Origin of the sequence: Vibrio sp. AIC-3, from assembly GCF_013114515.1 — a bacterium.
GTDB classification, from domain to species: Bacteria; Pseudomonadota; Gammaproteobacteria; order Enterobacterales; family Vibrionaceae; genus Vibrio; species Vibrio crassostreae_C.
On record NZ_VTXG01000001.1, the window covers coordinates 1 to 115343 of the forward strand.

Annotated in this window: 103 protein-coding genes, 5 tRNA genes and 1 other annotated feature (1 of these 109 running past the window's edge); of the genes, 37 read left to right on the plus strand and 71 right to left on the minus strand. The window is 44.5% G+C overall.

Annotated elements, in window-relative coordinates; translation table 11 throughout:
* Positions 1 to 190: 190 nt before the first annotated feature.
* The 8 genes from F0229_RS00005 to F0229_RS00040 all read right to left on the minus strand — a co-directional run bounded on the left by F0229_RS00005 (position 191) and on the right by F0229_RS00040 (position 9982).
* Positions 191 to 1762 carry a BCCT family transporter gene (locus tag F0229_RS00005; RefSeq protein ID WP_017060963.1) on the minus strand — a complete coding sequence of 524 codons (1572 nt, stop codon included), beginning with the start codon at positions 1760 to 1762 and terminating at the stop codon, positions 191 to 193.
* A 271-nt stretch (positions 1763 to 2033) separates the two neighbouring features.
* Positions 2034 to 3632, minus strand: a complete 1599-nt coding sequence (locus F0229_RS00010; RefSeq protein ID WP_017066829.1) for a BCCT family transporter — start codon at positions 3630 to 3632, stop codon at positions 2034 to 2036.
* Between the two features lie 169 nt (positions 3633 to 3801).
* Complete coding sequence (locus tag F0229_RS00015) at positions 3802 to 4440, minus strand: response regulator transcription factor (protein ID WP_017060961.1); 639 nt, start codon at positions 4438 to 4440, stop codon at positions 3802 to 3804.
* On the minus strand, positions 4433 to 5788 hold the full coding sequence (locus F0229_RS00020; RefSeq protein WP_017070256.1) for a cache domain-containing protein: 1356 nt from the start codon (positions 5786 to 5788) through the stop codon (positions 4433 to 4435). The genes F0229_RS00015 and F0229_RS00020 overlap by 8 nt, the downstream gene beginning before the upstream one ends.
* 104 nt (positions 5789 to 5892) lie before the next feature.
* A complete protein-coding gene (locus tag F0229_RS00025) occupies positions 5893 to 7176 on the minus strand; it encodes a TRAP transporter large permease subunit (RefSeq protein ID WP_029235146.1) in 1284 nt (427 codons plus the stop codon).
* Between the two features lie 9 nt (positions 7177 to 7185).
* On the minus strand, positions 7186 to 7731 hold the full coding sequence (locus F0229_RS00030) for a TRAP transporter small permease subunit (protein WP_052879091.1): 546 nt from the start codon (positions 7729 to 7731) through the stop codon (positions 7186 to 7188).
* Positions 7732 to 7940: 209 nt separating this feature from the next.
* Positions 7941 to 9035, minus strand: a complete 1095-nt coding sequence (locus tag F0229_RS00035; protein ID WP_017060957.1) for a TRAP transporter substrate-binding protein — start codon at positions 9033 to 9035, stop codon at positions 7941 to 7943.
* Positions 9036 to 9589: 554 nt separating this feature from the next.
* Positions 9590 to 9982, minus strand: coding sequence for a hypothetical protein (locus tag F0229_RS00040; RefSeq protein ID WP_017060956.1), 393 nt, complete (start codon positions 9980 to 9982; stop codon positions 9590 to 9592).
* Between the two features lie 220 nt (positions 9983 to 10202).
* On the opposite strand from F0229_RS00040, the gene F0229_RS00045 reads away from it, so the two are divergent.
* Entirely contained in the window at positions 10203 to 11003 is an 801-nt protein-coding gene (locus F0229_RS00045; RefSeq protein WP_171732006.1) for a DUF2982 domain-containing protein, read from the plus strand.
* Between the two features lie 111 nt (positions 11004 to 11114).
* On the opposite strand, the gene F0229_RS00050 is transcribed toward F0229_RS00045, so the two are convergent.
* From F0229_RS00050 to nrfB, 15 genes are all read right to left on the minus strand, one after another.
* A complete protein-coding gene (locus tag F0229_RS00050) occupies positions 11115 to 11768 on the minus strand; it encodes an MBL fold metallo-hydrolase (RefSeq protein WP_017060954.1) in 654 nt (217 codons plus the stop codon).
* A gap of 205 nt (positions 11769 to 11973) precedes the next feature.
* Positions 11974 to 12522: a YcbK family protein gene (locus F0229_RS00055; protein ID WP_171732007.1), complete on the minus strand. Its 549-nt coding sequence runs from the start codon at positions 12520 to 12522 to the stop codon at positions 11974 to 11976.
* A gap of 198 nt (positions 12523 to 12720) precedes the next feature.
* Positions 12721 to 14259, minus strand: coding sequence for a murein L,D-transpeptidase (locus F0229_RS00060; RefSeq protein WP_171732008.1), 1539 nt, complete (start codon positions 14257 to 14259; stop codon positions 12721 to 12723).
* Between the two features lie 80 nt (positions 14260 to 14339).
* Positions 14340 to 15425, minus strand: a complete 1086-nt coding sequence (locus F0229_RS00065) for a DUF1513 domain-containing protein (protein WP_171732009.1) — start codon at positions 15423 to 15425, stop codon at positions 14340 to 14342.
* A complete protein-coding gene (locus F0229_RS00070; RefSeq protein WP_171732010.1) occupies positions 15415 to 16476 on the minus strand; it encodes an imelysin family protein in 1062 nt (353 codons plus the stop codon). Before F0229_RS00070 ends, F0229_RS00065 begins: the two co-directional genes overlap by 11 nt.
* Before the next feature lie 159 nt (positions 16477 to 16635).
* Positions 16636 to 18024, minus strand: a complete 1389-nt coding sequence (locus F0229_RS00075; protein ID WP_171732011.1) for a di-heme oxidoredictase family protein — start codon at positions 18022 to 18024, stop codon at positions 16636 to 16638.
* Positions 18025 to 18135: 111 nt separating this feature from the next.
* Positions 18136 to 19395, minus strand: a complete 1260-nt coding sequence (locus F0229_RS00080) for an imelysin family protein (protein WP_171732012.1) — start codon at positions 19393 to 19395, stop codon at positions 18136 to 18138.
* 176 nt (positions 19396 to 19571) lie between these two features.
* The gene (gene ribA, locus F0229_RS00085) at positions 19572 to 20168 is read right to left on the minus strand and encodes a GTP cyclohydrolase II (RefSeq protein ID WP_009848836.1); all 597 of its coding nucleotides are present in this window, start codon (positions 20166 to 20168) and stop codon (positions 19572 to 19574) included.
* Positions 20169 to 20417: 249 nt separating this feature from the next.
* The gene (locus tag F0229_RS00090) at positions 20418 to 20594 is read right to left on the minus strand and encodes a hypothetical protein (RefSeq protein ID WP_017063565.1); all 177 of its coding nucleotides are present in this window, start codon (positions 20592 to 20594) and stop codon (positions 20418 to 20420) included.
* Between the two features lie 89 nt (positions 20595 to 20683).
* Positions 20684 to 21124, minus strand: a complete 441-nt coding sequence (gene nrfF, locus F0229_RS00095) for a heme lyase NrfEFG subunit NrfF (protein ID WP_017063564.1) — start codon at positions 21122 to 21124, stop codon at positions 20684 to 20686.
* On the minus strand, positions 21121 to 21675 hold the full coding sequence (locus tag F0229_RS00100) for a DsbE family thiol:disulfide interchange protein (protein WP_102332079.1): 555 nt from the start codon (positions 21673 to 21675) through the stop codon (positions 21121 to 21123). The genes nrfF and F0229_RS00100 overlap by 4 nt, the downstream gene beginning before the upstream one ends.
* Positions 21668 to 23572 carry a heme lyase CcmF/NrfE family subunit gene (locus F0229_RS00105; protein ID WP_171732013.1) on the minus strand — a complete coding sequence of 635 codons (1905 nt, stop codon included), beginning with the start codon at positions 23570 to 23572 and terminating at the stop codon, positions 21668 to 21670. The genes F0229_RS00100 and F0229_RS00105 overlap by 8 nt, the downstream gene beginning before the upstream one ends.
* A 167-nt stretch (positions 23573 to 23739) precedes the next feature.
* Positions 23740 to 24714, minus strand: coding sequence for a cytochrome c nitrite reductase subunit NrfD (gene nrfD / locus F0229_RS00110; RefSeq protein WP_017063561.1), 975 nt, complete (start codon positions 24712 to 24714; stop codon positions 23740 to 23742).
* Between the two features lie 2 nt (positions 24715 to 24716).
* Complete coding sequence (gene nrfC / locus F0229_RS00115) at positions 24717 to 25403, minus strand: cytochrome c nitrite reductase Fe-S protein (RefSeq protein ID WP_017072498.1); 687 nt, start codon at positions 25401 to 25403, stop codon at positions 24717 to 24719.
* A 3-nt stretch (positions 25404 to 25406) separates the two neighbouring features.
* Complete coding sequence (gene nrfB / locus F0229_RS00120; RefSeq protein ID WP_017101427.1) at positions 25407 to 25991, minus strand: cytochrome c nitrite reductase pentaheme subunit; 585 nt, start codon at positions 25989 to 25991, stop codon at positions 25407 to 25409.
* A 481-nt stretch (positions 25992 to 26472) separates the two neighbouring features.
* On the opposite strand from nrfB, the gene nrfA reads away from it, so the two are divergent.
* Together nrfA and F0229_RS00130 are read left to right on the plus strand one after the other, a co-directional pair.
* Positions 26473 to 27903, plus strand: coding sequence for an ammonia-forming nitrite reductase cytochrome c552 subunit (gene nrfA / locus F0229_RS00125; protein WP_171732014.1), 1431 nt, complete (start codon positions 26473 to 26475; stop codon positions 27901 to 27903).
* 125 nt (positions 27904 to 28028) lie between these two features.
* Positions 28029 to 28373, plus strand: a complete 345-nt coding sequence (locus F0229_RS00130; RefSeq protein WP_171732015.1) for a rhodanese-like domain-containing protein — start codon at positions 28029 to 28031, stop codon at positions 28371 to 28373.
* 25 nt (positions 28374 to 28398) lie between these two features.
* On the opposite strand, the gene F0229_RS00135 is transcribed toward F0229_RS00130, so the two are convergent.
* Entirely contained in the window at positions 28399 to 29028 is a 630-nt protein-coding gene (locus F0229_RS00135; protein ID WP_171732016.1) for a tetratricopeptide repeat protein, read from the minus strand.
* 169 nt (positions 29029 to 29197) lie between these two features.
* Positions 29198 to 31840 (minus strand): DNA topoisomerase (ATP-hydrolyzing) subunit A, encoded by a 2643-nt coding sequence (gene gyrA, locus F0229_RS00140; protein ID WP_017072500.1) that lies wholly within the window; start codon positions 31838 to 31840, stop codon positions 29198 to 29200.
* Between the two features lie 258 nt (positions 31841 to 32098).
* Between gyrA and ubiG the strand changes: the two genes are divergently transcribed.
* The 4 genes from ubiG to yfaE all read left to right on the plus strand — a co-directional run bounded on the left by ubiG (position 32099) and on the right by yfaE (position 37148).
* A complete protein-coding gene (gene ubiG / locus F0229_RS00145) occupies positions 32099 to 32842 on the plus strand; it encodes a bifunctional 2-polyprenyl-6-hydroxyphenol methylase/3-demethylubiquinol 3-O-methyltransferase UbiG (RefSeq protein ID WP_017063556.1) in 744 nt (247 codons plus the stop codon).
* A gap of 508 nt (positions 32843 to 33350) precedes the next feature.
* A complete protein-coding gene (nrdA, locus tag F0229_RS00150; RefSeq protein WP_017060992.1) occupies positions 33351 to 35633 on the plus strand; it encodes a class 1a ribonucleoside-diphosphate reductase subunit alpha in 2283 nt (760 codons plus the stop codon).
* A gap of 103 nt (positions 35634 to 35736) precedes the next feature.
* On the plus strand, positions 35737 to 36870 hold the full coding sequence (gene nrdB, locus F0229_RS00155) for a class Ia ribonucleoside-diphosphate reductase subunit beta (RefSeq protein ID WP_017063554.1): 1134 nt from the start codon (positions 35737 to 35739) through the stop codon (positions 36868 to 36870).
* Positions 36870 to 37148, plus strand: coding sequence for a class I ribonucleotide reductase maintenance protein YfaE (yfaE, locus tag F0229_RS00160; protein WP_010438115.1), 279 nt, complete (start codon positions 36870 to 36872; stop codon positions 37146 to 37148). Before nrdB ends, yfaE begins: the two co-directional genes overlap by 1 nt.
* 172 nt (positions 37149 to 37320) lie before the next feature.
* On the opposite strand, the gene napF is transcribed toward yfaE, so the two are convergent.
* Both napF and F0229_RS00170 read right to left on the minus strand, forming a co-directional pair.
* Complete coding sequence (napF, locus tag F0229_RS00165) at positions 37321 to 37836, minus strand: ferredoxin-type protein NapF (RefSeq protein ID WP_171732017.1); 516 nt, start codon at positions 37834 to 37836, stop codon at positions 37321 to 37323.
* Positions 37836 to 38402: a molecular chaperone gene (locus tag F0229_RS00170; RefSeq protein ID WP_171732018.1), complete on the minus strand. Its 567-nt coding sequence runs from the start codon at positions 38400 to 38402 to the stop codon at positions 37836 to 37838. Before F0229_RS00170 ends, napF begins: the two co-directional genes overlap by 1 nt.
* Positions 38403 to 38600: 198 nt before the next feature.
* Between F0229_RS00170 and F0229_RS00175 the strand changes: the two genes are divergently transcribed.
* From F0229_RS00175 to F0229_RS00185, 3 genes are read left to right on the plus strand one after another with little or no spacing between them, the layout of a single operon-like run.
* Positions 38601 to 41039: a DmsA/YnfE/YnfF family dimethyl sulfoxide reductase gene (locus tag F0229_RS00175; RefSeq protein ID WP_017069171.1), complete on the plus strand. Its 2439-nt coding sequence runs from the start codon at positions 38601 to 38603 to the stop codon at positions 41037 to 41039.
* Between the two features lie 11 nt (positions 41040 to 41050).
* Entirely contained in the window at positions 41051 to 41671 is a 621-nt protein-coding gene (locus F0229_RS00180; protein WP_004733360.1) for a DMSO/selenate family reductase complex B subunit, read from the plus strand.
* Between the two features lies 1 nt (position 41672).
* Positions 41673 to 42518, plus strand: coding sequence for a DmsC/YnfH family molybdoenzyme membrane anchor subunit (locus F0229_RS00185; protein ID WP_017060997.1), 846 nt, complete (start codon positions 41673 to 41675; stop codon positions 42516 to 42518).
* A 174-nt stretch (positions 42519 to 42692) separates the two neighbouring features.
* Here the strand turns inward: F0229_RS00185 and F0229_RS00190 are convergent, their stop codons facing one another.
* A complete protein-coding gene (locus F0229_RS00190) occupies positions 42693 to 43931 on the minus strand; it encodes a CinA family nicotinamide mononucleotide deamidase-related protein (RefSeq protein ID WP_017069172.1) in 1239 nt (412 codons plus the stop codon).
* Between the two features lie 210 nt (positions 43932 to 44141).
* Here F0229_RS00190 and F0229_RS00195 point away from each other — a divergent pair, with 210 nt between their 5' ends.
* Together F0229_RS00195 and F0229_RS00200 are read left to right on the plus strand one after the other, a co-directional pair.
* Positions 44142 to 45050, plus strand: coding sequence for a DUF3943 domain-containing protein (locus F0229_RS00195; protein WP_017065591.1), 909 nt, complete (start codon positions 44142 to 44144; stop codon positions 45048 to 45050).
* 267 nt (positions 45051 to 45317) lie between these two features.
* A complete protein-coding gene (locus F0229_RS00200) occupies positions 45318 to 45830 on the plus strand; it encodes a glycine cleavage system protein R (protein WP_017061000.1) in 513 nt (170 codons plus the stop codon).
* Positions 45831 to 45903: 73 nt separating this feature from the next.
* Here F0229_RS00200 and nspC read toward each other — a convergent pair whose 3' ends face one another.
* The 10 genes from nspC to uvrY all read right to left on the minus strand — a co-directional run bounded on the left by nspC (position 45904) and on the right by uvrY (position 56144).
* Positions 45904 to 47043, minus strand: coding sequence for a carboxynorspermidine decarboxylase (nspC, locus tag F0229_RS00205; protein ID WP_017063550.1), 1140 nt, complete (start codon positions 47041 to 47043; stop codon positions 45904 to 45906).
* 199 nt (positions 47044 to 47242) lie between these two features.
* Entirely contained in the window at positions 47243 to 48496 is a 1254-nt protein-coding gene (locus tag F0229_RS00210) for a carboxynorspermidine synthase (RefSeq protein ID WP_017061002.1), read from the minus strand.
* 8 nt (positions 48497 to 48504) lie between these two features.
* Complete coding sequence (locus tag F0229_RS00215) at positions 48505 to 51444, minus strand: pyridoxal phosphate-dependent class III aminotransferase (RefSeq protein WP_171732019.1); 2940 nt, start codon at positions 51442 to 51444, stop codon at positions 48505 to 48507.
* 876 nt (positions 51445 to 52320) lie between these two features.
* A tRNA-Gly gene (locus F0229_RS00220) sits at positions 52321 to 52396 on the minus strand.
* A 32-nt stretch (positions 52397 to 52428) separates the two neighbouring features.
* Positions 52429 to 52515, minus strand: a tRNA-Leu gene (locus F0229_RS00225).
* Between the two features lie 80 nt (positions 52516 to 52595).
* Positions 52596 to 52671, minus strand: a tRNA-Gly gene (locus tag F0229_RS00230).
* Positions 52672 to 52707: 36 nt separating this feature from the next.
* Positions 52708 to 52781, minus strand: a tRNA-Cys gene (locus F0229_RS00235).
* A 266-nt stretch (positions 52782 to 53047) separates the two neighbouring features.
* The gene (gene pgsA, locus F0229_RS00240) at positions 53048 to 53605 is read right to left on the minus strand and encodes a CDP-diacylglycerol--glycerol-3-phosphate 3-phosphatidyltransferase (RefSeq protein ID WP_017061490.1); all 558 of its coding nucleotides are present in this window, start codon (positions 53603 to 53605) and stop codon (positions 53048 to 53050) included.
* 46 nt (positions 53606 to 53651) lie between these two features.
* Positions 53652 to 55484 (minus strand): excinuclease ABC subunit UvrC, encoded by a 1833-nt coding sequence (gene uvrC / locus F0229_RS00245; protein WP_171732020.1) that lies wholly within the window; start codon positions 55482 to 55484, stop codon positions 53652 to 53654.
* Positions 55485 to 55499: 15 nt separating this feature from the next.
* Complete coding sequence (gene uvrY, locus F0229_RS00250; protein WP_004729778.1) at positions 55500 to 56144, minus strand: UvrY/SirA/GacA family response regulator transcription factor; 645 nt, start codon at positions 56142 to 56144, stop codon at positions 55500 to 55502.
* 426 nt (positions 56145 to 56570) lie between these two features.
* On the opposite strand from uvrY, the gene F0229_RS00255 reads away from it, so the two are divergent.
* Positions 56571 to 58934, plus strand: a complete 2364-nt coding sequence (locus tag F0229_RS00255) for a DNA polymerase II (protein WP_171732021.1) — start codon at positions 56571 to 56573, stop codon at positions 58932 to 58934.
* A gap of 93 nt (positions 58935 to 59027) precedes the next feature.
* On the opposite strand, the gene F0229_RS00260 is transcribed toward F0229_RS00255, so the two are convergent.
* The gene (locus tag F0229_RS00260) at positions 59028 to 59795 is read right to left on the minus strand and encodes a hypothetical protein (RefSeq protein WP_017061494.1); all 768 of its coding nucleotides are present in this window, start codon (positions 59793 to 59795) and stop codon (positions 59028 to 59030) included.
* A 137-nt stretch (positions 59796 to 59932) separates the two neighbouring features.
* On the opposite strand from F0229_RS00260, the gene yeiP reads away from it, so the two are divergent.
* The 3 genes from yeiP (at position 59933) to F0229_RS00275 (ending at position 61472) form a co-directional block, all read left to right on the plus strand.
* Positions 59933 to 60502: an elongation factor P-like protein YeiP gene (gene yeiP / locus F0229_RS00265; protein WP_017055115.1), complete on the plus strand. Its 570-nt coding sequence runs from the start codon at positions 59933 to 59935 to the stop codon at positions 60500 to 60502.
* A gap of 10 nt (positions 60503 to 60512) precedes the next feature.
* Positions 60513 to 60842, plus strand: coding sequence for an HI1450 family dsDNA-mimic protein (locus F0229_RS00270; RefSeq protein ID WP_004741258.1), 330 nt, complete (start codon positions 60513 to 60515; stop codon positions 60840 to 60842).
* A gap of 147 nt (positions 60843 to 60989) precedes the next feature.
* Complete coding sequence (locus F0229_RS00275; RefSeq protein WP_017061495.1) at positions 60990 to 61472, plus strand: RNA methyltransferase; 483 nt, start codon at positions 60990 to 60992, stop codon at positions 61470 to 61472.
* 218 nt (positions 61473 to 61690) lie between these two features.
* On the opposite strand, the gene rluB is transcribed toward F0229_RS00275, so the two are convergent.
* From rluB to F0229_RS00290, 3 genes are all read right to left on the minus strand, one after another.
* A complete protein-coding gene (rluB, locus tag F0229_RS00280) occupies positions 61691 to 62725 on the minus strand; it encodes a 23S rRNA pseudouridine(2605) synthase RluB (protein WP_017055112.1) in 1035 nt (344 codons plus the stop codon).
* Between the two features lie 159 nt (positions 62726 to 62884).
* Positions 62885 to 63505 (minus strand): L-threonylcarbamoyladenylate synthase, encoded by a 621-nt coding sequence (locus F0229_RS00285; protein WP_009848751.1) that lies wholly within the window; start codon positions 63503 to 63505, stop codon positions 62885 to 62887.
* 62 nt (positions 63506 to 63567) lie between these two features.
* Entirely contained in the window at positions 63568 to 64422 is an 855-nt protein-coding gene (locus F0229_RS00290) for a PHP domain-containing protein (RefSeq protein ID WP_171732022.1), read from the minus strand.
* A gap of 120 nt (positions 64423 to 64542) precedes the next feature.
* Here F0229_RS00290 and F0229_RS00295 point away from each other — a divergent pair, with 120 nt between their 5' ends.
* From F0229_RS00295 to F0229_RS00330, 8 genes are all read left to right on the plus strand, one after another.
* Complete coding sequence (locus F0229_RS00295; protein WP_009848753.1) at positions 64543 to 64668, plus strand: trp operon leader peptide; 126 nt, start codon at positions 64543 to 64545, stop codon at positions 64666 to 64668.
* Positions 64615 to 64729: a sequence feature (Trp leader region), on the plus strand. It overlaps the preceding gene by 54 nt.
* A 125-nt stretch (positions 64730 to 64854) precedes the next feature.
* Positions 64855 to 66444, plus strand: coding sequence for an anthranilate synthase component 1 (locus tag F0229_RS00300; protein ID WP_017063545.1), 1590 nt, complete (start codon positions 64855 to 64857; stop codon positions 66442 to 66444).
* 2 nt (positions 66445 to 66446) lie between these two features.
* A complete protein-coding gene (locus F0229_RS00305) occupies positions 66447 to 67055 on the plus strand; it encodes an aminodeoxychorismate/anthranilate synthase component II (RefSeq protein ID WP_017063544.1) in 609 nt (202 codons plus the stop codon).
* Positions 67056 to 67064: 9 nt separating this feature from the next.
* The gene (gene trpD / locus F0229_RS00310; RefSeq protein ID WP_136977869.1) at positions 67065 to 68060 is read left to right on the plus strand and encodes an anthranilate phosphoribosyltransferase; all 996 of its coding nucleotides are present in this window, start codon (positions 67065 to 67067) and stop codon (positions 68058 to 68060) included.
* A 25-nt stretch (positions 68061 to 68085) separates the two neighbouring features.
* A complete protein-coding gene (gene trpCF, locus F0229_RS00315; RefSeq protein ID WP_171732023.1) occupies positions 68086 to 69525 on the plus strand; it encodes a bifunctional indole-3-glycerol-phosphate synthase TrpC/phosphoribosylanthranilate isomerase TrpF in 1440 nt (479 codons plus the stop codon).
* Between the two features lie 131 nt (positions 69526 to 69656).
* Entirely contained in the window at positions 69657 to 70847 is a 1191-nt protein-coding gene (gene trpB / locus F0229_RS00320; RefSeq protein WP_017067402.1) for a tryptophan synthase subunit beta, read from the plus strand.
* Positions 70847 to 71653 (plus strand): tryptophan synthase subunit alpha, encoded by an 807-nt coding sequence (gene trpA / locus F0229_RS00325; RefSeq protein WP_017069986.1) that lies wholly within the window; start codon positions 70847 to 70849, stop codon positions 71651 to 71653. Before trpB ends, trpA begins: the two co-directional genes overlap by 1 nt.
* Positions 71654 to 71963: 310 nt before the next feature.
* On the plus strand, positions 71964 to 73283 hold the full coding sequence (locus F0229_RS00330) for a dicarboxylate/amino acid:cation symporter (protein ID WP_321163247.1): 1320 nt from the start codon (positions 71964 to 71966) through the stop codon (positions 73281 to 73283).
* A 102-nt stretch (positions 73284 to 73385) separates the two neighbouring features.
* Here F0229_RS00330 and F0229_RS00335 read toward each other — a convergent pair whose 3' ends face one another.
* The 5 genes from F0229_RS00335 to hisC form a co-directional block, all read right to left on the minus strand.
* The gene (locus F0229_RS00335) at positions 73386 to 74693 is read right to left on the minus strand and encodes a TRAP transporter large permease (protein WP_017083908.1); all 1308 of its coding nucleotides are present in this window, start codon (positions 74691 to 74693) and stop codon (positions 73386 to 73388) included.
* Between the two features lie 21 nt (positions 74694 to 74714).
* On the minus strand, positions 74715 to 75194 hold the full coding sequence (locus F0229_RS00340; RefSeq protein ID WP_017061503.1) for a TRAP transporter small permease: 480 nt from the start codon (positions 75192 to 75194) through the stop codon (positions 74715 to 74717).
* 67 nt (positions 75195 to 75261) lie between these two features.
* Positions 75262 to 76221, minus strand: a complete 960-nt coding sequence (locus tag F0229_RS00345) for a TRAP transporter substrate-binding protein (protein WP_017061504.1) — start codon at positions 76219 to 76221, stop codon at positions 75262 to 75264.
* A 580-nt stretch (positions 76222 to 76801) separates the two neighbouring features.
* Positions 76802 to 77575 (minus strand): ABC transporter substrate-binding protein, encoded by a 774-nt coding sequence (locus F0229_RS00350; protein WP_032555229.1) that lies wholly within the window; start codon positions 77573 to 77575, stop codon positions 76802 to 76804.
* 10 nt (positions 77576 to 77585) lie between these two features.
* On the minus strand, positions 77586 to 78728 hold the full coding sequence (gene hisC, locus F0229_RS00355) for a histidinol-phosphate transaminase (RefSeq protein ID WP_171732024.1): 1143 nt from the start codon (positions 78726 to 78728) through the stop codon (positions 77586 to 77588).
* A gap of 181 nt (positions 78729 to 78909) precedes the next feature.
* On the opposite strand from hisC, the gene F0229_RS00360 reads away from it, so the two are divergent.
* From F0229_RS00360 to F0229_RS00385, 6 genes are all read left to right on the plus strand, one after another.
* The gene (locus F0229_RS00360) at positions 78910 to 79797 is read left to right on the plus strand and encodes a LysR substrate-binding domain-containing protein (protein WP_171732025.1); all 888 of its coding nucleotides are present in this window, start codon (positions 78910 to 78912) and stop codon (positions 79795 to 79797) included.
* Between the two features lie 287 nt (positions 79798 to 80084).
* Entirely contained in the window at positions 80085 to 80333 is a 249-nt protein-coding gene (locus F0229_RS00365) for a hypothetical protein (RefSeq protein WP_017069991.1), read from the plus strand.
* Between the two features lie 133 nt (positions 80334 to 80466).
* Complete coding sequence (locus tag F0229_RS00370; RefSeq protein ID WP_017061509.1) at positions 80467 to 81033, plus strand: septation protein A; 567 nt, start codon at positions 80467 to 80469, stop codon at positions 81031 to 81033.
* A 188-nt stretch (positions 81034 to 81221) separates the two neighbouring features.
* On the plus strand, positions 81222 to 81620 hold the full coding sequence (gene yciA / locus F0229_RS00375; RefSeq protein WP_017061510.1) for an acyl-CoA thioester hydrolase YciA: 399 nt from the start codon (positions 81222 to 81224) through the stop codon (positions 81618 to 81620).
* Between the two features lie 474 nt (positions 81621 to 82094).
* Positions 82095 to 82391: a YciI family protein gene (locus tag F0229_RS00380; protein ID WP_004741234.1), complete on the plus strand. Its 297-nt coding sequence runs from the start codon at positions 82095 to 82097 to the stop codon at positions 82389 to 82391.
* Between the two features lies 1 nt (position 82392).
* Entirely contained in the window at positions 82393 to 82788 is a 396-nt protein-coding gene (locus F0229_RS00385) for a GspS/AspS pilotin family protein (protein WP_017062026.1), read from the plus strand.
* A gap of 92 nt (positions 82789 to 82880) precedes the next feature.
* Here F0229_RS00385 and metE read toward each other — a convergent pair whose 3' ends face one another.
* A complete protein-coding gene (metE, locus tag F0229_RS00390; protein WP_171732026.1) occupies positions 82881 to 85244 on the minus strand; it encodes a 5-methyltetrahydropteroyltriglutamate--homocysteine S-methyltransferase in 2364 nt (787 codons plus the stop codon).
* 281 nt (positions 85245 to 85525) lie between these two features.
* On the opposite strand from metE, the gene F0229_RS00395 reads away from it, so the two are divergent.
* On the plus strand, positions 85526 to 86437 hold the full coding sequence (locus F0229_RS00395) for a LysR substrate-binding domain-containing protein (RefSeq protein WP_010437993.1): 912 nt from the start codon (positions 85526 to 85528) through the stop codon (positions 86435 to 86437).
* Positions 86438 to 86575: 138 nt separating this feature from the next.
* Here F0229_RS00395 and F0229_RS00400 read toward each other — a convergent pair whose 3' ends face one another.
* Both F0229_RS00400 and F0229_RS00405 read right to left on the minus strand, forming a co-directional pair.
* On the minus strand, positions 86576 to 86776 hold the full coding sequence (locus F0229_RS00400; RefSeq protein ID WP_010437991.1) for a DUF4250 domain-containing protein: 201 nt from the start codon (positions 86774 to 86776) through the stop codon (positions 86576 to 86578).
* 132 nt (positions 86777 to 86908) lie between these two features.
* On the minus strand, positions 86909 to 87589 hold the full coding sequence (locus F0229_RS00405; RefSeq protein WP_171732027.1) for a hypothetical protein: 681 nt from the start codon (positions 87587 to 87589) through the stop codon (positions 86909 to 86911).
* Between the two features lie 237 nt (positions 87590 to 87826).
* Here F0229_RS00405 and F0229_RS00410 point away from each other — a divergent pair, with 237 nt between their 5' ends.
* Positions 87827 to 90217 (plus strand): YgiQ family radical SAM protein, encoded by a 2391-nt coding sequence (locus tag F0229_RS00410; RefSeq protein WP_171732028.1) that lies wholly within the window; start codon positions 87827 to 87829, stop codon positions 90215 to 90217.
* Positions 90218 to 90302: 85 nt separating this feature from the next.
* On the opposite strand, the gene F0229_RS00415 is transcribed toward F0229_RS00410, so the two are convergent.
* From F0229_RS00415 to F0229_RS00425, 3 genes are read right to left on the minus strand one after another with little or no spacing between them, the layout of a single operon-like run.
* Positions 90303 to 90767 (minus strand): GtrA family protein, encoded by a 465-nt coding sequence (locus F0229_RS00415; protein ID WP_171732029.1) that lies wholly within the window; start codon positions 90765 to 90767, stop codon positions 90303 to 90305.
* Positions 90754 to 92241, minus strand: a complete 1488-nt coding sequence (locus tag F0229_RS00420) for a glycosyltransferase family 39 protein (protein ID WP_171732030.1) — start codon at positions 92239 to 92241, stop codon at positions 90754 to 90756. Before F0229_RS00420 ends, F0229_RS00415 begins: the two co-directional genes overlap by 14 nt.
* Entirely contained in the window at positions 92238 to 93257 is a 1020-nt protein-coding gene (locus F0229_RS00425; RefSeq protein ID WP_017062033.1) for a glycosyltransferase family 2 protein, read from the minus strand. Before F0229_RS00425 ends, F0229_RS00420 begins: the two co-directional genes overlap by 4 nt.
* 125 nt (positions 93258 to 93382) lie before the next feature.
* Between F0229_RS00425 and F0229_RS00430 the strand changes: the two genes are divergently transcribed.
* The 4 genes from F0229_RS00430 (at position 93383) to F0229_RS00445 (ending at position 97378) form a co-directional block, all read left to right on the plus strand.
* Positions 93383 to 94060: a response regulator transcription factor gene (locus F0229_RS00430; protein WP_017062034.1), complete on the plus strand. Its 678-nt coding sequence runs from the start codon at positions 93383 to 93385 to the stop codon at positions 94058 to 94060.
* Entirely contained in the window at positions 94057 to 95355 is a 1299-nt protein-coding gene (locus F0229_RS00435; protein ID WP_171732031.1) for a HAMP domain-containing sensor histidine kinase, read from the plus strand. The genes F0229_RS00430 and F0229_RS00435 overlap by 4 nt, the downstream gene beginning before the upstream one ends.
* Positions 95356 to 95482: 127 nt before the next feature.
* Positions 95483 to 96418: a pyridoxal-phosphate dependent enzyme gene (locus F0229_RS00440; protein WP_171732032.1), complete on the plus strand. Its 936-nt coding sequence runs from the start codon at positions 95483 to 95485 to the stop codon at positions 96416 to 96418.
* Between the two features lie 222 nt (positions 96419 to 96640).
* Complete coding sequence (locus F0229_RS00445) at positions 96641 to 97378, plus strand: dienelactone hydrolase family protein (RefSeq protein ID WP_171732033.1); 738 nt, start codon at positions 96641 to 96643, stop codon at positions 97376 to 97378.
* Between the two features lie 75 nt (positions 97379 to 97453).
* On the opposite strand, the gene F0229_RS00450 is transcribed toward F0229_RS00445, so the two are convergent.
* The 6 genes from F0229_RS00450 to F0229_RS00475 all read right to left on the minus strand — a co-directional run bounded on the left by F0229_RS00450 (position 97454) and on the right by F0229_RS00475 (position 105003).
* The gene (locus tag F0229_RS00450) at positions 97454 to 98707 is read right to left on the minus strand and encodes a D-amino acid dehydrogenase (protein ID WP_171732034.1); all 1254 of its coding nucleotides are present in this window, start codon (positions 98705 to 98707) and stop codon (positions 97454 to 97456) included.
* A gap of 225 nt (positions 98708 to 98932) precedes the next feature.
* The gene (locus F0229_RS00455; RefSeq protein ID WP_171732035.1) at positions 98933 to 99859 is read right to left on the minus strand and encodes a LysR family transcriptional regulator; all 927 of its coding nucleotides are present in this window, start codon (positions 99857 to 99859) and stop codon (positions 98933 to 98935) included.
* A gap of 252 nt (positions 99860 to 100111) precedes the next feature.
* Complete coding sequence (gene gltS / locus F0229_RS00460; protein WP_136973583.1) at positions 100112 to 101326, minus strand: sodium/glutamate symporter; 1215 nt, start codon at positions 101324 to 101326, stop codon at positions 100112 to 100114.
* 254 nt (positions 101327 to 101580) lie between these two features.
* Positions 101581 to 101671, minus strand: a tRNA-Ser gene (locus tag F0229_RS00465).
* Positions 101672 to 101851: 180 nt separating this feature from the next.
* The gene (locus F0229_RS00470; RefSeq protein ID WP_171732036.1) at positions 101852 to 102301 is read right to left on the minus strand and encodes an L-alanine exporter AlaE; all 450 of its coding nucleotides are present in this window, start codon (positions 102299 to 102301) and stop codon (positions 101852 to 101854) included.
* A 248-nt stretch (positions 102302 to 102549) separates the two neighbouring features.
* Positions 102550 to 105003 carry a hybrid sensor histidine kinase/response regulator gene (locus F0229_RS00475; RefSeq protein ID WP_171732037.1) on the minus strand — a complete coding sequence of 818 codons (2454 nt, stop codon included), beginning with the start codon at positions 105001 to 105003 and terminating at the stop codon, positions 102550 to 102552.
* A gap of 171 nt (positions 105004 to 105174) precedes the next feature.
* Here F0229_RS00475 and F0229_RS00480 point away from each other — a divergent pair, with 171 nt between their 5' ends.
* The gene (locus F0229_RS00480) at positions 105175 to 105744 is read left to right on the plus strand and encodes a UPF0149 family protein (RefSeq protein ID WP_048659643.1); all 570 of its coding nucleotides are present in this window, start codon (positions 105175 to 105177) and stop codon (positions 105742 to 105744) included.
* Between the two features lie 76 nt (positions 105745 to 105820).
* Here F0229_RS00480 and F0229_RS00485 read toward each other — a convergent pair whose 3' ends face one another.
* From F0229_RS00485 to cydB, 12 genes are all read right to left on the minus strand, one after another.
* Entirely contained in the window at positions 105821 to 106852 is a 1032-nt protein-coding gene (locus F0229_RS00485; protein WP_048659644.1) for a potassium channel family protein, read from the minus strand.
* Between the two features lie 174 nt (positions 106853 to 107026).
* A complete protein-coding gene (gene nadA / locus F0229_RS00490) occupies positions 107027 to 108088 on the minus strand; it encodes a quinolinate synthase NadA (protein WP_017062067.1) in 1062 nt (353 codons plus the stop codon).
* Between the two features lie 210 nt (positions 108089 to 108298).
* Entirely contained in the window at positions 108299 to 109081 is a 783-nt protein-coding gene (gene ybgF / locus F0229_RS00495) for a tol-pal system protein YbgF (protein WP_146492168.1), read from the minus strand.
* A gap of 33 nt (positions 109082 to 109114) precedes the next feature.
* Positions 109115 to 109657, minus strand: coding sequence for a peptidoglycan-associated lipoprotein Pal (gene pal, locus F0229_RS00500; protein WP_017062069.1), 543 nt, complete (start codon positions 109655 to 109657; stop codon positions 109115 to 109117).
* A gap of 111 nt (positions 109658 to 109768) precedes the next feature.
* Positions 109769 to 111121, minus strand: a complete 1353-nt coding sequence (gene tolB / locus F0229_RS00505) for a Tol-Pal system beta propeller repeat protein TolB (RefSeq protein ID WP_060982374.1) — start codon at positions 111119 to 111121, stop codon at positions 109769 to 109771.
* A 12-nt stretch (positions 111122 to 111133) separates the two neighbouring features.
* The gene (gene tolA, locus F0229_RS00510; protein WP_146492170.1) at positions 111134 to 112201 is read right to left on the minus strand and encodes a cell envelope integrity protein TolA; all 1068 of its coding nucleotides are present in this window, start codon (positions 112199 to 112201) and stop codon (positions 111134 to 111136) included.
* 13 nt (positions 112202 to 112214) lie between these two features.
* Positions 112215 to 112658, minus strand: coding sequence for a protein TolR (tolR, locus tag F0229_RS00515; RefSeq protein ID WP_017062072.1), 444 nt, complete (start codon positions 112656 to 112658; stop codon positions 112215 to 112217).
* A gap of 3 nt (positions 112659 to 112661) precedes the next feature.
* The gene (gene tolQ / locus F0229_RS00520; RefSeq protein ID WP_010437896.1) at positions 112662 to 113345 is read right to left on the minus strand and encodes a protein TolQ; all 684 of its coding nucleotides are present in this window, start codon (positions 113343 to 113345) and stop codon (positions 112662 to 112664) included.
* Entirely contained in the window at positions 113335 to 113772 is a 438-nt protein-coding gene (ybgC, locus tag F0229_RS00525; protein WP_048616298.1) for a tol-pal system-associated acyl-CoA thioesterase, read from the minus strand. The genes tolQ and ybgC overlap by 11 nt, the downstream gene beginning before the upstream one ends.
* A 172-nt stretch (positions 113773 to 113944) precedes the next feature.
* Positions 113945 to 114247: a cyd operon protein YbgE gene (gene ybgE, locus F0229_RS00530; RefSeq protein WP_017055065.1), complete on the minus strand. Its 303-nt coding sequence runs from the start codon at positions 114245 to 114247 to the stop codon at positions 113945 to 113947.
* A complete protein-coding gene (gene cydX, locus F0229_RS00535; protein ID WP_000270284.1) occupies positions 114240 to 114347 on the minus strand; it encodes a cytochrome bd-I oxidase subunit CydX in 108 nt (35 codons plus the stop codon). The genes ybgE and cydX overlap by 8 nt, the downstream gene beginning before the upstream one ends.
* Before the next feature lie 31 nt (positions 114348 to 114378).
* Positions 114379 to 115343 carry the 3' portion of a cytochrome d ubiquinol oxidase subunit II gene (gene cydB, locus F0229_RS00540; protein WP_171732038.1) on the minus strand. The gene runs 172 nt beyond the window's last position, so the window shows 965 of its 1137 coding nt (coding positions 173-1137); the start codon falls outside the window, past its right edge; the stop codon is at positions 114379 to 114381.

The window sequence follows — 115343 nt, forward strand, 5'->3', positions numbered from 1 at the left end:
TTTCACCTCACGGTGAACACCCTTGCATAGGCTAACGGTTCTCGCTCGACTGAGCCCGTAGAGGACTTTCACCTCCTAGATCAACGCCATGCTCGGCGCACCAAAAAAGGCAGAAGAGTTTCCTCTTCTGCCTTCATATTATTTACCGTTCTACTGCGTATAAATTGCAGTAGATTTCAGCTTAAAAAGCCTAGCGTTTTTCTGTACGCATACCCATTAGCAAGCTCACACACATCAGTAATAGAATGATGGTAAATGGTAATGCCGTCGAGATTGCACCCGCTTGTAGAGCTTGTACTGCTTCAGTACCACCAACCCACAATAGAGCCACAGCAATCGCACCTTCAAGGAACGCCCAGAACACACGTTGAGGCACAGGCGTATCAACTTTACCACCCGCGGTGATGCTGTCGATTACTAGAGAGCCTGAGTCAGACGATGTAATGAAGAATACTAGAACCAATACAACCGCAATGATTGAAAGCAGAGTCCCGAACGGCAGTGCATCAAACATTTGGAACATTGCTAGTGATACATCTGTTAGGCCGTCTTGACCAAGAATACCAACGTTATTCACGATTTGGTCAATCGCCATGCCACCGAATACTGACATCCAAATGATAGTCACTGTAGTCGGTACAATCAGTACTGCTGTGATGAACTCACGAACGGTACGACCTTTAGAAACACGTGCGATAAACATACCTACGAATGGAGACCATGAGATCCACCAAGCCCAGTAGAATACAGTCCAACCGTGCATCCACGTTTCATCTTCACGACCGTGAGGGTTACTCAACGGAATGATGTTTTCAATGTATGCCATCAATGTCGTTGGGATAGAACCTAAAGTCACCGCGTAGCCGATTAGAGCCACTAAGATAAGCAGTAGGAAAGCCACCAACATGTTGATGTTACTGATAACTTTAACGCCACCATCAATACCACGAAGTACTGATACTACCGCCAATAAAGTCACCGCTGTAATCACAATAACTTGCAGACCTAAGCCCGCTTCAATGCCGAATACATGCTGAATACCACTTGCCGCTTGTTGTGCACCAAGACCTAACGATGTCGCCAGACCAAATAGCGTTGCAAGTACAGCAAGAATATCAACAATGTGACCTGCCCAGCCCCAAGCTCTATCACCTAAAATTGGGTAAAAGATAGAACGGATAGAAAGAGGCAATCCCTTGTTGTAAGAGAAAAACGCAAGTGACAGTGCTACTACGCCATAAATCGCCCAAGGGTGTAGACCCCAGTGATACATGGTTGCGCCCAATGCCAGTTTTGCAGCTTCTGGTGTGTTTGGTTCAACACCTAACGGAGTTTCAAACCAACCCGTGAAGTAAGCCGCTGGCTCTGCCACACTCCAGAACATCAAGCCGATACCCATACCTGCGGCAAACAGCATCGATAGCCAAGAGAAGAATGAGTAATCTGCCGTCGCATCAACACCACCAAGGCGGATTTTGCCGTACGGAGAAACAATCAAACCTAAGCAGAAAATTACGAAAATATTACCCGACCAGATGAAAAGCCAATCAAACGAATTGATAATCTGGCCTTTAACGCCATCTAGCGCAGCCTTTGCTGAAGCGGTATCTGTAATAAGAACACCGATCAGGAACAAAGCGATAAGTCCCGCACTAATACCAAATACTGGGTTATGAACATCAAAACCCCATTTTTGGACGTTATCTTGACCGACAGTGTAATCCGTACTGTCGATACTGTATTTATCTATACCTTTAGTCATTATCCCTCTCTACGGAATTCTATTAGGGTCTATTGACCTCGTATTCCTTACTTACCTGCGACTTAATTACAAACTCGAACCTACGATCCAAGTAGTACAAGCTGTTGTCACAATAATTCAAATACTTGGATGTCTGAAGTTTAGCAGGTTAACTTGTTGCTTTCAGTAAACTAGAATCGGTTCGATGGAATTTCAAACAATATTCACGTAATTACTCAAGTTTATGACGAAAAAAAGGTCGAGCCTGTCGACCTTTTTATCAAAAATACTTTTAACTCAAAGCATTTTGGTGCTTAACCAATTGATTTTCAGTTCGTAAACCTAGCAATAAGCTTAGGCACATAAGCAATAATATGAACGCAAATGGAAGTGCCATAGAAACGGTACCGGCTTGCAATGCTTGAATAGATTCCGTACCACCAACCCATAGTAGAACCGCTGCAATCGCGCCGCCCATCAACGCCCAAAATACACGTTGTGGAACCGGTGCATCCACTTTACCGCCAGAGGTAATGCTATCGATAACCAATGAGCCTGAATCAGAAGAGGTGATAAAGAACACCATAATCAAACCAATCGATACCACTGAAAGCACAGAGCTCATTGGCAGAGCATCGTAAGTATGGAAAAGAGAAAGTGTAATATCTTGCAGACCATTCACACCAATCTCGCCCACCTTGTTCGCCACTTGATCAATCGCGATGCCACCGAAAATAGCCATCCAGATGATGATTACTGTCGTTGGGATGAACAATACAGCAACGATGAATTCACGAATCGTTCGACCTTTAGAGATACGAGCGATGAACATGCCTACGAATGGTGACCAAGACATCCACCACGCCCAGTAGAATACCGTCCAACCTTGCATCCACGTTTCGTCATCACGACCGTGAGGATTGCTTAAGGGAATGAAGTTTTCAATGTAGCCCATTAGCGCGGTTGGGATTGCTTTAATACCCGCCATGCCACCAGCGATGGTAACGAAGATAAGTAAGCCCAAAGCAACCAGCATGTTCACATTACTCAGAAGCTTTACACCACCGTTGATGCCACGAACCACGGACATTGTCGCTAAGAAAGTAACCACTGCGATAACAATCAGCTGCATGCCAATACCGCCATCGGTACCAAATACATGGTTAATACCACTGGTCGCTTGTTGAGCACCTAAGCCCAATGAAGTTGCAAGGCCAAATAGCGTTGCAAGCACAGCGACGATATCAACAATATGACCAAACCAACCCCAAGTTCTATCACCCAAGATAGGGTAGAAAATAGAGCGGATTGATAGAGGTAAACCTTTATTGAAGGTGAAGAAGGCAAGCGCTAGAGCAACAACCGCGTAAATCGCCCAACCGTGCAGACCCCAGTTGTAGATGGTTGCACCAAGAGCCAACTTCGCCGCTTCAGGAGAGTAAGCTTCAACACCTAGTGGTGTTTCATACCAGCCAGTGAAATAAGCTACTGGCTCAGCAACACCCCAGAACATTAAGCCAATACCCATTCCTGCGGCGAATAACATCGACATCCAAGATAGGTTTGAGTGCTCTGCTTTGGCATCATTGCCACCAATACGTATCTTGCCATACGGGGAGACAATGAGGGCAAAACAGAAAATTACGAAGATGTTTGCTGCCCACATGAAGAAACCATCGAAGTTACCAATGACTTTCCATTTGATTCCATCAAGCGCCGCTTTTGCGGTTTCAGGGTCTGCGACTAGAAGTGCCAACAGGAAGATAATGATCGCCCCTGCACTGATTCCAAATACTGGGTTATGAACATCAAAACCCCATTTCTGAACGTTATCTTGTCCTACTGTATAATCGGTATTTTCAATACTATACCTATCTTTTACAGGCTCCATGCTTCCTCTCTAATTTGCAGCGCACAGTTTGCAACATTGCATTCGGCGCTTAAATTTCGAAAAGAAGAATATCAACCTGTCGCAAAAATACTAAAAAAACCTCCATAAAGGAGGCGTAAATTACACATTTAGTAATTAAATTACACATTTAACGTTATTTAGCGTAAGATCAGTCCACAAGCCCAGAGCTGACCGCATATTTAGCAAGCTCTGCCGTAGAGTGAATATCGAGCTTATGCTTAATATTTTGCCTATGGGTTTCTACCGTTCGATAGCTGATATTCAGCGCCTTTGCGACCTCTTTACTGCTCTCCCCTTTTGCGACTAATTTCAGCACAGCCTCTTCACGTCTGCTCAATGGATTCTTGACAGATGGCGTGGGAGTAATCGGCTGAGTAAACAAATTCTGCGTGACTTTTTCACAGAAATAGGTCGATCCTTGATTGACCGTTTTGATTGCCTGTACCATTTTTTCAGCCGAAATCTCTTTCAACATGTAACCGACAGCACCCGACTGCATCACCTTCATGATGTATTCACGGTTGTTATGCATGGTCAGCATCAGGACCTTGGCTTCTGGGTCTTCTTCTTTAATCAGATGGGTGGCATCAATGCCATTCATGATAGGCATGCTGATATCCATCAACACCACATCAGGGCGCAGAGACTTAACGACCTCTACCGCTTCTAGTCCATTGCTGGCCGTACCTATCACGCTAATATCTGGCTCGAGTTCCAATCTCGCCATAAAGCCATCCAGTACCACTTGGTGATCATCAGCAATCACAACTCGAATAACTTCACTCATTCATTAATCCCTCTAGTGTCAGTAACACTGTAATTTCCGTTCCGAGGCCAATCTCACTCATCAATTCAAAGTCACCACCGATGAACTCCACTCGCTCTCTCATGTTACGCAGCCCGATCCCTCGTTTTTCCATCGCTTTATAGGTGTTGAAACCGACACCGTTATCTTGAATCAGTAGTTGCAACACATTACCAATTTGCTGAGCGATAACCGTTACTTTGGTCGCTTGTGCATGTTTTTCTATATTATTCAGCGACTCTTGCACGACTCGATATAGGGTCGTCGCCGCCTCTGATTTTAACTTACCAGGTTGAGTAGCAAACATGGTTTCTACTTCAATACCCGAATGCGCCTGAAAATCTAACAACAATGAAGACAATGCCGCCTCTAAACCAATATCATCCAACGAACTTGGACGAAGTTGATGCGAGATGTGCCTCACTTCTTCGATTGCTCGCATCAGTGAATGCTGCGACTTATTCAAATGTGCTTTGAGGTCTTCATTTTGTAGCTTATTACCGAGCAGTTCTAAGTGGCAACGACTCGACACTAATAATTGGTTAATACCATCATGTAGCTCACGCGCTAAATGCTTCTTCTCGTCTTCTTGGAACATCACCGTCTTGTGCGCCAGTTCCTTTAGGTTGTTATCCGCAATCCGATGTTCATGCATGTTAATGGCCAAGGTCAGCACGATAATGACCGCAACCGTCACACTCAGAATCACCACAATCGAAAAGAACGTGGTTTCAATATTGTTGTTAATCGCAGCCTGCATCGAAGCCACTTCTTGGTGTACGTCTTCAATATACAAGCCGGTGCCAATCATCCAGTCCCAACGCTCTAACCAAGCGGCGTAGCTCAGCTTAGACACCACCTCACCCGTCGAAGGCTTTTGCCACAAATACTGGTGAAACCCGCCTCCGGTTTGCGCTTCTCTTAACAGAGCCTCTATCAGAAAATCGCCATCTTCATCTTGCAGTTGGAGTAGGTTTTGGCCTATCAATTCTGGCTGAATTGGATGAACCAAGTTGGTCCCGTGGCGATCGTATGCGAAGAAGTACCCATCAGAGCCATATCTAAGTTTAGACAATATGGTTCGAACTTTTTTTTTTGCTTGGGCTTCTTGGATATTTGGATCGTTATAGACGTGTTCTATGGCGTCGAACGCGAGATCAACCGTGTCTTTGAGGGCGTTTTCACGCGACTTGATTAGGCTGTCTCTAAAGATCTCGACTTCTTTAGCGCCTAACGTCTTAGTCTGGTGCAGCGAGATCCAACTAATACTCGCCGTTACCAGCAGCAACGGGAGCAACGTCAGCAAAATCAGCTTGGCTTTTAGAGGCATTCCTTTCCCTCACAAAAAACGGCTTACTGAACATCAATAAGCCGTTTTACTTTAGCAATTTATAGATAGCCGTTGAAACATATCATTCACATTCTTGGCTTCACTCACATTCCATAGAAAGATGGGAAAGCGAGAAGTGATCCAAGTACGAGGATTTGAATCAGAATGAACGGCATCACACCTCGGTAGATGTCCTTAGTCGTCACGCCTTTAGGTGCTACGCCTTTTAAATAGAACAAACTAAAACCAAATGGCGGCGTTAAGAAGGAAGTTTGTAGGTTCATCGCAATAAGGATAGCGAACCATGTCATGTTGATGCCCATCAGTTCAGCAACTGGCGCAATGATCGGCACGATGATGAAACAGATCTCTACGAAGTCGATGAAGAAACCCAGAATCAGAATCACCAGCATGGTAATGATCAGGAAGCCCCATTTTTCACCTGGCAGTTGTAGCATCCACTCTTCAACCAGATAGTCGCCACCAGTGTAGGTAAACGCCATTGAGAATGCCGTTGCACCCAACAAGATAGCAAATACCATCGCCGTTACTTTCACCGTCTCTTTCGACGCCTCGTACACCATCGACCAACTAAATTGACCGTAAAGCAGTGCAAGTATCATCGCACCCGCGCCACCTAATGCGGCTGACTCTGTTGGCGTAGCAACACCTGCGAAGATAGAGCCCAGTACAACAATGATTAACGCTAGAGGCGGAAGAATCGCTTTCAGTGCATTAAACACTTCCTGCTTACGGCTGATGGAGTCATCACGTTCAATAGGTTGAGCCGCTTCAGGGTGTAGCTTTGCATATATCAAGATATAAACGATGTACGCGCCGACCAGCATCACGCCTGGCCAAATCGCCGCTTGGAACAAGTCGCCTACAGGAACACCTAGAACATCACCCAATAGAATCAATACGATGGAGGGTGGAATGATCTGCCCTAGCGTACCAGACGCACAAATAGTGCCGCAGGCTAAGCCTTTGTCGTAATTGTACTTGAGCATTACAGGTAGGGAGATAAGTCCCATAGCAACAACAGAAGCACCAACCACGCCAGTAGAAGCCGCAAGTAGTGAACCTACTAATACGGTTGAAATCGCGATACCACCACGAACGCCGCCAAACAGTCGCCCCATAGACTCAAGCAACTGCTCAGCAAGCTTGGTCTTTTGTAGAACGAGCCCCATAAAAACAAACAATGGAACGGCCATCAGAACCGTGTTTTCCATAATGGATTGAATTCGATATGGCATGAAGGCAAACATTTCAATGCCCTCAGCCCAAACACCAAAGATTAACGCGATACCACCAAAGGTAAACGCCACTGGGAAGCCAAGTAAAAGTGCAAACAAGGCTACGAAAAACATTACTATTCCAATCATGTTCAGCCTCTACTTATTCTTTGTATGAGTATTGTTTGCATGGATAAGGTGCGGATTAAAAATCTTGTTCAGCGAATGCAGGATTAAACCTACGCCACTGAGTGCCATTAAGAAGAATGACAGCGGGATCATAGCTTTGATGATCCAGCGATATGGCAAGCCACCCGGGTCACCTGAGGTTTCACCGAGGTTATAGCTCTCTTTGGCCACATCAATACCAAACCAAGCAACCAGCAAACAAAAAGGCATCAGAAAGATCAGTGTGCCGAGCAGGTCAATAATCGCTTGTGCCTTGAAGCTCAGTTGCTCGTAGAACACATCCACTCGCACATGACCACCAGCCTTGATGGCATAAGGAACACCTAATAGGAAAACGGCTGAGAAGAGGTGCCACTCCATCTCTTGGAAAGCGATAGAGACATCGTTGAAGGCATATCTCATGACAACGTCATACACAACGTTGGCGATAAGTAGAATAAACAACATACTGGAAAGCCATCCCAGTGCGTCACCGATACGATTAAACAGGCGTTCAATATAAATTAGACTTCGCATTCCCGACTCCATGGAATTTGAAAAGACATCTTGCAGTACAGCTAACCCAACTAAAAACGATTCAGTTTATAGCTAGCAATAGGCACGACGTAGAAAGGGTTCTTGGGCATTTAATTATTATGTTGAAAATGAACCCTCAGCTTATTCACTCTTAAATACTCAATAAGAAAAGCTTTGGGTTCATTTAACTTCAGTTCAACAACAGTCGATTATTTCGCTTGGCTATTTAGATAAGCTCTGTGTGAAATATCCGTCCATGAACGTACTTGCTCTAGGTAGCTTGCTTGTGAAGCTTGGATCTCTTTTGCCAACTCATCTTTCTCAGCATGGGCAGCAAGTAGTCGATCGTTCGCTTCTTTCAGTGCCGACATTACTTCAGGCGGGAAATCTTTTACTTGTACATCTGGGTATTCTGTTTTCATTGAAACCCAGTTCTTGCCACTTTCGTGCGTAGCTTGTGTGTACATGTCATAAGCCGCTGTACGCATGGCAACACGCAAGATCTCTTGTAGGTCTTCAGGCAGCTTGTTCCATGTACGCTTGTTCACTAGGAATTGAAGCTCTGAACCCGGCTCGTGCCAACCTGTGTAGTAGTAAGGCGCGATTTTGTGGAAACCCATACGAAGATCAAGTGATGGACCTACCCACTCCAGTGCATCGATTGTGCGACGCTCCAAAGAGGTGTAAAGCTCACCCGGGGCAATGTTCGTCGGTTTCGCACCTAGCTCCGCAAGAATCTCGCCGGCAAAGCCTGGGATTCGCATTTTCAGACCTTGTAGATCTTCAACGCTGTTGATCTCTTTTTGAAACCAACCACCCATCTGGATATCCGTGTTACCGCCTGGGAACGACATCAAGTTATGTGGAGAGTAAACCTGCTCCATTAACTCCATACCACCACCGTGATAGAACCACGCGTATTGTTCTGCTGGCGTCATACCGAAAGGCATAGAAGTGAAGTAAAGAGTGTTTGGAACTTTACCTTTCCAGTAGTAAGAGCCTGAGTGACCCATGTCGTATTGACCAGACTTAACCATGTCAAAAACGCCAAGAGGTGCTTTGTGTTTGTTTGCTGAATCGATTCTGATTTGCAGTCGACCATTCGACATCTTCTCAGCCATCGCCGCCATGTTTTTGGTTGCATCACCGAAAACTGGGAAGTTTGGTCCCCAAGTTTCCGCAAGTTTTAAACGGTAAACCTTATCAGCGGCTGTAGCACCAGTAGCGACCAAAGCTAAACAAGCCGCAGCAGTTACTGCAACGTTTTTAAAAACTCGTGTGAGGGAGTTAGAAATGAGACTCATGTTCACGTCCTTTGTTGGGTTAACACTCTTTCTATGAGCATTTTTTATGATTCAACATAAGAGTGCACCGTGATGAGGCAACAAGATATCAGGGAGAGCACGCACGCATGGCGTTAACAAAGTTACGTATTAGACCAAAGGATTAAGTAGAACTACGTAGGAGATAATTGAATAGTGTCGATTTCAAAGGAGTTTGGATATTCACCAAGGCAATGCGTATTGATAAATACCTAAGTATTAATAATTAAATACTCTTAACAATTGATTGCCATTTCGTGATGAAGCTCTATTCATTGCTGTATTTTAGGGGGAAAAAATCAAGGCTTTGCTCTCTTGATCTACCTAGCTAACGCCCTAATTTAGTGCTTGCTGATTCGAAGCTCTGACACGAGACAACACTAATCAGTTAAGCCGTATATCGAATTGGAATTGAGATTATAGAGCCTAGGTTTAGGCTTGGATTTGGGCTCGGACTTGGCATAATGTGCCAGATACAAAAAAGCCTCGAAAATCGAGGCTTAAAAACTTAACGAAGCGAATGTAATCCCACAGGATTAGATAGCTTTGTAGATAACCTTGTTACCTGCTAGCTGCTCTTTCGCTACTAGGTTTTCTTCAAGAAGTTTTTTCAATGCGCCTGTTGCCCATGAAGCTGCTTTCGCGTCTTCTTGACCAGCTTCTAGGCCGATACCTTTAGGGTTAATGCCTTCAGCATTGCTAACAACGATGTCTAGAACTTGTTGTTGCTTAGGAGTCAGTGCTACTGCAACTTCTTTAGTTGCTGCTACTGCTTTCTCTACCGCTGGTTTTGCTGCTACAGTTTTTTCTGCTACAACTTTCTCTGCGACAGGCTTCGCTTTTTTCGGCGTTGCCACTGCTTTAACTACAGCCGCTTTAGTGCGTTTCTGCAGTTTAGCCTGCACCTTACGCTTATGAGCAAGTCTCATTGAATATTTCTCCAGTTCACTGCTCTTTTCGCAGTGGTGAAAATTTGAAGCGCGATTTATACCAAAAAACAGGAGCTATTTGTAGAGTGAAGCGTCGAAAGTCGACGAAAAATACCGATATTGTCTACTAGCGTCTATTATTTAAACATCGACTTATCAATTCAGGGTCATATACACTGGTTATCCATCCAGACAAAAATATGAAAACTTGGTGTTACCTATGGACACTCGTCACCTTAGTAATTTCTCTTTGCCTTCATTCACTCGCTCGTACCGTATCCTCGTCATTATTTTAGGCTTCATTTGCTTGATCGTTTCGCTCTACAGTGACAATCCAAAGTTACTGATCGTGGGTGCTTTTTGCAGTATTGCGCTTCTGGGAACTGGCTACTATTTGATGCTGCGCAGCCGAGTGATGTTCACACTTACCCCGACTCATTTTCAGCAGCACTTTTACAAAGGGGGTTGGGTTTTAAAATGGAGTAACATCCAAAAAATTGGTCTTTGCACTTATGAACAAGATGGTTGGCATCAACCTCTGCCCTGGGTCGGAATTAAAGTAAAAGATTACTCGCCCTACCTCGATTCGATTTGCCCTAAAATAACTTGTGAATTATTGCTCAGCCAACGAGCACTTTTGTACTTAGGAGCCAAACAAGCAGGCAAAGAGTCCAACTTTGAGGATATGGTTCTCGACTCATCGCATTACCATGCGCGTTGTACTGAAAGTGGCTGTGTCGAACTAAGCCAATACAAAGAGTCGCAGAATACCGACAACGTAAATTTCAACGATAACCAATCACAGGACAACCTTGATTCACCGAATGAGACAAACAGTCCAAACGCGGTGATTAAAAACTATTCTGGATTGCAGGCGATGCTTGCCAACAGAATGAAATATCAAAGGGGCTTCCACGGTTATGACATTTTCATATCAACCCATGATTTGAATATGAGTGGAGAAGAGTTTGTGGGGCTGGCTCGACGCTACTTGGCTGCCGCTGAACGTCTTTCTGATTAAGGTTTACCAGTAAGTTCACACACAATAAAAAAGCTTAGCTTTCAGGACAAAAGCTAAGCTTCATTTTCAATCAATCGACACAAATAATCGGTTGGAAAATCAAAGATTTAATTAGTACAGAGGCATTTCATCTGCGACGAACGGGTTTGATGCACGCTCGCGACCGAATGTCGATTCAGGACCATGGCCCGGAACGAATGTTACGTCACTGCCTAGTGGCCAAAGCTTAGTCTTGATTGAAGCGATAAGCGTATTGAAGTCACCTTGTGGGAAGTCAGTACGGCCAATTGCGCCGTTAAACAACACATCACCCACAAACGCTAAACGAGCTTGCTCACTGAACAATACAACGTGACCTGGCGTGTGGCCCGGCGTGTGAATCACATCAATCACTTGATTACCAAAAGTGACTTTGTCGCCCTCTTCTAACCAAGTGTTTGGTTCAAAAGCTTTACACAGTGGGAAACCAAACATCTGACTTTGATTCTCTAGACCTTGTAGCCAGAAGTTGTCTGCCTTATGCGGGCCCACAATTTCAACCTTCAAGATCTCAGCAAGTGGTACCGTACCGCCAACATGATCTAAGTGACCGTGCGTCAGTACCAAGTTCACAACCTTAACACCGAGTTCTTCAATGATAGCCGCGAGTTGTTGAACATCACCGCCCGGATCGACAACGATGCCTTCCATGGTTTCATCACACCACACAATCGAGCAGTTCTGAGAAAAAGAGGTAACAGGTACAACTTGATACTTAAGAGACATATACAAACCTTAAAGAGCGAATCTGGTGAACAACTCGAATATCGCTATGTTATTGGCAACAAACCCAACAATAACAAACTAAACAGCAACAAACTGAGCAGCAATAAACCGAATTATTAGAACAAACTGAAATTTGGGCAAACTATGACATTGGATGTCTACTTTGACAAGTGCCTACCGTATCACTCAATAACTCAGCTTAGCTCTACCAGTTGCGAACTGGACCAGTATCAATGTGGATGAAGTTACTACGAGCGTAATAACCAACACCACCTGCTTGCAGACTTTTAGCTACGTCTCTCAGTTCCTTTAAATCAACACCATCGATACGAAAATCGATCGCTTTACCAAGCATGTGATAGCTCTTTTTAGCGACACCACTCGACTTAGAGCGCAACGCTTCGTTGGTTGCTGGAGAGCGGTAGCCAGAGATGATTTGAACTTCTTTTTGAATACCCAGTACATTTTGAATCTGAGTGATCTGATCAAACAGGTTCTTATCCATTGGATGAATCTCATTGCGGCGGAAGTCACGGCACAGTTTGCTAAGGCGTGCCATCTCGTCACCAACATAGTTAGTGCCATCGAAATAACAAGTCTCTAATCGTTCACCAGTGTGAAGATTGTTCATGCTAATCGTTCTTGGTTGATCCGGGTATGAAGCGAAAGCGATAGAAGGAGTAAGAGAGGCGACTACAGCAGTACCACCAGCGTAAGTCAGAAACTGACGGCGTGAAAATAAACTTTGAGACATACAGCAAAAAAACCAATTAGATCGAACGAAAAATGCACGATACATAATGGAATTTGCTGCGTCAACGTACAAAAACCGTGCAAAACGTTAGTATTTGTAACCTTTGCACGGTTAGTTATTGATACTCATTATAATTTTATCAATAGAAGCTTGGTTGTCATTTTTCAGTCAAGATCACCTTTCTTGACCATATTTCAATCAACCGCCCTCTTTATCATATTGGTAGATATCACCGCGGTATTGTATGCCTCCTTCTTCAAACAACACGGTTTGATAAATGATATGCACTGGAATTCGCTTCTTGAGACGAACCTTAGTATTGGGCGCAAGTTCATCATCCTGATTCGGCACTTTCTTTACCTTAGTCGCAAATAACAACTCCGCGAGTTCCTCGGCATGCTCAACACGAATACAACCAGAGCTATAGGCGCGGAAGTCATCGTTAAACAAGCTTTTACTTGGGGTGTCATGGAGATAGATGGCTCGCTTGTTGGGCGTATTGAACTTATACAAACCCAATGCGTTACTAGAGCCTGCTTGCTGGCGCATTCGATAAGGAAAAGAGTTAAAGTTAATCGTTTGCCAATCTATCTCGGTAGTATCGACAGTTTCCATCGAACGCCAACCATCGATCACTTGAAAATTGTGTGTTTCAAGATAACTCTCGTCGGCTTTTACTTTAGGCAAGATATCTTTAACCATGATTTTCCATGGCACGTTCCAAGTCGGATTTAAGATAACCGAATCAAGCTTTATCTCTAAGAGTGGTGTTTTTCTCGATTTTCTCCCAACCACAACTTTAGATTCAAAAACCTCTTCCCCATCTTCCCAATACTTCATATCAAAACTAGGTACATTCACCACAATCAGTGAGTCTCTATTTCTTGGCCATAAGCGGGCACGCTCGGCGTTCAATGCTAGGGAAGTAAGTCGATCATCAAAGCCCATATTGATCCATTTGATCGTGTCTGGCCCGATGATCCCATCATCCGTAAGACCGTGCATGCGTTGGAAAGATTTAATCGCCTTTTGCAGATCTCGATCGAACTTGGGAAAATCGACCGCGATCATCGAGGTATCAACACCAACCAAAGCAATACGTTCAACAAGAATGGCTTTATCTGAAAGCTGGTCGCCCAAGCGTTTCAAGCCTTTCTGTCTGTACCGATCAATCTTGAGCTCGGACGCGGTTTCTAATACTGAATAAGTCGCCTTGAATTGGTCGAAATCCCCCACTGGCGGTGCGTAAGACAACACCATCTCCAATAAGTAATCATTGGCGACACTGCTTTTCAGTCTCATCAGAATATGGGGCGAAGGCGCTGGTAATTTGGAATGCAACTTGCCCGAGAAGTACCAATCTTTACCGGCAAGCGGCGCATTTTCAACGTAGCTCAGGTAGTAGATAAAAGTATCGGTAAGTAATATGTCCAACTCTTGCCATTGAGCATGGGATTGATAGTGACGGATTTGCTTGAGTTGTCGCTCGAAGAGTGGTGCCATTTGCGCTTGTTCAAGAAGCGACAATTGGAACTCAAACGCTTTAACCAGCTCAGGAGAATCCCAAAGGATAGGCAGAGAAGTGTCTTGATAGATACTCTGTGTGAGCTCTGGATATATAAGCATGAAAGAGAGTTCTGATTCCGCCGGAATGAAACGGCTCTCGTCAGAACTCGCATAGCTCCATGCATGCACGGAAACTAACACCAATAATCCACAGAAGTATTTTGCTAACATGCTTAACTCCGTCACCAGCAATTCCATAAGTATGGCAAAGAAACGGGAGTAAGCATGTTATTTTTTAAGGGATTTATGAATCAAATTGCACTCCAGTGATTATCCCACTGGACCGATGATTGCTGAGTTGATTTCTCATAAGGCTTGCGCTGGCTAACCACACTGCCCGCCCCAGAGCTTAATCGAAACTCACCATCAAACAGCACAGCACCAGAAGCGTCAGATAATGCAGACAGTTCTACTAATTCTTTGGTCTCTTTCGACCAAATACCGTAGCAATTGCCTCTTGGCGAAGTCGCAATAATCCAATCGTCTGACGCCGCAATACTGGCGATATAGTGATTGAACCTTGCCCATTGCTCAGGCTCTGCGTTCAGTGATTCAAACTGGCCGCCTTTAGTATGCATCGCCAATAGCGAAGGAGACTCATCTGGTTCACCACGATATTGCTGGCCACAAAGTACCGTTTCAGCACCATCATGGGCTAAATGTCGAATGCTCAGCTTCTTATCCAACAATTCAACCTGATCAAGTAACACACCTTCAGGAGAAACATAACTCAAGCTCGGCAGCATCGAATCGAGGTTTTTCGGTGTTCTACCATCAGTATGAACGCCACCAACGCCGATCGCGAGATTACCATCCGGCATGATGATCACTTCATGTGGGCCGATACCGAAACCAGTGAACTCTTCGACCTTACGATAGCCTTGCGCGACATCGTAAACGCCAATCACGCCTTGACTGGTGTCGGTTTTCCCTTCAGTGGCATACAATAGTGTGCCGTCTAATGAGTAAACGCCATGACCATAGAAGTGGCGGTTGTTACCTTTCACCACCATTTTGATCTGCTGACCGTTTTTGTAGTCAAACACCATAAAATAGTCACCAGGACGACGGGCAAAAACCACCGCATGTGATGAGGTTGGGCAGATTGCGACGCCATGGCCACGCTCAGGGATAGGTAGCTGGCTCAGTGGCATGCCATACTCATCAGCCACAACCGCGGAATACTGGCCTCGACCATTAAGCGCACAACCAATCAACTGAGGTTTATTCGATGCGCTTTCACCTGAACGGCTAGCACATCCGAACGGCAGCACAGGCACAGCAGCACACCCAAGTGCTGCTTTCAGTAAGGTTCTTCGTGTAGTATCAGTCACCATCGGTAGCATTAAATCCTATTACCACGCCAAGCTCTATCGCCACTTCTTCATGAATCAGGTACTTCAAACGTTCTAGTTTGTTGTATTGAGTCAGCACCTCGCGGTAGCCCTCTTTGCTCTGCAATAACTCAAACAAGCTTGAGTCTGTAGGCCAAGTATCTAGCGTCAATGTGAACTGGTCAGCAACGCGATCAGCTAGGTCGTTTAAGCCCTTCTCTCTCAACAAGCCGTCTAGGCCATTGCCACCGGCAAGGTACAAATTCTGAAGTGCTGCTACATTGGCTTTTAGTTGAGTCATCGAGGTTTGTGCACGCCATGATTCTGAGAAGTAAGGACGCGGATGACCAATTTTCGCCATCGGGCGACTCAGCTTTTTCATGCTGTAATCAAGTTGGTTGGTCAATAAAGCGATGTATTCAGACTCCCAACGAGTCTCGTCTAGCGCTAACCAAGGGTTAACCTGCCATGCCTCAGCAATAGAGGCCGATTTCATTGCCAAGTTTTGTGCGATCGCTTGTGAAGATAGACAACCAGACGCTTTGTCTTGCAGTAATGGAGATTGCTCGTCGTACAGAGACCACTCCAACGCACCTAGCCCTTGAACCGTCACACTCTGCTGCGCGATTTCGTCTTGAGTCCAAGCTTTGTTCTGCTGAGTTAACTGACGCATCTTAAGACCCGTCGTGTTCTTTTTGTCTGGCCAAAACTGAACATTCCAGCTCTGTTCCAATGCCGCTGTTGGGCCTCTTTCTTGTCCTTGCAGTGCCATCCAGCTGTTCATGGTGAGCTGCCACTGATTTTCCAACGCATCCAGCTCAATATTGTTGGTTTCACAGTAACCCTGCATCAAGACTTCCAGCTCACCGGCTTGCTTAGCGAATAGCACCGCTGAATCAAACTCTTGTTGATACACGCTACGGCTGATATGAGCAGTCGTGTCTGCTTGATAAGAGACACCGTTAACCTCAGATGAAGCCGTTTGCTCACCCGATGACTGGCAGCCTGCCATGATTAATACCGACAAGGGCATTAACAAAAATTTATGTGCCATGCTGTTACCTTACTTCCTAGTTTTTCTTTTAATTATATGAGTTCAATAAATATGAAACGACCGCTGGCCTCGTATTCCTACAAGTTCAGCGGTAGTCAGTCTTTTGTTAGCGGTTTTCTTAAGTAACTAAGCCGTTGGCTTAACTGAATTCAAGACAGCCTATAATGAGTCCAAAAACGCTAGTAGTGCTTCGCGTTCACTGCTACTCAAAGCTAATACTTTTTGTTTTGCCATTTCTGCTTCACCACCATGCCAAAGTACCGCTTCCATAACGTTTCTTGCGCGACCGTCATGAAGTAAGAACGTATGACCGTTCACTTCTTTGGTATAACCTAATCCCCAAAGTGGTGTGGTACGCCACTCTTGACCATTGGCAAGATACTCAGGGCGACTGTCCGCTAAGCCTTCACCCATGTCGTGTAGCAACATGTCGGTATATGGGCTAATTAACTGATTAGATAATGCAGACAGACCTTCTCGCTCTGCCGTGCGGAATTCGGCCTGGTGACAGCTTTGACAACCAACGTCTTTGAACAGTTTTTTACCTTGTACGACAGCTGGGCTATCGACATTACGACGAATAGGTACTGCGAGATGCTGCGAATAGAACTCAACAAAATCTAAGATATTGTCACTGACTTCTGGCTCGCCACCATTTGGAAAATCATCACAGGTTGATTGCGCTGATGTGCAGTTTTCATTCGGAAATAAGCGGCTTGTCAGGCCTAAGTCACCGTTAAATGCCGCCGCGTTTTGCTGCATTAAGTTTGGCTGCCCGGCTTTCCAACCAAAACGACCTAGCGCCATTTCATTGGTTTGAACATCAAGAACATAGTTGGCTTTACCCGACACGCCCTGTTTGTCTGCCAATTGCTGCTCTGCAAATCCAAGAATCGTTTCTTGTGGGATACTTTCAAGCAAACCAAGACCAATCATTGGCGGCGCCACTCGAGCTGAAAACTCGGTCTTAGGATGCATCTCGCCGAAAGCAAGTTCAGTAATATTTAAAGTGGGTTTACGCAGAGTAACGACGGTGCCGTCTTTGAATTCAACAGGAACATCCGTGTAGCTAATGTTCACTTTGCCCTCTGGTTTTACACCTTGAAGCGCAAAATCTTGTAGCTGACCGCCGTACGTCGGCTCTGGAATTCCACCATCTCGAATGAAGGCTTGTCGCTGCTCAGGCGTTTCAGCCGGAATGCTTAAACGAACCAACATGGATACTGCGTTCTCATCTCCTTCTTCTGGCGCGTGACCACGACCATCTTTGATGTGGCAGTTTTGACAGCCGTTAGTATTAAATAGTGGTCCTAACCCATCACGAGCATCGGTTGATGACGGTGCAGGAACCCAAGGGTTTCTAAAGAAGCTATTACCTACGCTGAAATCCAAGCGCTTACTCATTGGTAGATTGGCTGCGGGAAGGGAAAAAGCGTTCGCTCCTTCTTTCTTCACGGTCGTTTTGCCGCCAGAGTAGGTTTCATGAGCGTGTAATGGAGATACGAAAAACAGTGCGGTTAATAGTGAGGCTGAGAGATACGACTTCATACATTGCCTTGCTGTGTTTTTGATTTTAGTTTTTATGTGGGTGTGGCTTTCTTGAGGATCAAACAATTAAGGGCTCAATCAGAGCCCTTACATTTGTGTCGGCTCGGGTTCTTAGAACTCGTGATCCGCTGTGTCTGGGTTTAGGCTATCAATGCCAATCACACCCGCAGCACGCTCAATAGCCGCTGTTTGAGACACTAGCGCAACAATTGTTTTGTTTACTAGTGCATTACCCGCAGCGTTGTCAGCAGCGATTAGCTGATCGAAGTGCTGGTTGTTTTTCTCTGCAGACGTTACTAATTCGCCTACTTGTGCACGTGCTAGGTCAAACTGCTTTTGAATCTCTTTCGCAGCTTGCTCATCTTTTTGCTCTACTAGGTCGAACAGGCTTGGGCCGGAAAGCAGAGTACCGTCTTCACGCTTGTATAGACCCGTGTAAACGTTGTAGATGCCTTGCTCGTTGTAGTAGTGAGAGTTGTGCGTGTTATCAGAGAAACAATCGTGCTCGTCTTCAGTAGAGTTTGCTTCTAGTGCAACCTTCATACGCTCACCCGCTAGCTCACCTAGAGACAGTGAACCCATGCCAAACAGCATTTTACGAAGACCATTCTCGCTAGATTCTGAAAGAAGCTCTTGACGGTAGTTGCCTTTCTCGCCTTCAGCCCACTGCTTTTCCATCCATTCTAGGTCTTGGATAAGTAGCTCAGCAGATGCTTTTAGGTATGCGCCACGACGGTCACAGTTGCCGTTAGTACACTCAGCGCCAACAACGAAATCAGTGTAAGCACGCTCACCTGCACCGCTGGTTGTACCGTTTAAATCTTGGCCCCAAAGTAGGAATTCAATTGCGTGGTAGCCAGACGCTACGTTCGCTTCAGAACCACCGATCTCGTTCAAGTCTGCGATTAGCTCAGGGGTGATGTTGGTTGCATCAACGGTAGTCTGACCAATTTGGAAAGTCTTGTTAGCCACGATGTTTGCGCTAGCGCCTTCGTTACCAAGTTCATATTGGTAATCAGTCGAAACATAATCAATCAGGCCTTCATCAAGTGGCCATGCGTTCAGTTGGCCTTCCCAATCATCAACAACAGCGTTGCCGAAGCGGAAAACTTCTGACTGTTGGTATGGTACGCGAGACTCAAGCCAAGCTTGTTTTACTTGTTCGAAGTTGCCAGCAGAAGGAGAAGCTAAGAAGGTATCAATAGAAGAGTTCAACGCTTTTGCTGTAATTACTGAATCTGCAAACACTGCATGCGCAATATCTGCGTAATGTTCTACAACTTGATCTTGAGTTACTGCTGCGAAAGAAGAAGCAGAGGCAAAAATGAGTGACGAAGTTACGGCTTTTGTCACTAAAGATTTAATGGTCATGAAGCATCCTTGTTGAGCTTTAAATTATTATTCGTAGTAATAGTGCAAACCATTATCATTTGCACTACGGATTGAAATAATACAAACTTACAATTTTATTGCAAGATAAATACAAAAAAACCTCACATATGTGAGGTCTTTAAACATTTTTATGTTAAGCGTAACAAAGAGGCTAATCAGATATCCAGATTATGCTTACCGTGTGAGACTTTTGCCTTCAGGTAGCTTTCATTACCCGATTTGATATGAGCAGAGGTATTCACCACTTCTTCAATCTCAATACCAAAAGATTTTAGCTCATTGATCTTCTTAGGGTTGTTGGTGACTAAGCGGATTTTTGTAGTACCTAAGGCGCGTAGCATTTCAGCAGCTTCAGTAAAATCGCGTAGATCATCGCCAAAACCTAGGTGGTTGTTGGCTTCATAGGTGTTCATGCCTTCGCTTTGCAGACGGTACGCATCGATTTTGTTGTACAAGCCAATACCACGACCTTCTTGGCGAAGATAAAGGATCACCCCACCCGTCTCACCCATAATTCTAATGGTTTCGTCTAACTGCTCGCCACAGTCACAGCGAGAAGAATGGAAAACATCACCAGTCAGGCACTCAGAGTGCATACGAACAAGAGGTATGTCTTGTGTCTTGTCTGCTGATTTAAATATCACAGCAACATGCTCTTTATCTGTTTTCAATCCATGAAAAGACAGAAGTTCAGCATCTATACTGCTTGTTACCCCTACTTTGAAATCTATTCTGGCACGCACTTCCGCCATAGCTATACTCACTTGAAAATTCGATGTATTTAACGACGCTACATTATATGTCTAGGCAATATTTTGTAGCTAACTATCTAATGATAGACACTATGAGGCTGTTAACAATTTTTTTCAAGGTCGACCTCGTACAAATTGTTATAATATAACAATTATTTTTCACATAAGAAAAAACCCCACATTGGGATGACCAACATGGGGTTATAAATTAATCAGTTGCGGCTAAGACTACGATTTTTTACAGAACGATCAACTTACTTGAGTTTGCTTCCAGATGACAAGCTGAACCCAAGCGTTCTCTAATTCGGTTAACTCTTCTTGAGTAAGCGTAGAAATGCTCGACTTTGCACTGTATTTTTCTGCCCATTTATCAGATCGGACATGAGTATGGAACTCTTTCTTTAAATTTGAGATTACGTTATCCACAGATACATCCTTATATAGCAGTGCTTAGCCTTTATAATCGGTTAATGTTACAAAATACAGGTCAGTTGGTAAACAGTAATACACAATTTTTATGAGCTCTTCCTAACACTTTTTACTGATAAATATATAAATAAGAGAAATAATAGGCTCGGTAGCAACCAAAGTAATAGATTTGAAACCTTCATCGCCGGCTTATAAAGTACAAATTCACCAAATCTTTCCGTCATATATCGAGTAATCTCATTATTACTCTTCCCTGCTTTCACCATATTGAACACAACAAGGCGTAAGTCTTTTGCTATTGGTGAGTTGGATTCAATCAGATTTTGGTTTTGACATTGTGGGCAGCGTAACGTTTTCGCCAAGCTAATAGCACGTTGCTGTTGTTCTGGGTTTTCAAACTCAAACAGTTCAACTTGAATACTCGTCTCTGTATTACTGGCAGTAAACAGATCTTCAGCCATGGTTGAAAGGCTAATCACTAAAAGAGCTGACAGCATAAACAAGGTTTGTATTAGAGACTTCATCATCCATTCACACCATCAAAATACATCGCAAGCTCATCTTTCCATACCATTTCATTAATCACGCCCAATAGCTTTTTAATGATCTGGCCATTGGCATCAACCAAATACGTTTCAGGTGTGCCGATTACGCCCAACTCTAACGCTAACTTGCCTTGAGGGTCACTGATCACGGTTAAGTACGGGTTGCCATCGTTCGATAACACGTTAATCGCAGCCCCAGAGTTATCTCGATAATTGAGCCCAACGATGGGAATGCCTTTATCGTGAAGTTGAAGCAAAAATGAATGTTCGGTTTTACATATCCCGCACCAAGATGCCCATACATTAACCAGTTGATAAGGGTGCTGCGTGACATCAGTAAGCGTAACTTTCTGCTGACCACTGACGCCTTCACTATTCACTAACGCACTCGATGTAAATTCTGGAAATGCCCTTTGTTGTTCAGACACCATGGTCGATTGCTGCTTATTATCAAGCGCAAAGACAAATCCCAGCACCACAATCAATGCTAAGGCAATTAGAGTAATTAGCTTGTTACGAACGCTGTTATGCATACTGTGACGCCTTAACGGTTTTCTTTTTACGATGAGTCAATGAGAGCAAAGCGCCGATAATGGAGAACAGCCCACCAAACCAGATCCAGCGCGCATACGCCTTATACTGAACACGAAATGCGTAAGCGGTGGAATCGACTTTCTCGCCCATGGTGATATAAACATCGCCATGCCAGAACCACTTCATTGCAGGCTCACTCATGTTCATAACACGAACTTGGTAGTGTCTTCTTTCTGGCGCGATGGAAAAGCTTTGCTCGCTAGCATCTAATTCGAGTATCGCTTTTTCTGCAGTAAAGTTGGAGGCGACATAGAGCTCGGTATCACGATGAGAGAGCGTCCAGCCCATAAACTCAACCTCTTCACCTGGGCTCAATTTGTAACTTCGCTCAAATGAATGGTAACTGTTCATCGCGGCACCTATCGCTAATACTGCGACACCCACATGCGCCAACGTCATCACCCATACTTTGCGTTGAAACTTAGAGTTGCGCGTTACCGCTAAGCCGTAAACATGAGTCAGGGCTACCCAAAACGCAAGTGACCATGTCATTAGCACCATCACTTGGATCGCTTCAACTTGCAAAACATAAGTTACAAAGCCAAGACAGAGAGACAATAAGGCAATAATTCCAATCACACCTTTCGACGCTTGAGGTTTGATACTGAGCAATGGCGCTAACCCTATCACTCCCATCGCAAGCAGAGCCAATGGCGCAATAAGAAGATTAAAGTAAGGTGCGCCCACAGAGATATTTCCAAGGCCAAGTAATTCAAAAACCATTGGGTAGAAGGTACCAAACACCACCACCGCCGTACCCAGTACAAATATAAGTACCGCCACTAAACTCAAAAAACTTTTACTCGCAAAGCTAGTGATTGGATTCGACTCGAAAGATTCACCACGAACAATAAGAAGAGAAAACGAACTCACTAACACCAAAACCAGTATCAGTAACAGCGCGATACCTTTGGTTGGGTCAACAGCAAAAGCATGAACGGAAGTGAGGACGCCAGATCGAACAATAAAAGTACCGAGGATACTTAAACAAAACGTAATGAAAGCAAGGCTAAGTGACCACTTCAGCAACTGTTGCTTGCCTTTAGCAACACCCAAACTGTGCAATAGAGCGGTTGATGTTAGCCAAGGTAATAGGCTGGCATTTTCTACCGGGTCCCAGAACCACCAACCACCCCACCCTAACTCGTAGTATGCCCACCAAGAACCAAGAATGATCCCTGCGGTTAAAAAGATCCAAGCGACCAAACAACAACTGCGACAATGAGCGACCCAATCGAACTCAATCGGATCCACCAGCAAAGCGGCCACAGCAAATGCCAAGACCACAGAGAAACCAACATAACCCAAATACAACAGAGGCGGATGGAATATCAAACCAACGTCTTGCAGCATTGGGTTAAGGTCACGCCCTTCAAGTGGCAAGGTCGAATTCAGTTCAAATGGGTTCGAAGCAAATAAGGTAAACCATGCAAATATCGCGAGTAACACATTCATCACCCACAATACGCGGCTCTGATACTCAGAAGAATATTGCTTTTGTAGGGCAATCACACCCGACCAACAGCTAATGGTTAAGACCCAAAATAGCAATGAGCCTTCATGTCCAGCCCACACAGCGGCCATTTTGAAGAAGGTGGGTAATTGAGTATTGGAGTGTTCTGCAACATAGAGGATGGAAAAGTCGTCACCTACAAAGGCATAGCCAAGTAAAACGATAGCGGCAATGGAAAACAAAGCGCTAGAGAGGGAGAAACTGCGAATTAAAGCCACATTTTGTGCTTGTTTAGTTAGCATTTGATACATCGAATACACAGCGATAATGCTGCTGAGAACAGCGACCAAAATTAAACTAAACAGCCCCAAAGAACCGACCATATCACCTCAATCAGGCTCTACCTAAGCAGAACCAAGTTAAACCATTATTGGCATTGATTGCTCAACTAGCTGATGTAACTCAACTAGCTATTGCTACTCAGCGAAAAGAAATTTAGTGAGCAGATGTTTAGTATCCAACATCCACTCACTTATAACCTTGAGCGAAATTAAGCTAACGTTAATTGTCCTGCATAAAGGACAAACGTTCTTAGCATTAATACGCCCATCAGACTCAATGAAGTAACAGAGAAAATATACACAGTACTATGGCGAACCGATGCTGGTGTCACGGCGTTAAGCAACAAGGGTAAAACCATACCCACACCAATTACGCCATACCAGAACCAACTTGCCCAGAAACCACCGCCAATCGCGTTCCATACTGCCTGCTCACTTTGACCACCAGCAAATATCAACCCAGTGAAGAAAGTAACAAGGACAAACAGTTCAAACATAACAACAGGACGTTCGAAGCCGTGGATCCAAGAAATACTCGCACTATGCGGAGACTCCTTAAAGACCAACACACCAAATAAAATACATGCCGCCGCTCCCGAGGATAAACTCGAGAATAAGAACAATATCGGCAACACTGGGTTATTCAGCATTGGGAAGGTATTTAGCGCAGAGAGTAAGAAGCCAGTGTAAGCCGCAAGTAATAGCGCAAGCACAGCTAAGAATATTTCAAAAACATTCTCAAAAGATTCTAATTTGCCAATCCAGTTACTGACAAAATCGAGTCGCCCTTTTAACCATGCTTGATCACTCAAGAATACGGCAATCTGATTTCGGAATATAATGCCGATCCAAACAAATAGGATCACCATATACACTTGGAATAAGATCACACCCATCGACATCACTGACGTCGGATTATAAAAGATCATGATCTTCCAAAATGATAGTGGTTTCGTCAGGTGGAAAACCAAGATCAATAAACCTGAGATGATCCCGAATGGTGCTAGAAAAGCCGTTGCCTTTAATACACCATTATTCGCTGGATCGTCCTCAATCACCTTTCTCTTAAGGTAAATCGAGATCATCACTGCACCCGCTGACATACCCGCCAAAAACAGATAGATAGCAATGATCCAGTCCCAAACCACGGTACCTGATTGAAACGCTGTATCCCATGCACTCATAATCAAATCTCCCCTTTTTGGTGTGGCACTTTATAGAGTTTTGGCTGAGTACCTAGATAAGCCTTATCTCTGTAAACCACTTCAGATTTAAGTACCTGGTTTATCTCGCTCTTAGGGTCATTTAAGTCGCCAAATATCAGCGCATTGGTAGGGCAAGATTCAACACAAGCAGGTAATTTACCTTGCGCAAGATTGGTATCGCGGCAGAAGTTACATTTATCTGCGGATTTGTTCTCTGGATGGAAAAAGCGCACTTGATATGGACAAGCTAGCAGGCAATAACCACAGCCGACACACTTCTCTTTATGTACATCAACAATTCCTGTCTTCTCATCTTTATAGGCGGCGCCTGTTGGGCAAACCATCACACAAGGTGCATTATCACAATGTTGACAAGAGTTACGAGTGAAACGGTAATCAACATTTGGATATTCACCTTGAGGTTCGCTCTTTATGATTTCTAAGCGCGACACGCCTTCAGGCACTTTGTTTACTTCACGACACGCCTCAGTACAAGCAGTACAGCCAATACAAGCGGTTTCGTCATGAACCATTCCGTAACGCTTGGTGCCATCTTCCTGAACATTAGCCAGCGTTTTGCGGCTTGTAACCGCTGCAGTACCTGCAACACCAGTTGTAAAAATAACGGCACCAGCGCCAGCTAAAAAGTTTCTTCTTGAGCAGCTCATAGATTACTCCTCTTCTTTCTTCTGGTTGAAGTCTGAATGGCAATCCACACACAGCTTGATGGTTTGCTTTTTATCTAAGCCCAACACCTTTGCTTCAGTCGCATGAACATCATGACAGTTTGAACACGTTAAGTTTTGCGCGTGAACATCGTGGGTCCAACTCGCTTCGCGCAGATCATCCGGTTTGTGACAATCTATACATTGGCTATTGGCATCTAAAATTAAGCTAGGGTCTAGGAAAACCTTTTCGGTTCCCGGTTGTGATTGAGCCGCGCGATACTTCACCACTTCAGGTGCACCTTCACGGTGATCGGGGCTAATAGAACTATGACAGTCGGTACAATTTACTTCACGACCAAGTAAAGCGTGTGCACTTTCACCATGTGAACCCAATACCGTTTCTTTTGAATCTTTATGGCACTGAACACACTTGTAGTCTTTGTCACGGATTAATTCGACTTCATGTCTTGTTGATTCCCCTACTGGCGTAACAGCAGGCTCAGCAACAGCATGAATGGAATAACCATAGAGGCAGAATGCTAGAAGGGATTTAAGCATTATGACTATGGCCAATTTAATATTGCCCATTTTATCCTTTCCTTATACCGGCATTATTTAACTCTCAACTAAATAATATTCCGGTTAAACAAAAGTACCCTTAAACGATATTATTACCGTTTAAATGATATCAATTCTTATTTTGGATAAGCCACAACGCTTTCTATAGTTAGAATATACCTCTAATTGAGTAATACGAAATTTCGATAGGTTAATCTGTGAACGCAATCACCCTATTTATATCATGGTCAATTTGGGTAATTGATTGTTATATATGATAATAATTCTCAGTTAAATTCTAATTAATCTAACCATTAATACCACTTTAGGGTTATATAGACTTCAACGTGACTAAGGTCACTGCCATTAATTGATCTGGGACAATCTATATCCAACACGTAACAAAATGTGTTTGTTTATGAATTAATATAAACAGCAATTCTCCAGTTCTTAATTTGAATAGCAAACTCACAACGCTTGGTATAAAAATCAGTATATTGGAGATATCACTGTGAAAAAGCATTGGATACGTAATTCGGTCACAGCACTATTAATGGTTAGCGCGTCATTAGCAAGCGCGACCAGTTTTGCTGCGTCTGAACAAAAAGAAATTGGCGATCCTCGTAACGATCAGTTCGAGCAAAACCACCCAGATCAATATCATTCATGGAGACAAACTTCAGAAAGCGAAACGATTGAAGACGCACTAAAAGAAGATCCAAACATGGTTATCATGTGGGCTGGCTACGGCTTCGCAAAAGATTACAACAAAGCACGTGGTCACTTTTATGCGATTGACGATGTAAGACAAACGCTCCGTACTGGCGGCCCAACGGACGAAAGCTCAGGCCCTATGCCAATGGCGTGTTGGAGTTGTAAAAGCCCAGACGTAGCACGTGTTATCGAAGAGCGTGGTGAAGACGGTTATTTTGAAGGTAAATGGGCACGTCTTGGCAACGAGATTGTGAATCCTATTGGCTGTGCAGATTGTCACGATACCCAAAGCGAAGGCTTTAAAAATGGTGAGCCAGCACTGAAGGTGACACGCCCTTATGTTGAACGTGCATTTGAAGCGATTGGTAAAAAGTTTGATGAGCAAAGCCGTTTAGACCAACAAGCTTCTGTTTGTGCTCAGTGCCACGTGGAATACTACTTCACGGGTCCAACAAAAGGTGTGAAATTCCCTTGGGATAAAGGGACTCGTGTTGAGCAAATGGAAGAGTATTACGATGGAATCGGCTTTAAAGATTGGACGCACAAAGTATCTAAAGCGCCAATGCTGAAAGCACAGCACCCAGGCTTCGAAACATGGCGCGAAGGCATCCACGGTAAGAACAAAGTCGTTTGTGCTGACTGTCATATGCCGAAAGTGACCAAAGAAGATGGCACCGTTTATACCGACCATAAAGTGGGTAACCCATTCGACCGCTTCGAAGATACCTGTGCAAACTGTCACACTCAATCTAAAGAGACCATGCTTAACATCGTTTCAAGCCGTAAAGCGCAAGTGCTGAACATGAAGCTGACTGCTGAGAAACAAATCGTAGCCGCTCACTTTGAAGCTGGCGCAGCATGGGAAGCGGGTGCGACCGAGCAAGAGATGGAACCTATCCTACTGGATATTCGTCATGCTCAATGGCGCTGGGACTACGCTATTGCATCTCATGGTGTTCATATGCACGCCCCTGAAATCGCTCTAGAAGTACTAGGTACTGCCGTTGACCGCGCAGCCGATGCTCGAACTAAGATTGTTCGTCTACTGGCGAAGAAAGGCATCACTGATCCAATCGAGATTCCAGATATTTCGACCAAAGAAGCGGCTCAAAAAGCGCTTGGAATGGACATGGATAAGATGAACGCTGAGAAACAACACTTCTTAGACACGGTTGTTCCTAAATGGGAAGAGCAAGCTGAAAAGCGTGAAGCCAACTACGAATACTAGTTTCTTCAATTAGACCATTAGGTAAAAACCAGTCACACTATTATGGTGTGGCTGGTTTTTTAGGTTTGGGCGCACTCAACCGTCCCAATTTCACATTACCTTTTAGCTAATTCAAGGAACAAAGAATGAAGCACTTACTTTCGCTTTCGGCATTATGCATCGCATTAACAAGTTCAGGACTTCACGCCTCAGAACGAGCAGAAACAGGGTGGGAAATGATTGAGGAAGGTGCGCTGGTCGTTGATGTCAGGACACCAGGAGAGTTCAAGCAAGGTCATCTGGACAATGCGATTAACTACCCTCTTTCTGAAGTCGCTACGCACTTTGCCAACATAGACAAAGCTCAACCTATCGTTTTGTATTGCCGCAGTGGTAACCGCTCAGGACAAGCTTACCAGTATTTGAAAGCTCAAGGGTTTACACAGATCCACAACGCTGGCGGTTTAATTGAGATGCAAGAAAGCAAATAATCTCGAAATTACAGATAGTGCCCGTTTAACGGATCATTTGCTTAGCTTGGTTGATCGAATGGATGATAGAGACACGATCAATGCCTTTCTGGTTAGAATCGAGAATTTGAGTCCAAGCATCGATCGCTTGTTGGTAGCGCATACTGATGAAGTGATCGGTCGCTATCAACATCAATGCCGTACGATCGTTGGGATCAAGCTCCATGGATTGATTTAAGAGCACTTTCACATCATCACTCATCGCCTGTGTACTTAGGTAATACAAGGCGCTCGCTTTAGCTGCATAAAGCCCTGAAGGCGCCTGTGGGTCTAAACGAATCGCATAGTCGTAACAGGTAAATGCAGCATCAAACTCCCCTTTCTGCATATAAACACCACCAAGCTTAAACCAAAGGTCTGATTGATTAGGGTCTTGCTCCAGGCTCTGCTGAAGTTCATTTTGGAAATCTGTTGCTGTATAGCTGCTGTCGTCACTTGAAGTAAGTTGAGGGGCTTCTTGTTTCATCTGAGACCAAACCAGAATGCTGGCTAATATCGCCACACATGAAATAAGGAGGTTGCCTTTAAGATGACTGGTTTTTCTGTTTGATGCGATCACGATTGCCACTAGAAATAGGCTCATTAGCAGCAAAGCAATCAGTAACCAGATATCCATTCCATTCTCCTTTCATTGACGCTTTACTGTACCTTTTTCTCACTAAAACAATATTGATCGAGGTTTAGCTATTGGCTTTTAAACAAGTCACAGCCAAATTCTAGGTAATAAAAAACCGAGCACAATGGCTCGGCTTTTTGTCTCAACTTCTATTTATAGAAGTGAAAGATTACTCAGTGTCTTGCTCGCTATCAGAAGCGTCTGATGCTTGCTCTTCACTTGATTCAGAAACGACTGCTGCTTCAGCGTTTGCTACTTCAGCTTCGCCTTCAACAACCTCAGCTTCTTCTACTTCGTCGATACGTTGTAGACCTACAACGTTCTCGTCGTCAGAAGTACGAATCAGTGTTACACCTTGAGTGTTACGACCAACTTGGCTCACTTCCGCAACGCGAGTACGTACTAGCGTACCTGCGTCGGTGATCATCATCATTTCGTCGCCTTCTTCAACTTGAACAGCGCCAACAACTGGGCCATTACGTTCAGAGACTTTGATAGAAACCACACCTTGCGTTGCACGGCCTTTCGTTGGGTATTCAGCTAGTTCAGTACGCTTACCGTAACCGTTTTGAGTCACAGTTAGGATATCGCCTTCGTTAGAAGGAACAATCAACGATACTACTTGATCGTCTTCTGGAAGCTTCATACCACGAACACCAGAGGCAGTACGGCCCATTGCACGTACTTTGTCCTCGTTAAAGCGAACAACTTTGCCCGATTTAGAGAACAGCATGATGTCGCTATCACCGTTAGTGATGTCAACGCCAATCAGTGAATCGTCGTCACGTAGGTTAACTGCGATTAGGCCGTTAGCACGTACGTTAGCGAATTGATCCAGTGATGTCTTCTTAACTGTACCGTCACCCGTTGCCATGAAGATGAATTTCTCGTTAGAGAACTCAGAAACAGGCAGGATAGCCGTGATACGCTCACCTTCTTCTAGAGGAAGAATGTTAACGATAGGCTTACCACGAGCAGTACGACTTGCTAATGGCAGTTGGTAAACTTTCAGACGGTATGTCTTACCACGAGTAGAGAAACATAGGATGTTATCGTGAGTATTAGCAACAAGCAGACGCTCAATGTAATCCTCATCTTTCATCTTAGTTGCACTCTTACCTTTACCACCACGACGCTGAGCTTCGTAGTCGCTTAGGATTTGGTACTTAACGTAACCTGCGTTAGAAAGCGTTACTACAACGTCTTCTTGAGCAATCAGCTCTTCCATGTCGATGTCATGAACTGCCGCTGTGATTTCTGTACGACGCTCGTCGCCATAGATTTCACGTACTGCTTCAAGTTCTTCACGGATAACTTCCATCAAACGCTCAGTGCTTGCAAGAATGTGCATTAGCTCAGCGATTTCTTCTAGAAGTGCTTTGTACTCGTCTAGAATCTTCTCGTGCTCAAGGCCTGTTAGGCGGTGAAGACGAAGTTCTAGAATTGCTTGTGCTTGTGTTTCCGTTAGGAAGTATTGACCATCGCGGATGCCGTATTGGTCTTCTAACCAATCAGGACGAGCTGCGTCAGTACCTGCACGCTCAAGCATTGAAGCAACGTTACCAAGATCCCAACCACGAGACACTAAACCAACTTTAGCTTCTGCTGGTGTTGGCGCGCTCTTGATCAGTTCAATGATTTCATCAATGTTAGCAAGTGCTAGAGACAATGCTTCAAGGATGTGTGCACGGTCGCGTGCTTTCTTCAATTCGAAAATAGTACGACGAGTCACAACTTCGCGACGGTGGTCTACGAAGCACTTAAGCATGTCTTTGATGTTGAACAACTGTGGTTGACCGTTATTCAACGCAACCATGTTGATACCGAAAGTCGTTTGCAGTTGAGTTTGAGCGTATAGGTTGTTAAGAACCACTTCGCCTACTGCATCACGCTTACATTCAATAACAATACGCATACCATCTTTATCAGACTCGTCACGCAGTGCACTGATGCCTTCTACTTTCTTATCTTTAACCAGTTCAGCAATCTTCTCGATCAAACGAGCTTTGTTTACTTGGTAAGGGATCTCAGTAACGATAATGGTTTCTTTACCATTCTTCTCTACTTCGATATCCGCTTTTGAACGCATGTAAACCTTACCGCGGCCAGTCTTGTAAGCATCTACGATGCCTTTACGACCACTGATAAGTGCTGCTGTTGGGAAGTCAGGACCAGGGATATAGTCCATTAGCTCATCAATAGTGATATCTTCATTATTGATAAATGCTAAACAGCCATCAACAACTTCACCAAGGTTATGTGGTGGGATGTTGGTAGCCATACCTACTGCGATACCAGAAGCACCGTTTACCAATAGGTTAGGAATTTTTGTAGGAAGTACTGCTGGAATTTGTTCTGTACCATCGTAGTTCGGTACGTAATCCACAGTTTCCTTATCAAGGTCAGCCAGGAGCTCGTGAGCAATTTTCGCCATACGAACTTCGGTATAACGCATTGCAGCCGCGGAGTCGCCATCGATAGAACCAAAGTTACCTTGGCCATCAACTAGCATGTAACGCAGTGAGAACGGTTGCGCCATACGAACAATAGTATCGTATACAGCACTATCACCATGTGGGTGGTATTTACCGATTACATCACCTACTACACGAGCAGACTTTTTATATGGTTTGTTCCAATCATTACCTAGTACATTCATCGCGAATAAAACGCGGCGGTGTACAGGTTTTAGGCCATCACGCACATCTGGAAGGGCACGACCAACGATGACGGACATCGCGTAGTCTAGGTATGAACCTCTAAGCTCATCTTCAATATTTACGGGCGTGATCTCTTTCGCTAGATCGCTCATAGAGCCATTTTCCCTCTATAGTCAGATCGTATTTTTGAATACGTATAAGACCGAAAAATATAACACAAATTTACCTACGGAGGCATCACTTTCCCTCTCCTTTTACCATCTTGTGACCCTTGTAGCCAATCAATTGATGAGAAATTGCACCTCCGCATCATATCTTGCTGAAACATGGTCACTTTACATCCAATAAACTAGCAAAATTGTAGATCTTCTGGTCAGAGCGAAAAGGCAAGTTATAATGCCTGCAATTTCATGGATGCATTATTTAACTTGGAAATGCCGATTATGACTAAATCACAGAACGTAGACCCAGCAGAAATCAAAAAATTCGAAGACATGGCGTCGCGCTGGTGGGATCTGGAAGGCGAGTTTAAGCCTCTACATCAAATCAACCCACTGCGCCTAAATTACGTGCTAGAAAAGACCGAAGGTTTATTTGGTAAGAAAGTCCTCGATGTTGGCTGCGGTGGCGGCATTTTGGCTGAAAGCATGGCTGTTGAGGGCGCAGTAGTCACTGGCCTAGATATGGGTAAAGAACCGCTAGAAGTGGCACGTCTTCACGCATTGGAAACTGGCACCAAGCTCGATTACATCCAGAGCACCATCGAAGACCATGCAGAACAGAATCCACAAACTTACGATGTGGTGACATGTATGGAAATGCTAGAGCACGTTCCTGATCCACAATCTGTGATTAGTGCATGTTCAAAATTAGTGAAACCGGGTGGTCACGTGTTCTTCTCTACCTTGAACCGTAACTTCAAATCTTACCTGTTCGCTATTGTTGGTGCAGAAAAGCTACTTAAGATTGTTCCTGAGGGCACTCATGAACACGAGAAGTTCATTCGCCCTGCTGAACTTATCAAGATGGTCGATAACACTCCGCTGCAAGAACTAGGGATTACAGGGCTGCACTACAATCCTCTTACGGACACTTATCGTTTAGGCACAAATGTAGACGTAAACTACATCGTCCACACGCAAAACTTTGGCTAAAAAATATCGGTAGCCCTACCGTAAAACCTTTTGTAAAAAAGACGAATGAAAAGAGTTGCAATTACCATAACTTTGCGACTTTTTTCAGTCTAAATTTCGTGCGCTAGCTTCCATTTTGACCACCTCGATTTAAATTTAATCGCCTAAAATCAATCGCCCATTTTGGCCAAAGATCAAGGAATTTTTTTTTATGGGCGTGCAAAAATAAAGCATCATTAAAAGCCGACTTTTATACAATCAAGTCACATATAACCTCATCAGTTAGTGGTCACTTACAGTTTTTTTTCAATCCACCACTTATCCACAAGCAACCCCATTTCTTTACCTTGAAAAATATCAGTTGTAGCACTATCTTGTAACCCAACAAACAAATGACCCCTATATGTTGTGTTTGAACTACAATGTATGGGTAGACCAAGATCACAAAGCCGAAACGTAATTTACAAAAATTACACAGAAATACACAAAAACACGGCCTTGTTCAGTTTTGTTAGGGAAATTAAGCAGAATGAACCAACAACTTACTGTTACCAAGCGTAACGGGCGCAAAGAAACGATCGATCTAGAGAAGATCCATCGCGTGATTACATGGGCAGCTGAAGGCTTGCACAATGTTTCTGTATCACAAGTAGAATTGAAAGCTCACATTCAGTTTTACGATGGCATCACCACTACTGACATTCATGAAACTATCATCAAGTCAGCAGCGGATTTAATCTCTGAAGAGACTCCTGATTACCAATATCTAGCAGCACGTCTGTCTGTATTCCACCTACGTAAAAAAGCGTACGGCGAATACGAGCCGCCTGCACTGTATGACCACGTTGCAAAACTGGTTGATATGGGTAAATACGATAGCCACCTTATGGAAGACTACACGAAAGCTGAATTCGAAGAGCTTGACGAGTACATCGACCACAAACGTGACTTAGACTTCTCTTACGCAGCGGTTAAGCAGCTCGAAGGTAAATACTTCGTGCAAAACCGTGTAACGAAAGAAATCTACGAGAGTGCTCAGTTCCTTTACATTTTAGTTGCTGCGTGTCTATTCGCTAAATACCCGAAATCGACTCGTCTTGACTACATCAAACGTTTTTACGACGCATCGTCTACGTTTAAGATTTCTCTACCTACACCGATCATGTCTGGTGTACGTACGCCTACTCGTCAATTCAGTTCTTGTGTACTGATCGAGTGTGGTGACAGCCTTGATTCTATCAACGCGACAGCAAGCTCAATTGTTCGTTACGTATCTCAACGTGCTGGTATTGGTATCAACGCAGGTCGTATCCGTGCGCTTGGTTCTGAAATCCGTAATGGTGAAGCGTTCCACACGGGCTGTATCCCTTTCTACAAATACTTCCAAACAGCAGTAAAATGTTGTTCTCAAGGTGGTGTTCGTGGCGGTGCAGCAACGGTATTCTACCCACTATGGCACGGTGAAGTTCAGTCTCTATTAGTACTGAAAAACAACCGCGGCGTTGAAGAGAACCGAGTTCGTCACATGGATTACGGCGTACAGCTGAACAAGCTTATGTACTCTCGCCTAGTTCAGGGTGGCAACATCAGCCTGTTCTCACCTTCAGACGTACCTGGCCTTTACGATGCGTTCTTCGAAAACCAAGACCGTTTTGAAGAGCTATACGTTAAGTACGAAAACGATCCTTCAGTGAAGCGTGAAACGGTTAAAGCCGTTGAGCTTTTCTCTCTGCTAATGCAAGAGCGTGCTTCTACTGGTCGTATCTACATTCAGAACGTTGACCACTGTAATACACACAGCCCGTTTGATTCTGAAGTAGCACCTGTTCGTCAATCGAACCTATGTCTAGAAATCGCGCTTCCTACTAAGCCACTTTCTAACGTAGAAGATGACGAAGGCGAAATTGCACTATGTACGCTTTCAGCATTCAACCTTGGCGCAATCAATGAACTGGACGACCTAGCAGAGCTTTCTGAGCTGGTTGTTCGTGCTCTAGATGCACTGCTTGATTACCAAGACTACCCGCTTCCAGCTGCATACAAGTCGACAATGAACCGTCGTACTTTAGGTGTAGGTGTAATCAACTACGCATACTACCTAGCGAAGAATGGTGTTAAGTACTCTGATGGCAGCGCGAATGGCCTGACTCACCGTACTTTTGAAGCAATTCAATACCACTTGCTAAAAGCATCTGTTGAACTAGCGAAAGAGCAAGGCCGTTGCCCATCTTTCCACGAGACCAACTACGCGAAAGGCCTACTGCCAATCGATACTTACAAAAAAGATATCGACTTAGTATGTGAAGAGCCACTGCACTACGATTGGGATTCTCTACGTGAAGAGATCATGGAGCACGGTCTGCGTAACTCTACGCTAACAGCGCTTATGCCTTCTGAGACATCGTCTCAAATCTCGAACGCGACTAACGGTATCGAGCCACCACGTGGTTACGTATCAGTGAAAGCATCGAAAGACGGCATCCTTAAGCAAGTGGTCCCAGATTTCCTAAATCTTAAAGAGAACTACGAGCTACTTTGGAACATTGGTTCTAACGACGGTTACCTACACCTAGTGGGTATCATGCAAAAATTCGTTGACCAAGCTATCTCTGCAAACACTAACTATGACCCAAGTGTTTACGACAGCGGTAAAGTACCAATGAAGAAGCTGCTTCAAGACCTACTAACAGCGTACAAGTACGGTGTTAAGACGCTTTACTACCATAACACTCGTGATGGTGCTAAAGACGACCAAGGCGATGCAGTTCAAGTGCCGGAAGAAGATTGTGAAGGCGGCGGTTGTAAGATCTAAACCGCAATAAACATTAAGACCCCAGAGAAGAGTTATCTTCTCTGGGTTTAAAGCATTAACAGGGTCCGTTTTATTACGGGTCTTTAAAGGATTTGAGGCATTTATGGCTTACAGTACTTTTTCTCAGCAAAAAAATGACCAACTAAAAGAACCAATGTTCTTGGGTCAGTCGGTAAACGTTGCACGTTACGACCAACAAAAATTCGAAATCTTCGAAAAGCTTATCGAGAAGCAGCTTTCTTTCTTCTGGCGTCCAGAAGAAGTAGACGTGTCTAGCGACCGTATCGACTACAACAAGCTTCCTGAGCATGAAAAGCACATCTTCATCTCTAACTTGAAGTACCAAACGCTTCTAGATTCAATCCAAGGCCGCAGCCCTAACGTTGCCCTACTTCCATTGGTATCTCTACCAGAAGTTGAAACTTGGATTGAAACTTGGTCTTTCTCTGAAACGATTCACTCTCGTTCTTACACGCACATCATCCGTAACATCGTGAATGATCCAGGCGTAGTATTCGACGACATCGTTGAAAATGAAGAGATTCTGAAGCGTGCTAAAGACATCGCTTTCTACTACGACGACCTAATCAAGCTAACGGCTGACTACCACCGCTACGGTGAAGGCAACCACAGCATCAACGGCGAAGACGTCAAGATTTCACTTCACGACCTGAAGAAGAAACTTTACCTATGTCTAATGTCTGTAAACGCACTAGAAGCGATTCGTTTCTACGTAAGTTTCGCATGTTCATTTGCATTCGCTGAGCGTGAGCTAATGGAAGGTAACGCGAAGATCATCAAGCTAATCGCTCGTGATGAAGCCCTTCACCTTACTGGTACACAGCACATGATCAACTTGCTACGCAATGGTCAAGATGATTTTGAATTCATGCAGATCGCTGAAGAGTGTAAGCAAGAGTGTTTCGACCTATTCAAAGAAGCGGCTGAGCAAGAGAAAGAGTGGGCAGAATACCTATTCAAAGATGGGTCTATGATTGGTCTGAACAAAGACATTCTTTGCCAATACGTTGAGTACATTACCAACATCCGTATGCAGGCTGTTGGCCTAGGTACGGCTTACCCAGCAGCAACGTCGAACCCAATTCCATGGATCAACGCTTGGTTGTCTTCAGATAACGTTCAAGTTGCTCCACAAGAAGCAGAAATCAGTTCTTACCTAGTTGGCCAAATCGACAACGAAGTAAAAGCTGACGACTTTGAAGGATTTGAGCTGTAATGCCAACAATCAAAATCAACAAACTGACTTCAATTGAATCTAACCCTTCAAACACTCTGTTGGAAACAATGGAACAAGCTGGGTTAGAGCCAGAATACAACTGCCGAGATGGTCACTGTGGCGCTTGCCGCTGCACGTTGGATTCTGGTGAGGTCGAGTACGTTGGTTTTGCTATGGCTTACACGCAAGGTAATGAGATATTGCCTTGTATCTGTAAAGCAAAGACTGAGCTATCGCTGAGTAACGTTATTCATAGAAACAAGCAAAAACGCGCATAAGCCAGCTGGCTTTAGGTCACTTTGTTCGAATATCGTCAATAAGAATCAAAAAAGGGTCCGCTTCCTTTAGGAATGCGGACCCTTTTCTATTTATGTCTTTAGGTATCTAAAGCGACTCGTCTATCACTCAACCAAATCTTCCTGTTGGCTTGTGTCATACAAAGCCAAACGTTTATTGCTGAGTCAGGTGAAGAGTCACAGAGCCAATATAACAAGCGCTTCGGCACTCTCCACAGCCGTTACACTTATCTTTGTCCACTGTAGGCAACTCTCCTACTTCGATGTGTATTGCACCAGCTGAACACGCCGTTTGGCATGCTGAACAGTCCATTTGCATGTAATTATTGCAGCTATCCGCAAAGCTCGGCTTGAGGTCGATATAAGGCGTGACCGTTGGATGAAGTGCGCCGGTCGGACACACTTCAGTGCATTTGTTACACATAGAACAACTGTTGTAATCCAAATTCAGCAGCGCACTGCCCTCTAGCATCTCAATAACGCTATTTGGACACGATTGTTCACACAATCCACAACCGTCGCAAAGACGCTCAAACAGCACCTCATCGACCGCTCTTGGCGGTCTTGCATGCAAGCGCTGTGATATCTCTTCATAATTCGCGGCTGCTTTAACCGGTTTAGAAAGTCGAGTTAAGAAACCGCGTCTATTTGAATTTATTTGTTCAGACATTAGTCGATATATAACTTTTTAGTAGCAACGTTTAAATTATATTCAGATATTAAGTACTTAAACCAATCTATTACATCAACCGATAGCTTTTTATAAAAAGATAACTCTGATGCTTTATTTAGTTTTTCTAAATAAACAGAGGACCAAGTTAATAAGTGACCTTCGAGCAATTCACCAGCTGAATTTAAATTGTTATTTTCTAACAAATACGCATGAGCGAATAACATTAAACCAAATTGATCTTCCGGCTCTCTTAACCCCGTATCTAATTCAATCTGATTCAATTCTAAAAACTGACGATACTCTACAGTAGAAGCGCCGAACACAACGCGGTCTTTATCTAGGTACACAGAACCCCAAGGCGGAGCTGGCATGTCTCCAACGCCTTCAAACAGACGGCTGAACTCTGCTGAGAGCGCATCTTCGTCTTCACTTATCAATGCCTGCAAGCATTCTTCCGAGAGCACTTCGCTCTCAACCAAAGCTTCGACAATGGTGATTAACTGTTCTTTACTTGTCGCTTGATAAAATAGCGAACCCAATAATTTATGCGTATCGATAATCATTATTATTTATACCGTTATAGGTTTAAAGATAATTATATTAATTAACTCATTTCATTCTTTGATCTATTTTATACATTCAATTCATAAACTTTAAATTCCACACTTATTTGATGCCAATCAATCAATAATTCGAAATAAATACATAAAGAACAAACTACCTATAAAGTGCTAGCTATCAATAGCAAAAGGCATCTTAGAATGACGAATAAGAAAGAATCTGGGGTAATGAATCTTACTCGAAGAGGCTTCATGAAAGCTTCCTCTGCAGTAGGTAGTGCAGCTGCACTTGCGGGCGGTATTGCATTACCTTTCAAATCCAAACCAGTAGCGGCTGCAGTTGCTGAAAATGTGGATGAGAAAATCGTATGGAGTGCATGTACAGTAAACTGTGGCTCTCGCTGCCCACTGCGTATGCATGTACAAAACGGTGAAATCAAATACGTAGAAACAGACAACACAGGCACTGACGAATACGGTCATCACCAAGTTCGTGCGTGTCTACGTGGTCGCTCGATGCGCCGCCGTGTTTATAACCCAGATCGCCTAAAGTACCCAATGAAACGTGTGGGTAAACGTGGTGAAGGTAAGTTTAAGCGTATTAGCTGGGAAGAGGCTTATGATGAAGTCGCTGGCACCATGCAACGCCTTATCAAAGACTACGGTAACGACACTATCTACCTAAACTACGGTACAGGTACGCTGGGCGGCACGGTTACTAAATCTTGGCCACCAGCTCAAACGCTGATTGCTCGTCTAATGAACCTAAGTGGTGGTTACTTAAACCATTACGGTGACTACTCAACAGCGCAAATCACGAAAGGCTTGAGCTACACCTACGGCGGTTGGGCAAACAACAACTCTTTCTCTGATTTAGAGAACACTAAACTTAACATTCAGTTTGGTAACAACCCTGCTGAGACGCGTATGTCTGGTGGCGGCCAGATCCACCACTACGTTGAAAGCAAAAACAAATCAAACGCAAGAACGATCATCATCGACCCTCGCTACACCGATACTGCCGGTGGCCGTGAAGATCAATGGATCCCAATTCGTCCTTCTACAGATGCGGCATTGGTAGCGGGTCTTGCACACGTGATGATCACTGAAGACCTTGTCGACCAACCGTTCCTAGACAAATACTGTGTCGGTTACGATGAGAAGACCCTTCCTGCATCAGCGCCTAAAAACAGCGACTACAAATCTTACATCCTAGGTTTAGGTGAAGATGGCGTAGAGAAGACACCAGAATGGGCTTCTAAGATCACGGGTATTCCAGTTGACACCATCGTTAAGCTTGGCCGTGAAATGGGCACAGCGAAACCATGTGCGATTCACCAAGGTTGGGGCTTACAACGCACTGCGAACGGTGAACTAGCGTGTCGTGCAATCGCGATGCTGTCACTGCTCACTGGTTCTGTGGGCGTATCAGGCGGTTCAACAGGCGCTCGTGAAAGCGACATCAACATTCCATTTGTGCGCTTCCCTACCGTGCCAAACCCAGTTGAAACGTCTATTTCAATGTTCATGTGGACAGACGCGATTTACCGTCACCATGAAATGACCGACATCACTGATGGTGTTCGCGGTGCAGAGCGCCTTAAGAACCCAATCAAGATGATCTGGAACTACGCAGGTAACTGCATCATTAACCAACACTCAGACATCAACAAGACTCACGCGATTCTTCAAGATGAAAGTGCGTGTGAAATGATTGTCGTGGTTGATAACCATATGACGTCTTCAGCGAAGTACGCCGATATCATCCTGCCAGACTTAACAACGTCTGAGCAAGACGACTGGTGTATGGACGGTAAAGCGGCGAACATGCCTTACTTCATCTACGCGCAGAAAGCGATTGAGCCTCAGTTTGAAGCAAAATCTATCTACGAGATGTGTACTCAGCTTGCGAAACGAATGGGCGTAGAAAAAGAGTTCACCGAAGGCCGTACTCAAGAGCAATGGATTGAGCACCTTTACGCAGAAACTCGTAAGAACGATCCAACACTGCCAACCTTCGAAGAGATGAAAGAGCTGGGTATCTACAAACGTAGCTACGACCACCACTACATCGCTTATGAAGATTTCCGTAAAGATCCTGAAGCGAACCCACTGACCACACCAAGTGGCAAGATCGAGATCTACTCAGAGCAACTGGCTGATATCGCGAAGACTTGGAAGCTGAAAGAAGACGAAGTGATTCACCCACTTCCGATTTACGCGGACTCTTTCGAAGGTCATAACGACCCACTAGCAGAGAAGTACCCACTTCAGCTAACCGGTTTCCACTACAAGGCTCGTACTCACTCGACTTACGGCAACGTTGCAGAAATCAAAGCAGCAGCACCGCAAGAGTTGTGGATCAACCCAATCGATGCAAAAGAACGTGGTATTGATAGCGGCGACATGGTGAGTATTTTCAACGACCGTGGCGAAGTTCATATTCCAGCGAAAGTGACACCTAGGATTCTTCCTCGAGTTGTCGCACTAGGCGAAGGTGCATGGTACGCACCAGATGGTCAGAAGATCGACCATGCAGGCTCTATCAACGTGCTGACGACTCAGCGCCCGAGCCCACTTGCTAAGGGTAACCCTCAGCATACAAACCTAGTTCAAATCAAAGCGCTAAAGAAAGCATAAGGTAGGTTGGAATGAAACAATACGGCTTTTACATTGATTCAAGTAAATGCACGGGTTGTAAAACCTGTCAGCTTGCTTGTAAAGATTATAACGATCTAGACATCAAAACGAACTACCGTCGCGTATACGAATATGCCGGTGGTGGCTTCACTCAAGATGGTGATACCTGGGTTCAGAAAGATGTCTTTTCTTACTACCTATCTATCGCTTGTAACCACTGTACTAACCCAGCGTGTGTGAAAGTGTGTCCTTCGGGCGCAATGCACAAACGTGATGAAGACGGTTTGGTTGTGGTTGATGAGAGCGTATGTATTGGTTGTCAGCACTGTAGCAATGCGTGTCCTTACGGCGCACCACAATACAATGCTAAGAAAGGTCATATGACGAAATGCGATGGTTGTTACCAACGTGTTTCTGAAGGCAAACAGCCTATCTGTGTTGAGTCTTGCCCACTTCGTGCATTGGAGTTTGGTGAAATCAATACACTTCGTGAGAAGTACGGCTCTGGTGCGGATGTGGCTCCACTGCCATCTTCAACAGAAACGCTACCAAACATCGTGATTAAGCTGAACAAAAACGCGAAGCCGACTGGCGATACCAGCGGTCACCTAGCAAACCCGAAGGAGGTGTAAGATGATTTTTCATGAGTGGTCTTTAATCTTCTTTACGGTGCTGGCGCAAACTGCGGTTGGTGGTTACTTACTGATTGGCGCACGTGCACTGGTACTTGGTCATGACGAAGAGAAGCTGAACAGCTACAAGGTTCCAATGTTTATCCTATGGGTACTGATGGGTCTTGGCTTCATGTTCTCGACAACGCACCTTGGCTCTCCACTGCGCGCGTTTAACGCTTTTAATCAGCTAGGTTCGGCTTGGTTGTCTAACGAAGTGTTCTTCGGTGCGGCATTCTTCGCTGTCGGTGGCCTGCAATGGTTACTGTCGGTAGTCAAGAAAGGTGGCGTTGCTATCCAGAAAGCACTGATGGTTGGCGCGATGGTACTGGGTGTTATCTTCATGTACGCGATGATCAACGTATACATGATCAACACAGTACCGACGTGGGACAACATCTACACACCACTGAGCTTCATCATGACGATGGTTGTGGGTGGCTTGCTGTTATCTCAGTTCGTGATTGTATTCGCAAACGACAGTCGCTTTACGGTTGACCGTAACATCACCATGTTGGCTGTTATCGCTGTTGCTATCAGCTTGCTTGTGACAGTAGGAAAACTGAACCTAATCGGAGACATCCAAACTTCAGCGGCAAAAGCGTCTGAGTTAGTCGATGGTTTAGGTAGCTATGTGATTCTTCAAGTGGCACTGCTAATGGCAAGCTTGTTGATTTGGATTCTACCTATGCTGAACAAAGCAAAAGTGAACCCAGTTAACCTTGGCTTAGCACTAGTATTGTTCTTGGCTTCAGAGTTAATCGGCCGTGGTTTGTTCTACAGCCTACATATGACAAGCGGTTTGTAATCGAGTTCTTATAGACATGAGTTGCGTGTAAACATCGCTGCTTGTTTGGTTATCTAGAAGGCTAGATAAACAAAAGGCCCAACACCTATTTAGATGTTGGGCCTTTTTATTTCGTTTTTTCTAGCGTTTTTAATACAGACTTAGCGAGTTCGCTTACATCGTTAGCTTACATAGCTACTTAATGATAGCCGCTGGAATAAACATGTCTTTTAATCGCTTAACCGAAGAATAAGTACCAAACATCGGTTTGTTATCTAAATGCCTTCTCAGCATATCGGCGGCAACGGTCTTAATCACGTTGCGTTGGTCTTCACGCGAGTACTGACGATAAAACTCAAGTACCTGCCCCCACTCGCCTGCTTCAGTCGACAATGCAACGCTGAATGTGTTGCCTTCCAGCTTACCAGTCACCAAAGCCAATTCAGTTCCGCACTTATCTCTTGTTGCTCCAGCCAGCGCAAAGGTCGCGGCTAATGGATCGCTCTTTTCAAGTTCGCTCTCTTTTGGCTCAGCCATCACCCATGAGTGTCCGAAGCAATCTTCTATCTGCTCATTCAATTGCAGCCACGCTGACAGTGAACCTTTGGTCGACACTTCAGACACAGATAACGTCTTCTTTTTTTCCGCCATGATGTGTCCAATATGGTCAATCATCGGCTCATCAACACTAACGACATTACTCTCTAGCAGCTTGTAAACCATCTGCAGAAGCTTAACGCGAGTTTCTAAGTCTGCCTTAGGACCAAACAGTTTGACCTCAATGAACGGCAGATAAGAGCGATAACCAAGTTCATAACCTTCTGGCAGCTTTAGTTGATCCAAAACATCAGAGATACCGGACTCAGACAAACCAAACGTAAACAGTCGACTGCATTCAGAGGCAACCACTTGAGGGTAGGTACACGACAAGTCAGGAAGAATCTCAAACGTCACCATGCGCTTGAATTCACTTGGTACACCCGGCGTGAAATAGAAAGTCGCATCGTTAATTTTCAGTTTGAAGCCACAAGCCGTCCCTACAGGGTTATCGACAATCTCTGAACTCGCAGGTAACAAAGCTTGTTTAAGGTTGCTGTCTGGCATTGGCATGCCACGTCCAGAGAACATCTCTTCCATACGAGCAAGCCATTCAGGGAACATGACGAGTTTCTGCTCGGAAGCAGCTGCAGCGGCGGCAGCACTCATATCATCGGTTGTCGGGCCTAAACCACCATTAACGATAACCACATCATAGTTAAAGCTCAGCATCAGCAGTTCTTCAACAAGAGCATTCATTTGATCACCCACAGTTGAGCGCTTAGCAAGCGCAAAACCATGCTGATAAAACTCAGCAGACATCCAAGCTGCGTTTGTATCTACAATGTCTCCATGAAGAACTTCTTCACCTGTGCTTAACATTGCGATTTTCGTCATATTTCTATCCCTTGTTGTCATAAAAAGACACTGCATTATTTACAAACTGGTCTATGGTTGAATTTGGAGCAATTCGCCTTTTCACTAATATTAATAATGTTAAACCTAAGGTTTTCTTAGGAAAAGCTATAAATTATTAGTTCCCTAAATCAGGCATTTAATAGATAATTGTGACCCTGATCAATTCCAAACTTTCTCATGGAGACCCTTGTGTCCAAATCACCGTTACTAGCAAAGGTTACTGCCGCATTTTCAATGCTAATGTCAGTTAACTCGGTTGCAAGCCAATACGACTTCGACCAGCCAATCAACCTTTCTTACTCGGATGAATGTGCTCAAGATTACTGTTTTAATGACAACTTGTACACCTACAAGCCTAGTACCAATTACGCACTGAGCGAATCGAGTGATGAGTACGACTTCTCAATCCAACAACCAAAACACATGTTGGTGAGTCAGGAGAAAGATTGGGATTACCTAATGGGTCAAACCTACACCATTCTTGGCTTGAGTGTCGCGACAGTGGGTCTAATGACTCTGCTCCCTGAAAGTATTACTAAGTGGGATGATGACCAACGTGATATCAGCTCATTAGGTAAAAAGTGGAAAGATAACGTTTCTGCTGGTCCAACATGGGACCGTGACGAACACTTCCTAAACTACGTAATGCACCCATATTTCGGTGGTGTTTACTACACCGCAGCTCGACACGCAGGTTACGACGAGTTTGAGTCATTCTTATACTCTTGGACTATGTCGACGTTCTTCTGGGAATACGGCGTAGAAGCGTTTGCAGAAGTACCTTCATGGCAAGATCTCTTCATCACACCTTTCTTCGGTGCGGTTGTCGGTGAAATGATGCTAGAAGCAGAGCAGGATATCATTGCTTCAGGTGGCGAAGTGATGGGCTCTCAAACCATGGGTGATGTGTCGCTATTTTTCCTTAACCCTGTTGGACACATTCACTACTGGGTAAGTGACGCATGGGGCGGTGATGCAGAAGTTAACCTGAATACTAACCCTTGGTGGGATAACCAAGACGCTGCACGTTTTGCTTACGATGCTGGCGCACCATACGACTCTCAGTTTGTTGGTATGAACTTCAAAGTAACGTTCTAATTCGTCTCTAGTACTACTCAATATAAGTTATTGAGTATAAGTTGCTGAATCATCAATCACAGTGACAACTCTTCTAAAAAGCGGCTCTCTAGCCGCTTTTTTTGTGCCCTACTCTTCATTCTCTTTTTTTGCATCGAAGCTTAGTTTCAAAAATTGACCTAGGTCAAACATTGTTCGATGTAACCTTCTACACTGAAATTAAAGAACTTTATCGCGTGATATCAAACATTTAATTAGCAAAGAATAATTGAAACCTTGGGGGCTGATATGAACAGTACATTTATCGTAAACTTTATCGGAAAAGCATCACCAGCAACAATCAAACAGCTTGCTGCGGTTACTCACGAAAACGACGGCAAATGGCTCATCAGTAAAGTGAACTTTATTGAAGACCAAGTCGCAGGCGTACTAAAGGTTCAACTTCCAGCCATCAACGAATCGATTGTAAAAGAAGCGTTCAGCGCCAATCCAGATCTCATCGTGCAGTTTGTCGATTCCGATCATACACACAATGTTCAAGACACGGTCCATCACTTGAGACTCGACTCTAACGACCGAGCAGGTATCGTCAACGAAGTGACTCATGTATTGGATAGACAAGGAATCAGTATTCTCGATATGGATTGTCACCGCGTCTTTATCGCTGGTGGCGGCGGTGTTAGCTCAAGTCTATTCACATCAAAAATCGCCGTTAAGCTGCCAATCGAAGTACAGATCGACGACGTAGTTAATGAACTCGAAACGCTCAGTGAAGATACTCGTGTGATGATTGAAAGCTAAATAAACAAAATTAAAGAACAAAAAAGAGCAGCTCATTAGCTGCTCTTTGTATTGCTCTGAACTTGTGATTCAGTTACTTAACTGACCATTGTGATAATGAGCGTTTGAAGTCTTCATAGCCGAATTCATTTAGCTTCTGAACTTCACCACTGCTACGTTCACAGTAGATTGAAGGCATTTTAAGGCCATTGAACCAGTTCAATTTCACCATTGTGTAACCCGCGCTGTCTAACAGATGCAGCTTTTGACCAATCTTAAGTGGCTCATCAAAGCTCGCTTCGCAGAACTGATCGCCCGCAAGACATGAACACGAACCAATCACGTAGTCATGGCTGCCTGTTTCTGATGCTTCCAATACTGATGCGGGCTCATTGTAGATAAGCGTGTCAAGGCGGTGCGCCTCAGTCGCTGAATCCACAATCGCTGTTTTCTTCACGTTCTCAACAATATCGACCACTGTCACAACTAGGTCGGTTGTTTTAGTGATGATCGCTTCACCCGGCTCAAGATACATCTGCACACCGTGCTTTTCAGAGAAGGCTTTCAGCGCAAGACCGAGTTTTTCGATGTCATAGCCAGGCCATGTGAAGAACACACCTCCGCCCATGCTCACCCAGTCCAACTTATCTAAGTGCTCACCAAACTGTTCTGAGATTGAATCAAGCAGGCCGATAAACGCATCGACGTCTTTGTTCTCACAGTTCATGTGGAACATCACACCATTAATCTCATCGAAAATTTCTGGTTTGATGTGGTCAGCTTGCACGCCCAAACGCGAGAATTGACGTGCTGGATTCGCCAAGTCTTGCCCTGCGTAGCTCACGCCCGGATTTAAACGTAAACCCAGTGAAGCTTTACCTTCAACAATATGACGGTAAGCAGCAAGTTGGCTTTGAGAGTTGAAGATCATCTTGTCGCAGATGTCAGCAACCTCTCTCACGTCATCTTCACTGTAGCCCACACTGTAAGCATGAGTTTCACCGCCAAAAGTTTCGTGACCTAATTTCACTTCATAAGGGCCAGAACTAGTAGTACCGTCTAGGTACGGTTTGATGATGTCAAACACGCCCCAAGTCGAGAAGCACTTAAGCGCAAGTACCAATTTCACACCTGAAATCTCTTTCAGTTGCTTGGCTTTTTCTAAGTTCGCAATCAACTTGTCTTCGTTGATCATGAAATATGGGGTTTTTAGTTCTTCTTTCTTAAACGTCATTTTTGTAAACACTCAAGCAGCATCTATAGATGGAAAGGTAAATTAACAATTTTGGTGTGATTTATTTTGATTTTGTCCTGTCCGAGCGCAGTGAGTTACAAAATCAAAATAAATGATACCAAAGCTTCAAGGCTATCATCATCGAAAAGGGAACAATCCATGTCCCCTTTAATTAGCAATCAAAACAAGAAATCAGTTCTTATTTTTTCAGCTCATGAATCACTGGAAGACCTTGGCCTGCTTCAAGCTCTTGAACATGCCAATCTAGACCAATTTCCGGCATAGTTGCTAGGAACGGATCTGGATTTAACTGTTCCATGTTGAACACGCCTTTATCAGCCCATTCGCCACGGAAGAACTGAAGTGCAGCGGTAATCGCTGGAACACCAGTTGTGTAAGAGATCGCTTGGTGCTCTACGTCTTCGTAAGCCACTTCGTGGTCTGCGTTATTGTAGATGAATACGCTACGCTCTTTACCATCTTTCTTACCTTGAACCCAAGTACCGATACACGTTAAACCAGTGTAACCCGGAGCTAGAGATGTTGGATCCGGTAGTAGTGCTTTAAGAACATGCAGAGGCTGAACCACAGTACCATCGTGCAGTGTTAGCGGATCTGGGCTAAGAAGACCGATATCACGCATGCAGTTGAAGTAGTTCAAGTATGCATCACCAAAGCCCATCCAAAATTCGATACGCTTAGCTGGGATGAACTCTTTCATTGAACGAACTTCATCGTGCGCCATTGAGTAAACTTTGTGAGAACCACAGTTCGGGAATTCAAACTCAAGCATACGAGAGTGACAAGGTACTTGTTTCCACTCTTCATTTTCCCAGTAGAAAGAATCGCCTTGGATCTCAAGCATGTTGGTTTCTGGGTCAAAGTTTGTCGCAAACTTCTTGCCGTGGTCACCAGCATTCACATCCATTACATCAATTGAGTCAATCTCATCGAACAAGTGCTTAACCGCGTATGCAGCAAAGATTGATACCACACCTGGATCGAAACCAGCACCAAGAATACCTGTGATGCCTGCTTCAGCGAACTTCTCACGGTAGCCCCACTGCCAATCGTAAGCTTGTGGTACTTGTTGGCCTTCAGAACATAGGTCAACCGCTACCGATGTATCTAAATAAGAAACTTTAGATTGGTAACATGCTTCCATGATTGCCATGTTTACCCAAGGAGGACCAGCATTGATCACTAGATCCGGCTGAACTTCTTTAATCAAAGCAACAAGCGCATCAACATCATCAGCGTCTACTGAACGTGCTTCTAGTTTCTTAGTTGAATCTTTTAGGTTGTTTTTACCCTTGATAGATTCGATGATTTTTTCACACTTCGCGATTGTGCGAGAAGCGATTGTGATATCACCCAGTACTTCGTTATTTTGTGCTGCTTTGTGTGCAACAACCCAACCAACGCCGCCTGCACCAATTTGTAGAATAGCCATAGTATTAATTACCCTTGTTGTTCTGCTAGCTCAGTGGCTAGAGTTTGAATTTTGTTAATTAGAGATTTGAAATCTGATGTCTTTAGGCACGGATTCAAGATAGTGAATTTAAGCGCACTCTTACCATCCACGACCGTTTCACCGAGTACTGCAACACCACGAGTCAGCGCTTCCAGTCTTAGCGTTTGATTCAATTTGTCTAAATCTAGCTCGCCGTTTGCTGACGGCTTAGATCGGAACAGCACTGTTGATAGTGACGGCTCTGCGAGTAGCTCTAAGTCAGCTTGGTTTTGAATCAGGTCTGCCACTTCTAGCGTTTGCTCAAGAAGATGGTCGTACATATCACCCAACTGCTTTGGTCCAACGCTTTGCATCGTCATGAAGACTTTCAATGCATCGAAACGCTTGGTGGTCGCAATAGACTTATCGACTAGATTTGGCAGTTCATCGTGTTCGCGGTTTAGGTAATCTGCGTGATGTAGAAGGTACTTAAAGTTCGCTTTGTCTTTCAACAATACCGCGCCGCAGCTGATTGTTTGATAGAACAATTTGTGGAAATCGACACTCACAGAGTCCGCTTTTTCGATGCCTTGTAAGCGAGCCTTGTGGCTACTCAAGATAAGCGCGCCACCGTATGCACTGTCGACATGGAACCAAAGGCCTTGTTGGCTTGCGAGGTCTGCAATAGCATCAAGGTCGTCGATAGCACCGTGATCGGTTGTACCCGCCGTACCGACAACAGCAAAAGGAATCAACCCTTGTGCTTTAAGCGCTTTCACTTCTGCATCTAACAAATCAGGCTTGATAGTGCCGTTTGCATTGGTGTCAACACAGCACACTGCCGCTTCGCCTAGCCCTAGTAGAGAGGCTGACTTTTGAACCGTGAAGTGAGATTTCTTTGAACATAAGATACGCAGCTTGCTCGCGTATTCTGGTAAGCCAAGCTTTTGGATTGAGTGACCATTGTGCTTATCCGCAACCCAGTCTCTCGCAAGCAATAAACCCATTAGGTTACTTTGCGTGCCACCGCTAGTGAAAACACCGTCAGCTTGTGCGCCAAGTTGGTATTTGTCACACATCCAATCCACGACGCGCTGCTCAACATAAGTCGCAGCCGATGCTTGGTCCCATGAATCCATTGATTGATTCAATGCCGCGATAATCGATTCCGCTGCTACCGAAGCCATAAGAGGAGGAGTGTGAAGGTGTGCAATGCAATCTGGGTGTTGCACGAAGATGGAGTTTGCAGCGACAAGGTCTGCAGTACTATCTACAACATCAACCAAAGCGTGTTGATTGTTATCAAGGTCGACAGCATTGATAGCTGCTTCTAGCACTTTTGGATCTAAACCCGAATAAGGGGTTTCAACCTGTTCAAAAACCGCTTTCATCGCTTGAGTGGTTTGGTTCATCACGTTAGCAAATTCGTCGCTACCGCCTAAACCTGTATGGATGAAATGCTTGTTCCATTCTTGGTTTGCTTGTTCGCTTGAAGCTGGGTCTTGTTGTAAGCCACCACCAGCTGCGATGATCGCTTCTTCCATTACGCGGAGTGCAAAGTCAATCTGCTCAAAAGAGATAATCATTGGCGGAAGGAAACGAATTACCGAGCCATCACGACCACCCTTTTCAACCATCAAGCCACGCTCTAACGCTGCTCGTTGAATCGCTAGGGTTAGTTCGCCGTCTGATTGTGGTTCGCCAAACTTGTTAAGCTCACTATTTGGTTGTTTGATCTCAGCACCGAGCATCAGGCCTTTACCACGAACTTCAGCAATACAGCTAACGCGTGATTGAATCTTCTCAAGCCCGTGACGTAAATATTGGCCTGCGATGTTCGCGTGCTCAACTAAGCCATCTCGTTCGATGATCTCCAACGCCTTAGCGCCAGAGACCATTGCTAATTGGTTACCACGGAATGTACCGGTGTGCTCACCCGCTTTCCATGTATCAATGCTCTTATCGAACACAAGCAGCGACATAGGCAGTCCGCCACCAATCGCTTTAGATAAACATAAGATATCTGGATTAACACCAGACTCTTCAAACGCAAATCGATGGCCAGTTTTGCCCACACCACACTGAATCTCATCAAAAATCAGTAGGATGCCGTGCTCATCACAGATGCGACGTAGGCCTTGTAACCAAGATGCTGGAGCAGGAATCACACCGCCCTCACCTTGCACAGGCTCAACGATCATCGCCGCCGGTTTCATGATGCCAGACTCGTCATCATTCAACATACGTTCGATGTAACGAATGCTCGCGTTAGCACCCGCTTCACCACCAATACCAAACGGGCAGCGTAGGTTGTATGGGAAAGGCATGAAGTGCACATCAGACATCAAGCCGCTACGACGCTCTTTAGTGCCGAGGTTACCCATCATACCCATGGTGCCGTTCGTCATACCATGGTAAGCACCACGGAAAGCAAACATGGTGTTGCGACCTGTGGTTTGCTTGGCGAGCTTGATCGCCGCTTCCACAGCGTCAGCGCCAGATGGGCCACAGAATTGAAGAACCGAGTTATTTGAAAAGTCTTGAGGAAGAAAAGCTTTAACTCGCTTGATAAACGTCTCTTTTGCTTGAGTCGTGATATCAAGTGTTTGGTATGGCAAACCAGAATCGAGTTGGTCTTTAAGTGCTTGGTTAATCTCAGGGTGGTTGTAACCCAGAGAAAGTGTACCTGCACCGGCTAAGCAATCGAGAAAGAGTTGGCCACGAGTATCTTCAACTAAAGCGCCACATGCTCGTTTAATAGCAATAGGCAGGCGTCTTGGGTAAGAGCGAACATCCGACTCATGCTGTTCTTGCTCTAGCAAAATAGCGTCAGGTGTTAGGTCGTACGTTCCCTCTAAGATAGGAACCATAGTTGAAAATGAATTTGCGATAGTATTGATATCGACTTCAAAGGCGGTAGTCATAAAAGTCCCCTTGAATGTGTTCATACTCACCTCCATCAGACGCAATTACCCACCAACTCTCGTTAAATTTGGAGAGAGTTCATAGTGAAGTACACGTATTGTCTAGAAATGAGATATAGCTGTACGCTCGCATAAGTCAAATGACGAATACGAAATTAAGCCGTCTTAAGACAGCGATAAATTGTTAGCGTGAGCTCAAGGTTCAGTAATGCTACTGTTTTGAAGAATTGGACATTTTTGCAGGATCGGGCAGCTATGAGGAGCTGGTCCCTTTGGAAATGCAGAGCTGATTAGCAATGTTGTAATTAGTGTGTTCAATGTTGGGTTTCCCATTAACATGACGAACTGCGCCATAAGTATCCCGTCTATCAGCTAAAGGACTAGCCAATACCTACCCTACGTAATGTCCCAATCAGCAAGAATGGTCACTACGCGTATCCCCCAGAAGCAATCGTTGCTCTTCTTGAACATTGTTCATTCCGAGATTGCGCAGGAAAGTAACATAAAGTGAAATGAACGATCAATAGTTTTTAATAATAGCCTGATAAATAGCAGTGGTGGCTAAGCAATTGCTGAAAATATCGTCAGCAATATCGTTTAAGAAAGAGATCTCCGGTTCATTCGTTCCTCATGCCCGAGGATGACGACACAGGTATATAGGCGGTGTTAGTGATGGCTTGAGGCTGTGCCGCCTTTACATCATTCCCTGGTACGAGGAACGAGTTCATAGGGGATCTCGCATTTAAAAACTAACTGTTCTAAACGAACTTAATTGCGAAATTTTGAAATAAAAATAGAAGTGAATTTTGAGTGTGGATTCAAACAACAAAAGTACAGATATGGAAACGCTGAACGCCAGAAACCAAAAAGCCCGAACATTTCTGTTCGGGCTTTTTAATTTGGAGCGATACATCGGGTTCGAACCGATGACCTCAACCTTGGCAAGGTTGCGCTCTACCAACTGAGCTAGTATCGCATTTGCTTTATCAAGATAAAGACTTTAATAGATGGTGCCCCGGGCCGGACTTGAACCGGCACAGCGCGAACGCCGAGGGATTTTAAATCCCTTGTGTCTACCAATTCCACCACCAGGGCACGCAATTCTTTATTGCGATGCCGATTACTGAAAAGTAAAACACCATCTTAATGCTGACGCCAATCAACATTACAAAATTTGGAGCGATACATCGGGTTCGAACCGATGACCTCAACCTTGGCAAGGTTGCGCTCTACCAACTGAGCTAGTATCGCATTTTCATTCAAATTCTTTCTAGAAGAAAGAGAGAATGGAGGCGCCTCCCGGAGTCGAACCGAGGTCCACGGATTTGCAATCCGCTGCATAGCCACTCTGCCAAGGCGCCTTAGTAACTCCAATCGAATCGCTCATTGCCATCCTCTTGGGTACGGGATGCATTCTACGGATTCAGACGATTGAGTCAATATTATTTTTGTATTTTTAATTCGTTTGAATAGATTTCATACGAAACAGGCCAAATAGCTGACTTTATGTTCAAAACACACTGTGAGCGGGTTATTCAAAGGAGATCTATATCACATTAGATATCCACTATTGATAACTTAACCTTAGGTTAAAGATCAAAAAAGCGAGCCTCAGCTCGCTTCTTCATCAATGATGTTTTTCGTCTAACAAATCGTCTTTGGCAGCCATCAAGTATTGTGCCATTGACCAATAAGTAAGAACGGTGGCGACATACAGTGCAATGTAACCTACCCACACCATCCAGTCGTCGTATCTCCAGATAAGTACCCAAAGAGCGAACATCTGAGAAACCGTTTTGACTTTACCAACCCAAGATACCGCAACACTTGCGCGTTTACCGATTTCAGCCATCCATTCACGAAGCGCTGAAATGATGATCTCACGAGCAATCATGGTCACGGCTGGAATAGTTATCCAAATAGAGTGGTAATGCTCTGTAATCAGGATAAGAGCCGTAGCGACCAACACTTTGTCAGCCACAGGGTCAATGAAGGCACCGAAGCGAGACGTTTGCCCTAACTTACGAGCTAGCATGCCATCTAGCCAATCAGTGAAACCGGCTACCCAAAACACCATCGCAGCAGCGAAAGGAGCCCATTGATAAGGTAGATAGAAAACGACAACGAATACTGGGATCAAAAATAGTCTCAGTAAGGACAAAATGTTAGGTATATTCAAACGCATATTATTGGGCTCTTATTAATTGCGCTTTAATGGTGCGGGATTTTTACTATTGTTTCAATGCTTGATAAATGTTTTCTGCCAAAGAATGACTAATGCCCGGCACTTTGGCTATTTCTTCGACAGTTGCACGCTTAAGTTCTTGTAAGCCACCCATATATTTCAGCAACGCTTGACGACGTTTAGGCCCTACCCCTTCAATTCCTTCCAAAGCACTGGTTCTGCGCGTTTTACCACGTTTAGCTCTATGCCCTGCAATCGCATGATTATGGCTTTCATCACGGATGTGCTGGATAAGGTGTAGTGCTGGCGCATCACTGGGTAAATTGAACTCTTCCCCTTCTAGGGTCACTAGAGTCTCTAAACCAGGTTTACGAGTCACGCCTTTCGCAATACCCATCATTCTTGGTCTAAACGGCCAATCACACCAATATTGAGAAATGATCTCATGAGCGCGGTTTAGCTGACCTTTGCCACCATCGATAAAGATAATGTCTGGGATCTTGTCGACATCGAGTTGCTTAGAATAACGCCTCTCAAGCGCCTGAGCCATCGCAGCGTAGTCATCACCACCGGTAATGCCGGTGATGTTGTAACGACGGTACTCCGGTTTAACCGGGCCTTCTTGATTAAATACCACACAAGAAGCGATCGTGCTTTCACCCATGGTATGACTGATATCGAAACATTCCATTCGCTTGATAGCATCCATCGACAGCACTTCTTGAAGCTCTTTGAAGCGCTGATTAATCGTCATCTTGTGATTAATCTTGGTAGTAATAGCCGTCAATGCATTGGTGTTCGACAACTTAAGGTAACGACCTCGAGTCCCTGAAGGGTTGGTATTGAAGTGGATCTTACGACCCGCAACTTCACACAAAGCTTCTTGAATCGGTGTAACATCTTCCATCAAATCGGCATTGAGAATCAGACGAGTTGGGATGGTTCTCGCTTCATTATGTGCAAGATAGTATTGGCTTAAAAAGCTCGAAAAGACTTCCTCTCGCACCGTATTGTTTGGAATTTTCGGGAAATGGCTTCTACTGCCTAAAACCTTTCCTTGGCGAATCATCAAGATATGAATACAAGCCACGCCATTTTCTTGAGCAAAACCTAACACGTCCATATCTTCCATTGAGTCGTCAGATACGTACTGTTGCTCTTGCACGCGTCGAATCGCTTGGATCTGGTCACGGAAAGCAGCAGCTTGCTCAAAGCGAAGCTCTTGGCTTGCCTTGTCCATTTTATCGATGAGCGTCTCAAGAACTAGCTTGTCTTTCCCCTGCAGGAATAAACGAACGTAGTCGATAAGTTCACTGTACTCTTCATCAGAGATAATTGAGCTAACACATGGCGCAGCACAACGACCAATCTGATACATCAAACACGGGCGCGTTCTGTTGGCATAAACCGTATCTTCACACTGACGAGCAGGAAAGATTTTCTGTATTAGGTGCAACGTCTCACGCACAGCACCGGAATCAGGATAAGGACCAAAGTACTCTCCCTTTTTCTTCTTAGCACCACGATGCATCGACAAACGAGGATGTTTGTGACCGCTAATAAAAATATAGGGATACGACTTATCATCACGCAGAAGTACGTTGTATTTCGGTAGGTACTGCTTGATGTAGTTGTGCTCAAGGATAAGAGCTTCTGTTTCTGTATGCGTTACAGTGACATCGATTTTATCGATATTGCTAACTAAAGCGCGCGTTTTTTCACTGTCGACTTTTTTACGGAAATAACTGGAAAGGCGTTTTTTGAGGTTCTTTGCTTTACCGACGTAGATAACAACAGCCTCGGCGTTATACATACGATAAACGCCGGGCTGTTCTGTTACTGTCTTGAGGAATGAGACTGAGTCAAACAAGTTGGTCACTATACGATCTCAGTGTTAAAGGGTCTCAGTGTCTAACATTCCATGTCTAATCGCTAAATGCGTCAGCTCTACATCGCCACTGATATCCAGCTTACTGAACAAGCGGTAGCGGTAACTGTTGACTGTTTTAGGACTTAGATTGAGTTGTTCTGAAATATCCGTCACTTTCTGACCTTTGGTAATCATCATCATGATTTGAAGTTCACGTTCAGATAAGTCTGCGAATGGATTTTCAGACGCAGGAGAGAATTGGCTCAAAGCCATCTGCTGCGCAATTTCTGGTGAAATGTATCGTTGGCCACTATTAACCACTCGAATTGCATTTACCATTTCATCCGGACCTGCCCCTTTAGTAAGGTAACCAGCAGCTCCAGCTTGCATCACTTTAGTTGGAAACGGATTTTCCGTATGAACAGTTAAAACGATGATTTTAACATCAGGGTTGAAACGCAAGATCTTCTTGGTTGCTTCTAAGCCACCAATACCAGGCATATTCATATCCATCAAAATAACGTCAGTATTGTTAGTACGACACCATTTTGCAGCATCTTCACCGCTTTCAGCTTCCCCTGCTACGTTCATTCCACGGACGTCTTCAATAATACGTCGTATCCCTGTGCGAACCAGCTCGTGATCATCTACAAGGAAAACATTTATCAAACTTGTATCTCCACACTATTAATTGGCTCTGCAACCACTGTGTCATTTCATCTGTTTGAAACAATTGAACAAAGGAACAGTGGATCGCAGCATTGAGTACATCTTAACTTAATTACTAAAAAAAAGCTCTGTTGAATATGTGCTGAAACACGAACTTTAGCAAGTACTTATTAACAAATAAGCTAACTAAAACAACAAGCTTTTTCTAAAAATCAACCAGTTAAAACAACACCCAATAAAATTACATAAGATAAAGATATTTTCAATACCATTGAATAACCATTCGCGACAATTTCACTTATTTGCTTATAGAGTCCCGTTATTTGCCTCTACTAACTAGAATTTAGTTAGTATTTTTACTGCCTTTTGTGCGCAGAAGGTCGCTAGATGGTAGTATTCGATTCCCCATTTCAATAGGTTACTACATTGGATATTCAGCAAGGCTTTGTACTCACAAGACAAGCAAGAGATTTTTCAGGGCGCACACAAATCGACTTGTGGTTAAGCACCCCTCAAGGCCCTACTCTGCTGACGATTCAAAATGAAAAACCGGTATTTTTTGTCGCTCAATCTGACGTTGAGGCATGTCAGGCAATCGCAGCGAAAGAGTCGATCGATTGCCAATTTAAGCTTCTAGAATTAGCCACATTCGAGCAAACACCTCTCGCCGCGTGTTACACCTCACTGTCGAGAAGCAGCTTTGGTTTAGCGCAAGCCTTTCACAACGAAGAAATCCAAACCTTTGAAAGCGATATTCGACTCGCCGATCGATTCTTGATGGAACGTTTTATCAAGGGAAGTATTGAGTTCACCGGATCTGCTGTGCAAAAAAATCAGCATCGTCGAGTCTCAAACGCAAAATGCCGAGCAGGTGATTACTTACCCAGTCTATCTGTGGTCTCGCTTGATATTGAGTGTTCGGAAAAAGGCGTGCTTTATTCAATTGGCCTAGACAGCCCGATGGACAGCCGAGTAATCATGGTCGGCGAAGCACAACAAGCTGAAACCAATATCCAATGGGTTGCCAACGAGAAAGCGCTACTTGAAGCCATGATAGCTTGGTTCTCTGAATTTGATCCTGACATCATCATTGGCTGGAATGTTATCGACTTCGATTTTAGGCTGCTGCACAAACGTTCAGAATGGAACGAAGTGAAGCTCAACATCGGCAGAGACAACCAACCGAGCTTTTTCCGCAGTTCTGCTCAAAATCAGCAAGGTTTTATCACGATTCCGGGGCGCGTTGTCTTGGATGGTATTGATATGCTCAAGACAGCGACCTACCACTTCCGCTCTTGGTCTCTTGAGTCGGTATCGCAAGAGCTGCTTGGGGAAGGCAAAGACATCCATAACGTTCATGACCGTATGGATGAGATAAACCGAATGTTTAAGTTCGATAAACCCTCACTCGCTAAGTACAACCTTCAAGACTGCGTACTGGTAAACAGCATCTTCGAGCACACTCACCTACTCGACTTCGCGATTGAGCGCTCTCGATTAACCGGTGTTGAGCTGGATCGCGTTGGTGGCTCTGTTGCGGCCTTTACTAACTTATATCTGCCTCAAATCCACAGAGCGGGTTATGTCGCACCGAACTTAGAGCCAGAGAATTGGATTGCGAGCCCCGGCGGTTATGTGATGGATTCAATTCCCAATCTGTACGACTCGGTTTTGGTACTCGATTTTAAGAGCCTGTATCCATCGATCATTCGCTCGTTTCTGATTGACCCTATGGGACTAATTGAAGGGTTGAAGCTTGAACTAGGCCCAGCAGAAAACCAAGCCGTTGATGGCTTTCGAGGTGGGCAATTCCACCGCTCTAAACACTTCTTGCCCGAGATGATCGAAAACCTTTGGGCTGCACGTGATGTGGCGAAGAAGAACAACGAGAAAGCGTTCTCTCAGGCGATTAAGATCATCATGAACTCATTCTATGGTGTGTTAGGTTCGTCTGGTTGTCGTTTCTTCGATACCCGGTTAGCGTCTTCAATTACCATGCGTGGACATGAGATCATGAAGCAAACCAAGGTTCTGATCGAAGACAAAGGCTATCAAGTGATTTACGGCGATACCGATTCAACCTTCGTGTCTCTGAACGGCAGTTATGATCAGCAAAAAGCAGACGAGATCGGGAACACACTGGTCGCTTACATCAACGATTGGTGGACGAATCACTTAAAAGAGACCCACAACCTAACCTCAATACTCGAATTGGAATACGAGACTCACTATCGCAAGTTTCTAATGCCGACCATTAGAGGTTCAGAAACCGGCTCGAAGAAACGTTATGCCGGATTAATCACTCAAGGCGATAAAGAAAAGATCATATTTAAAGGGCTTGAGAGTGCACGCACCGATTGGACACCTCTCGCACAGCAATTCCAACAAACCTTGTATGAGATGGTGTTTCACGAACAAGATCCAACCGACTACGTCAGACAGTTTGTTGATGAAACCTCTGCTGGCAAACATGATGATTTATTGGTGTATCAAAAGCGCTTACGCCGCAAATTACATGAATACCAAAAGAACATTCCGCCGCAGGTTCGCGCAGCTCGTATGGCCGATGAGATCAATGCTCAGTTAGGGCGCCCTCTTCAATACCAAAATAAAGGACGTATTGAGTATTTGATTACTCTGAGTGGCCCTGAGCCCAAGGAGTATTTAAAGAGTGGTATCGATTATCAGCACTATATCGACAAGCAGATTAAACCGGTCGCAGAGGCAATACTGCCCTTCATCGGTTTAGACTTTGAAAGAGTTAGTGGGCAGCAGTTGGGTTTGTTCTAGCACTATATTCAATATGCTCTTAAAACGAAAAAAGCAGAGATATGTTCTTCAGCACACTCTGCTTTTTAGTATCAATGGATCGGTTATAAATCTCTATCCGATTCTGAACTCGGTTTTCTGATACTGCTTAATCAACCACTCACCAAAGCCATCAAGAATACCGATCACCGAACGTTTAGGGATTGGTCGACCAGAAAGTAAAATGCCCAACCTTTGGATTTCGACTTCTCGATCTGGGTGATACTTCAAGAACTGTTGGCCACATTCAACAGGATCATCGTACCAATATTTATCGCGGTACATCACCAGTGAGTAACTCGCTCGTAGAAGCTTCTTGGCAATAATCACCTGCGCAGCGACTTGTTGTTCTGGCGTTGTCGCTCGTGCGATCTTGTTGCGATACACCGCCAACCAGTTTTCCGCATCCATATTCCAGTGCTTAGCGATTTCCCAACTTGTTTCAAAATCACCATAGCAATCTGATAAGTCTTCACCATGCACACACACGGCTAAATGCTTGAGCATAAAACCCCAAGTGAAGATATTGTCGAAATCGACTATCTCACTCACTAAGGTAGTTTTTATCGCCACTTGAGTTACCTGCGGGAAGCTCTTTTGGAAACGCCATTTGATGGTGTTCAACAAAGTGGTTCGTTGGTCAGGAAACGGTCGATGGGTCACCACAACCACATCTAGATTGGAGCGACCGAAGACGGCTTGCTTACGAGCCACACTGCCATAAATATAAATACTGTGCAGATTAGATCCTAACCCACCTTTTAGAAAGGTAATCAGATCGTTAACCACAGGTTGAAATTCAGGTTGAAAAGGCTGTGTTGGGTCAATAACGGGTAGCTGCATAGGTCGTTTCGGTAAATAAAATAATGATTTAACTATAACTCTATGATCGCCTAGGTGACTTTATGATTCAAGCTATTCCTATTTATAGCATCTCCGAGATATAATCAGCGGATAGACCCACTAAGGACAAACACAAAATGCCTAGAGCAAGTGAAATTAAAAAAGGTTTTGCTATCACAGTAGAAAGCAAAACAGTGATCGTTAAAGATATCGAAGTAACAACACCAGGCGGCCGTGGCGGCCAAAAGATTTACCGCTTCCGTGGTAACGATGTAGCAACTGGCGTTAAAACTGAAGTTCGCCACAAGGCTGACGAAATTGTTGAAACTATTGACGTAACTAAGCGTGCAGTAATGTTCTCTTACGTTGATGGCAACGAGTACATCTTCATGGACAACGAAGATTACACACAATTCATCTTCAACGGTGAGACTATCGAAGACGAACTACTGTTCATCAACGAAGAAACTCAAGGCATGTACGCGATCCTTATCGACGGCAACGCTGCAACGCTTGAGCTACCAACATCTGTTGAACTAGTTATCGAAGAGACTGATCCTTCAATCAAAGGTGCATCAGCGTCTGCTCGTACTAAGCCAGCTCGTCTTTCTACAGGTCTTACTATTCAAGTACCTGAATACATCGCGACTGGCGACAAAGTAGTAGTAAACACTGCTGAACGTAAATACATGAACCGCGCAAGCTAAGATACTTATTATGACCGAAGCTAACGACCTAATGTCTTATGACGACGCAATTGACACTGCATACGACATCTTCCTAGAGATGGCACCTGACAACCTAGAGCCTGCAGACGTGATTCTTTTCACTGCTCAGTTTGAAGATCGTGGCGCAGCAGAGCTTGTTGAAACTGGCGATGATTGGGTTGAACATGTTGGCTTTGAAGTCGACAAAGAGATCTACGCTGAAGTGCGCATTGGTCTTGTGAATGAAGCTGATGACGTTCTAGACGACGTATTTGCTCGCATGTTAATCAGCCGTGATCCAGAACATAAGTTCTGTCACATGCTGTGGAAACGTGACTAATACCGCTGTTGACGCTCATCAGCATGAGTAAACAAGTATTCATGTAAGCGAGTTAAAAGTTAGCCGAGCCGATTGCTCGGCTATTTTTATCACGCCATTTCTCATCATGATTACTCACTTTCATCATCAACGTTAGATTCACTGATTATGACCAAAGCAAAAACAGACACACAATCAAAAGGCTATGCCTGCATTGGCCTAGTTAACCCAAAGACGCCTGAAAACGTAGGCTCTGTAATGCGAGCTGCTGGCTGCTACGGCGCCAACTCTGTGTTTTACACTGGCACACGCTACGACCATGCGCGAAAATTCCATACCGACACCAAAGAAAAGCACTTAGCCCTGCCTTTGATTGGTGTTGAAGAGCTGAAAGATATTATTCCAGTAGGCTGCGTGCCGGTTGCTGTTGATCTGATTGAAGGTGCTAAGCCTCTACCTGATTACAAGCACCCACCACGCGCGTTTTACATTTTTGGCCCAGAAGATGGCACGCTAAAGAAAGAGATCACAGATTTCTGTCGTGAGACGATTTACGTTCCGACCAACGGCTGCATGAACCTAGCAGCATCAGTGAATGTTGTGCTTTACGACCGACTGGCGAAAGGCGATAACTTTTCGAATCATAAGTAAAAGAAACGAGATACGAGCAGATTATAGATGCGCCTACACGAGATAAGAGATGCGAAAAGCTCGCTTACTGTCACTTATGGCAGCATGTTTTCGATACTCGGTTACTCGCATCCCGCATCTGCTATTTCTCCAGACGTAAAAAAACCTGCTCAATGAGCAGGTTTTTTAGTATTCAGTGCTTTCAGCTAATGAAGCTTTACGCGTAAGAAATTACGTAATTACTGACGTGTTCTTGGCTTAGCTGGTTTAGCCGGACGACCGTTGTTCAGTTTAGGCTTACTTTTGTTAGCCTGAGGTTTGCCTTTGTTTGCAGCTGGAGCGCTACGACCTGAATCAGGTGTTGTAGTACCGCGAGTTGCAGGCTTCTTACGCTTAGTTTGGTTGCTACGGCCTTTTGGTGCGTTTGCACGCTCTTCGTGACGTTTAACAGCACGACGAATTTTTTGGCTACGAGAACGCTCACGCTTACGAGAAGTGTTTGAAGGATCAAGATCCAACAGTGTCTCTTTCTCAGGCTTAAGCTCAACAAGCTCACGCAGGTAGTTAACTTCTTGAAGATCTAGCTCTTTCCAACCGCCACGAGGCAGTTTCTTATCAAGGTAGATATCACCGTAACGTACACGTTTCAGGCGGCTTACTGTCGTTTCTTGAGATTCCCAAAGACGACGAACTTCACGGTTACGACCTTCGTTAATCGCTACGTAGAAAGTATGGTTCATACCTTCACCACCAGCGTAAACAACATCTTCAAAACGAGCCATGCCGTCTTCTAGTTGTACACCACGAGTAACGTTTTTAACTTTCTGCTCAGTCACTTCACCGAATACACGTACTAGGTACTCACGTTCAACCTGACGGCTTGGGTGCATTAGACGGTTTGCAAGCTCACCATCAGTAGTGAAAAGCAAAAGGCCTGATGTGTTTGCATCAAGACGACCAACTGAAATCCAACGAGAACCACGGATCTTAGGTAGACGATCGAAAACAGTACGGCGGCCTTCAGGATCGTGACGAGTACAAAGCTCACCTTCAGGTTTGTAGTAAGCAAGTACACGACAAACCACTTCTTCAGAAGCCTTGCCTGAAACAGTATGGCCATCGATACGGATCACTGAGTTCTCGTCTTCAAGACGCTCGCCCAGTTTCGCAACTTGACCGTTAACACTTACACGACCAGATTTGATTAAACCTTCTAGTTCACGACGAGAACCGTGACCAGCTCGCGCTAAAACCTTCTGTAATTTTTCGCTCATTTACTCTTTTCTACCTAATTGTCGTCTTCACAGACGTCGAATGAATTTTTCGCGACCAAATCGCGGTCGCGTATTATCGCAAATAACCTGCCAAAAAGCACTTGTTATTTACTGTGGCAGGTTTGCTGTATCGTTACAGACTGTTAATCAGTAAAGCGATTATTCAAACGGCGCAGGATCGCCAGCACCACGACGTAGAACCACGGCATCATCGTCACTGAAGTCAATAACCGTCGTCGGTTGCTCACCTAAGTAACCGCCATTCAAAATGACATCAACCGCATGTTCTAGGCTGTCACGAATTTCTTCTGGATCCGACTCCGTAGTCTCGTTACCCGGCAGAATCAGAGACGTCGACATTAATGGTTCACCCATCGCTTCCAAAAGGTCGAGTGCAATCTTGTTGTCTGGGACACGAATACCAATCGTTTTACGCTTGGCGTTCATCAAACGCTTTGGCACTTCTTTGGTTGCTTTAAAGATAAACGTGTAAGCACCTGGTGTATGTGCTTTCAGTAGACGGAAAGCCACGTTATCGACGCGTGCATACAGTGATAATTCAGAAAGATCACGACATAACAAGGTGAAATTGTGCTTGTCATCGATGCGACGAATTTTACAGATACGTTCAAGTGCTTGTTTGTTTTCAAGCTGACAGCCCAGCGCATAACCGGAATCTGTTGGATAAACCACAACGCCGCCATTGCGAATAATCGCAACCGCTTGAGTAATTAAGCGTGCTTGTGGGTTATCTGGGTGTACATAAAAAAACTGGCTCATTATTGATCCTCGTTATCGAATCTCTCGACTCTATCATCAGAAGGAGCTGGCTCACCTAAAGACTATTCAGATGGTGAAACCGTTTGAAACTCCCAATCTTTCCATACTTCTTCGACCCCAGAAGGTAGCCAGAGATTGCGTCCAAGTTCCATCCACGGAGATGGGTAATGGAAATCACTGCCTTGGGAGGCTAATAGTTTGTATTGTATAGCATAATCCGCGAGTGTGCGTCTTTCTTGTTGCGCTTGCTGAGGTTGAGCTACTTCCATCGCATCCCCTTTCGCTTCAACAAATGCCGCTAGCAGGCGCTTAACCCACTTGGCTGTAAGGCCATATCGCCCAGGGTGAGCGAGCACGGCTTGTCCACCAGCAGCATGAATAGCCGTGACAGCATCACTCATTGAACACCACGTTGGCGGCACATAACCTGGGTTATTGCGAGTAAGAAACTTTTTAAACACCTGCTGCATGGTTTTTGCGTAGCCGTTATCGACTAACCACTTAGCAAAGTGAGCGCGAGTAATAGGCGCATCACCCGCAATCAATTTAACTTCTTCTAGTACCCCTTCACGAGTCGTTTTCTCAAGACGTTGAGCAATCATCTCTGCACGTCCAATGCGGTGTTGCTTCTGTTGCTCAATGAGCGCTTTAAGCTCTGGTGACTCAGGATCAACGTTTAACCCAACAATATGGATATCTTTGTTTTGCCAAACAGTCGAAATCTCAATGCCGTTGATCAGCTGAATAGGAAGATTGTTATCAGCAATATAGTTGCGTGCTTCAGCAAGCCCATCAGTCGTGTCATGATCTGTAATCGCTAGCGCTTCGATGTTAAAGCCAAGCGCTCGGTCAATTAGCTCAGGTGGAGTAAGTCGGCCATCTGAGGCTGTTGTATGACTATGTAGATCAATTCTCATATATTCTTTTTCATTGTTTTCAATTTTTATCGTTATATTTGTGTCAACACACTTGACCCGCAAGCAGAAAACTAGTTAACTAGTACACAAATACGAAGTATCACATTTGATAGGTTCACCATGTTACAAGAATTTAACCAAAACCATAAAGATAAAGTTTTAGAACTTTCTTCAGTAGAAGCAAGTTCAGAGCTTAATTGGTGGCGCACTTGGACAAGTTCTTGGTGGGCTAACGTGTACTTCTAATTAAACAGTTTGTTTATAAAAAAGTTATCACTAAGCCCGCTTTAATAGCGGGCTTTTTAATTTGTCGAACATCTCACATTCAACTGACTAACAAATCATCGAATTGACCATATTCTAGATTGGGTGAAAGGTATCTTTATGCGACTATGTACGGCAGGAAATTTAAAGAATCATAAAGGAGGTCTTGTGAACAAGGCCATTGAAATCAAAAAGCTGGGAACCATTGAGGTCATCAATTCCTCAGTTCCTTACTCGCAAGATCCAACCAGCGTTTTTCATACTTTGTGTGAAAACAAAACTGATAGTCTTTTGTTGGAATCTGCCGAGATTGAATCTAAACAGAACCTGACAAGCCTACTCCTTATCGACTCTGCTGTTCGCATCGTATGTCGCGGACATGAAGTAACCTTTCAAGCATTGACTGAAAACGGTCAAGCGCTTATCGAACATCTCACTCAAAACGTGAAAGCAGAAATTAAATCTGACCTTACTGATAACGTTTTGACGCTGACTTTTATCGAACCAAGCAACGAATTAGACGAAGACTCACGTTTAAGAGAAGCCTCTTCATTCGATGCACTGCGTTTGGTTCAGCACAGCTTTGAGCAAGACGCGGATAACAAACACGCATTATTCATGGCGGGCTTATTCGCTTACGACATCGTGGCAAACTTTGAGCCACTAGGTGATGCTGAAGCAACCAACAATTGTCCTGACTTTGTATTCTACGTAGCTGAAACACTATTGCGTTTCGATCACCAAGAGAACGAAGGCCTACTTCACGCGAGCTTATTTGCTCAAGATGACAACATCAAAGCGCAATTAACTGACCGTCTAGCCGACATTCAAACTCAGTGTCAGTCCCTGAAAGCCATCACTGAAGTAACGCCGTTAGACAACGTTGAAGCTGTACCTAGCGTTTCAGATGAAGACTTCTGCCAAACGGTTCGTGATTTAAAAGAGTACGTAGTTAAAGGCGATGTATTCCAAGTGGTACCTTCACGCCGCTTCACTCTACCTTGCCCTGCCCCACTGGCGGCTTATAAAGAACTCAAACAAAGCAACCCAAGCCCTTACATGTTCTACATGCAAGACGAGCTGTTTACTCTGTTCGGTGCATCTCCAGAAAGCGCGCTGAAATACGAGACAGAAACCAACCAAATCGAGATCTACCCGATTGCTGGTACTCGTCGTCGTGGTAAGCGCCCTGACGGTCAAATCGATTTCGACCTAGACAGCCGTATCGAGCTTGAACTGCGTACCGACAAGAAAGAAAACGCCGAGCACATGATGCTAGTTGACCTAGCGCGTAACGATGTGGCACGTATTGCCGAAGCTGGCACTCGCCACGTAGCAGACTTACTGAAAGTAGACCGCTACAGCCATGTAATGCACTTGGTTTCTCGTGTTGTTGGTCAGCTCCGTGAAGACTTAGATGCTCTGCACGCTTACCAAGCTTGTATGAACATGGGCACGCTAACGGGCGCACCAAAAATCCGCGCAATGCAGCTTATTCGTGACGTAGAAAAAACGCGTCGTGGTAGCTACGGTGGTGCAGTCGGTTATCTAACCGGTGAAGGGACTCTAGATACTTGTATCGTAATTCGCTCTGCTTACGTTGAAGATGGCGTAGCACAAGTACAAGCTGGCGCTGGTGTGGTATTCGATTCAGACCCACAAGCAGAAGCCGATGAAACTCGCGGCAAGGCACAAGCGGTTATCTCAGCGATTCAAGCAGCTCATACTAAGAACCTAACAAATAAGAAGGAGTCGTAATCATGGCTGATATTGTATTCATCGATAACTTCGACTCGTTCACTTACAACCTTGTAGACCAATTTCGTTCATTAGGTCACAGCGTAAAAATTTACCGTAACAACATTCCTGCAAAAGTAGTTGAAGCGGCGATCAACGAACTAGACAACCCTGTTGCACTGCTTTCACCAGGCCCTGGCGCTCCAGCAGATGCGGGCTGTATGCCAGAGCTGATTCAGCTTCTAAAAGGTAAAGTGCCAATGATTGGTATTTGCTTAGGCCACCAAGCGATTGTTGAAGCCTATGGCGGCACCGTTGCAGGCGCTGGCGAAATCATTCATGGTAAGGTGTCGATGATGGAACACCAAAACCATGCGACTTACCAAGGCTTACCTTCGCCATTGGCTATCGCTCGCTACCACTCTTTAGTGGCAACGCATGTATCTGATAGCCTAACGGTGACCGCTGAAGTAGATGATTTGGTGATGTCTGTGGTTCAAGAACAAGACAAGGTGTGTGGATTCCAATTCCACCCTGAATCAATTATGACGACCTACGGTGCAACGCTTCTAGCAAACGCTATCGAATGGGCTCTTGAGAAACCTCTTCGCCTTGAAAAGACTGGAAAATAGGAAACGATCATGGAACAGATTAATAAACTTTACGAACAGCAGTCTCTTACTCAAGAAGAAAGCCAACAGTTATTTGATGTGATCATCAAGGGTGAACTAGACCCAATCTTGATGGCTTCTGCGCTAACTGCACTGAAAATCAAAGGCGAAACGCCCGATGAAATTGCAGGCGCAGCAAAAGCACTACTTGCGAATGCAAACCCGTTCCCGCGCCCTGATTACGATTTCGCAGACATCGTAGGTACAGGTGGCGACGGTCACAACACCATCAATATCTCGACGACTTCTGCATTTGTTGCCGCAGCGTGTGGCTTAAAAGTCGCGAAGCACGGTAACCGCAGCGTATCGAGCAAATCAGGCTCTTCTGACTTACTGGATTCGTTCGGTATCAACCTAGCGATGACAGCTGAAGACACACGTACGGCTGTTGATGAACTTGGCGTAGCATTCCTATTTGCTCCGCAATATCACGTTGGTGTACGTCACGCGATGCCGGTTCGTCAAACAATGAAAACGCGCACTATCTTCAATATTCTTGGCCCACTGATTAACCCTGCTCGCCCTAACATCGAGCTAATGGGTGTTTACAGCAAAGAGCTGGTACGCCCTATCGCAGAAACCATGCTGCAAATGGGCATGAAGCGTGCAGCTGTTGTGCACGGTAGCGGCCTAGATGAAGTAGCGATTCACGGCGAGACTATCGTTGCTGAGATTAAAGATGGCAAGATTCACGAGTACACAGTGACTCCGGCTGACTTTGGTTTGAACACTCACCCTCTTGAAGCGATTAAGGGCGGCGAGCCAGAAGAGAACAAAGCCATCACAACTGATATCCTGACGGGTAAAGGCACTGATGCTCAAGTTGGCGCAGTGGCAGTCAACGTAGCTCTGCTGATGCGTCTATTTGGTCACGAAGACCTAAAAGCCAACGCTCAGCAAGCGATTGACGCGATGAACTCTGGCAAAGCGTACGAGCTTGTACATAAGCTTGCTGCACACGCCTAACGAACGACGAATTGAGACAAAGAACATGACACAGACTACCGATAAACTGTCGACCCACGTTTCAGTCAAAGAAGCTGAAATGGCGGAAGTATTAGCAAAAATCGTTCGTGATAAATACCAATGGGTTGAAGCGCGTAAGCAGACTCAACCATTAGACGAGTTTAAAGCGTCACTAACTGCAACAGACCGCAGCTTTTATGACGCTCTGAGCGGAGAACAAACGGTTTTCATCACTGAATGTAAAAAGGCCTCTCCGTCAAAAGGTTTAATCCGTGACGAGTTTGACCTCGACTACATTGCGTCTGTTTACAACAACCACGCAAACGCGATTTCTGTGCTGACAGACGAGAAGTACTTCCAAGGTGACTTTGAGTTTTTACCTAAAGTTCGCAGCATTGCTAAGCAGCCTATCCTGTGTAAAGACTTCATGGTTGATACCTACCAAGTGTATCTAGCTCGTCATTACTCAGCTGATGCTATCTTGCTAATGCTATCGGTATTAGATGACGAAGAGTACAAAGCGCTGGCGGAAGTCGCTCACTCACTCAACATGGGTGTATTGACCGAAGTCAGCAACGAAGAAGAGCTTCACCGTGCAGTCGCTCTAAACGCTAAGGTGATCGGCATTAACAACCGTAATCTTCGTGACCTTTCGACTGATTTGAACCGTACTAAAGAGTTGGCGCCGCTGATTCGCGAACTGGCTCCAAACGCAGTTGTGATTTCAGAGTCTGGCATCTACACACATCAACAAGTTCGTGACCTTTCAACGTTTGCAGATGGCTTCCTAATCGGTAGCTCTCTAATGGCAGAGAAGAACCTCGAGCTTGCGGTACGCAAAGTAACACTGGGTGAAAACAAGGTGTGTGGTTTAACTCACTCTGACGATGCAGCAAAGGCTTATCAAGCTGGTGCGGTATTCGGTGGTCTGATATTCGTTGAAGCATCTAAGCGTCATGTGGATATCGAAGCGGCTCGTTTGACTATGAGCGGCGCACCTTTGAACTACGTGGGTGTGTTCCAAAACCACAGCGTTACTGACGTTGCGAAAACGGTTTCTGAGCTAGGCCTGTTCGCTGTGCAATTGCACGGCGATGAGTCTCAAGCGTTTGTCGATGAGCTAAAACAGTCACTACCTGAAAGCGTTGAGATTTGGAAAGCTTACGGTGTTGCTCCCGATGCTGAGAGCTCGCTACCAGAATTACTGGAAAGCAACGTGACTCGTCACCTGCTAGATACTAAAGTGGGTTCTCAAACTGGTGGCACAGGCCAAGTGTTCGATTGGAACCTAATCAACAACCATAGCGCAATCATGTTGGCGGGTGGCCTAAACCCAGAAAATGCTAACCAAGCCGCTAAGTTGGGTTGCTTAGGATTAGACCTAAACTCTGGCGTTGAATCCGCTCCAGGTAAAAAAGACGCAGACAAGCTGCAGCGTGCTTTTGCTGCGATTCGCAATTACTAGTCCAAACTCGGCGCTAGAAATTAGAAAGCAGAAACTAAAAACATATTTGTGAGCTTTGCCTTTTGCGAAGCTCAAACAAGATTAAATGACTTGGTGTGAATACACATCAGTAGAATTGAAGGAATAACACAATGGCTAAACTCGATGCCTACTTTGGTGAATACGGTGGTCAATACGTACCGCAGATCCTAGTGCCAGCACTAGACCAACTTGAACAAGCATTTATCGATGCACAAGCCGATCCTGAGTTCCGCAGCGAATTCATGACGCTTCTTCAAGAGTACGCTGGTCGTCCAACGGCGCTAACACTAGCACGCAACCTAACAAAAGGTACAAAAACAAAACTGTACCTAAAGCGTGAAGATCTACTTCACGGCGGTGCTCACAAGACAAACCAAGTACTTGGCCAAGCATTGCTAGCAAAACGTATGGGCAAGCAGGAAATCATCGCTGAAACTGGCGCAGGCCAACACGGTGTGGCAACGGCTCTAGCGTGTGCTCTACTAGGTCTTAAGTGTCGTGTTTACATGGGTGCAAAAGACGTTGAACGTCAAAGCCCGAACGTGTTCCGTATGAAGCTAATGGGCGCAGAGGTTATCCCTGTTCATTCTGGCTCTTCAACGCTAAAAGATGCGTGTAACGAAGCACTACGTGACTGGTCTGCAACTTATGAAGACGCGCATTACCTATTGGGTACTGCAGCGGGTCCTCACCCATTCCCAACGATTGTTCGTGATTTCCAACGCATGATTGGTGAAGAAACGAAGAACCAAATTCTAGCTCGTGAAGGTCGCCTTCCTGATGCGGTTATCGCTTGTGTCGGCGGTGGTTCAAACGCTATCGGTATGTTCGCAGATTTCATTGAAGAAGAGTCTGTACGCCTAATCGGTGTAGAGCCTGCTGGTAAAGGTATTGATACCGACCAACACGGCGCACCACTTAAACACGGTAAAACAGGTATTTTCTTCGGTATGAAAGCACCACTGATGCAAGATGAGAACGGCCAAGTAGAAGAGTCTTACTCTGTATCTGCGGGTCTAGATTTCCCATCAGTGGGTCCTCAACACGCGCACCTAAATGCCATTGGCCGTGCTGAATACGACAACGTGACCGATGACGAAGCGCTAGAAGCGTTCCAATTGATTGCACGTAAAGAAGGTATTATCGCAGCGCTAGAGTCATCTCATGCTTTGGCTCATGCTGTTAAAATGGCTCATGACGACCCAGAGAAAGAACAGCTATTAGTCGTTAACTTATCTGGCCGTGGTGACAAAGACATTTTCTCTGTACACGACATTCTTAAAGAGAAAGGAGCATTATAATGGATCGCTATCAATCACTCTTCACTCGCTTAGCTGAAAAGAATCAGGGCGCATTCGTACCATTCGTAACAGTTGGCGATCCTAACCCTGAGCAATCGCTTAAGATCATGGAAACTTTGGTTGAAGCGGGTGCTGATGCACTTGAGCTTGGTATTCCATTCTCCGATCCGCTTGCAGATGGCCCGACAATCCAAGGCGCAAATATTCGCGCGTTAGATTCAAAAGTAACGCCAGATGTGTGTTTTGATCTTATTGGTCAAATTCGTGCTAAATACCCAGATCTGCCAATCGGCCTACTGATGTACGCAAACTTGGTGTACGCACGTGGTATCGAGAACTTCTACGAGCGTTGTGCGAATGCAGGTATCGATTCAGTATTGATTGCTGATGTACCAACCAACGAGAGTGGCGAGTTTGTTGCTGCAGCTAAGAAGTTTGGTATTCACCCAATCTTTATTGCTCCACCAACAGCAAGTGATGAGACGCTTCAATCGGTTTCTGAGCTAGGTGGTGGTTACACTTACCTACTTTCTCGTGCTGGCGTAACGGGTGCAGAAACCAAAGCAAACATGCCTGTGACAGCCCTACTTGACCGTTTGAACAAGTTTGATGCGCCACCAGCACTGCTTGGTTTCGGTATCTCTGCTCCTGAGCAAGTAAAAGAAGCCATCGAAGCTGGCGCTGCTGGTGCTATCTCTGGCTCTGCGGTTGTGAAAATCATTGAAAACAACGTTGAACAACCAGAAGCAATGCTTAAAGCACTTGCTGAGTTTGTTACGCCAATGAAAGCGGCAACGCAAAAATAATAAATAGGCTCCCACTAGTGCGATAATTTGCGCTGTGGGAGTTTTTCTCCGAGAACACGTCCAAACCCTCTCAATTGTTAAATTTCTGATAAAAACAACACCTCATACAAACCTGTAGCACATCTATAATACCTCACCAAAATATCACCACCATTTATAAAAATAATGACAAATCAAAAAGCAAACGTTTGCTTTAGTGTGAAAAATCATCAAATGACATTTGATTACTGCTTTTTGGTGTTCTTTCATCTCTGCTCATATTGATAAATGTAAAGGATACGTGTAAAACTTCTCGCGAAATATTAATCCAATGGTACATCGTACATTGGTGAGTAGTTCTGGGATTTTTATATTTAGTAGCACAGAGGTTATGGAAGTGTTAAAAGAAAAGAGTTTACTAAGCAACATCGGCGTTCAAGTCGTTATTGCAATGATCATCGGTACCCTAGTCGGTGCGATGATGGGTGACAGCGCAACTATGTTCGCTCCACTGGGTGCTATCTTCATCAATTTGATCAAGATGCTGGTTATCCCTCTAGTCGCGGTTGCCCTAATTTCAGGTGCTGCTGGTCTAGGCAACAGCTCATCAGCAGGTAAAGTGGGCGTGACCACTCTAGGTTACTTTGCACTAACGTCTGCACTTGCTGTAGCACTAGCGCTAGTAATGGGTGAAATATTCGAACCAGGTCGTGGTATCGATGTTTCTGGCGTTGAAGGCATGTTCTCTTCTGAATACGCTGCGAAAGGTGAACTTCCAACGTTCTGGGCAACCATCACAGGCATGATCCCGACCAACGTTTTCCAATCACTGAATGAAGCAAACATTCTGCAAATTCTAGTTTTCTGCTTATTCTTCGGTATTGCGATTTCTAAACAAGCGAAAGAGAAACGTGACCCTATCATCAATGGCGTAAACGCGATTGTTGACGCTATGGTTTGGATGATCAACAAGGTTATGATCATTGCACCACTAGGCGTATTCGGCCTAATGGCAGAAGCTGTGGGTACATTCGGCTTTGGCGCACTTATGGTTGTGTTCAAACTGTTCGTTGTCTACATCGCTGCGATTCTGATCTTCGGCTTTGTTGCTTACCCGCTAATGATTCAAATCTTCACTAAGACTTCTGCTAAGAAGTTCCTAGTGGCAATGAAGAAGCCTCAAGCGGTTGCACTATCAACAGCATCTTCAATGGCGACACTGCCAGTAACAATGGAAACGGTAGAGAAAGAACTTGGCGTTCGTAACTCTACGGCTTCATTCGTTCTGCCACTTGGTGCGACGATCAACATGTCTGGTAACGCAATTTACTATGGCCTAGTTGCTATCTTCTTCGCACAGCTGTTCAACATCGACCTGTCTATGGGTGCTTACGTTGCTATCATCGTAACGTCTACGCTTGGCGCAGTTGGTCAAGCGGGTGTGCCAGGTCCTTCTTTCCTAGTGGTTGCGGTTCTTCTAGCAGCTGGTATCCCTATCGAAGGTCTACCTCTGTTGTTCGCTTTAGACCGTATCTTCGACATGATTCGTACTGCTCTAAACATCACTGGTGATGCTGCATGTGCAGTTATCGTTGACTCTCTAATCGAAGACGAAGCGAAAGAAGCTGAGCTACAAAAACAGCAAGCATAATATTAAGCTTCAGTTTTGATTGATAAAAAAACCGCCTTCATACAGGCGGTTTTTTATTAGGAAATGATTAATATTGAGTCGGTAAACCTTACCCTTGTAAGACTAATTGATTAATCCAAACGCACGAGGCAGAGCCAAACTAATTTCAGGAATAAAAGTTATAGCCAACAGTGTGACGATCAGTACGGCACAAAACGGCATGATACTTCTTATAACATTCTCAATCTTAGAGCCACTGACACTACAACCCACAAATAGCGCCGTGCCAACGGGTGGCGTTGCAATACCAATACATAAGTTGAAGATAATCATCATCGCAAAGTGAATTGGATGCATGCCTAAGTGCTCAGCAATCGGCATAAAGATAGGGGTAAAGATCAATACGGCTGGCGTAAGGTCCATAAACATACCCACAATCAGTAGAATCAGGTTCATCAGAATAAAGATGATAATTGGATTGTCTGAAATAGAGAGCATCCAATCGCTGATCATGGTTGGTAGACCGGTAAACGCCATAGCCCATGACATGATGGTAGAAGCACCAATCAAAAACAGCATAATGCCAGTGACCTGAACGGTTTCTCTACAAATTATCGGGAAGTGTGCCCATTTGAGGGTTCGGTAACAGAGTGACAGTATAAAAGAGTAAAGAACCGCTATACATGCCCCTTCTGTTGCAGTGAAAACACCACCAATAATACCGCCAATAACCACTACAATAAGCCCTAAGCTGGGCGTTGCTTGCCAAACAATATTCAGCACATCTTTCGCTGTGAAGCCGTCATTGGCACTTGTTTTATAGCCTTTCTTTTTAGCGATGAAATAGGCGACGACCATACAACTTAAGCCCATTAGAATACCTGGGACATAACCTGCGATAAACAACGCCGCAACGGATGTTCCGCCCGATACTACTGAAAATACGATCAGTGAATTACTCGGCGGTATTAGTAAGCCTGCTGGGCAGGATGCAACGTTTACTGCTGTTGCTAAGTTTTTATCATAACCATCTTTTTCTAATTCAGGACCTAAGGTTTTACCAACCGCAGCCGCTGCTGCAACGGCTGATCCTGAAACCGCGCCAAACATCATATTGGCGAAGATGTTGACGTGAAAAAGTGAGCCCGGAATCCAACCAACCAAGAGCTTTGCAAGGTTGATGAGTCGACTCGCAATGCCACCCACATTCATTATATTCCCCGCGAGGATAAAGAAAGGGATAGCTAATAAACTGAAACTATCGATACCGGTAATGATTTTTTGACCCGCAGTAATACTCGCGACTTCAAACGGTAAGATGAAATACATGATGGTTAAAGATGACATGGCAATTGCAATCGCAATCGGCATGCTTATCGCGATCATGAATAAGAATAGGCCTAGCAGCCAAACACCAATGGACAAATCCATAATATAGAATCCTTTTAAAACTTACTTTTTGTTGGGTTCACAAAAAAGATCAAACGTATTCATGACCAAATAGATGAGGATAATAACGGCTGAAATCGGCAAGATTGAATACACTGTCGACATCGGTAATTGCAGTGCTGGAGAGAGTTGTTGTGTGGTTCTTCCCATTAAGGCGATGCCACCTTGAAGCATTGCCAGAAATACAAATGCGCCAGAAATGATATTGATGAGTAGATGTAATGCTATGTGCGCTTTACCCTTAAGATAACCATCCAATAACGTTATAGCTAAATGCCCTTTGATACCGAATAAGTAGCTTGCTCCTAATAATCCAAGCCATACCATCGCATAACGAGCAAGTTCATCAGTCCAGTTACTTGGGTCATTCAAAACATAGCGACTAAAAACCTGCCAAGTGACAGTAACGACAAGTAACATTAATGCAAAAGAAGAGACAAAAAGAATCAACCTATCAAGTAGGTTTCTGAAAGTTGCTAACATGGTGTGATACCTCAAAAAATTTTGCCTTAGCAAAGCCAAGGCAAAATTATATTTTCACTAAGACTGATTACAGAACTTCAATTTTTTCAATGAATGAAGCTAATTTAGGGTCTTTTTTGGCTTCATCAATCATAGGTTTAACAGCGGCACGGAACGGGGCTTTATCAACATCAACAAACGTTACGCCTGCTTTCATTCCTTTCTCTTTGTTCATTTCATCTGTTGCGTCCCAGATTTTGATCTGCTCTTCAAGAGACTCAGCTGCAGCTTCTTTTAAGATTTTTTGCTCGTTAGCCGTTAAAGTACCCCATTTGTATTCAGAAATGATGATCACGTCAGGCGTCATCATGTGCTGGTCCATAGAGTAAAATTTGGCAACTTCACTGTGTTTCATTTCAACTAAGCTAGAAATATTATTCTCAGCACCATCAATTACACCTTGTTGCAGAGCCGTGTATACCTCATTGAAAGGTACAGGCGTTGCTTTACCACCAAGTAAGTTAACCATTTCCATCATGGTTGGAGAACCAGGAACTCGAACTTTCATGCCAGCTAGATCTGCTGGTGAGTTGATGGCTTTCTTAGCGTAGAAGCTACGTGTGCCTGAATCATAGAATGTAAGACCGATGAAACCTTTACCTTCGCTTGAAAGCAGCATCTCTTGTGCAGCTTCACTTCGCATGAAGGTTCTCATATGTGGAACGTCACGGAATAAGAAAGGCAGTGCATTAACCTTAAACGTTGGTTCAAAAGATTCGGCTAACCCACCATTGATTTTGGCCATATCAATCGCGCCAGTAACAACTTGCTCCGCTTGGTCACGTTCAGAGCCTAATTGACCGTTTGGAAAGATCTTAATCGTAAGTTCACCATTCGATTTTTCTTTAACTTTATCAGCCATGATCACCATGCCTTGGTGAGCTGCGCTTTCTAATGACATTGCATGCCCTAACGTCAAAGTTTTTGCTTGAGCGCCAAATGCCATAAGAATTGAAGCCGCTGCAATCGTCAGTAGGTGTTTTTTCATGTTCTTCTCCAGAATCCATTTTGTAAGAGGTACAGTTTTTATATGCAACGCTATAGCTAAGTTTGAAATCTAACGTTCAATTGCACATCGCTCATAGCAGTAACGTTTCATTACAATATTCTTACCCTATGAATTTTGTATTACAATACTATATGTATATTTTGTGAACTAAGGTTTATCTATTGGCCTGAGAACCTAATTGATTGTGATACCAATCATATTTGGGACTAATTAGACCATTAATCAGTTCTACTTTGGATTTTTTTGTAATTTCGATTACTTTCAACTGCTTTAAGAACAATCTCTTAGTAAAAGAGTATCGATCTATTTATGTTATTTTAAGACATTAAATTCAGTTATGGAGCACGACAAAGAAGGTCTCCTCGATCGAAAACGCGAGTCGTGAACAGTGCTTTGTGAGGTGATGAAGGCAAGGTTTTCGGTTGGATTTAGGTAACAAGAATAGATAAAGGCAATATAGAGAAGCTTGAGAGGATGAATTGTTTGTAACAAAAATCCGAGAGCCTTACAGCCCTCGGATTTTTGTTTTTGGTGTTCTAATTTTTAGGCGTTAAACGAATTACAAATCAGCGCCATAGATATCAAACGTGAAGTACTTAGCGGCGATCTTGTCGTAAGTACCGTTTGCTCTGATCTCTTCAATCGCAGCATTGAATTGTTTCGCCAATTTTGAATCCTGCTTTCTTAATGCTAACGCCGTACCCTCACCGATGTAGGCTTTGTCGGTAACGGCTTTGCCTTTGAACTCAAAACCCTCGCCTTCTTTCTTATCTAAGAAAGCCAATGACAGTTGATCTGAGTTGCCGAAGGTTAGATCTAAGCGACCGTTTTGCAGATCCAGATACACTTCATCTTGCCCTGTGTAACGCTTAATGTTGGCAACACTACCAAACTTGTCGGTTACGTAGCGATCGTGAATCGTACCCTGCTGAACACCGATGGTTTTGCCCGTTAAGCCAGCCTCATCAACGCTGAACTCCGCGCTTTTAGCCGCAACAAACACGGCTGGAGTTTGGTAGTACTTATCAGTAAATAAGATTTTACGCTTACGCTCTTCGGTGATACGCATCGAAGCCATAATCACATCTGACTTTCTTGCCAACAAACTTGGAATTAGCGAGTCCCAGCTTTGTGAAACCCAAGTACAATCGAGTTTAGCTTGCTCACACAAAGCATCAGCTATCTCAATATCAAACCCGACAGGCACACCGTCGCTGTTTTTATAGTTGAATGGCGGATACGTAAAGTCCGACGCCAAACGGATTTCTTTCGCCTGTACCGTTGTACCAAGTAAAGCGGCCGCACAAGCGAGTCCTAGTATTATCTTTTTCATCATTGCCATCCTAGATATGATCTTTATCGAGTTGAGATTGAATTTCTTTATGTTTAGCTTGTTGAATTTGTTTGCCTTGTTGATTCTGTTCTAATTCGGTTTGGTAACGTGTAAGTGACGTTATCACTTCTAGCATGCTCTCTTGGCTACCAATACTGATTCGAACACAGTTACGCAAAGCCGGTTCATGGTTTTGGTTCCTTGTCACAATGCCGTCCTTCGCCAAGACACTGAACACTTGATGCCCAGCTTTTTGACGCAGCAAAATGAAGTTTGTCGATGAAGGGTAAACAGACTCGATGAAATCAAACTGCGTTAACTCACAAGCAAACCAGTTACGCAGCTCAACCAGATTCTGCGTCGCATCTTGCATCACTGAGACTCGTTCATCGGACAAAGCGTCGAGCACGATTTGAGATGAACAATCTGGCATCGGATAAGGTGGAATCAGCTTCGCGACATACTGCATCACATTTTGACTCGCTAAGATAAAACCACAACGAACTGCAGCCAGTCCAAATGCCTTAGACAAAGTGCGAATCACAACCAAGTGCGGATAACGCTCAATAAGGCTAACAGCTGACGTTTGTGGTTCAAATTCGATATACGCTTCATCGACGACCACTAGAGATTTTCCAGTCGTGCCTTCCAGTACCTGAATCAAATCCGATTTAGGAATCACATTGCCCGTTGGATTGTTTGGTGAGCAAAGAAACACGATATTCGCCAGTTCTGCCTTATTCACAATATCAGCGACGTTCAGGCTAAAGTCTTCCTGCAATGGAGAGTCCAAGGTATTAATCGCCAATGCATCAGCGCAAAACTCATACATCGCATACGTTGGAGAGCAGATAAGTATGTTGTCGCACGCCGGTTTACAGAATGTTCTGATCAGCAAATCAATCGCTTCATCTGCACCACGAACAGCAACAGTCGCAGTATCAGTACCACAGTAATCTTGGTAAGCCTTAGCAATATCTTGTGGTAAGAAGTCTGGGTATCGGTTGTGACTTGCTTCTCCTTGAAACAGCGAGCTTTCCAATTCATTGGCGTTTAGCCAGACACGTCCATCACCACCAATTCTTCTTGCCGATTGATAAGGTATTAATTTTTTTACAGCCTGAGGCACTAAGCTATCAATAAAAGATGTCAAGAAGCTATCCCTTTCACAAAATCACAATGTCTTCATCATTGCCTTCATATTCAAAAAATGTGACTTATACACATATCGAATCACAAATGATGATTAAGTATTTACATTCAAACAGAACACTATTGATAAATGAATCGAAATAATCACATAATAGCCATGATAAAAAGTCATAGGTAAAGATATGAATCGCACACTTCCTTCAACCAAAACCTTGCTCGCGTTTTTGTCTACGGCAAGGCACCTCAACTTTACACGCGCGGCACATGAGCTCAATGTTACGCAAGGTGCAGTGAGTCGTCAGGTATTGTCGTTTGAAGAAAGCCTTGGCTGTGATCTCTTCTATCGCCATGCTCGCGGATTGTCTTTAACGCCGAAAGGAGAAGAACTGGTTCCCCTGATACAAGGAACGATTCATCAGCTGCAATCGGCTCTAAATCAAGTGGCTAGCTCTCCGTCTAAGATCAAACTCAACGCACCGAGCTGTATTACCTCTTGGCTACTACCTAAGTTGATGTCTTTTCAGCAAGCCTATCCTGAAATTGATGTCGAACTGACGTCGACCATCAAGCACGTCTTCGAACCAAGCTTTGATCCGTTTGACGCCGTAATTACCTATGGTAAGAAGCCAAACCAACAATCGATTATCAGCCAATTATTGTTTAACGAGCAGCTAGCGCCCGTTTGCCAAGCACAAAGCATTACACAGAGCCATCTTGTCGACGACGCATCGACCATCATCAAGCCACACAAGCTTGCCCAATACACTTGGCTACACGCCAACAATGAGCAAAGTGATTGGCGACTTTGGTTAGAGCACATAGGCAGCCACGACCTTTCAAGCAAGAACAACCAACAATTCGCGACACTCGATCAAGCTATGAACGCCGCCATTCAAGGGTTTGGCATTGCCATAGGCGACATCACACTGGCCAAGCAAGATATTGATTTAGGTAGATTGGTAAAAGTGAGTGAAGGCAGTGTCTTTTCGGGAAATGGATACTTCCTATTACAACCCAAAAACCGTCAGAATGCCTCGCTATCAACCTTAGTCGATTGGCTAGTCGATTAACGGTTATCAAATTGCCAATTCAGGAGCCTAAAAGCTTCAGTAGATCGTCATAATGAGAATTTTACCATTCTCAAAATAAAACTATTTTCCGTCAGGCCCGTATTGGTGTTTAGAGAATAGAACGTACGTTCCTTTAACTAATTGAAAAGAAGTTCAATTCTATTTGATTGGGGAGACGCTCTATTCAATTGGAAAAAATGGCATTCGAATTGCTTTGTCATAGATAACCCAACCAATATACAGCAGGTTGCACCATTTGAACTGCAGCTTGTCACGGAGGATAGGCTATGACCTTACAAAGACATACGTATTACGGCTTGATTCACCATGGAATTAAAACCCTATTAATGGACAGAATTGGCCACTTCACAGAGCGTGAATATCACGAGTATCTCGACTTAACGACCGGTAAATCGACATGTTTTGCCATGAGTGAGCAAGAGCTCGAAAACACCTTAGACAGCTTAAAGAGCGAAGGTTACCTTGAAGATATCAAAAAGCTGATACCTCGCTATCAAACCTCGTCAATGCGATAACCTGCTTCAACTCTTTAAACACGATGAGTGGTTAGATTGAATTAATTGGCACCCAATTGTCTCGAGCTATTTAGCATCGAGACAGTTTTCGTTAGACTGTCAGCAACTCAACTAACTGGATAGTCAGTGTCTCATGAAACAAATTCTTGATTTCATTCCTCTCATTATTTTCTTTGCGCTTTATAAGATGTACGACATCTATACCGCGACCGGCGCTTTGATCGTTGCCTCTGCAGTTCAAATTATTTTGACTTATTTCATCTACAAGAAAGTCGAAAAAATGCAGGTCATCACCTTTCTAATGGTTGCCGTATTTGGTGGCATGACCATCTTCTTGCACGACGACAACTTCATTAAATGGAAAGTCACCATCGTTTACGCACTGTTTGCGATTGGCCTGACGGTCAGTCACATCATGGGCAAATCAGCGATTAAAGGTATGTTAGGCAAAGAGATCACACTGCCTGATTCGGTATGGGGCAAGATCAACTGGGCATGGACGCTGTTCTTTACCCTATGTGCCGTTCTCAACGTTTACGTTGCTTTCAGCCTACCGTTGGATGTTTGGGTCAACTTCAAAGTGTTTGGTCTACTCATCGCGACCTTGCTCTTCACCTTGCTCACTGGTGTTTATATCTATAAGCATCTACCAAAAGACCAGCAGAAAGAGTTAACGGATAAAAATACCGACGAGAAATAGCCCTTAGGGATGAGTCCTCATACCCTATTTGATACAATTATTATCAATATGCGATTGGCCAATGATACTCGTGATCATTGGCCGCTGATTATTTGTGTTCGGTGAAGACGTTAAAAATTAGACCACCACGAGTCTCGTAAACACATCTATTTTTATATAAAACAATCAATACCATTAAGAGTACGACAATGACTATTCAATCAACTTTGAACCCGATTGGTTCTTTACTTCTTCGCACATTAGCGATGCCTTCTGATACAAATGCAGCAGGCCAGATTTTCGGTGGTTGGATAATGTCACAGCTTGACCTTGCTGGTGGCATACTGGCAAAAGAGATATCTAACGGCAAGATAGTCACGGTTTCAGTATCGAGTATCGAGTTCAAACAGCCGGTTTCAGTGGGTGATGTTGTGTGTGTTTATGGTGACTGCACTAAGATTGGTCGCAGCTCGATGAATATCGACCTAGAAGTCTGGGTTAAGCCTGTACTTGATCACGGTATCGGCGACCGCTACAAGGTTTGTGGCGCGACATTCAACTACGTTGCGGTTGATGAAAGTGGTAAGCCTCGCCCAATCAACAAATAACACCTTTTATTAAGCGTGTGGCACCGATGGTCTTTAGTTTTTATAAATGAAATTACTAGGGCGTATTGACCTTTCGAGCTGACTTTTGCAGCGAATTGCTGGGTATTTATACAAGGCAGAGGCTTTGATGTGTAGCTAGCCTCCATAAGAAGCCGATAACGTAGTAGAAATGACCAGCAAACGCTGCCCGAAGGGTTCAGCTAAAAGCGTTTTACTCTTTGTTGAGGGAGATTTGCTTAGAATGACTAGGCTACTTCCCCCTCGCTGCGATTAAAACGCTTTTGACTAGGCGTCCCCACCCGAACAAAATTTAACCACGAAAGGTCAACACGCCCTAACGACCATACAACTCTCTCGCACCAATTCACAATTTCTTATCATTAGCCCTTCCAATACCAATTAGTTCGCGTAAATTAGCAAGATAGCGAATTTAAACGCCCCAAATTTAGAGAAGTAAAATAAGGATATCTCAATATGTGGTACGTGATTTTTTCTCAAGACGTCGAAAATTCATTAGAAAAACGCCTAAGTGTTCGCCCACAACATCTAGAACGCCTACAAACACTTCACGATGAAGGCCGACTGTTAACAGCAGGTCCAATGCCAGCGATTGATTCAGATAACCCTGGCGAAGCAGGCTTTACAGGTTCAACTGTGATTGCTGAATTTAACTCTTTGGAAGATGCACAAGCATGGGCAGACGCTGACCCGTACATTGATGCTGGCGTTTACCAAAATGTGATTGTAAAACCATTCAAGAAAGTATTTTAACGTGAAAAAATGGATTATTGGCTCACTGGCTTTAGCTCTGCTTGCAGGCTGTGCTTCAAGTGAGCAAGACGAACAAAGACAGCTAGAGATGATGGCGCAGCACCGAGCTGGCGTTTTATCTGCAGGCCTGCCGATTGAGTATGGCCCACTGTCGGTCATGCGCGTGCTAGCAAAAAACACGGTTATCGAAATCATGATGATCTACAACCAAGATGCAAAAGGTGCTAAGCCTTTAAACCAAGTTGTAGACATGAGTGTGAATAGCTACTGCACCAACTCTGAAGTGAGAGCAAACCTTGATATGGGCTTGGCTTACAACATCAAGATTCGCAACACTCGCGGACAACTGATGGTTGAGAAGTTGATCAGCAAAGAGACGTGTCAGAGCAGCAGCTAGATTCTAGCTCGAGATTCGAACAAGTATAAAACCAGAAGGCCTCGCAAATGCGAGGCCTTTGTTTTATGAAGCAATCAAAATCCTAAGCTGAATTATGCCTCGGTTGATTCCCACTCTTTACGCAGTGCTTTAGTTGCCGAAACTAAGTTAGTCAGCGCCGCTTCCGTCTCTGCCCAGTTCCGTGTCTTCAGCCCACAATCAGGGTTTGCCCACAAACGTTCCGCTGGAATTTTCTCTGCCGCTTTCTTAAGTAAATCAACAATCCACTCTTCTGACGGGATGTTTGGTGAGTGAATGTCATAAACGCCAGGTCCAATCGCATTCGGGTAGTTGAACTCTTCAAATGCTTTCAGCAGTTCCATGTTCGAGCGAGAAGTCTCAATGGTAATCACATCGGCATCTAGCGCGGCTACTGAATCAATGATCTCGTTGAACTCGCTGTAACACATGTGGGTATGAATCTGAGTTTCTGGTTTAGCACTTGCCGCTGAGATCTTAAAGGCATCGACCGCCCACTCTAGGTATTCTGCGTGGTCGCGCTTTTTCAATGGCAGACCTTCACGAATCGCTGGTTCATCGATTTGGATAATGTTGATGCCCGCGTCTTGCAAATCAGACACTTCATCTCGCAGCGCAAATGCCAATTGATTAGTGATCTCTTTGCGTGAAATGTCTTCACGTGGGAATGTCCAACATAAGATAGTGACTGGGCCTGTCAGCATCCCTTTCATCTGCTTCGAGGTCAGAGATTGGGCATAGGTCGACCATTCTACGGTCATCGGCTTCTCACGCTCTATATCCGCGACCACAATCGCCGGCTTCACGCAGCGTGAGCCATAGCTTTGTACCCAACCAAACTTAGTGGTTTGAAAGCCTGCTAGGTTTTCTGCAAAGTACTCCACCATATCATTACGTTCCGCTTCACCATGAACCAACACATCCAAATCTAGCGCTTCTTGGCGTTTCACCGCATCCGCAATATGGCCTTTCAATGCAGTGTTATATTCCGCTTCACTCAGTTTGCCAGTGCGGTAAGCGCTACGTTGAACACGGATCTCGCCTGTCTGTGGGAATGAACCAATGGTTGTGGTTGGTAACAGCGGTAAGCCTAACACCTCAGACTGGTGCGCGGCACGTTCTGCATAAGGAGCACTACGCTCTGCTAATGCTTTGGTAATCGTGCTAAGACGAGCCTGTACTTGAGGCTTGTTCACATGAGTCGAGCTCTTACGTGCAACAATAGGTTGGCTATACGTCTCACACGCTAATATGGCATTTTGATCGCCGTCAAGCGCAGCACCCAATAAGCTAACTTCCGTGACTTTCTGTTTCGCGAAAGCAAACCAGCTTTTCACTTCATCGCTAAGTGAATCTTCTAACTCTAAGTCAACTGGGCTGTGCAGCAGCGAACATGAACTTGCGACCCAAAGCTTATCGTCTAACTTCTCTTTCACTGGTTGCAGTTTCGCTAGCTGAGTAGCCAAGTCTGCTCGCCAAACATTGCGCCCGTTGATGACACCTGCAGACAGCACCCACTCTTCAGGTAGTTTACTCACGACTTCATCGAGTTGTTGTGGCGCAGCAGCCAAATCGATGTGTAAACCATTGACGGGCAGTTCTATGATTTTATCTAACGTGTCAGTCACCGAATCAAAGTAAGTGGTAAGCAGCAGTTTTACATCGCCTTGAATCACTTGATAAGCCAACTTGAATGAATCAGCCCAACGTTTTTCAAGTTCCAGAGAAAGGATAGGCTCATCGATTTGCACCCACTCAACACCTAACTTGGAAAGTTTAGCCAAAATCGCTTGGTAGGCAGTAAGCAGGCGTGGAAGCAAGCTTAGGCGATCAAAGCCCTCTTCCACTTCTTTGCCTAGGTACAAGTAAGACAGCGGGCCAAGAAGGACTGGCTTAACCTTATGCCCAGCTTGAATAGCTTCATTCACTTCATCAAACAGTTGCGGCCAGCTCACGTCAAACGAATCATCTTTACTGAATTCGGGCACAATGTAGTGGTAGTTAGTGTTGAACCACTTGGTCATGTCAGATGCAGCTGCACCGTCTTGAACACTTTCTGAACCATGTTTCCCGCCACAACAAGTTGGCTGCTTTTGAGATTGTATTTGAGTTTGTGATTGCCCGCGACCAACACGGAACAAGGTATCTAAGTCTGGGAAGGCTTTCTCTTCTTCAGAGCCACCAGCGTGACGCTCAGGTACATGACCTAGAAGTAACGTCGTTGTTAGAACATGGTCGTACCATGCGAAGTCACCCGCAGTTGCAAAGCTTAGATTCGCCTTAGCTTGTACATTCCAGTTACGATTTCTTAGTTCGCTACCGAGTTGCTTTAAATCTGATTGGTTAATCTCACCGCGCCAGTATTTTTCTAAAGTGAATTTGAGTTCGCGTTTTTCGCCGATACGTGGGTAGCCTAAAATATGCGTTGTCGTAGTCATGAACCTGTTCCTTATTCAATAATTTTTAGTGTTCGATCAAACTGCCTAGCTTATGGTTTAAGTTCTTTATAAGGCGTCTGGATGGCTAAACTATCTCCCTAATCTGAACGATGAACAACGTCCAAATATTCATCTTGTTTATTAAAAATATTCATCTTGAATAATCTAAAGCTGAAAAAATTAAATCCATCTGGACATCTAGACGTTTACAAATGAAAGAAAACCCCGTAGGGTGATTATTAAGAAATATTGAATTGGCTTAGGGAATATGAGGAAAACTCATGATAGAGCTTAAACACCTTCGAACATTGACTACCTTAAGAGACAGCGGCTCGCTAACAGCGACGGCAACTTCTCTTCACTTGACTCAGTCGGCGCTTTCTCACCAACTGAAAGACCTTGAGGCGCGTATCGGTGGTCAGCTTTTCCTACGTAAAACTAGACCAGTTAAGTTCACCTCTGAAGGTGAGATTTTGCTTAGGCTTGCCGATGAGATACAGCCAAGAATAGCTAAAGCGGAGAACGAACTCGCGAGCCTGAAAGAGGATGTGAATGGTCGTTTGCACATGGCGATTGAATGTCACTCATGCTTCCAATGGTTAATGCCTGCTTTGAAGGAATATCAAGTGGCTTGGCCAAGCGTAACGCTAGATTTCTCGTCAGGCTTTGGGTTTGAGCCGCTACCCGCGCTAATGGCAGGCGAGCTAGATTTGGTGATCACCTCTGATATACAGCCTCGCTCTGAGGTTCACTACGAACCACTCTTTGATTTTGAGATGCGTTTGATCACCGCAATCAACTCACCTTTGGCAGAAAAAGCGAGCATTGAACCGCAAGATCTTAGCGATCTCACCATGCTCACCTACCCTGTTCAAAAACAGCGTTTAGATGTCGTGAAGCACTTTTTACAGCCTGCGGGTGTAGAACCTAAAAAGTGGAAACAAGCGGACAACACGTTAATGCTAGTTCAAATGGTATCAGCAGGTTTGGGAGTAGCGGCTCTACCAAACTGGGCGATCAGTGAATTCTCAAGACAAGGGCTGATTGCCAGCAAGCCATTAGGCAAAGGACTATCAAGAAGACTGTTCGCAGCGGTAAGAAACTCTGAGAAAGATAAACGTTACCTGCAAGCTTTCTTTAGCACGGCAAGACAGCAAAGTAAGAGTCACTTAGATGGCATAGAGGTCGTTTAAAGATGATTTATGGCTAAGTTAAGCTCGATCGATTCGTCAGAAACAAAAAAGTCACAGATAATCTGTGACTTTTTTTCTCTCAACACCCACAACACGCGATGCATGTCATTTTCGATAAAAAATGCGCTAATCTTTAGCTTATCTCGAGTAAGACTTAAACTGGTTAGTCAATGGATCGTATTGATAGCCAAGCATATCGAGCTTGCCCACAACACTTTCTGTATCCATTTCATACATGCTGATCAGCTCTTCAAAGCTATCGCATTCTAGGCGAAGTTTTTCATTAACGATTCCTAGCAAAATAATGCTATCGAAACCTTTGACGTTGCTTAAATCCATCTCGTACTCCTTACGAACACACTGACTAGAGTTAAGTTTAGAACGCTTACCAACGTCACGCTAAAAAACTGATCACACTTCTTAAAGAGAATACGTGATTAATGAGCGTACGTAATTAATGAAAGTGCGTGATTAAAGCGCCCAAACTGGCGTTAAACCCACAACGGCCACCAATAACATCAACAACGAAATACTCAGTTGAAGCTTTTCAGGCGTTCTTGCGAACAGTAAATGCCAACACCACACCACGATTGAGGAGATCAACAAAGCAAAACTAAATAGCAAAGTGGAAATCACAGGTTCTAATTGAGCTTCAGACAAAGAGTAAACACTCACGACGGTCGCCAGTACTACCAACATACCGGTTAGCACGCCCACAACAGGAAGCACTCGATGAAATGCCTGCAACCGTGTCCTTGCAATCGTCAGTAGTAGATGGCCAAACGCTGCTCCTAACAGTACCACTAGCAGCAAAGTAGTAATGATACCAACAGCGGTTGCTTGCTCAGTCGCTTGTATAGCAACATATGACAACGCTAAACCACAGGCCAAGTACATCACCCAGATAGGACCAGAATCGCGAGTCTTCTTGGTTTGAACTTGAGAATAGAAATAAAAGATCGCGAACACGACAAGAAACGCTTCAATTCTTAATGAAGCAACAGCAAGCCAAAGCACGCCAATCGCAGGTAACATCTTGTGAATACGACCACGTTGTCCCGGGCAAATATCCCCTTTTACCAAGATGAGGGTTAAGATCAGTTGGGCTCCTAATAGCATGGGAGCAAATTGTACTAATAATGATTCGACCATTGTGGATCTACTTCTTCAGACTTATTTTCGCGAATAATATCAAAAACTGCTGCGAACACTAATCAAAATCACAAATTAGCGACGTTATTCAAGGCTTCAACTATGCTGTTGTATGGTTCTTTTGTCAGCATTATCTGCAAAATGGCGAAAGACATCAGAACTAACAGGGGCATGTTCTACTGGCTAGTCTAGGCTCATGCCGCTATAATTCCCGCCTCAAAAATCAGAGGTTGAAATATGTACAGCGATATCACTCCTATTCACGAACACAAAAAATACTGGGCCGAGTGCTACGGAACTGCACCCTTTTTGCCTACCAGTAGAAAGGAGATGGATGCTCTTGGATGGGATAGCTGTGACATTATTATTGTAACTGGTGACGCTTATGTCGATCACCCGAGCTTTGGTATGGCTATCATCGGCCGTCTGCTTGAAGCTCAAGGTTTCCGCGTGGGCATTATTGCTCAACCAAAGTGGGACAATAAAGATGCCTTCATGAAGCTAGGTAAACCTAACCTATTCTTCGGCATCACAGCGGGTAACATGGACTCCATGATCAACCGCTACACCTCTGATCGCAAATTACGTCACGATGATGCTTATACTCCGAACAATGAAGGTGGCAAGCGCCCTGATCGTGCAACTCTGGTTTATTCTCAACGTTGTCGTGAAGCTTACAAAGGCACGCCAATCGTGCTTGGTGGTATTGAAGCGAGCTTACGTCGTGTAGCTCACTACGACTACTGGTCAGATAAAGTTCGCCGCTCTGTATTGTTTGATGCAAAAGCTGACATTCTTCTTTTTGGTAACGCTGAGCGTGCATTGGTTGAAGTAGCACACCGCATTGCCGATGGTGAAGACATGTCTACGCTGACCAATATCCGCGGTACTGCTATCAATCTTCCTGCGGCCCCTGAAGGCTTCAAGATCATTGACTCTTCTCGTATCGAAAAGCCAAATAAAGCTTACGTACCAGTAAACCCGTACGAAGTGGAAACGCAATGTGATACTAAGAAAGATGAGAAAGAAGAAGTCAAAGCACAGCCAATTACTGTTCGCCCTTCTCGTCACGATGCGAAAACAACAGCGGTTCGTATACCTGCGTTCGAAAAGCTTAACAACGACCGTATTCTTTACGCTCACGCAAGCCGTATCTTACACCTAGAGACAAACCCGTACTCAGGCCGTGCTCTGATTCAACGTCACGGTGATCGCGAACTTTGGGTTAACCAAGCACCCATTCCATTGACGACAGAAGAGATGGACTACGTGTTTGGCCTTGCTTATAAGCGTGTTCCGCACCCTATGTACGGCAAAGCGAAAATCCCTGCATACGACATGATCAAAACCTCGGTTAACATCATGCGTGGTTGTTTTGGTGGTTGTTCTTTCTGTTCAATCACAGAGCACGAAGGTCGTATCATTCAGAACCGTTCGAAAGAATCTATCCTGGATGAAATCGAAGACATTAAAGATAAAGTACCAGGCTTTACAGGCACTATCTCTGACTTGGGCGGCCCTACGGCGAACATGTACCGTTTAGGTTGTTCAGATCCAAAGGCTGAAATTAACTGTCGTCGTCCATCATGTGTGTTCCCGAAAATCTGTGAAAAGCTAAACACAGACCATCAACACACCATTGACCTGTACCGCTCTGCGAGAAAAGTGCCGGGTGTTAAGAAGATCATGATCGCTTCTGGTGTACGTTACGACTTAGCGATTGAATCTCCAGAATACGTTCGTGAGCTTGTGACTCACCACGTTGGTGGTTACTTGAAGATTGCTCCAGAGCATACTGAAAAAGGCCCACTGGATCTGATGATGAAGCCGGGCATGGGCACTTACGATCGTTTCAAAGAGATGTTCGAGAAGTACAGCGCTGAAGCCGGTAAGAAACAGTACTTAATTCCTTACTTTATATCTGCTCACCCGGGCACAGAAGATGAAGACATGCTTAACCTTGCAATGTGGCTGAAAAAGCACAACTACGAGTGTGACCAAGTACAGAACTTCTACCCATCGCCAATGTGTAATGCAACGTCGATGTACTACTCAGAGACTAACCCTCTGAAACGCGTGAAATATAAGAAGCGTGAAGATGTTCCTGTGCCGAAAGGTGATCGTCAACGTCGTCTGCATAAAGCACTGCTTCGTTACCACGATCCTGAAAACTGGAAAATCATCCGTGAAGCACTGATCAGCATGGGTAAACAGCACCTAATTGGTGACAAAGCAAACTGCCTAGTACCAGCAGAAGACTTTGATGCACAAACACCGGCACAACGTCGTAAGTCTGGTCGTCACGGTTCACAACGCTTTGCGACTAAGCACAGTAAATCTCAGCCAGGTCTTGGTGGCGAAAGCCCACGTAACCACTCTGGTAAGAAACCGGGTAGCAAGAAGCCGAATGGTAACGGCAACGGTAGCCAAGGTAATGCTAACCAAGGTGGCGGTAATGGCAATGCTCGTAAACCAGCGACTGGCTTCATTAAGAAAGGTCCTGGTGGTCAGCAATCACAAGGTAATGGCGGCGGAAATGGCAAACCAAACCGTAACAAAGCGGGCAATGGTCAAGGTGGCAAACCTGCAAGTAACGGCAAGAACCGCCAGCGCGCAGCACAACGCTAATATCGCGAACTGATTGACTTCGCTATCGTAAAAACACAAAGCGCAGCTATTTAGCTGCGCTTTTTTGTGTCTGTTACAAGATAGCCTAACGAGCAAACACCCAATACTGACTAAGCAAATAGTTACTGACCATGCCCACCAAGATGCCAACCGCCATTGCGATAAACACTGCCCCAGTAAATGCAGGCAGCAATTCAGTCATCAACTTAAAGCACAGCAAATTAGGTATCGCCGATATTGATGCAGAGAACATGAACTTTTGCCATTGAATCAGCTTTTCGGACCAATTCCCCTGCCCTTTGAGCTCAAAGGTCAACACTCGATTTCCAAACCAAGTTGTCGTTGCAGCTACGATGAAAGAACCAATTCGAGCACTCATCAAAGGCAGTCCAATAACGTAATGCAGCAATGCAAACACGGCACAATCGACAACAAAGCCACCCGCCCCCACCATAGCGAATTTAATCATCTTATGGTGAGGTTGTAGTTTTTTGTTTAGCGCGTCGAACTTGTGGCTAAACAGTCTCGATGACGAGTTAAAATTGAACATCGCCATCACTTCGAATATGGCTCAACGATAGATTTGGTTTGATATTTTGGCTATGACAACTAAATAGAGCGCGCTTGATCTTCACCGTCGGTTCTAAAATACAGGTTAACGCGTTGTCTTTAATCTTGGTTTCTACTTCCGCTCTTTTACCAATCAGATAGAACTTGTCGATACCATCTAACTGTTCAACATCGAGTAACTTTTTCGCTTGTCCATGACTGTAAAACTGCCCGGAGAACGGTCGTTTACCGACATAAAAGCTCGGCGCTTCATCCGTAATCTGTTCGAAGATAATACGGTCACTTTTCTCATTCGCTTTGCCTAAGTTGAGGTAGACCATTGCAATCATTAGCAACACAGGTAGCACTAAAGCCACACTCGAGAACCACTTCTTATCTTTTTCTACTACAAGCATTGCCACCAACAAGCCAAGGGCTGGAATACCCGGTAGGACGTAAGCTGGAAGAATATTACCCGCCATAGTGAAAAGAATTAGAGGAGAGACCAACCAACACACAAGGAATGAAAACAACCCACTATGTTCAGCGTTAACTTCTGCGATTTTCTTACGACGGGCGAAAGTCAAAATAGGCAACACAATCGACCACGGCGCAGCCGCTTGAATCCAGAAAATCCAAATCATGCCTCTTGCTTGGTCATGGGCAGAACCGTATAAATCGCCCTCCCAACCACTCACAACAAAACGCTTAAAGTGCTCGCCAACAATAAAGTAATCAATAAAACCCGGTGTTGCCATTTCAGCCATGATGTACCACGGCAAAGCAATCGCTAGCATCACGCCTAAGCCTGACAACAGTGGAAAGCGTTGCCATAACACTTTAAAAGCGCCAAAAAATCCATGTTGCAATACTAACCAAGGGAAAACGGCGATACCCATAATCACAATCGCTACCGGCCCTTTTGCCAGCAAGCCTAGTGCTAAGCCAATGAAACCGACATAGCCCCAAGACCGATTAGTCTTCGCGCTCCCTTCTCCCTTCGAACCCTCTCCTCCTAACCAACATAGGTAGAAACCTAACATGGCTATGGTCATCGCTAACGTTAATGCCATGTCAGTCATAACAGCACCCGCCGCGATAGAGAAAATCCCACATGTCGCCAATACCACGGCCGCCACCAAGGCACTTTGTCCGGTGCGCTTAGCCATGTACGCAACCAACAAAATCGTCGCAAAACCTGCTAACCAGTGTGGCGCACGCACAGCAAACTCACTCAAACCAAACAGCTCAATGCCAATCGCGCTCATCCAGGTAAACATCGGAGGCTTACCCCAGAAAGGGATGCCGTAATCAAATTGAGGGGTTAACCAATTGCCGGTTTCTACCATCAAGCGAGCCATCTCACCGTAGCGCGCTTCCGTAGTGTCCATTAAAGGGTATGTCGCCAGAGATAAGAGCCTTAGAACCAATGCAAAAGCCAACAAATACCATAGGTGCGTTCGGTTCAGGCTCATGCTGACTCCTCTAATTTAAAATGTGTTTTTAATGCTGGGGTATCGACCACCGATTGAATCAGATACAAAGGGCGGTTCTTGGTTTCAATGAAAATACGACCTATGTATTCCCCCATTAAACCAATACTCAGAAGTTGAATGCCGCCAAGGGCAAGTTGAACCACCATCATGGATGGGTAGCCAGTAATAGGCTCACCAAACATCATGGTTTTGAACACGATGAAGACGCCATACACAAAAGCGGTAAGCGCCACTAATCCACCAACGGCCGTCGCAATACGCAGTGGGCGGATAGAAAATGATGTGATGCCATCCATCGCCAATCCGATGAGTTTCAGGTAGTTCCATTTCGTCTCGCCACAGAAGCGAGCATCGCGCTTAAACTGAATCGTTGCTTGTCTAAAACCTGGCCATGAAAAGATGCCTTTCATGTAACGGTTACGTTCAGGCAGTTGGTTGATATGGTCGACAACCTCTCGGCTTAACAGTCGGAAATCACCGACATTTTCTGGAACATCGATCTTCGCTGCCACGTTCATGACTTTGTAAAAGCTTGCTGCTGAAAACTTCTTAAACCACGTTTCACCATCACGCTGGCTGCGCTGCATATTCACAACGTCATAGCCTTCGCGCCACTTGGCAACCATTTGTGGGATCAGCTCCGGCGGATCTTGCAGGTCTGCGTCTAACAAGATCACCGCTTGTCCTCGGCAATGCTCAAGACCAGCACTCATGGCTGACTCTTTACCAAAGTTACGGCTTAAACCAATCACAGAAATTGAGCTATTGATTGAAGTGAATGAACTCACCAAGTCCAAGCTGTTGTCTTTGCTGCCATCGTCGACATAAACAATCTCACTCGTGATCGGTAAGCTATCAAGCACCTTGGTAAGGCGAGAGTGGAACTCTTCCAATACCTCTTGTTCATCGTAAAAAGGCACAATGATAGACAAAGAGACCGCAGGATTGATCTGCGATGTAGATATCTTAGGGCGGCTAATATGAAGTTCAGACATAATACGTTCTTCTATTTTTTAATCTGAAGCCAATCTACCCTCCCATAAGTGAAAGTTATGTTATTGACATATTTTTCACGCTCACTCAGGATAATGTTACTGTCTATTTCTGTATGAGAATCAAAATGAAACGAGTTCTATTAGTCGAAGATAACCGTGAAATTGCAGGTGTCTTGTTTGATTATTTTGAGTGTATTGGCATGGAACTCGATTACGCAGACAACGGTGAACTTGGCCTACAACTCGCGTTGGAAAACTCATTTGATATCATCATATTGGATCTAATGTTACCGAGAATGGACGGCCTAACGGTTTGTAATAAACTGCGAGACCAAGGTAACGCGACACCTATTTTGATGCTGACCGCCTTAGATAGCCGAGAAGATATGCTGAAAGGCTTTGAACACGGTGCCGATGATTACCTCACCAAGCCATTTGATTTGGATATTCTAGAAGCAAGAATGAACGCGTTAGTCCGTCGTTACCGCGGAAAAGTCGCCTCTTCAAAACTTCAGTTCGATGAACTCACCATCGACCAAAAAACCCGTAAAGCTTACCGCCAAGATAAACTACTAGCGCTCAACCCAACCACTTACACCATACTTGAGATGCTGTGCCAAAGCGCACCTGAAGTAGTCACTCGTGAAGCTATTTCCTACAAGTTATGGGAAGAAAACGAACCCAACAATGATGTGTTGCGCAGTCACATTTATCAGTTACGTAATCAACTCGACAAGCCTTTCGACACTCAGATGTTAATTACGGTGCCTAAAGTTGGCTTCCGATTGGAGCCATCGAATTGATTTCAAATGTTCTTACAAGCACAAAAACCCTAACGGGCCGCTTAGCGGTTTTCTTTGGGTTAATGGCCGTAATTGTGTCGGCATTTGTCTATGTGGTATTTATCACAGCCCTGTACTTGTCGGAAGACCGCGTGGGTGAAAGACGCATCCTAATTGACCGCAACTATGCAGTCGGGTTATTCCAGTCAGGTGAAAGTGGAGAGCTTCGTATTGATGACCTGACTATCGCTTACAACGATCTTTCCTATCTACCGAAAAAGTATTTAAAGTATATTGAAGGCAAAGAAAATTTCATTGGTGAGGTCGGTGAAGATCCAGAATCTCGCATGGTCTATGTAGGCGAGTATACTCATGAAGGTAGAACTCACCCTATTGTTCTGCTTTCTGAAATAGACCGTGTCGAGCTTAGTGTCTTTGAGCTCGTTTATGCCACCACATTTGTATTAGCCCTTCTCTCTATTCTAATATTCAGCTTCGGAGCTCTGCTCTATCGGTTGTCTAAACGGCTGATTGAGCCCTTCAACTCCCTGTCTGAACAGCTTGAATCCAATAAGCTCAATCTAAACGAAGAATTTGGAGTGAATGACGATGCGGCGGTGGAGTTTCGTCAGTTGACGGATCAACTCAATCAATACAGAAGAGAAATCAATTCTCTAGTAAAACGCGAGCAAGCTTTCGCACGCTACTCAAGTCATGAACTAAGAACTCCGTTGACTGTTGCTCGTGGTGCCAACAAACTGTTACTGAGAAGCGAAACAACCGAATTTCAATCTCGTCAGGTTGAACGTATTGATGAAGCCATTGTTCAAATGTCTGAAATGGTCGATGCACTGCTTGGTTTAGTTCGTTATGAAAGAAACAGTGACGATGCACCGCTGCGCTTGTTTAGTCAGCAAGAGTTAGAAGCTATCGTTTCCAAGAATTCATTACAGGCGGATGAGAAGCAAGTCGAGATATCCTTACACATTCAATCAGAGCCGACCATTCAAGCCACCAGCGCGATCATGAATATGTTGGTCGGCAATTTATTGAGGAATGCCATTGCAGCGACCAATAGTGGCACCGTAACGGTCACTCTGTCCCAAGAGAGTGTTGTGATTGAAGATCAAGGCGAAGGCCTACAAGAACAGTACAATCCGAATGGGCATGGATTGGGTTTATTGATTGTCGAGGACTTATGTCAACGCTTCCAATGGGGCTTTGAATTGGTCAATCGCAGTTGTGGTGGATGTACCGCTAAAATCACCTTTCAAACCGATCTATCCTCATCAATCCCAGAGCAAATGAATTCGTAGTTCACGGCTCAATATCGAACGAAAACTTGATTTAGTTGGTTTACAGCGGTCCCTAGCTACTAGATACTCGCTAGTCCTATTTGAACTATAAATGCTGGCTCTTGAGTCAGCATTTTGTCTAAGTGCGATGAAACTAAATAATAGCCCTGTAACTCAACATCAATACAACGACCACACCTTTTTCTTAAAGCGTGACGATCAGCTTCATTCCCACTTTTGCGGCAACAAAGCCAGAAAGTTCATGAAGCTACTGGAAGACGAGCACCCAAGCACTACCACCCTAATAAGCTATGGTTCCGCTCAAGCCAACTCATTGTTCTCGCTAGCCGCACTTGCAAAAATCAAAGGTTGGACGCTTGAGTTTTACGTTGATCACCTACCTCGATGGCTACAAGAACGCCCACTCGGCAACTACCGTGGCGCTATCGATCTCGGGGCTGAGGTTATTTCAGTCAAAGAAACAGGCTCTGAGCTTCATCCACAAGAGTATATTGAGCAAGTAAGACAACCTGACTCACAATGCATTGTGTTACCAGAAGGTGGACGCTCTCAGCTTTCTGAATACGGCGTAAAACAACTGGCGATGGAAATACTGAGCTGGACTCGCTTTGAAAACCAATACGATTTTGTTGTGGCACTGCCAGCAGGCACAGGCGCCACGGCTCTGTATCTACATAAGCATTTAAAACTACACAACATCCCGGTATTAACCTGTGCATGTGTTGGCGGCAGTGATTACCTAACGCAACAGTTCAACGAGCTTGGCGAAACCGATCACCCGCAGATATTACCGCTTAAAGCCAAACACCACTTTGGTAAGTTGTACCAGCAGGACTATCAAACTTGGTTGGATCTACAAGAACAAACTGATATTGAATTCGACCTGCTCTACGACCCATTAATGTGGCAATGCTTAGAGCAATGGCAAGAAGAGAACCCAACCAAAACCGTCATCTATATCCATCAAGGTGGCATCTTAGGTAATGAGTCGATGTTGCCGCGCTATCAACGTAAGTACCCAGAACTTCGAAGTAGCCACACCGCTGATAACGCTACTTGGTAGTAATCCGTTCTTTTCTACTCTAATGCCCCGCGTTTCTGCGAACTGAGAATTTCTCAGCGCATCATGAACAGCCATCGCACTCCCTTTCGATGGCTGTTTATCAGTAATAGCCACCTGCTATCCCTGCCAGACATTTCAAGTTAGAGACAGAAATCTGGCGAGAATCATCGCGTTATCTATACTTTCGATTGGAACGTCAATTGTCATCGAAAGGAATTACGCATGCGAAAACTCACTACGCTCGGCCTGTTTTCAGTTTTACTGCCCTTCTCTGCGATATCAGGAGAAAACGTCACTTACCAAGTCGATGGGATGGATTACGAAGGTTATTGGAGTGAAGCCAGTGACCAAGCGCCTTTGGTACTGCTAATACACGATTGGGATGGCTTAACCGATTACGAAAAGAAACGTTCTGAGATGCTCAACGAACTCGGTTACAACGTGTTCGCCATCGACCTATTTGGTAAAGGCATTCGCCCTACGGAAGTGAAAGATAAAAAGCAACATACAGGCGAGCTGTATAAAGACAGAGAAAAAATGCGTACGTTGCTCAACGCTGGTGCCATGGAAGCGAAAAGACTTGGCGGCAACTTAGATAACAACGTAATGATGGGATACTGTTTCGGCGGAGCCGCTGTATTGGAAGCCGCTCGTGCGGGCATTCCTTCGAAGGCTTATGTCACCTTCCATGGCGGTTTATCAACACCAAAAGGGCAAGACTACTCTGAGACAAAAGCTCCTGTTGTCGTGTTCCATGGCACAGCTGACGCCATGATCTCAATGGAAGATTTTGGCAGCCTCGCCGCTCAACTTGAAACAACCAAGGTTCCGCATGAAATGATCACCTACAGTGGTGCGCCACATGCCTTTACTGTATTCGGCTCAAACAACTATCAACAAGAAGCTGACCAAAAATCGTGGGATAGATTTACCCATGTGCTAGAAACCACCACCAGATAATCTTCTCCCTCAGAACCCATAACCCCATTCTAAGGCTTAAGAATGGGGTTGTTTAATTATCACTGCATCATCTCACTACAAATAGCGGTGGATACTTAAGTCATCAGTTTTAATATCACTAGCTGAGCCACTGACCACGCTTGCCAAGATCTTTCCTGAGCCACATGCCATTGTCCAACCTAATGTCCCATGTCCAGTATTTGTAAATAGGTTCTTGATAGGCGTCTTTCCTATGATAGGCGTGCCATCTGGCGTCATTGGTCTTAACCCAGTCCAGTATTCGGCTTTAGAAAAGTCCCCCGCTTGTGGGAAAAGATCTTTAATCACCATATCAATCGTGGCTTTGCGTTTTTCTGGAATCAGGTAATTAAAACCCGCAAGCTCGGCCGTACCCGCGATACGAATACGGTCATCAAATCGCGTCATCGCTACCTTGTAGGTTTCATCCATCACAGTCGAGGTTGGTGACTTATCTGCATTCACGATCGGTAGTGTTAACGAATACCCTTTCACTGGATAAACCGGGATAGACAAGTCGACTTGTTTCAACAGTTCTCGAGAATAGCTTCCTGAAGCAACCACATAAGCATCCGCTTTGAACTCGCCTTGAGTCGTTGTAATACTCTCAATGGTTTGATTCTGATGATTCAAACTTACCACTTCGGTATCAAACACGAACTGAACGCCGAGTTGCTTGGCTTTCTCAGTCAGGATTAAACAGAACTGATGACAATCACCGGTTTCATCGTGTGGTAAATACAGACCGCCCACCAGCTTGTCTTTAACGTCTGCTAAGCCCGACTCCACTGACAGACACTGTTCAACATCAAACAACGAGTGTTCGATTCCACTCTCTGTTAACAGCTTCATATCCTGCTGAATAGCGTCCAATTGTTTTTCGCTTCTGAATACTTGCAAGGTGCCTTTCTGCCGGCCCTCATAAGCCAAATCTTCACTGATTCTTAGATGAGTCAGGCAATCTCGGCTGTAGTTAGCGACTCGTAACATCCGCGATTTATTCTGTGCGTACTTGGCTTCATTACAGTTGGCGAGCATCTTAGTCGCCCAAGACATTAACTCTGGAGAAAGAGAAGGCTTCACTTTAAGTGGCGCATGTTCTTGGGTAAGCCATTTCATCGCTTTCAAAGGGATGCCCGGTGCCGCCCATGGTGATGAATAACCGTAAGAAATTTGCCCGGCATTCGCAAAACTGGTTTCTTTGCCACTGCTATCTTGACGATCAATAACCGTGACCGAGTGACCTTCTTTTGCCAAGTACCATGCGCTGGTCAATCCAATAACACCACTGCCAATTACAATAACTTCCATTCTCTTCCCCTAATGCCTGACAAAGCCAAATCTGTCGAACACAGCTGTCAGTCTAAAACTCGTTTCGTTAATAATTTGTAACTTATTCCGCATGTGTTGACTTAACAATAGAGGTGGCATTGACAAAACATCAATTCGACTCGAAAACAAATCCAGCAGTTTGGAAGTGTGATATTGGCGGTATTTGAAAGCTTAGGTAGGAGTCGCTAAGTAAACTGATTAAGCCTAGATATTGTAAGCGTCATGACTCAAGAAAGTGGCGTTCTCGAGTAAGAAATCTAACAAGGTTTCCGCTTGTAGCGTTAGTGCACGGCCTTTCAAAGATTGAACCTTAACCGTCGCCTTCGATAGCATCTCCAACTCGGTCGCAACCACTTCTATCTGCCCTGACTTTATCTCATCGATCACAGTGAGCTTAGGCATAAAGGTGACGCCCAACCCTGCTGAAACGAAGTTAGTCAGTGCCGTGACTGAGTTAGTTTGAAGTTTTGGCTGCAAGGTAAGATGGGAAATTTGTTCAGCCTGCTTTACCAGCCTCCCCATACCGGTCGAGTTATCGATCAAGGCGAGAGAAGCGTCTTGAATATCTTGCATTACCACTGGTGCATCTTTCATCGTAAGGAAGTGCCCCTTCGGAGCAATCAATTCGAGCGGATGGCTGCGTTCAACGTGAGAGTGCAGTTTAGGATGTGGTGCAGACGCATAGGTTATCGCAAAGTCTATCTGTTGATCTTCCAACATCTTGACTGCATCCAATGCCCCTGCGATCTCAATAGAAAGACTGATATCAGGATAACGAGTCATGAAGGTTTGCATCGGTTTAGAGACCAAGTTAGTAATAAATCCTTCTCCAATCGCGATGCTAACATTACCGCCCTTGAGGTTTTTAAGCTTGGTTAGTCGAGCAAGCACTGCCGCCTCTCCACGAACAATGGAGCGATAGTAGTTCAACAGTTCGTTCCCCGCCTCAGTCAGCAGAGATTGGCGGTTGTTGCGCTCCCATACTTTCATTTCCGCTTGCGCTTCAAGCTGTGTCAACATTCTACTCATTGCCGCGGGGTCAACATTCATCATCTTAGATGCCTTACGTAACGACCCATATTTCGATAAAGCATTAAGGTATTCCAGCGCGCGGATATTAAAGTGGTGCATTCAACTTCCTTGTGATTTAACTAACACTTATTCAAGCGTCTCACAAATTGAGCAGCAACATGTATCCCAATTTATCAAGATCGTAATTGCTCTTACTAACTTGTGCACCGAGTCACTTCAAGACATCACATCAAAGGCTGATATAGGTGTTTTAGCTTGCTGTCGATAAAACAAAGGCGACAACTTTCGTCATCGCCTTTATGGTCATGAATCAGGTGCTAGTCTCAAGCAGTTAACAACCCGTCACTTCACTTACAGACCAACAAAGAAACTAATCACTAGCGCGTTGATCAGATCGACAAAGAAACCACACACTAATGGCACCACAATAAATGCTTGTGGGCTTGCGCCATAGCGGTGAGTTACGGCTGTCATGTTAACAATTGCTGTCGCAGTCGAGCCTAAAGTGATACCACCGAAGCCTGAGCATATCACCACAGAGTCGTAGTTTCGTCCCATCAAGTAATAAACGACGAATATCGTAAACAGAAGTGAAAGCAAGATCTGGATACTCATGACCACAGAGATATAGCCAAACAACCCATCAAGATCCCAGATACGCAACCCCATCAATGCCATGGTCAAGAACATGCCTAAACAAATATCAGAGATCATCGCTAAGCCTTTGCGGCCTTGAGCGATTTTCTCTTGTGTACGACGTTTCTTAAACAGTGCGCGACCAACGTTTCCGATTAGGATACCTGCGATCAAACAGCTAACGAATAACGGCAGTTTTAGGCCCATCGAGTCGATAACTTCACTCAAGCTGTAACCCAGCATTAGTGTTAAGTTAAGAATCAACCACGCCCACAGAACGCCGTAGTGGCTAAGCTCTGTTTTTGTTTCACTCTCTTGGAATGCACCAACCGTAACCTCTTCTTCATTAGAAGGGCTTACTTTGTGTTTATTGAGCAGGTAGTTGGCAATCGGACCACCAATCACACACGCTGCAATTAAACCAACCGTGTTTGAAGCGACACCAAGTTCGAGCGCGTTAGCAATACCAAACTCTTCCACAAACATTGGCGCCCAAGCTAACGTTGTGCCTACGCCGCCTATCAAGCTAACAGACCCAGATAGCAAGCCTGCTTTCGCATCCATTCCAAAGCCAGAAGCGACTGCCATTCCGACTACGTTTTGCAACACGATAAAAATGGCAGCAAGACACAGTAGGATGAACAACGGTCGCCCGCCTTTAATCAGTGTTTTAATATCCGCTTGGAGCCCGATGCCAGCAAAAAAGTAGAGAAGCAAAAAGTCTCTGACATCTAGGCTAAAAGTGATTTGGATTTCAAAAATATAGTAAAGCGCCGCTACGGTCGCTGCGCAGACAAAGCCACCAATCACAGGCTCTGGCAGTGAATACTTTCTTAATACTTCAGATCGCTCAATCAAACCTTTACCGATAAACAGTAACGAAATCGCGATCGTAAAAGAGAGCATTGGAGAAACTAGGGTTTCTGTCATGAGGCTATGGGTTCCTAATAGTTAGATTATTCATAATATTGCGTACTATTAATAATCTAGATTCAGGCCAAAAAATCAAGCGATTATCGATGATAAAAACATCTAATATGGTTAATTCTGCGACGGTATTAATAGAGATTATAACTATAAAGCAATGATTAAAGGAACGGATATTAGGGAGGTATACAGATGAGGTGGGATATAGAGGCTCTAAAACGAGAAAACCCCAGCATTTCTGCTAGGGTTTTGAATAGTGGTGGAAGGATGGGGATTTGAACCCCAGATACGCTATAAACGTATACTCGCTTTCCAGGCGAGCGCCTTAAGCCACTCAGCCATCCTTCCACAAATTGTGTGTTGAGCATGTCACTCAACGAGGCGCTACTTTATTGATTCTGCTTGCTTTGGTCAAGGGGCATTCTCAAAAAAAGTGCCTTTTTCGGTTTGTTCGATTACAAATTAACTCATTAGATCAAAAACAAACCAAATTTCATTCTTTCGCTGCACTTACGCTTGTTGCTTTTCTTAAGCTTGTTGATAGTAGCCAGGAACTCGAAACCATTTACGACACATATCGAGGAAGTAGCCGTAAAGTACGCCCATACCGCACGAGATAACTGCATTACTGGTGACAGCCGTAACGATCTGGTCGCCTGAAGCACCCACTGCCAACAAAATACCCGCATACACTGGAGACTGGAATAACACGTATGCCATCAAATCATACAAGTTTTTCATCAATGAGCTTTCTGAAAGTTTTGCACCATTGCGTAAGAACCAATCACGAAAAACGCCATAAGGCCAAGCGATAGCAATGTTTACAGGAATAGATAACGTTCGAGAAGCAAGAGATTGCTCAAACGTCATACCAGAAATAAACACTTCTACGATCATGCCAGAAATAAAACAGAAAACGACCATAGCAAATGTATCCGCAGCTGCGTTTCGAATACAAAATGGACCACGAGACTTCATTGACGACAAACCTAAAATATATCACTGCTTAATTAGTGATTTAGTAACATATAAACAAGGCACATTTGCACCTCACTAGATAATATCGCTATTAAATCACAAGATTAGTAGTCATACACTCCAAATTAAAAATCAAGTTGTAAATTAACAACCAAAAACCACTTTAAAAGCAGTCACTTTCACCAAAAAATCCAACCAAGGTCAAATATTGGACAGTTCGTCATTTGCTAACCGTAATTAAACAACATTTAAGCCATAGGTAGATTTACAGTAATGATATTAATGACATCTTGTGTAGGTGGTGATCCTAAAGCAACCTGCTCTAACGCTTTATCGACTTGTTCAGTAAGTTCCGCGTTGTTCATAGCTTCAACGTGGACACGTAGGCTCTCTAGTGCAAATTGAATCAGTTCTAGGTTGTTGTCTTCTAGCGCCACATACAACGTCACTAACAGCTCTTCAGTGTTATCTTTGTTGCGAAGATCAGGTTTAGGCAGTGACTCGCTTTTACTTTTCGAATCGTGTGGTTTTACGTCTTGGCTTTCGAGCTCATCCGCTTTTACTTCATGGTATTGATAAAGCTTATTTGAATAGCGGAACAAGGCATCATCCAGTTCACGCTCATCAATCGGCTTCGAGATAATATAATCCACACCCGCCCCCAGCATACGCTCGCGAGTCTCTTTAAAGACATCAGCCGTACAACCAAACACCAATACTGATGAGACATCGCCTATCAGCGCACGAATCGCAGTGGTTGATTCAACGCCATCCATCACAGGCATATGGTTATCCATGAGCACTAAATCAAAGCGCTCAGCAACCACGGCTTGTATCGCAAGTTCACCGTTTTCGACGCTCTTACAGGTAAAGCCTTTACTGCTCATGAAGGTTTCAATGATCACTGTATTGGTTCGGTTGTCCTCGACGATCAGTACCTTTAAGCCTGAGTAGTCCAACTTCTTATGTGGCAAGCTCTCTATCTCGCCTGGCTGGCATGGCTGAATCTTCAAGCGAACATCAAAGCTCGTGCCTATCCCTTCTTCGCTGGTGACGGTAATACTACCATCCATCAACTGAGCAATTTTCTTCACAATCGCTAAGCCAAGGCCTGTGCCGCCAAAACGCCTTGTTGTGGAAGACTCCGCTTGTTCGAAAGGTTTGAAAATACGCTTTTGAGCTTCTTTAGAGATACCAATTCCTGTATCACGAACTCGAATACTCAGATAGGTGTCACTCCCCTCTATGACTTCTTTCAGGTACACCTCAACAAAGCCTCTGGAGGTAAACTTCACCGCGTTGTTCAAAAGATTAAACAAGATTTGTCGTAGACGTGCTTTATCTGAGAAGTACCAACGCCCCGAAGGCACCTCAGAATACACTTTGAATTGCAGCCCTTTCTCTGAAGAGAGTGTGAAGTAGACACTGTTGATACTGCCGATGATCGAGTCGAGTGGGAAGCGAGTCTCATCAAGATCCAACCTTCCCTGCTCGATCTTCGAAAAGTCTAAGATCTCGTTAAGTAAGGTCATCATGTGATCACCTGACTCATACAAACTCTTAAGATGCTTCTCTTGTTCAGAATTTAGAGGCGTTTTTAATAGGATCTGAGCAGTACCCAATACCCCATTCATAGGGGTACGAATTTCATGTGACAGGGTCGCAAGGAAAGCGGTTTTTGCATTGGTGGATGCCTGAGCCTTAACCTTTTCCGCTTCAAGATAAATGGTCTTTTCGTTGAAGGTTTTAATCAAATGGCCGATTTCGTCATCACTCGAGTAATCCACATCAATGATTTCGCCGGCTTTCGAACTATCAACCTGTGCTGCAATCCTTGTGATTGGACTAATCAAATAACGGTTCAATAAGTAATACCCCGCCATGACACAAAGTAGCAATAGCGGAACAATACCGCCTTCAATGCTCATCACCTGATGAAATACTTCGTCTTCTACTCGTGATTTGGAGTTCACCACATCCACTTGCCAGCCGAAATCACCAAATTGATTGCTACTGATGTAAATGCCTTCAACGAGATTAAAGTTATGCGAAACCAACACTTGGTTGAGCTTATCTCTGAGCGTAATGCCAAGGTTGTATTCTTCGGCGTGGTTCTTGATAAAACCAAGCAGCTCTTCGAGCGAGAGATCCACCGTGGCAACACCGGCAAAAGTACCGTCGTAATAATAAGGGGAAGACGCCGTAATCATTCGAACGTGTGTGTATGGGTCGATATACACATCACTCCAAGAGATAGTGCCTTGTTTTTGGTTGACGACAGAGGTGTACCAATACTCTTCTTGATAAGGGGCATTTTTGGGGTTGTTGTAAGAATATATCTGGTCGATTATTCCATCGTCGGCTTTATTAAAAAAGTAACTGTTGAGAAGCTTTTTAGAATCAAGCGCATAAGGTTCGGGCCAAATACCGGCACTGACAATCGTATCGTCGCTCGCCGCCAACATGGACTTAAAGAGCGGAATAACATCATCACCGTTACGATGCGCTTGAGCAAACCCAACGAGACTGTCTACGAAGCCTCGAGAACTACTGAGTGGCTCTGTAATCAATGCGGATAACAGTTGCGTACGCAAGTCGAGGTTTTGTTGTAATTTGGCGCGCACAGGGGATTCTACGACGTAATACGTCACACTACCGACAATGGCAATAAACATCGCAAGGTATAATCCAAGCGCTACCATGCTTTTTTTCTTTAAAGACGACCGTATCTGCATAATTCTTTTATTGTTTTCTTTTCTGTTAAACCTAGTGTTTATCATCCATGACATCAAGCCTTTTTAGATTGAAGCTTGATTGGCACAAGTTCATTGGTACTATAAGCGCAAATATGTTCCCTTTTACGGTACCTCACTTTGACTTTACAAGATATTCTTGCGCTTCCAGAGTTGGAAGGAAAGCTAATCACAGAACACAAAACCATCGGATTTGTCACTGCAATGGCAGCGGCACCCAATGTGTTAACCCCGCATGAGTGGCTACCGTTCTTATGGGGTGGCGAAGAAGTCGCGCCTTTTACGGATGGTGAACAGCTAGAAAGCTACATTGAAGTTATCATCGAGCTTTGGAATAAAACCCGCCCAGAACTGATTGAAGGTACTTGGGTTTGGCCTGAAGCTTGTCAATTAGACGACGAAGAAGTGGTTAACACTGCCGCTCGTGATTTTTGTGAAGGCTTGCTTCAAGGCTGGCAGATTGCTCGTGATGATTGGGAAACGCTAATGCCTGAAGAGAGCGAAGACAACGCGCTTGTTGGCGGCGTCCTACTTTCATTGAGCATGCTTTACGATCCAGAAACTTCAATTGCTACGCTTGCAGAGCAAGGCATCGAAGGCCTAGAACAGTTCGAAGAGATCTTTAACGCTGTTCCGGTCATGCTTTGCGGTCTAACTCAGCGTGGTATTGCACTGGCTGAAGCTCAATAACAGTTAGTTTTATACATACCCAAAAGGCCTCGCTATGAGGCCTTTTCAGTTTTTAGACGAAATGAAAATAGAAGCTTTAGAAGCCTTTCCAATCAAAGTCATCAATGCGCTCATCAGCAATGTAAAACAGCTTAGTACCACTGCTGACAACTTGGTCTAGTTCTGGGTTGAGTTCAATACCACTCCCCGTATCAATCGCGATCAGCGTTGCTTGATACTTCTCTTTAAACACAGAGAAAATAGGCGCAACGGTGACAGGCTCGGCGTCTTCAGGGAAATACGTTGAATACTGTGTCATGCCTCTTGTTGAGCTCAATAACTCTTGATGAAGCGCACTTGAACCTGGGTCTACCGCAGCCTTTGCTAGCATCTCTGCACCCACCGCTGGAATACATTCTGAGTTAGGGCAATGCTTATGCAACAAATCGCTTAGCGCTTCGTCTTTAAAGTAAACAAGAAGGTGTGCCTTAGGGTTTCGGTTGGCACAGTAAAGCGCCGCAGATAGCGTAATGTCGTCTTCTGGGTTATCAATCAAGATGCAACTTGCAGACTCAATGCCCGTTTTCTCCATCTCTTTGCCATCGGTGTAGCTGTTTACTTTAACGAAATTGATTTCACCGGGTAACGGGTTCTCGATATCTGAACGCGTACATAATACGATTGGTCGCTTACCTGTTTCTTCGTGTTGCAGCATGCGGATGAGATGAATGGTTCTTTGCTCATTCCACCCCAACATCAAAATGTGGTTGTCCACTCTAACTCTCCTTTTTCCTAGCAAGCCCGCTCGCCAATATTCAACACCTTCTGTCGCCACTTTACCCAGTAACGCGGCGAAAAGGCTCAACCCTCCGGGAATCACAAATAGAATAACGATCCACTGCCCCGCTACCGTGGTCGGTGATAAATCACCATAACCAACTGTAGAAGCCGTTACCACCAAGTAGTAAGCGAATACGGTAACCGAACTGGTTAAATCTGTTTCACCCGCCAAATACAGCATCAGCCACGATAGAGCGATGTAACCAAGGAAAGTGAACAGTAAGTTTTTGCCATTCAAAACAAAGATGTTTGCTTTGATCCAGCGTTTGAGTTGTAACCAGATTATCATTCGAGCCTCTGCCTCATTTCTCTTACTTACATGCTAGAAAAAATACGCGATATCAACAAGATGTATCATCAGAAAAAGATACATGATCACAATATTGATATTGGCGGCCTATACTCACGTACAAAAAAACCAGCACTATTGGCTGGTTTTTTGTTGATTAGATAAAAGAACGGCTTACGCGTTACCTTTTACCTGCACGTTTAACTGCTCTGCAAAATCTAGCATGCGGTTCAATGGGATAAGAGACTTTACACGTAGCTCGTCAGAAACGAAGATCTCGTGTTGCTCACCACCATTCTCAAGCGCGTTTTCGATCGCTTCAAGGCCGTTCATCGCCATCCAAGGACAGTGTGCACAGCTACGGCAAGTTGCACCAGCACCAGCCGTTGGCGCTTCAATCAGTTCTTTTTCAGGAACCAATTGCTGCATCTTGAAGAAGATACCTTTGTCAGTGGCAACAATCATCTGTGGATGAGGAAGCTCTTTTGCTTTCTTGATCAATTGGCTTGTTGAACCTACAGCATCCGCCAGTTCAACGACACTTGCTGGTGATTCTGGGTGAACCAAAATAGCCGCTTCTGGGTATACCGATTTCATTTTCTTCAAAGCATCAGCTGAGAACTCATCATGAACGATACACTCACCTTGCCAAAGCAACATGTCAGCGCCGGTTTGATTTGCGATGTAAGAACCTAGGTGACGGTCTGGGCCCCAAATAATGGGTTTGCCTTCAGCATCTAGACTTTCAACGATCTCCAAAGCGATACTCGACGTAACCACCCAGTCTGCACGAGCTTTAACAGCCGCAGAGGTGTTCGCGTATACAACCACGGTGTGGTCAGGGTGAGCATCACAAAATTCTGTAAATTTGTCAGCAGGACAACCAAGATCAAGTGAACATTCAGCTTCAAGTGTTGGCATTAGAATGCGTTTTTCGGGAGTAAGAATCTTTGCAGACTCACCCATGAAACGAACACCAGCAATGATCAAAGTGCTTGCTGAGTGACGGTTACCGAACTTAGCCATTTCTAATGAATCGCCAACGAAACCACCAGTTTCTTCTGCCAGAGCCTGAATTTCAGGATCTGTGTAGTAGTGTGCAATTAGAACTGCATCTTTTTCTTGAAGTAGTTTTTTGATGTTTGCGATGTGGGCCTGTTTCTGAGCGTCGCTCAATGGAACTGGCTTAGGCGGAAACGGGTAAACTGTATCGATTTTATCTAGTATATGACTCATTGCTCTTGCTCTACGCAACTTCTTCCGAGAATTAGAGTATTCTACACAGGACAGCGATTGGGATCAAAAAGGATTGGTTGCAAGCGGTGGCTAGCTAATGCTTAAAACGCATAAACAAGGCGACGTGTTGGCACCACAAAGAAGATAAGTAAACATCAAACGGAAGTAATCAGGTATAAAAAAGAGGCGCCTAAGCACCCCTATTTTGTTTTACAAGTGGGTTTTGGCCACTTTAGCCGAAGCACTGTTTGGGTACTCGGTTACGACTTGTTGGTAATATTTCTTAGCTTGCGTCGCGTTGTTGTTGCGCGCAGCTATGTCACCAAGCTTAACCAGTGCATCTGCTCGCTTGTTTGAGTCTTTGTAAGACACAACAGCAGCGAAGCTCTTCACAGCTTCTTTATCTTGCTTCTTAGCGAAATAAAGCTGGCCTAACCAGTAATGTGAGTTAGGTGTGAAGGTTGAATCTGGGAAGTCTTTTTGAAACTTTTGGAATGCTGCGATAGCACCCGTGTAATCTCGTTGCTTTAGAATCATATCTACAGCATTTTGATAAGCGGTTTGCTCATCCACATCAGTACTAAACGTACCAGAAGCGTCTTTAGAGCCTTCGCCCACCGCCACTGCTACCGTTGCTGTTCCTGCTGCTTTCACCTCGCCTCTCACGCGATCCAGTTCAATGAACAATTCACGCTGACGCTCTAGCATTTGCTTCATATCGTAACTATTTCGTTCCAGCTCACCGCGAAGTTCACTGATCTCCAGTGCCATATCGTCGATTTGCTGTTGCATTTGAAGTTGGACGAGGTTGCGATTTTGAAGCAGACGCTCTAAACGCTCAATATCTGATTCGTTAGATGCTGATCGAGAGGAAGATGATGAATTGGTTGCGGTGCTATTGAGATCGGATACTGGAGCTGGTGCAGCGAACGTGGTGTTCGCTGCACTTGCCAGTAACGAAAGCAAAATGACTCGCTTTGTGTTACTGAACATGAGGCAATTCCTCAATTATATAGTCTACTAAAATTAGTAAACTAGTACTGCGCGACGGTTTTTAGCGTACACATCTTCAGATTGACCTAGAAGAAGTGGCTTCTCTTCACCGTAGCTTACGATAGAGATTTGGTCAGCTTGAACACCTAGAGCTTGTAGGTATTTCGCTACAGCTTGTGCACGGCGCTCGCCAAGTGCGATGTTGTACTCAGGAGTACCGCGCTCGTCAGCGTGACCTTCGATAGTAACGTTCATGTCAACGTTTTTAACTAGGTAAGCTGCGTGAGCTGCTAGCATTTCTTCGTAATCGCCAGCGATAGTAGAGTTATCGAATGCGAAGTAGATTGTTTGAGTTTCACGTAGCGCTTGCTCTTTAAGCTCTTGCTCAGACAGTTGACCGTTAGCGTCAATTGGCGTTACAACAGTTGTGTCTACGTTGCCTTCTGAACCTGAAGTTGTTTGGTTGCTTTCTGTACCAGATGTTGCAGATGTTGCTTCATCAGTTGAGCTACATGCCGTTACTGCCATCACTGGTAGTGCAATCATCAAGCCTTTAAGAACTTTGTTAAGTTGCATCTTTTTTTCCTTACGTTATCAAACTTAGTTTCTACAGCGACTAAGTGCTATAGATAGTTAATTGCCACAATAGTTAACACTATCAATAGCTAAAAGAATGTATCAAATTAACTAGAGAAACGGTGACCACGCTGGCGCTCTTACGCGTCCGTTGGTTGCCGGTAATCTAGCTTTAAAACGGCCATCGATAGAAACCATCGATAGTACGTTAGTTTTGTTGTAAATAGAGCTATAGATAACCATACCTCCATTCGGTGCAATACTTGGAGATTCATCTAACAATGTTTTTGTTAGTACCTGAACCGCACCTGTTTCCAAATCTTGCTTAGCCAAGTTAAAACCTGAGTTACTGCGATTCACCATGATCAGGAATCGACCATCAGGGGTGATCTGGCCACCTAAGTTTTGGCTACCTTGCCAAGTAATACGAGATGTCGAATTATTTGACAAATTTACATTATAAATCTGTGGTTTACCACCACGATCCGATGTGAAAATAAGAGACTTGCCATCTGGGTGCCAGAATGGTTCCGTATTATTAGAACGGCCACGGGTAATTTGTGTCAGCTTACGGCTAGCAAGGTCAAGTGTGTACACCTGAAGGCTACCTGTTTTCGACAATACCAATGCCAATGTTTTACCATCTGGTGAGAATCTTGGCGCACCATTGTGACGAGGGTATGACGTCACTTTCTCACGCTCACCCGTGTAAATATTCATGATGAATATTTCCGCTTGGCCATTTTGGAAACTCACATAAGCAAGTTTCTTACCGTCTGGTGACCATGCTGGTGACATGAGCGGTTGCTTAGAACGAAGAACTAAACGCTCGTTAAAGCCATCGTAGTCAGCAACACGAAGTTGGTACGGGTATTTATCTTTGTCGTTAACGACCACGTAAGAGATACGAGTTAAGAACGCCCCTTTTTCGCCGGTGAGTTCTTCATACACTAAGTCAGAGATGCGGTGTGCATACTCTCGCAAGCGTTTACCAGGCACTGTCGCTTTTTTGTTGAACAACACGTGGTCTTTAGAAAGTACCAATTGGCCTTCATCGCTTAGTGCGCGGCTTTGTCCTTTAGTCAATTGACCACGAACAATGTCGATCAGTTGGTAGTTCACCACATACTGCCCTTCGGCATTTTTAGTGATACTACCTGTTAGCAATGAATCAACGCCTAGGTTAGTCCAAGCATCAAAGTTGACCTCAGATTCGCTATAAGGCGTTTGAGGCATTTTGCTTGTTGCAACCGGGCTGAATTTACCACTGCGTTGTAAGTCAGAAGCGATAACGGCTGATACATCGTGTGGCAATGGTCCCGCGCCTTCCCAACGGAAAGGGACAATAGCGATAGGTCGTGCAGAGTTAATACCGTCTGTAATAACCAACTCCAGTGCCGCATGTGCGAACTGGCTGCTTGTCGCTATTAAGAAAACAAAACTCAGTAATAGTTTCTTTAACACAAGTTCGTCCTTTTACTCTGGTGATACAGTTAAGTTAATGTCTTTCAGTGAGTTCACAATGTCTGGGTCTTTAGGCAATGGATAAGATTGCACTTGTGCCACAGCACGTTTGGTTGCTGCACATAGACGGCTATCACCATCTAAGATACTCAAACTACCCAATATCGCGTTAGAACCGGTTGGAATTAGCTTAAGGTTCACTCGGCACGAACGCCCTCGATAGCTGTCTTCTAACAACAGGTTCTGTTGAATCAGTTGGGTATAGATAGCACCGTAACGTTGAGCTTCATCACTGATAAATTGTTGCCTTGCTGAAGAGTTTTGAGTCGCTTCAGTTTCAAGACCAGCAAAGATATCGTTCAATGCTGCTTCTTGCTGTTTACGCTCTTTTTCTGCTTTTGCTGCAGCTTCTTTTGCCTTACGGGCTTTCTCTGCTGCGGCTGCCGCTTCTTTCTCTTTCGCTATGCGTTGCTTTTCAGCGCGTTCAGCAGCTTCTTTCTCTTTACGAGCTTTGTCTGCTGCCTCTTTCGCGGCTTTCTCTTTTGCCACGCGTTCTTGTTCCGCTTTTGCAATCGCCGCTTCTTTGGCTTTACGCTCGTTCTCGGCTTTCACTAACGCAGCTTCTTTTAGCTTGCGATCAGCTTCGGCTTTAGCGGCTTTCTTTTTCTCTTGCTGTAAACGCGCTTCTTCAACTTTGCGTTGTTTTTCTTTCTCAACTCGGCGCTTTTCCGCTTCTCGAGCCGCTTTAGCTTCCTTAGCTTGCTTTTCTTTCAGCTTACGAATATTTTCTTCTTCAGCTTTACGATTCTTTTCAAGTCGTTCGCTTTCACGTCTTAGTTTGTCTAAACGCTCTTGCTCTTTCTTACTCGCCGCTTCTCTTTGTTGACGAATCTGTTGAGCTTGCTGGCGAACCAACTGAGGATCAATCACCACAGCTTGAACCATCTGCCCTGTAGGCTTTGGCTCTGACATCGTGAAATCCGCTCCCCAAATGAGCGCAACGAATAAAATGACGTGCAGCCCAAGAGAAATAAGAAGCGGTGATCTGAAATTATTGGATTTTTTATTATTCGCTTTCATGAATGCTACGGAGCTATTCCCTTATATCCGTTAAAAGGCCAACCTTTGGCACACCTGCACGGCTTAATTCATCAAGTAATAAAACCACTTCAGCGTATGGCGTTGCGGCATCACCACCTACCGCCACTGGAGAGTTTGGCTTCAAAGACAACTCAGCTTTCACTCGGACGATAATATCTTCCATGGATAAACCACGTTGTACTTCTTCGTCATTAACACTCAAGCCAAGCTCACCGTCTTTGTTCACTTCAACGATGATGAAACTCGCGTTGTCGTCACCCAATAGATCTTGTGCCGACTTAGCCGTTGAAGCCTGAGGCAACTCAACGTCAACGCCCTGAGTAACAAACGGTGAAGTCACCATAAAAATGATCAACAAAACAAGCATAACGTCGATGTAAGGTACAACGTTAATCTCTGCTGTCATTTTGCGTTTTTTAGGTTGGTATCCAGCCATCTATTATTCCCTGCCAGCCATCGCTTGACGGTGAAGAATACTGTGGAACTCTTCAGAGAAAGTCGCGTAGTTGTGCTCTAGCTTGCCTACTCGGCTACTGAAGCGGTTGTACGCCATTACTGCTGGAATTGCAGCGAATAGACCCATTGCTGTTGCGATCAGTGCTTCTGCAATACCAGGGGCAACCATTGCGAGCGTAGCTTGCTTCACTTCACCTAATGCGATGAATGAGTGCATGATGCCCCAAACCGTACCAAATAGGCCGATGTATGGACTGATAGAGCCAACGGTCGCCAAGAAAGGTAAGTTAGTTTCTAGTTCATCGACTTCACGAGCAACAGCAACGCGCATCGCACGGCCTGTGCCTTCCATAATGAAGTCAGGTGAAGTTGCATTCGATTTACGAAGGCGAGCAAACTCAGTAAAGCCTGCGTAGAAAATTTCTTCAGTACCAGAAAGCTCGTCTTTGCGTTTATTGCTCTCTTGGTACAATTTTGCAAGATCAACGCCTGACCAAAATTTATCTTCAAACACTTCTGTTTGTTTCGAAGCTTGAGATAATACTTTACTTCTTTTGATGATCATCGCCCAAGAAACAACAGACATGCCCATAAGAACTAGCATGACCATTTTAACTAATAAACTAGCTTCTAAAATTAGGCCTAAGATTGAGATTTCAGCAGTCACTATTCGTTAGCTCCGTAAGAATAAATGTTGGCATTGCCTTTGGTTTCATTTTTTGATTGTCGATACATGCTACCTTAACCATTGCTTTACACAATGCTTTGCCATCAGGATTTACGATCTCTTGACAGAAGACCAAGGTAGCTCGCTTCAACTCGTAAATATTTGTAATGACTTGTAAAGAATCATCAAGACGCGCACCTTGAATAAAATCAATGTCCATATGTCGGACTACAAAACCGATGTTTTGTTCTAACAAGACTTGCTGAGAAACGCCAATTGAGCGCAACATCTCAGTTCGAGCGCGTTCGAAAAACTTAAGATAGTTTGAATGGTATACAACACCACCTGCATCGGTGTCTTCGTAATACACTGTCACTGGCCACGTAAATGGCTTAGATAATCCCTGCAATTTGCTACCACAATCCAAAACGATAAAGATCTCACTATAACCTAACTCCTTATCATTAATAGTATATCGCTGTGAATTTTTTGATTTAACAGACGAAAAAAAAGGCCATCTGTATAAGATGACCTCTTTTTGGCTAAAAACCCAACAAGTATAAAGATTCACATCGTTATGAACCTAAATCCTTTGCCTTTTATAGAAGGCGCAGCACCGTTAGGTAGAGCAAAATTGTGAGTGAAACGTATGGGCTAAACAGTAGCTGCCACATCCAAGCTCTTGGCTTAAATCCAATACCGTAAACCATGCTTGAGCAAACAGCCCAGATAAACATTGGCCCGATGATCGCGTTAAAGCCCCCGATGCTTGTCGCATACGCTTCAGGATCCCACATCACTAAACCAACATGCATGAAACCCAATACCAAGGATAAAGCTCTTAATAGAGTCTTATCCATTGGTTGATGCAGTTTAGCGATTTGCTCTGCGAGATTACTCACTGTCTTTGTCCATCATTTCTGAATGCTCTAGCCAAAGAGCATTAATGATGCCGAATGCACATGCTAGAAGTACACCCAAAATCCATGCGAAATACCACATAAAATTTCTCCTAAGTTATTTCACTTCTAGCTTAGTAAGCTGAAACGTCGTTATCTTCGATGTGTTTCTTATCTAGACGACCGAACATTTTGTAGTATGTCCAAGTTGTGTAGCCAAGAATCACAGGAACCATTACCGCCGCAACTGCGGTCATAAGACCAAGCGTTAGCTCACTAGCTGTTGAATCCCACATAGTCAAACTATGGCTAGGGTTCAGGCTAGATGGCATTACAAATGGGAACATTGCAAAACCAGCCGTTAAAATAACACCAGCGTTAGATAGACTTGAGAACAAGAATGCGAAACCACCACGCTCAAAGCGAGATGCAATCACAGCAAGCAGTGGCATTGCTACACCAAGGATCGGCGCCGCCCACATTGCAGGATACGTTTCGAAGTTTGTCATCCAAGCACCCACTTGAAGTGAGACTTCTTTGTTTAGTGGGTTTGAGTCTGCAAACGTATCGATAGTGCTCGTGATTACATAGCCTTCGATAGATTGAACCCAGAAGCCACCAATAACGAACAGAACAATTGCAATTAGACCAGTGATCTGAGCAACGTTACGAGCTCGGCGATGCAGATCTTCTGTTGTCTTCATTTGAAGCCATGTTGCACCTTGCATTACGAACAACATTAGAGCCAACACGCCACATAGTAATGCAAACGGGTTCAACAGAGCGAAGAACGTACCGTGGTACTTTGACATCATTAGACTGTTCAGATCAAATGGTACACCTTGTAATAGGTTACCAAATGCAACACCAAAAATGATTGGGGGTACTGTGCCACTAAAGCAAAGTGCGTAGTCCCAAGTTTTGCGCCATTTTGGGTCTTCAATCTTAGAACGGTAGTCAAGTGCAAGTGGTCGTAACCAAAGCGCAGCTAACGTCGCGTACATTGCGAAGTAGAAGCCAGAAAACGACGTTGCGTAAACCAGCGGCCATGCAGCAAATAATGCACCACCAGCAGTGATCAACCAAACTTGGTTGCCAT

Coding starts and splice junctions, on each gene's coding strand:
- F0229_RS00200 (WP_017061000.1), top strand. CDS start 45,318: ATGAACAGTACATTTATCGTAAACTTTATCGGAAAAGCATCACCAGCA.
- nrfC (WP_017072498.1), bottom strand. CDS start 25,403: ATGAGCTGCTCAAGAAGAAACTTTTTAGCTGGCGCTGGTGCCGTTATT.
- F0229_RS00450 (WP_171732034.1), bottom strand. CDS start 98,707: ATGGAAGTTATTGTAATTGGCAGTGGTGTTATTGGATTGACCAGCGCA.
- F0229_RS00030 (WP_052879091.1), bottom strand. CDS start 7,731: ATGCGAAGTCTAATTTATATTGAACGCCTGTTTAATCGTATCGGTGAC.
- gyrA (WP_017072500.1), bottom strand. CDS start 31,840: ATGAGCGATCTAGCGAAAGAGATCACGCCCGTAAATATTGAAGATGAG.
- F0229_RS00430 (WP_017062034.1), top strand. CDS start 93,383: ATGAAACGAGTTCTATTAGTCGAAGATAACCGTGAAATTGCAGGTGTC.
- nrfF (WP_017063564.1), bottom strand. CDS start 21,124: ATGATGAAGTCTCTAATACAAACCTTGTTTATGCTGTCAGCTCTTTTA.
- F0229_RS00105 (WP_171732013.1), bottom strand. CDS start 23,572: ATGGTCGGTTCTTTGGGGCTGTTTAGTTTAATTTTGGTCGCTGTTCTC.
- F0229_RS00055 (WP_171732007.1), bottom strand. CDS start 12,522: ATGTCTCAAAGTTTATTTTCACGCCGTCAGTTTCTGACTTACGCTGGT.
- F0229_RS00025 (WP_029235146.1), bottom strand. CDS start 7,176: ATGATTGGAATAGTAATGTTTTTCGTAGCCTTGTTTGCACTTTTACTT.
- F0229_RS00180 (WP_004733360.1), top strand. CDS start 41,051: ATGAAACAATACGGCTTTTACATTGATTCAAGTAAATGCACGGGTTGT.
- tolR (WP_017062072.1), bottom strand. CDS start 112,658: ATGGCTGGATACCAACCTAAAAAACGCAAAATGACAGCAGAGATTAAC.
- F0229_RS00260 (WP_017061494.1), bottom strand. CDS start 59,795: ATGCAGCTACCCGTTATTGACCCAACACAGCCTTTTCAACCTGAATTT.
- nadA (WP_017062067.1), bottom strand. CDS start 108,088: ATGAGTCATATACTAGATAAAATCGATACAGTTTACCCGTTTCCGCCT.
- F0229_RS00010 (WP_017066829.1), bottom strand. CDS start 3,632: ATGGAGCCTGTAAAAGATAGGTATAGTATTGAAAATACCGATTATACA.
- trpCF (WP_171732023.1), top strand. CDS start 68,086: ATGACACAGACTACCGATAAACTGTCGACCCACGTTTCAGTCAAAGAA.
- F0229_RS00445 (WP_171732033.1), top strand. CDS start 96,641: ATGCGAAAACTCACTACGCTCGGCCTGTTTTCAGTTTTACTGCCCTTC.
- nrdA (WP_017060992.1), top strand. CDS start 33,351: ATGAACCAACAACTTACTGTTACCAAGCGTAACGGGCGCAAAGAAACG.
- F0229_RS00440 (WP_171732032.1), top strand. CDS start 95,483: ATGAAACTAAATAATAGCCCTGTAACTCAACATCAATACAACGACCAC.
- F0229_RS00295 (WP_009848753.1), top strand. CDS start 64,543: ATGTTACAAGAATTTAACCAAAACCATAAAGATAAAGTTTTAGAACTT.
- F0229_RS00015 (WP_017060961.1), bottom strand. CDS start 4,440: ATGAGTGAAGTTATTCGAGTTGTGATTGCTGATGATCACCAAGTGGTA.
- F0229_RS00475 (WP_171732037.1), bottom strand. CDS start 105,003: ATGGTAGCGCTTGGATTATACCTTGCGATGTTTATTGCCATTGTCGGT.
- F0229_RS00400 (WP_010437991.1), bottom strand. CDS start 86,776: ATGGATTTAAGCAACGTCAAAGGTTTCGATAGCATTATTTTGCTAGGA.
- F0229_RS00210 (WP_017061002.1), bottom strand. CDS start 48,496: ATGGCTATTCTACAAATTGGTGCAGGCGGCGTTGGTTGGGTTGTTGCA.
- gltS (WP_136973583.1), bottom strand. CDS start 101,326: ATGACAGAAACCCTAGTTTCTCCAATGCTCTCTTTTACGATCGCGATT.
- F0229_RS00185 (WP_017060997.1), top strand. CDS start 41,673: ATGATTTTTCATGAGTGGTCTTTAATCTTCTTTACGGTGCTGGCGCAA.
- F0229_RS00340 (WP_017061503.1), bottom strand. CDS start 75,194: ATGTTAGCAACTTTCAGAAACCTACTTGATAGGTTGATTCTTTTTGTC.
- nrfD (WP_017063561.1), bottom strand. CDS start 24,714: ATGAGTGCATGGGATACAGCGTTTCAATCAGGTACCGTGGTTTGGGAC.
- trpA (WP_017069986.1), top strand. CDS start 70,847: ATGGATCGCTATCAATCACTCTTCACTCGCTTAGCTGAAAAGAATCAG.
- F0229_RS00275 (WP_017061495.1), top strand. CDS start 60,990: ATGACCAAAGCAAAAACAGACACACAATCAAAAGGCTATGCCTGCATT.
- F0229_RS00420 (WP_171732030.1), bottom strand. CDS start 92,241: ATGAGCCTGAACCGAACGCACCTATGGTATTTGTTGGCTTTTGCATTG.
- nspC (WP_017063550.1), bottom strand. CDS start 47,043: ATGACGTTTAAGAAAGAAGAACTAAAAACCCCATATTTCATGATCAAC.
- yfaE (WP_010438115.1), top strand. CDS start 36,870: ATGCCAACAATCAAAATCAACAAACTGACTTCAATTGAATCTAACCCT.
- F0229_RS00005 (WP_017060963.1), bottom strand. CDS start 1,762: ATGACTAAAGGTATAGATAAATACAGTATCGACAGTACGGATTACACT.
- F0229_RS00060 (WP_171732008.1), bottom strand. CDS start 14,259: ATGTTAGCAAAATACTTCTGTGGATTATTGGTGTTAGTTTCCGTGCAT.
- F0229_RS00365 (WP_017069991.1), top strand. CDS start 80,085: ATGACCTTACAAAGACATACGTATTACGGCTTGATTCACCATGGAATT.
- pal (WP_017062069.1), bottom strand. CDS start 109,657: ATGCAACTTAACAAAGTTCTTAAAGGCTTGATGATTGCACTACCAGTG.
- F0229_RS00380 (WP_004741234.1), top strand. CDS start 82,095: ATGTGGTACGTGATTTTTTCTCAAGACGTCGAAAATTCATTAGAAAAA.
- F0229_RS00305 (WP_017063544.1), top strand. CDS start 66,447: ATGGCTGATATTGTATTCATCGATAACTTCGACTCGTTCACTTACAAC.
- ubiG (WP_017063556.1), top strand. CDS start 32,099: ATGGATGCATTATTTAACTTGGAAATGCCGATTATGACTAAATCACAG.
- F0229_RS00395 (WP_010437993.1), top strand. CDS start 85,526: ATGATAGAGCTTAAACACCTTCGAACATTGACTACCTTAAGAGACAGC.
- tolA (WP_146492170.1), bottom strand. CDS start 112,201: ATGAAAGCGAATAATAAAAAATCCAATAATTTCAGATCACCGCTTCTT.
- metE (WP_171732026.1), bottom strand. CDS start 85,244: ATGACTACGACAACGCATATTTTAGGCTACCCACGTATCGGCGAAAAA.
- F0229_RS00135 (WP_171732016.1), bottom strand. CDS start 29,028: ATGGATATCTGGTTACTGATTGCTTTGCTGCTAATGAGCCTATTTCTA.
- trpB (WP_017067402.1), top strand. CDS start 69,657: ATGGCTAAACTCGATGCCTACTTTGGTGAATACGGTGGTCAATACGTA.
- F0229_RS00040 (WP_017060956.1), bottom strand. CDS start 9,982: ATGAGACTTGCTCATAAGCGTAAGGTGCAGGCTAAACTGCAGAAACGC.
- F0229_RS00270 (WP_004741258.1), top strand. CDS start 60,513: ATGACCGAAGCTAACGACCTAATGTCTTATGACGACGCAATTGACACT.
- F0229_RS00485 (WP_048659644.1), bottom strand. CDS start 106,852: ATGATAATCTGGTTACAACTCAAACGCTGGATCAAAGCAAACATCTTT.
- F0229_RS00130 (WP_171732015.1), top strand. CDS start 28,029: ATGAAGCACTTACTTTCGCTTTCGGCATTATGCATCGCATTAACAAGT.
- F0229_RS00045 (WP_171732006.1), top strand. CDS start 10,203: ATGGACACTCGTCACCTTAGTAATTTCTCTTTGCCTTCATTCACTCGC.
- F0229_RS00020 (WP_017070256.1), bottom strand. CDS start 5,788: ATGCCTCTAAAAGCCAAGCTGATTTTGCTGACGTTGCTCCCGTTGCTG.
- F0229_RS00345 (WP_017061504.1), bottom strand. CDS start 76,221: ATGAAAAAACACCTACTGACGATTGCAGCGGCTTCAATTCTTATGGCA.
- F0229_RS00285 (WP_009848751.1), bottom strand. CDS start 63,505: ATGAGCCAGTTTTTTTATGTACACCCAGATAACCCACAAGCACGCTTA.
- F0229_RS00170 (WP_171732018.1), bottom strand. CDS start 38,402: ATGATTATCGATACGCATAAATTATTGGGTTCGCTATTTTATCAAGCG.
- F0229_RS00050 (WP_017060954.1), bottom strand. CDS start 11,768: ATGTCTCTTAAGTATCAAGTTGTACCTGTTACCTCTTTTTCTCAGAAC.
- pgsA (WP_017061490.1), bottom strand. CDS start 53,605: ATGCGTTTGAATATACCTAACATTTTGTCCTTACTGAGACTATTTTTG.
- F0229_RS00350 (WP_032555229.1), bottom strand. CDS start 77,575: ATGAAAAAGATAATACTAGGACTCGCTTGTGCGGCCGCTTTACTTGGT.
- F0229_RS00075 (WP_171732011.1), bottom strand. CDS start 18,024: ATGAAGTCGTATCTCTCAGCCTCACTATTAACCGCACTGTTTTTCGTA.
- yciA (WP_017061510.1), top strand. CDS start 81,222: ATGACTATTCAATCAACTTTGAACCCGATTGGTTCTTTACTTCTTCGC.
- F0229_RS00290 (WP_171732022.1), bottom strand. CDS start 64,422: ATGAGAATTGATCTACATAGTCATACAACAGCCTCAGATGGCCGACTT.
- F0229_RS00080 (WP_171732012.1), bottom strand. CDS start 19,395: ATGACCATTAAATCTTTAGTGACAAAAGCCGTAACTTCGTCACTCATT.
- cydX (WP_000270284.1), bottom strand. CDS start 114,347: ATGTGGTATTTCGCATGGATTTTGGGTGTACTTCTAGCATGTGCATTC.
- ybgF (WP_146492168.1), bottom strand. CDS start 109,081: ATGTTCAGTAACACAAAGCGAGTCATTTTGCTTTCGTTACTGGCAAGT.
- napF (WP_171732017.1), bottom strand. CDS start 37,836: ATGTCTGAACAAATAAATTCAAATAGACGCGGTTTCTTAACTCGACTT.
- F0229_RS00190 (WP_017069172.1), bottom strand. CDS start 43,931: ATGACGAAAATCGCAATGTTAAGCACAGGTGAAGAAGTTCTTCATGGA.
- F0229_RS00335 (WP_017083908.1), bottom strand. CDS start 74,693: ATGGATTTGTCCATTGGTGTTTGGCTGCTAGGCCTATTCTTATTCATG.
- F0229_RS00330 (WP_321163247.1), top strand. CDS start 71,964: ATGGTACATCGTACATTGGTGAGTAGTTCTGGGATTTTTATATTTAGT.
- F0229_RS00035 (WP_017060957.1), bottom strand. CDS start 9,035: ATGAGTCTCATTTCTAACTCCCTCACACGAGTTTTTAAAAACGTTGCA.
- F0229_RS00065 (WP_171732009.1), bottom strand. CDS start 15,425: ATGGTGACTGATACTACACGAAGAACCTTACTGAAAGCAGCACTTGGG.
- trpD (WP_136977869.1), top strand. CDS start 67,065: ATGGAACAGATTAATAAACTTTACGAACAGCAGTCTCTTACTCAAGAA.
- F0229_RS00070 (WP_171732010.1), bottom strand. CDS start 16,476: ATGGCACATAAATTTTTGTTAATGCCCTTGTCGGTATTAATCATGGCA.
- F0229_RS00215 (WP_171732019.1), bottom strand. CDS start 51,444: ATGAACACATTCAAGGGGACTTTTATGACTACCGCCTTTGAAGTCGAT.
- F0229_RS00425 (WP_017062033.1), bottom strand. CDS start 93,257: ATGTCTGAACTTCATATTAGCCGCCCTAAGATATCTACATCGCAGATC.
- F0229_RS00370 (WP_017061509.1), top strand. CDS start 80,467: ATGAAACAAATTCTTGATTTCATTCCTCTCATTATTTTCTTTGCGCTT.
- F0229_RS00470 (WP_171732036.1), bottom strand. CDS start 102,301: ATGAAGTCTCGTGGTCCATTTTGTATTCGAAACGCAGCTGCGGATACA.
- F0229_RS00455 (WP_171732035.1), bottom strand. CDS start 99,859: ATGCACCACTTTAATATCCGCGCGCTGGAATACCTTAATGCTTTATCG.
- ribA (WP_009848836.1), bottom strand. CDS start 20,168: ATGGCGGAAGTGCGTGCCAGAATAGATTTCAAAGTAGGGGTAACAAGC.
- F0229_RS00415 (WP_171732029.1), bottom strand. CDS start 90,767: ATGTTCAATTTTAACTCGTCATCGAGACTGTTTAGCCACAAGTTCGAC.
- nrdB (WP_017063554.1), top strand. CDS start 35,737: ATGGCTTACAGTACTTTTTCTCAGCAAAAAAATGACCAACTAAAAGAA.
- F0229_RS00410 (WP_171732028.1), top strand. CDS start 87,827: ATGTACAGCGATATCACTCCTATTCACGAACACAAAAAATACTGGGCC.
- F0229_RS00175 (WP_017069171.1), top strand. CDS start 38,601: ATGACGAATAAGAAAGAATCTGGGGTAATGAATCTTACTCGAAGAGGC.
- nrfB (WP_017101427.1), bottom strand. CDS start 25,991: ATGGGCAATATTAAATTGGCCATAGTCATAATGCTTAAATCCCTTCTA.
- rluB (WP_017055112.1), bottom strand. CDS start 62,725: ATGAGCGAAAAATTACAGAAGGTTTTAGCGCGAGCTGGTCACGGTTCT.
- F0229_RS00100 (WP_102332079.1), bottom strand. CDS start 21,675: ATGCATAACAGCGTTCGTAACAAGCTAATTACTCTAATTGCCTTAGCA.
- yeiP (WP_017055115.1), top strand. CDS start 59,933: ATGCCTAGAGCAAGTGAAATTAAAAAAGGTTTTGCTATCACAGTAGAA.
- F0229_RS00405 (WP_171732027.1), bottom strand. CDS start 87,589: ATGGTCGAATCATTATTAGTACAATTTGCTCCCATGCTATTAGGAGCC.
- F0229_RS00360 (WP_171732025.1), top strand. CDS start 78,910: ATGAATCGCACACTTCCTTCAACCAAAACCTTGCTCGCGTTTTTGTCT.